The sequence below is a fragment of the Pseudomonas sp. NFACC37-1 genome (genome assembly GCF_900101575.1).
Classification (GTDB): domain Bacteria; phylum Pseudomonadota; class Gammaproteobacteria; order Pseudomonadales; family Pseudomonadaceae; genus Aquipseudomonas; species Aquipseudomonas fluorescens_AA.
On sequence record NZ_FMUZ01000003.1, the window covers coordinates 185429 to 296581 of the forward strand.

Annotated in this window: 117 protein-coding genes and 2 tRNA genes (2 of these 119 only partly in view); 68 read left to right on the plus strand and 51 right to left on the minus strand. The window is 61.3% G+C overall.

What is annotated here, in order from left to right:
* Nucleotides 1-597: the 3' portion of an RNA polymerase sigma factor RpoS gene (gene rpoS / locus BLP82_RS05270; protein WP_047227588.1), read on the plus strand. It extends 411 nt beyond the left edge of the window; only the last 597 of its 1008 coding nucleotides appear in the window; its start codon lies off the left edge, out of view; it ends in the stop codon at nucleotides 595-597.
* A gap of 659 nt (nucleotides 598-1256) precedes the next feature.
* Here the strand turns inward: rpoS and fdxA are convergent.
* The 4 genes from fdxA to BLP82_RS05290 all read right to left on the minus strand — a co-directional run bounded on the left by fdxA (nucleotide 1257) and on the right by BLP82_RS05290 (nucleotide 5834).
* Nucleotides 1257-1580: a ferredoxin FdxA gene (gene fdxA / locus BLP82_RS05275; RefSeq protein WP_030139464.1), complete on the minus strand. Its 324-nt coding sequence runs from the start codon at nucleotides 1578-1580 to the stop codon at nucleotides 1257-1259.
* A gap of 142 nt (nucleotides 1581-1722) precedes the next feature.
* Nucleotides 1723-4290: a DNA mismatch repair protein MutS gene (gene mutS, locus BLP82_RS05280; protein WP_170842275.1), complete on the minus strand. Its 2568-nt coding sequence runs from the start codon at nucleotides 4288-4290 to the stop codon at nucleotides 1723-1725.
* A gap of 495 nt (nucleotides 4291-4785) precedes the next feature.
* Nucleotides 4786-4977 carry a hypothetical protein gene (locus BLP82_RS05285; RefSeq protein ID WP_092165875.1) on the minus strand — a complete coding sequence of 64 codons (192 nt, stop codon included), beginning with the start codon at nucleotides 4975-4977 and terminating at the stop codon, nucleotides 4786-4788.
* Nucleotides 4978-5492: 515 nt separating this feature from the next.
* A complete protein-coding gene (locus tag BLP82_RS05290) occupies nucleotides 5493-5834 on the minus strand; it encodes a DUF6124 family protein (protein WP_092165876.1) in 342 nt (113 codons plus the stop codon).
* A 612-nt stretch (nucleotides 5835-6446) separates the two neighbouring features.
* Between BLP82_RS05290 and BLP82_RS05300 the strand changes: the two genes are divergently transcribed.
* The 43 genes from BLP82_RS05300 (at nucleotide 6447) to recX (ending at nucleotide 39137) form a co-directional block, all read left to right on the plus strand.
* Nucleotides 6447-7181 (plus strand): LexA family transcriptional regulator, encoded by a 735-nt coding sequence (locus BLP82_RS05300; protein ID WP_003198297.1) that lies wholly within the window; start codon nucleotides 6447-6449, stop codon nucleotides 7179-7181.
* A gap of 466 nt (nucleotides 7182-7647) precedes the next feature.
* Nucleotides 7648-7830 (plus strand): Com family DNA-binding transcriptional regulator, encoded by a 183-nt coding sequence (locus tag BLP82_RS05305; protein ID WP_092165878.1) that lies wholly within the window; start codon nucleotides 7648-7650, stop codon nucleotides 7828-7830.
* A gap of 20 nt (nucleotides 7831-7850) precedes the next feature.
* Nucleotides 7851-8495 carry a hypothetical protein gene (locus BLP82_RS05310; RefSeq protein WP_092165879.1) on the plus strand — a complete coding sequence of 215 codons (645 nt, stop codon included), beginning with the start codon at nucleotides 7851-7853 and terminating at the stop codon, nucleotides 8493-8495.
* A gap of 50 nt (nucleotides 8496-8545) precedes the next feature.
* On the plus strand, nucleotides 8546-8896 hold the full coding sequence (locus BLP82_RS05315) for a phage holin family protein (RefSeq protein ID WP_025212143.1): 351 nt from the start codon (nucleotides 8546-8548) through the stop codon (nucleotides 8894-8896).
* A gap of 36 nt (nucleotides 8897-8932) precedes the next feature.
* Nucleotides 8933-9445 (plus strand): hypothetical protein, encoded by a 513-nt coding sequence (locus tag BLP82_RS05320; protein ID WP_092165880.1) that lies wholly within the window; start codon nucleotides 8933-8935, stop codon nucleotides 9443-9445.
* Between the two features lie 3 nt (nucleotides 9446-9448).
* Complete coding sequence (locus BLP82_RS05325; RefSeq protein ID WP_092165881.1) at nucleotides 9449-10060, plus strand: phage baseplate assembly protein V; 612 nt, start codon at nucleotides 9449-9451, stop codon at nucleotides 10058-10060.
* 11 nt (nucleotides 10061-10071) lie between these two features.
* Nucleotides 10072-10404: a phage baseplate protein gene (locus tag BLP82_RS05330; protein WP_014336817.1), complete on the plus strand. Its 333-nt coding sequence runs from the start codon at nucleotides 10072-10074 to the stop codon at nucleotides 10402-10404.
* The gene (locus BLP82_RS05335; RefSeq protein ID WP_092165882.1) at nucleotides 10401-11396 is read left to right on the plus strand and encodes a baseplate J/gp47 family protein; all 996 of its coding nucleotides are present in this window, start codon (nucleotides 10401-10403) and stop codon (nucleotides 11394-11396) included. The genes BLP82_RS05330 and BLP82_RS05335 overlap by 4 nt, the downstream gene beginning before the upstream one ends.
* A complete protein-coding gene (locus tag BLP82_RS05340) occupies nucleotides 11393-12028 on the plus strand; it encodes a phage tail protein I (RefSeq protein WP_092165883.1) in 636 nt (211 codons plus the stop codon). The genes BLP82_RS05335 and BLP82_RS05340 overlap by 4 nt, the downstream gene beginning before the upstream one ends.
* Nucleotides 12029-13972 carry a phage tail protein gene (locus BLP82_RS31535; protein ID WP_256574096.1) on the plus strand — a complete coding sequence of 648 codons (1944 nt, stop codon included), beginning with the start codon at nucleotides 12029-12031 and terminating at the stop codon, nucleotides 13970-13972.
* 7 nt (nucleotides 13973-13979) lie between these two features.
* Nucleotides 13980-14399 carry a phage tail assembly chaperone gene (locus tag BLP82_RS05350; RefSeq protein ID WP_092165884.1) on the plus strand — a complete coding sequence of 140 codons (420 nt, stop codon included), beginning with the start codon at nucleotides 13980-13982 and terminating at the stop codon, nucleotides 14397-14399.
* Nucleotides 14400-14500: 101 nt separating this feature from the next.
* Nucleotides 14501-14710: a hypothetical protein gene (locus tag BLP82_RS05355; RefSeq protein ID WP_092165885.1), complete on the plus strand. Its 210-nt coding sequence runs from the start codon at nucleotides 14501-14503 to the stop codon at nucleotides 14708-14710.
* 2 nt (nucleotides 14711-14712) lie between these two features.
* Nucleotides 14713-15879, plus strand: a complete 1167-nt coding sequence (locus BLP82_RS05360; protein WP_060738969.1) for a phage tail sheath protein — start codon at nucleotides 14713-14715, stop codon at nucleotides 15877-15879.
* Nucleotides 15879-16385, plus strand: a complete 507-nt coding sequence (locus BLP82_RS05365; protein WP_092165886.1) for a phage major tail tube protein — start codon at nucleotides 15879-15881, stop codon at nucleotides 16383-16385. The genes BLP82_RS05360 and BLP82_RS05365 overlap by 1 nt, the downstream gene beginning before the upstream one ends.
* 210 nt (nucleotides 16386-16595) lie before the next feature.
* The gene (locus BLP82_RS05370; protein ID WP_092165887.1) at nucleotides 16596-17171 is read left to right on the plus strand and encodes a phage tail assembly protein; all 576 of its coding nucleotides are present in this window, start codon (nucleotides 16596-16598) and stop codon (nucleotides 17169-17171) included.
* Nucleotides 17168-17293 (plus strand): hypothetical protein, encoded by a 126-nt coding sequence (locus BLP82_RS31540; protein ID WP_256573040.1) that lies wholly within the window; start codon nucleotides 17168-17170, stop codon nucleotides 17291-17293. Before BLP82_RS05370 ends, BLP82_RS31540 begins: the two co-directional genes overlap by 4 nt.
* 6 nt (nucleotides 17294-17299) lie before the next feature.
* Nucleotides 17300-19480, plus strand: a complete 2181-nt coding sequence (locus BLP82_RS05375; RefSeq protein WP_092165888.1) for a phage tail tape measure protein — start codon at nucleotides 17300-17302, stop codon at nucleotides 19478-19480.
* Complete coding sequence (locus tag BLP82_RS05380) at nucleotides 19480-19863, plus strand: phage tail protein (protein WP_072410629.1); 384 nt, start codon at nucleotides 19480-19482, stop codon at nucleotides 19861-19863. Before BLP82_RS05375 ends, BLP82_RS05380 begins: the two co-directional genes overlap by 1 nt.
* Nucleotides 19856-20068: a tail protein X gene (locus BLP82_RS05385; RefSeq protein WP_058542798.1), complete on the plus strand. Its 213-nt coding sequence runs from the start codon at nucleotides 19856-19858 to the stop codon at nucleotides 20066-20068. Before BLP82_RS05380 ends, BLP82_RS05385 begins: the two co-directional genes overlap by 8 nt.
* Before the next feature lie 9 nt (nucleotides 20069-20077).
* Complete coding sequence (locus tag BLP82_RS05390) at nucleotides 20078-21094, plus strand: contractile injection system protein, VgrG/Pvc8 family (RefSeq protein WP_092165889.1); 1017 nt, start codon at nucleotides 20078-20080, stop codon at nucleotides 21092-21094.
* Between the two features lie 265 nt (nucleotides 21095-21359).
* A complete protein-coding gene (locus tag BLP82_RS05400; protein WP_092165891.1) occupies nucleotides 21360-21944 on the plus strand; it encodes a phage tail terminator protein in 585 nt (194 codons plus the stop codon).
* Nucleotides 21941-22123 (plus strand): DUF2635 domain-containing protein, encoded by a 183-nt coding sequence (locus BLP82_RS05405; protein ID WP_092165893.1) that lies wholly within the window; start codon nucleotides 21941-21943, stop codon nucleotides 22121-22123. Before BLP82_RS05400 ends, BLP82_RS05405 begins: the two co-directional genes overlap by 4 nt.
* On the plus strand, nucleotides 22123-23619 hold the full coding sequence (locus BLP82_RS05410) for a phage tail sheath subtilisin-like domain-containing protein (RefSeq protein ID WP_092165895.1): 1497 nt from the start codon (nucleotides 22123-22125) through the stop codon (nucleotides 23617-23619). The genes BLP82_RS05405 and BLP82_RS05410 overlap by 1 nt, the downstream gene beginning before the upstream one ends.
* 67 nt (nucleotides 23620-23686) lie before the next feature.
* Entirely contained in the window at nucleotides 23687-24034 is a 348-nt protein-coding gene (locus tag BLP82_RS05415; RefSeq protein WP_003198314.1) for a phage tail tube protein, read from the plus strand.
* The gene (locus BLP82_RS05420) at nucleotides 24031-24327 is read left to right on the plus strand and encodes a phage tail assembly protein (RefSeq protein ID WP_092165897.1); all 297 of its coding nucleotides are present in this window, start codon (nucleotides 24031-24033) and stop codon (nucleotides 24325-24327) included. Before BLP82_RS05415 ends, BLP82_RS05420 begins: the two co-directional genes overlap by 4 nt.
* Nucleotides 24328-24457: 130 nt before the next feature.
* The gene (locus tag BLP82_RS05425) at nucleotides 24458-26032 is read left to right on the plus strand and encodes a phage tail family protein (protein WP_092165899.1); all 1575 of its coding nucleotides are present in this window, start codon (nucleotides 24458-24460) and stop codon (nucleotides 26030-26032) included.
* Nucleotides 26019-27257: a DNA circularization protein gene (locus BLP82_RS05430; RefSeq protein WP_092165901.1), complete on the plus strand. Its 1239-nt coding sequence runs from the start codon at nucleotides 26019-26021 to the stop codon at nucleotides 27255-27257. Before BLP82_RS05425 ends, BLP82_RS05430 begins: the two co-directional genes overlap by 14 nt.
* Before the next feature lie 3 nt (nucleotides 27258-27260).
* Complete coding sequence (locus BLP82_RS05435; RefSeq protein WP_092165903.1) at nucleotides 27261-28301, plus strand: phage baseplate assembly protein; 1041 nt, start codon at nucleotides 27261-27263, stop codon at nucleotides 28299-28301.
* Nucleotides 28302-28470: 169 nt separating this feature from the next.
* Nucleotides 28471-28980: a phage baseplate assembly protein V gene (locus tag BLP82_RS05440; protein ID WP_092165905.1), complete on the plus strand. Its 510-nt coding sequence runs from the start codon at nucleotides 28471-28473 to the stop codon at nucleotides 28978-28980.
* Nucleotides 28980-29378: a phage GP46 family protein gene (locus tag BLP82_RS05445; RefSeq protein ID WP_072387841.1), complete on the plus strand. Its 399-nt coding sequence runs from the start codon at nucleotides 28980-28982 to the stop codon at nucleotides 29376-29378. Before BLP82_RS05440 ends, BLP82_RS05445 begins: the two co-directional genes overlap by 1 nt.
* The gene (locus BLP82_RS05450; RefSeq protein WP_092165907.1) at nucleotides 29368-30408 is read left to right on the plus strand and encodes a baseplate J/gp47 family protein; all 1041 of its coding nucleotides are present in this window, start codon (nucleotides 29368-29370) and stop codon (nucleotides 30406-30408) included. Before BLP82_RS05445 ends, BLP82_RS05450 begins: the two co-directional genes overlap by 11 nt.
* Nucleotides 30396-30995 (plus strand): YmfQ family protein, encoded by a 600-nt coding sequence (locus tag BLP82_RS05455; protein ID WP_060738955.1) that lies wholly within the window; start codon nucleotides 30396-30398, stop codon nucleotides 30993-30995. The genes BLP82_RS05450 and BLP82_RS05455 overlap by 13 nt, the downstream gene beginning before the upstream one ends.
* 10 nt (nucleotides 30996-31005) lie before the next feature.
* Entirely contained in the window at nucleotides 31006-32169 is a 1164-nt protein-coding gene (locus BLP82_RS05460) for a phage tail protein (protein WP_092165909.1), read from the plus strand.
* The gene (locus BLP82_RS05465; RefSeq protein ID WP_092165911.1) at nucleotides 32166-32675 is read left to right on the plus strand and encodes a phage tail protein; all 510 of its coding nucleotides are present in this window, start codon (nucleotides 32166-32168) and stop codon (nucleotides 32673-32675) included. Before BLP82_RS05460 ends, BLP82_RS05465 begins: the two co-directional genes overlap by 4 nt.
* Nucleotides 32676-32702: 27 nt before the next feature.
* Complete coding sequence (locus BLP82_RS05470) at nucleotides 32703-33803, plus strand: phage tail protein (protein ID WP_092165913.1); 1101 nt, start codon at nucleotides 32703-32705, stop codon at nucleotides 33801-33803.
* 7 nt (nucleotides 33804-33810) lie between these two features.
* On the plus strand, nucleotides 33811-34371 hold the full coding sequence (locus tag BLP82_RS05475; RefSeq protein WP_092165915.1) for a tail fiber assembly protein: 561 nt from the start codon (nucleotides 33811-33813) through the stop codon (nucleotides 34369-34371).
* 119 nt (nucleotides 34372-34490) lie between these two features.
* Nucleotides 34491-35402 carry a gp53-like domain-containing protein gene (locus tag BLP82_RS05480; RefSeq protein ID WP_092165917.1) on the plus strand — a complete coding sequence of 304 codons (912 nt, stop codon included), beginning with the start codon at nucleotides 34491-34493 and terminating at the stop codon, nucleotides 35400-35402.
* Between the two features lie 7 nt (nucleotides 35403-35409).
* Nucleotides 35410-35847, plus strand: a complete 438-nt coding sequence (locus BLP82_RS05485) for a phage tail assembly chaperone (RefSeq protein ID WP_170842269.1) — start codon at nucleotides 35410-35412, stop codon at nucleotides 35845-35847.
* Nucleotides 35848-35871: 24 nt separating this feature from the next.
* A complete protein-coding gene (locus BLP82_RS05490) occupies nucleotides 35872-36435 on the plus strand; it encodes a glycoside hydrolase family 19 protein (protein ID WP_092165919.1) in 564 nt (187 codons plus the stop codon).
* Nucleotides 36417-36953 (plus strand): lysis system i-spanin subunit Rz, encoded by a 537-nt coding sequence (locus BLP82_RS05495; protein ID WP_092165921.1) that lies wholly within the window; start codon nucleotides 36417-36419, stop codon nucleotides 36951-36953. Before BLP82_RS05490 ends, BLP82_RS05495 begins: the two co-directional genes overlap by 19 nt.
* A gap of 71 nt (nucleotides 36954-37024) precedes the next feature.
* Nucleotides 37025-37525 carry a CinA family protein gene (locus tag BLP82_RS05500; RefSeq protein ID WP_060738947.1) on the plus strand — a complete coding sequence of 167 codons (501 nt, stop codon included), beginning with the start codon at nucleotides 37025-37027 and terminating at the stop codon, nucleotides 37523-37525.
* A gap of 83 nt (nucleotides 37526-37608) precedes the next feature.
* Entirely contained in the window at nucleotides 37609-38661 is a 1053-nt protein-coding gene (recA, locus tag BLP82_RS05505; protein WP_003198351.1) for a recombinase RecA, read from the plus strand.
* An 8-nt stretch (nucleotides 38662-38669) separates the two neighbouring features.
* On the plus strand, nucleotides 38670-39137 hold the full coding sequence (gene recX, locus BLP82_RS05510) for a recombination regulator RecX (protein ID WP_092165923.1): 468 nt from the start codon (nucleotides 38670-38672) through the stop codon (nucleotides 39135-39137).
* Nucleotides 39138-39184: 47 nt separating this feature from the next.
* On the opposite strand, the gene BLP82_RS05515 is transcribed toward recX, so the two are convergent.
* Nucleotides 39185-40303, minus strand: coding sequence for an LOG family protein (locus BLP82_RS05515; RefSeq protein ID WP_092165925.1), 1119 nt, complete (start codon nucleotides 40301-40303; stop codon nucleotides 39185-39187).
* Nucleotides 40304-40757: 454 nt separating this feature from the next.
* On the opposite strand from BLP82_RS05515, the gene BLP82_RS05520 reads away from it, so the two are divergent.
* Nucleotides 40758-40952 carry a hypothetical protein gene (locus BLP82_RS05520; protein ID WP_072410549.1) on the plus strand — a complete coding sequence of 65 codons (195 nt, stop codon included), beginning with the start codon at nucleotides 40758-40760 and terminating at the stop codon, nucleotides 40950-40952.
* Here BLP82_RS05520 and BLP82_RS05525 read toward each other — a convergent pair whose 3' ends face one another.
* On the minus strand, nucleotides 40953-41375 hold the full coding sequence (locus tag BLP82_RS05525; protein WP_003198359.1) for a quorum-sensing-regulated virulence factor family protein: 423 nt from the start codon (nucleotides 41373-41375) through the stop codon (nucleotides 40953-40955).
* 184 nt (nucleotides 41376-41559) lie between these two features.
* On the opposite strand from BLP82_RS05525, the gene BLP82_RS05530 reads away from it, so the two are divergent.
* The 3 genes from BLP82_RS05530 to BLP82_RS05540 all read left to right on the plus strand — a co-directional run bounded on the left by BLP82_RS05530 (nucleotide 41560) and on the right by BLP82_RS05540 (nucleotide 43607).
* A complete protein-coding gene (locus BLP82_RS05530; protein WP_092165926.1) occupies nucleotides 41560-42306 on the plus strand; it encodes a tRNA-uridine aminocarboxypropyltransferase in 747 nt (248 codons plus the stop codon).
* 212 nt (nucleotides 42307-42518) lie between these two features.
* Nucleotides 42519-43172, plus strand: a complete 654-nt coding sequence (gene erdR / locus BLP82_RS05535; protein ID WP_092165927.1) for a response regulator transcription factor ErdR — start codon at nucleotides 42519-42521, stop codon at nucleotides 43170-43172.
* A 72-nt stretch (nucleotides 43173-43244) separates the two neighbouring features.
* Complete coding sequence (locus tag BLP82_RS05540) at nucleotides 43245-43607, plus strand: diacylglycerol kinase (protein WP_053118952.1); 363 nt, start codon at nucleotides 43245-43247, stop codon at nucleotides 43605-43607.
* A gap of 4 nt (nucleotides 43608-43611) precedes the next feature.
* On the opposite strand, the gene BLP82_RS05545 is transcribed toward BLP82_RS05540, so the two are convergent.
* Entirely contained in the window at nucleotides 43612-44538 is a 927-nt protein-coding gene (locus BLP82_RS05545) for a LysR family transcriptional regulator (RefSeq protein ID WP_170842270.1), read from the minus strand.
* A gap of 121 nt (nucleotides 44539-44659) precedes the next feature.
* Here BLP82_RS05545 and fpr point away from each other — a divergent pair, with 121 nt between their 5' ends.
* Nucleotides 44660-45439, plus strand: a complete 780-nt coding sequence (fpr, locus tag BLP82_RS05550) for a ferredoxin-NADP reductase (protein WP_003184787.1) — start codon at nucleotides 44660-44662, stop codon at nucleotides 45437-45439.
* 182 nt (nucleotides 45440-45621) lie between these two features.
* Here fpr and tsaA read toward each other — a convergent pair whose 3' ends face one another.
* From tsaA to rimO, 5 genes are all read right to left on the minus strand, one after another.
* Nucleotides 45622-46320 (minus strand): tRNA (N6-threonylcarbamoyladenosine(37)-N6)-methyltransferase TrmO, encoded by a 699-nt coding sequence (tsaA, locus tag BLP82_RS05555; RefSeq protein WP_092165929.1) that lies wholly within the window; start codon nucleotides 46318-46320, stop codon nucleotides 45622-45624.
* A 175-nt stretch (nucleotides 46321-46495) separates the two neighbouring features.
* Nucleotides 46496-46957: a YehS family protein gene (locus BLP82_RS05560; protein WP_053182473.1), complete on the minus strand. Its 462-nt coding sequence runs from the start codon at nucleotides 46955-46957 to the stop codon at nucleotides 46496-46498.
* Between the two features lie 59 nt (nucleotides 46958-47016).
* Complete coding sequence (locus BLP82_RS05565; protein ID WP_092165930.1) at nucleotides 47017-47727, minus strand: rRNA pseudouridine synthase; 711 nt, start codon at nucleotides 47725-47727, stop codon at nucleotides 47017-47019.
* A gap of 83 nt (nucleotides 47728-47810) precedes the next feature.
* Nucleotides 47811-48284 carry a GNAT family N-acetyltransferase gene (locus tag BLP82_RS05570; protein WP_092165931.1) on the minus strand — a complete coding sequence of 158 codons (474 nt, stop codon included), beginning with the start codon at nucleotides 48282-48284 and terminating at the stop codon, nucleotides 47811-47813.
* A 299-nt stretch (nucleotides 48285-48583) separates the two neighbouring features.
* On the minus strand, nucleotides 48584-49924 hold the full coding sequence (gene rimO / locus BLP82_RS05575; RefSeq protein ID WP_092165932.1) for a 30S ribosomal protein S12 methylthiotransferase RimO: 1341 nt from the start codon (nucleotides 49922-49924) through the stop codon (nucleotides 48584-48586).
* Nucleotides 49925-50259: 335 nt separating this feature from the next.
* Between rimO and BLP82_RS05580 the strand changes: the two genes are divergently transcribed.
* Nucleotides 50260-52101 (plus strand): potassium transporter Kup, encoded by a 1842-nt coding sequence (locus tag BLP82_RS05580; RefSeq protein ID WP_371914114.1) that lies wholly within the window; start codon nucleotides 50260-50262, stop codon nucleotides 52099-52101.
* Between the two features lie 261 nt (nucleotides 52102-52362).
* Here the strand turns inward: BLP82_RS05580 and BLP82_RS05585 are convergent, their stop codons facing one another.
* The 4 genes from BLP82_RS05585 to BLP82_RS05600 form a co-directional block, all read right to left on the minus strand.
* The gene (locus BLP82_RS05585; RefSeq protein WP_092165934.1) at nucleotides 52363-53652 is read right to left on the minus strand and encodes a virulence factor family protein; all 1290 of its coding nucleotides are present in this window, start codon (nucleotides 53650-53652) and stop codon (nucleotides 52363-52365) included.
* Nucleotides 53652-56294, minus strand: a complete 2643-nt coding sequence (gene mprF, locus BLP82_RS05590) for a bifunctional lysylphosphatidylglycerol flippase/synthetase MprF (protein ID WP_092165935.1) — start codon at nucleotides 56292-56294, stop codon at nucleotides 53652-53654. The genes BLP82_RS05585 and mprF overlap by 1 nt, the downstream gene beginning before the upstream one ends.
* Before the next feature lie 153 nt (nucleotides 56295-56447).
* Nucleotides 56448-56524: transfer RNA gene (locus tag BLP82_RS05595), tRNA-Met, on the minus strand.
* A gap of 233 nt (nucleotides 56525-56757) precedes the next feature.
* Nucleotides 56758-56834: transfer RNA gene (locus BLP82_RS05600), tRNA-Met, on the minus strand.
* Nucleotides 56835-57116: 282 nt separating this feature from the next.
* Between BLP82_RS05600 and dinB the strand changes: the two genes are divergently transcribed.
* The gene (gene dinB, locus BLP82_RS05605; RefSeq protein ID WP_072409558.1) at nucleotides 57117-58178 is read left to right on the plus strand and encodes a DNA polymerase IV; all 1062 of its coding nucleotides are present in this window, start codon (nucleotides 57117-57119) and stop codon (nucleotides 58176-58178) included.
* A 183-nt stretch (nucleotides 58179-58361) separates the two neighbouring features.
* On the opposite strand, the gene BLP82_RS05610 is transcribed toward dinB, so the two are convergent.
* From BLP82_RS05610 to BLP82_RS05625, 4 genes are all read right to left on the minus strand, one after another.
* A complete protein-coding gene (locus BLP82_RS05610; RefSeq protein WP_092165936.1) occupies nucleotides 58362-59315 on the minus strand; it encodes a hypothetical protein in 954 nt (317 codons plus the stop codon).
* A 17-nt stretch (nucleotides 59316-59332) separates the two neighbouring features.
* On the minus strand, nucleotides 59333-61048 hold the full coding sequence (locus BLP82_RS05615) for a proline--tRNA ligase (protein ID WP_092165937.1): 1716 nt from the start codon (nucleotides 61046-61048) through the stop codon (nucleotides 59333-59335).
* A 129-nt stretch (nucleotides 61049-61177) separates the two neighbouring features.
* The gene (locus BLP82_RS05620) at nucleotides 61178-62737 is read right to left on the minus strand and encodes an AmpG family muropeptide MFS transporter (protein WP_072409564.1); all 1560 of its coding nucleotides are present in this window, start codon (nucleotides 62735-62737) and stop codon (nucleotides 61178-61180) included.
* A gap of 44 nt (nucleotides 62738-62781) precedes the next feature.
* The gene (locus BLP82_RS05625; RefSeq protein ID WP_060738932.1) at nucleotides 62782-63135 is read right to left on the minus strand and encodes an MGMT family protein; all 354 of its coding nucleotides are present in this window, start codon (nucleotides 63133-63135) and stop codon (nucleotides 62782-62784) included.
* A gap of 158 nt (nucleotides 63136-63293) precedes the next feature.
* Here BLP82_RS05625 and BLP82_RS05630 point away from each other — a divergent pair, with 158 nt between their 5' ends.
* Entirely contained in the window at nucleotides 63294-64301 is a 1008-nt protein-coding gene (locus tag BLP82_RS05630) for a DUF481 domain-containing protein (protein WP_092165938.1), read from the plus strand.
* 199 nt (nucleotides 64302-64500) lie between these two features.
* Here BLP82_RS05630 and BLP82_RS05635 read toward each other — a convergent pair whose 3' ends face one another.
* Complete coding sequence (locus BLP82_RS05635) at nucleotides 64501-64710, minus strand: cold-shock protein (RefSeq protein ID WP_002554837.1); 210 nt, start codon at nucleotides 64708-64710, stop codon at nucleotides 64501-64503.
* Nucleotides 64711-65064: 354 nt separating this feature from the next.
* Between BLP82_RS05635 and dcd the strand changes: the two genes are divergently transcribed.
* Together dcd and BLP82_RS05645 are read left to right on the plus strand one after the other, a co-directional pair.
* A complete protein-coding gene (dcd, locus tag BLP82_RS05640) occupies nucleotides 65065-65631 on the plus strand; it encodes a dCTP deaminase (RefSeq protein ID WP_003184751.1) in 567 nt (188 codons plus the stop codon).
* 103 nt (nucleotides 65632-65734) lie between these two features.
* A complete protein-coding gene (locus BLP82_RS05645) occupies nucleotides 65735-65941 on the plus strand; it encodes a hypothetical protein (RefSeq protein WP_041022879.1) in 207 nt (68 codons plus the stop codon).
* 63 nt (nucleotides 65942-66004) lie between these two features.
* Here BLP82_RS05645 and pdeM read toward each other — a convergent pair whose 3' ends face one another.
* From pdeM to BLP82_RS05695, 10 genes are all read right to left on the minus strand, one after another.
* Nucleotides 66005-66661: a ligase-associated DNA damage response endonuclease PdeM gene (gene pdeM / locus BLP82_RS05650; protein ID WP_092165940.1), complete on the minus strand. Its 657-nt coding sequence runs from the start codon at nucleotides 66659-66661 to the stop codon at nucleotides 66005-66007.
* Complete coding sequence (locus BLP82_RS05655; protein ID WP_092165942.1) at nucleotides 66661-69147, minus strand: ligase-associated DNA damage response DEXH box helicase; 2487 nt, start codon at nucleotides 69145-69147, stop codon at nucleotides 66661-66663. The genes pdeM and BLP82_RS05655 overlap by 1 nt, the downstream gene beginning before the upstream one ends.
* Nucleotides 69148-69389: 242 nt before the next feature.
* Entirely contained in the window at nucleotides 69390-70154 is a 765-nt protein-coding gene (locus BLP82_RS05660; protein WP_092165944.1) for an ABC transporter ATP-binding protein, read from the minus strand.
* Between the two features lie 13 nt (nucleotides 70155-70167).
* A complete protein-coding gene (locus BLP82_RS05665; protein ID WP_092165946.1) occupies nucleotides 70168-71286 on the minus strand; it encodes a succinylglutamate desuccinylase/aspartoacylase family protein in 1119 nt (372 codons plus the stop codon).
* A gap of 27 nt (nucleotides 71287-71313) precedes the next feature.
* Nucleotides 71314-72024, minus strand: coding sequence for an ABC transporter permease (locus BLP82_RS05670; protein WP_092165948.1), 711 nt, complete (start codon nucleotides 72022-72024; stop codon nucleotides 71314-71316).
* Nucleotides 72021-72749: an ABC transporter permease gene (locus BLP82_RS05675; RefSeq protein WP_060743074.1), complete on the minus strand. Its 729-nt coding sequence runs from the start codon at nucleotides 72747-72749 to the stop codon at nucleotides 72021-72023. The genes BLP82_RS05670 and BLP82_RS05675 overlap by 4 nt, the downstream gene beginning before the upstream one ends.
* Nucleotides 72750-72806: 57 nt before the next feature.
* Complete coding sequence (locus tag BLP82_RS05680; RefSeq protein WP_092165950.1) at nucleotides 72807-73589, minus strand: transporter substrate-binding domain-containing protein; 783 nt, start codon at nucleotides 73587-73589, stop codon at nucleotides 72807-72809.
* Nucleotides 73590-74024: 435 nt separating this feature from the next.
* Nucleotides 74025-75713 (minus strand): ATP-dependent DNA ligase, encoded by a 1689-nt coding sequence (locus tag BLP82_RS05685; protein ID WP_092165952.1) that lies wholly within the window; start codon nucleotides 75711-75713, stop codon nucleotides 74025-74027.
* The gene (locus tag BLP82_RS05690; RefSeq protein ID WP_092165954.1) at nucleotides 75710-76741 is read right to left on the minus strand and encodes a ligase-associated DNA damage response exonuclease; all 1032 of its coding nucleotides are present in this window, start codon (nucleotides 76739-76741) and stop codon (nucleotides 75710-75712) included. The genes BLP82_RS05685 and BLP82_RS05690 overlap by 4 nt, the downstream gene beginning before the upstream one ends.
* Nucleotides 76742-76979: 238 nt before the next feature.
* Entirely contained in the window at nucleotides 76980-79430 is a 2451-nt protein-coding gene (locus BLP82_RS05695; RefSeq protein WP_092165956.1) for a penicillin acylase family protein, read from the minus strand.
* A 207-nt stretch (nucleotides 79431-79637) separates the two neighbouring features.
* Between BLP82_RS05695 and BLP82_RS05700 the strand changes: the two genes are divergently transcribed.
* Nucleotides 79638-80195: a cysteine hydrolase family protein gene (locus tag BLP82_RS05700; protein ID WP_092165958.1), complete on the plus strand. Its 558-nt coding sequence runs from the start codon at nucleotides 79638-79640 to the stop codon at nucleotides 80193-80195.
* Between the two features lie 242 nt (nucleotides 80196-80437).
* On the opposite strand, the gene BLP82_RS05705 is transcribed toward BLP82_RS05700, so the two are convergent.
* The 4 genes from BLP82_RS05705 to BLP82_RS05720 form a co-directional block, all read right to left on the minus strand.
* Entirely contained in the window at nucleotides 80438-80641 is a 204-nt protein-coding gene (locus BLP82_RS05705; protein WP_003198420.1) for an SEC-C metal-binding domain-containing protein, read from the minus strand.
* Between the two features lie 5 nt (nucleotides 80642-80646).
* A complete protein-coding gene (locus BLP82_RS05710) occupies nucleotides 80647-81132 on the minus strand; it encodes an LEA/WHy family protein (protein WP_092165959.1) in 486 nt (161 codons plus the stop codon).
* 70 nt (nucleotides 81133-81202) lie between these two features.
* On the minus strand, nucleotides 81203-81691 hold the full coding sequence (locus BLP82_RS05715; RefSeq protein ID WP_092166089.1) for a YchJ family protein: 489 nt from the start codon (nucleotides 81689-81691) through the stop codon (nucleotides 81203-81205).
* Nucleotides 81692-81693: 2 nt separating this feature from the next.
* Nucleotides 81694-82191, minus strand: coding sequence for a DUF6231 family protein (locus tag BLP82_RS05720; RefSeq protein ID WP_060738918.1), 498 nt, complete (start codon nucleotides 82189-82191; stop codon nucleotides 81694-81696).
* 191 nt (nucleotides 82192-82382) lie between these two features.
* On the opposite strand from BLP82_RS05720, the gene BLP82_RS05725 reads away from it, so the two are divergent.
* The 4 genes from BLP82_RS05725 (at nucleotide 82383) to BLP82_RS05740 (ending at nucleotide 85067) form a co-directional block, all read left to right on the plus strand.
* Nucleotides 82383-83081, plus strand: a complete 699-nt coding sequence (locus BLP82_RS05725; RefSeq protein WP_092165960.1) for a PA1041 family peptidoglycan-binding anchor lipoprotein — start codon at nucleotides 82383-82385, stop codon at nucleotides 83079-83081.
* A 90-nt stretch (nucleotides 83082-83171) separates the two neighbouring features.
* Entirely contained in the window at nucleotides 83172-83897 is a 726-nt protein-coding gene (locus tag BLP82_RS05730) for a PA1041 family peptidoglycan-binding anchor lipoprotein (RefSeq protein ID WP_092165961.1), read from the plus strand.
* A gap of 146 nt (nucleotides 83898-84043) precedes the next feature.
* A complete protein-coding gene (locus BLP82_RS05735) occupies nucleotides 84044-84316 on the plus strand; it encodes a DUF1145 domain-containing protein (RefSeq protein WP_092165962.1) in 273 nt (90 codons plus the stop codon).
* On the plus strand, nucleotides 84309-85067 hold the full coding sequence (locus BLP82_RS05740) for a hypothetical protein (RefSeq protein ID WP_092165963.1): 759 nt from the start codon (nucleotides 84309-84311) through the stop codon (nucleotides 85065-85067). The genes BLP82_RS05735 and BLP82_RS05740 overlap by 8 nt, the downstream gene beginning before the upstream one ends.
* A 124-nt stretch (nucleotides 85068-85191) precedes the next feature.
* Here the strand turns inward: BLP82_RS05740 and BLP82_RS05745 are convergent, their stop codons facing one another.
* Nucleotides 85192-85656, minus strand: a complete 465-nt coding sequence (locus BLP82_RS05745; protein ID WP_092165964.1) for a CopD family protein — start codon at nucleotides 85654-85656, stop codon at nucleotides 85192-85194.
* Nucleotides 85657-85755: 99 nt separating this feature from the next.
* Between BLP82_RS05745 and dinG the strand changes: the two genes are divergently transcribed.
* The 4 genes from dinG (at nucleotide 85756) to pdxH (ending at nucleotide 91239) form a co-directional block, all read left to right on the plus strand.
* Nucleotides 85756-87900 (plus strand): ATP-dependent DNA helicase DinG, encoded by a 2145-nt coding sequence (dinG, locus tag BLP82_RS05750; RefSeq protein ID WP_092165965.1) that lies wholly within the window; start codon nucleotides 85756-85758, stop codon nucleotides 87898-87900.
* A 268-nt stretch (nucleotides 87901-88168) separates the two neighbouring features.
* Nucleotides 88169-89314 (plus strand): serine hydrolase domain-containing protein, encoded by a 1146-nt coding sequence (locus BLP82_RS05755; protein WP_092165966.1) that lies wholly within the window; start codon nucleotides 88169-88171, stop codon nucleotides 89312-89314.
* Between the two features lie 117 nt (nucleotides 89315-89431).
* Nucleotides 89432-90568 (plus strand): OmpA family protein, encoded by a 1137-nt coding sequence (locus BLP82_RS05760; protein ID WP_092165967.1) that lies wholly within the window; start codon nucleotides 89432-89434, stop codon nucleotides 90566-90568.
* A 23-nt stretch (nucleotides 90569-90591) separates the two neighbouring features.
* Nucleotides 90592-91239 (plus strand): pyridoxamine 5'-phosphate oxidase, encoded by a 648-nt coding sequence (gene pdxH, locus BLP82_RS05765; RefSeq protein WP_060738909.1) that lies wholly within the window; start codon nucleotides 90592-90594, stop codon nucleotides 91237-91239.
* Here the strand turns inward: pdxH and BLP82_RS05770 are convergent.
* On the minus strand, nucleotides 91187-91471 hold the full coding sequence (locus tag BLP82_RS05770) for a hypothetical protein (RefSeq protein WP_092165968.1): 285 nt from the start codon (nucleotides 91469-91471) through the stop codon (nucleotides 91187-91189). The two genes, pdxH and BLP82_RS05770, sit on opposite strands and share 53 nt — an antisense overlap.
* Before the next feature lie 171 nt (nucleotides 91472-91642).
* Between BLP82_RS05770 and BLP82_RS05775 the strand changes: the two genes are divergently transcribed.
* Nucleotides 91643-92107 (plus strand): outer membrane lipoprotein, encoded by a 465-nt coding sequence (locus BLP82_RS05775; protein ID WP_092165969.1) that lies wholly within the window; start codon nucleotides 91643-91645, stop codon nucleotides 92105-92107.
* A gap of 949 nt (nucleotides 92108-93056) precedes the next feature.
* Here BLP82_RS05775 and nhaA read toward each other — a convergent pair.
* Nucleotides 93057-94244 (minus strand): Na+/H+ antiporter NhaA, encoded by a 1188-nt coding sequence (gene nhaA, locus BLP82_RS05780; protein WP_092165970.1) that lies wholly within the window; start codon nucleotides 94242-94244, stop codon nucleotides 93057-93059.
* A gap of 269 nt (nucleotides 94245-94513) precedes the next feature.
* Here nhaA and BLP82_RS05785 point away from each other — a divergent pair, with 269 nt between their 5' ends.
* Nucleotides 94514-95608 carry a PLP-dependent cysteine synthase family protein gene (locus tag BLP82_RS05785; protein WP_092165971.1) on the plus strand — a complete coding sequence of 365 codons (1095 nt, stop codon included), beginning with the start codon at nucleotides 94514-94516 and terminating at the stop codon, nucleotides 95606-95608.
* Between the two features lie 106 nt (nucleotides 95609-95714).
* Here the strand turns inward: BLP82_RS05785 and BLP82_RS05790 are convergent, their stop codons facing one another.
* From BLP82_RS05790 to BLP82_RS05800, 3 genes are all read right to left on the minus strand, one after another.
* On the minus strand, nucleotides 95715-97328 hold the full coding sequence (locus tag BLP82_RS05790; RefSeq protein WP_092165972.1) for an NAD(P)/FAD-dependent oxidoreductase: 1614 nt from the start codon (nucleotides 97326-97328) through the stop codon (nucleotides 95715-95717).
* A gap of 73 nt (nucleotides 97329-97401) precedes the next feature.
* Entirely contained in the window at nucleotides 97402-98076 is a 675-nt protein-coding gene (locus BLP82_RS05795; RefSeq protein ID WP_092165973.1) for a COG3650 family protein, read from the minus strand.
* Between the two features lie 61 nt (nucleotides 98077-98137).
* Nucleotides 98138-98737 (minus strand): short chain dehydrogenase, encoded by a 600-nt coding sequence (locus BLP82_RS05800; protein ID WP_092165974.1) that lies wholly within the window; start codon nucleotides 98735-98737, stop codon nucleotides 98138-98140.
* Between the two features lie 104 nt (nucleotides 98738-98841).
* Between BLP82_RS05800 and BLP82_RS05805 the strand changes: the two genes are divergently transcribed.
* Nucleotides 98842-99756, plus strand: a complete 915-nt coding sequence (locus BLP82_RS05805; RefSeq protein WP_092165975.1) for a LysR family transcriptional regulator — start codon at nucleotides 98842-98844, stop codon at nucleotides 99754-99756.
* A gap of 125 nt (nucleotides 99757-99881) precedes the next feature.
* Here the strand turns inward: BLP82_RS05805 and BLP82_RS05810 are convergent, their stop codons facing one another.
* From BLP82_RS05810 to BLP82_RS05850, 9 genes are all read right to left on the minus strand, one after another.
* Nucleotides 99882-100358 (minus strand): DoxX family protein, encoded by a 477-nt coding sequence (locus BLP82_RS05810; RefSeq protein ID WP_092165977.1) that lies wholly within the window; start codon nucleotides 100356-100358, stop codon nucleotides 99882-99884.
* On the minus strand, nucleotides 100355-101113 hold the full coding sequence (locus tag BLP82_RS05815; RefSeq protein WP_092165979.1) for an HvfC/BufC N-terminal domain-containing protein: 759 nt from the start codon (nucleotides 101111-101113) through the stop codon (nucleotides 100355-100357). The genes BLP82_RS05810 and BLP82_RS05815 overlap by 4 nt, the downstream gene beginning before the upstream one ends.
* The gene (locus BLP82_RS05820; protein WP_092165981.1) at nucleotides 101110-101979 is read right to left on the minus strand and encodes an MNIO family bufferin maturase; all 870 of its coding nucleotides are present in this window, start codon (nucleotides 101977-101979) and stop codon (nucleotides 101110-101112) included. Before BLP82_RS05820 ends, BLP82_RS05815 begins: the two co-directional genes overlap by 4 nt.
* Nucleotides 101980-102004: 25 nt before the next feature.
* Complete coding sequence (locus tag BLP82_RS05825) at nucleotides 102005-102310, minus strand: BufA1 family periplasmic bufferin-type metallophore (RefSeq protein ID WP_060738898.1); 306 nt, start codon at nucleotides 102308-102310, stop codon at nucleotides 102005-102007.
* Between the two features lie 353 nt (nucleotides 102311-102663).
* Nucleotides 102664-103365, minus strand: coding sequence for an ABC transporter ATP-binding protein (locus tag BLP82_RS05830; protein ID WP_003184675.1), 702 nt, complete (start codon nucleotides 103363-103365; stop codon nucleotides 102664-102666).
* Nucleotides 103366-104133, minus strand: a complete 768-nt coding sequence (gene livG / locus BLP82_RS05835) for a high-affinity branched-chain amino acid ABC transporter ATP-binding protein LivG (protein WP_060738896.1) — start codon at nucleotides 104131-104133, stop codon at nucleotides 103366-103368.
* The gene (locus tag BLP82_RS05840; protein ID WP_060738895.1) at nucleotides 104130-105386 is read right to left on the minus strand and encodes a high-affinity branched-chain amino acid ABC transporter permease LivM; all 1257 of its coding nucleotides are present in this window, start codon (nucleotides 105384-105386) and stop codon (nucleotides 104130-104132) included. The genes livG and BLP82_RS05840 overlap by 4 nt, the downstream gene beginning before the upstream one ends.
* Complete coding sequence (gene livH, locus BLP82_RS05845; protein ID WP_014336891.1) at nucleotides 105383-106306, minus strand: high-affinity branched-chain amino acid ABC transporter permease LivH; 924 nt, start codon at nucleotides 106304-106306, stop codon at nucleotides 105383-105385. Before livH ends, BLP82_RS05840 begins: the two co-directional genes overlap by 4 nt.
* A gap of 230 nt (nucleotides 106307-106536) precedes the next feature.
* A complete protein-coding gene (locus BLP82_RS05850; RefSeq protein ID WP_092165983.1) occupies nucleotides 106537-107664 on the minus strand; it encodes a branched-chain amino acid ABC transporter substrate-binding protein in 1128 nt (375 codons plus the stop codon).
* Between the two features lie 340 nt (nucleotides 107665-108004).
* On the opposite strand from BLP82_RS05850, the gene BLP82_RS05855 reads away from it, so the two are divergent.
* Nucleotides 108005-108310 (plus strand): DUF2288 domain-containing protein, encoded by a 306-nt coding sequence (locus BLP82_RS05855; protein ID WP_053119051.1) that lies wholly within the window; start codon nucleotides 108005-108007, stop codon nucleotides 108308-108310.
* Nucleotides 108311-108584: 274 nt separating this feature from the next.
* Here the strand turns inward: BLP82_RS05855 and BLP82_RS05860 are convergent, their stop codons facing one another.
* Nucleotides 108585-110762 carry a hypothetical protein gene (locus BLP82_RS05860; RefSeq protein ID WP_092165985.1) on the minus strand — a complete coding sequence of 726 codons (2178 nt, stop codon included), beginning with the start codon at nucleotides 110760-110762 and terminating at the stop codon, nucleotides 108585-108587.
* Nucleotides 110763-111121: 359 nt separating this feature from the next.
* Between BLP82_RS05860 and BLP82_RS05865 the strand changes: the two genes are divergently transcribed.
* Nucleotides 111122-111153: the beginning of a spinster family MFS transporter gene (locus BLP82_RS05865; protein ID WP_092165987.1), read on the plus strand. 1318 nt of this gene lie beyond the right edge of the window; the window shows 32 of its 1350 coding nt (coding positions 1-32); it begins with the start codon at nucleotides 111122-111124; its stop codon lies off the right edge, out of view.

Genomic DNA, 111153 nt, shown 5'->3' on the forward strand with positions numbered 1-111153 from the left:
GAGAAATTCGACCCCGAGCGCGGCTTCCGCTTCTCGACCTACGCGACCTGGTGGATCCGCCAGACCATCGAACGGGCGATCATGAACCAGACCCGGACGATCCGGTTGCCGATTCATGTGGTCAAGGAACTGAACGTCTACCTGCGGGCCGCCCGCGAGTTGACCCAGAAACTCGACCATGAACCGTCACCCGAGGAAATCGCCAACCTGCTGGAAAAACCGGTGGGTGAGGTCAAGCGCATGCTTGGGCTCAACGAGCGGGTCTCCTCGGTGGACGTTTCCCTGGGGCCGGACTCGGATAAAACCTTGCTGGACACCCTCACCGATGATCGACCTACCGATCCATGCGAGCTGTTGCAGGACGATGACCTGTCCCAGAGCATCGACCAGTGGCTTTCGGAGCTGACCGACAAGCAACGGGAAGTGGTGATCCGCCGCTTCGGCTTGCGGGGGCATGAAAGCAGCACCCTTGAAGATGTAGGCCTGGAGATTGGTTTGACCCGTGAACGGGTCAGGCAGATCCAGGTGGAAGGCCTCAAGCGTCTCCGGGAGATACTGGAGAAGAATGGCCTGTCGAGTGAGTCGCTGTTTCAATAACCCGAGTGCAGCGCAGCAAGAAAAGCCCCGACTGGTTCGGGGCTTTTCCGTGTTTGGGCAGATGTATTGAGCACTACGCTATGTGATGCACTCTTGTGGCGAGGGGATTTATCCCCGTTGGGGCGCGAAGCGGCCCTGAAACAGAAACCGCGGCGTTCAATTCAATAATTTGAGACTCTACGCAGTCCCACGGGGCGGTGCGACGTTTCGCTAAATCCCCTCGCCACCAGAGTGCGTTTCTACGCCTTCTCTATTTATAGATTCAGCGTGTAAGCCTTTGCCTAGTGTTGCGTAAGTGATCGGTTTCTCATTGGCGGGACAGACCGCTATAAACGCCGTGATATTTTCTTATTTATATGATTTATAAGGAAAATTTGTTGATGAACGAAACGTTACAAAGCAAGCCACCTGTATCAGCCGCGTTGCACTCGCCTGGGAAAATACTAATATCAGTCCTGTGTCGACGGACAGACACACCCGTCAAGGATGATGGGAAGGAAGGACATCGCAGGACGCGATTCATCAGGACGATGAATAGGATTAAAGGGATTAGGGAAAAAATGTGGGCGGGTCAAACCGCCCCTTTTTTTGCCTGCGATTTCTTGAACCCGGAAAAGCAAAAAGGCCCGCAAGGGGCCTTTTCAGCGAACGATGGGTAATCAGCGTTCCAGGTCTGCGATCTTGCCAGTCTTGCCATCCCACTCTTCAGCGTCCGGCAGAGCGTCTTTCTTCTCGGTGATGTTCGGCCAGATGTCCGCCAGTTCGGCGTTCAGCTCGATGAAGTTCTCCATGCCGGCCGGCACTTCGTCTTCCGAAAAGATGGCATTCGCCGGGCATTCCGGTTCACACAGGGCGCAGTCGATGCACTCGTCCGGGTGAATGACCAGGAAGTTCGGGCCTTCGTAGAAGCAGTCCACCGGACAGACTTCTACACAATCGGTGTACTTGCACTTGATGCAGTTGTCGGTGACGACGAAGGTCATTTCTAATTCTCTCCTCAGGCGGCGGCAGCGAAGACCCTTCACGGTGGGCTCGCAAGGTTTGGGAGCGATAGTCTGCGAACCAGGCTAAAAGCCCGCAGCATCCCAAACCGCGCGAGATTCTAACAGCTTGAAAGCCTGTGCGTTAGATCCGTGTCTTCAATGTATAGAGTAAATCCAGCGCCCGGCGTGGGGTCAGGTCGTCCAGATCGAGTTTGGCCAGCTCGTCGAGCACCGGATGTGGCAGGCTGGCGAACAGATCGCTTTGCTGCGGTGCGGCCGGTTTGCCCTTGGTCGGGCGTGGCGCTTCGTGGGGCAGGCTGGTGGTTTCCAGGCGGCTCAGGTGCTCACGGGCACGGCTGATCACTTCGCTCGGTACGCCGGCCAATTGCGCCACTGCCAGGCCGTAGCTCTGGCTGGCCGGGCCGGGCAGCACATGGTGCAGGAACACGATACGCTCGTTGTGCTCGGTGGCGTTGAGGTGCACGTTGGCCACCAGCGGCTGGCTTTCCGGCAATACGGTGAGTTCGAAGTAGTGGGTGGCGAACAGCGTGTAGGCCCGCAGGTGCGCCAACCGTTCGGCCGCCGCCCAGGCCAGGGACAGGCCGTCGAAGGTGCTGGTGCCACGTCCGACTTCGTCCATCAGCACCAGGCTGCGTTCGGTGGCGTTGTGCAGTATGTTCGCGGTTTCGCTCATCTCCACCATGAAGGTCGAACGCCCACCGGCCAGGTCGTCGCTAGAACCGATCCGGGTGAAAATGCGGTCCACCAGGGACAATTCGCAACTGGCCGCCGGGACGAAACTGCCGATGTGGGCCAACAGCACGATCAGTGCGGTCTGGCGCATGTAGGTGGATTTACCGCCCATGTTCGGACCGGTGATCACCAGCATGCGGGTGTTGTCGTCCAGGCTCAGGTCGTTGGCCACGAACGGCGTAGTCAGTACCTGCTCGACCACCGGGTGACGGCCCTGGCTGATGCGCATGCACGGTTCGCTGACGAAGCGCGGGCAATTCAGGTCCAGGTTCAGCGCGCGTTCGGCCAGGTTGCTCAGCACGTCCAGTTCCGCCAAGGCACAGGCGGTGTCCTGCAACGGTGGCAGTTGGCTGATCAGGTCCTCGAGCAATGCTTCGTAGAGCATCTTTTCCCGGGCCAGGGCGCGGCTCTTGGCTGACAGCGCCTTGTCTTCGAACGCCTTGAGTTCCGGGGTGATGAAACGCTCGGCGCCCTTGAGGGTCTGGCGACGAACATAATCGGCCGGGGCTTGCTCGGCCTGCTTGCTCGGCAGCTCGATGAAGTAGCCGTGGATGCGGTTGTAGCCGACCTTGAGGTTGGCCAGGCCGGTGCGGGCTTTTTCCCGGGCTTCGAGGTCGATCAGGAACTGGCCGGCGTTTTCGCTCAGTGACTGCAACTCGTCGAGTTCGGCGTCGTAGCCGGTTTTCAGCACGCCACCGTCGCGGATCACCGCCGGCGGGTTGTCGATGATGGCTTTATCCAGCAGCGCGGCCAGTTCCGGGTAGGTGCTGGTGGTGCGCGCCAGTTGCTGCAGGTGCGGCGCTTCGAGGTCGGTCATCGCCACTTGCAGCTCGGGCAAGGCACCGAGGGCATCGCGCAGGCGCGCCAAGTCACGGGGACGGGCGTTGCGCAGGCCGATACGGGCGAGGATGCGCTCGATGTCACCGATTTCCTTGAGCTGCGGTTGCAACTGCTCGAAGCGATAACGATCCAGCAGGCAGGTAATGGAGGTCTGGCGCGCCAGCAGCACGGTCAGGTCCCGCAGCGGCCGATTCAACCAGCGCGTCAGCAGGCGGCTGCCCATGGCGGTCTGGCAGCGATCGACCACCGATTGCAGGGTATTGTCGCGCCCGCCGGCCAGGTTGGTGTCCAGTTCCAGGTTGCGGCGGCTCGCGCCGTCCAGCACCACGGTGTCATCCAGGCGTTCGTGACGCAGGCTGCGCAAGTGGGGCAGGGCGGTGCGCTGGGTTTCCTTGGCGTAGGCCAGCAGGCAACCGGCCGCGCCAATGGCCAGGGTCAGGTTCTCGCAGCCGAAGCCCTTGAGGTCCTGGGTGGAAAACTGTTGGCAGAGGCTTTTCAGCGCCGAGTCGCGCTCGAAATCCCACGGTGCCCGACGCCGCACGCCACGGCGTTTTTCCGCCGGCAAGTCTTTGGGCCAGTCATCCGGGATCAACAGCTCCACCGGGTTGACCCGCTCCAGCTCCGCCAGCAGGTTTTCCCAGCCCTTGATTTCCAGCACCGAGAAATTGCCGCTGGTGATGTCCAGCACCGCCAGGCCGAACAGGCGTTCATCCCCCAGCACCGCGGCGATCAGGTTATCCCGGCGTTCATCCAGCAAGGCCTCGTCACTGACCGTACCCGGGGTGATGATCCGCACGACTTGGCGTTCCACGGGGCCCTTGCTGGTGGCCGGGTCGCCGACTTGCTCGCAAATCACCACGGATTCGCCGAGCTTGACCAGTTTCGCCAGGTAACCTTCCGCCGCGTGGTAAGGAATCCCACACATCGGAATCGCCATGCCCGCCGATTGCCCACGCGCCGTCAGGGTAATGTCCAACAGCTTGGCAGCCTTCTTCGCATCCTCGTAGAAGATCTCGTAGAAGTCGCCCATGCGGTAGAACATCAGCTGGTCAGGGTGCTGGTTCTTCAGGCGCCAGTATTGCTGCATCATGGGCGTGTGGGAGGACAGGTCGTTCACGGCTGTATTCATGGGGTGTCAGGCAAGCTCGTTGAAAGGTGTGGGGCAAAAGGAGGGGCATTGGCCCGGCTTTTCCGCGATGGGCGCAAGGTTAACATGGGTGGTCTGGTGCTACCCAGCGTTTGGGATTGTGTGTATATCCGTTGCTGCGGTAACGGCTACTTATGGTTCCGCCCTTACGGCGGCTCACTTTTGAGAAGCGCAAAAGTAAGCAAAACGCTTTATGCCCCACCACTCGGTGCCTCGCCTAGGCTCGGCATGCCTGAACGAAGGCATTGCTCCGTGGGCCCACTGCGCAATACCTTCGTTCAGCCAACGTGGTTAATGGGGCGCCGAGATCAACGTCCACCGCGAGGCGGCCTGATAGCCGACCTGGTTCTTGGTGGGACCGCGTTTCCCCTGTGGGAGCGGGCTTGCTCGCGAAGGCGGCACGACAGTCGAGGAAAATGTTGGACGGCATTACGACACTTGCTCGGGCTCTCTTGAACCTGGAGATCAGGCTCGTTTTACTTCGGCTTGCATCATCACCAGATTCTGCTGCTTGGTAGCCTCAGCCAATACCATGCGGTAAACACGCTTCTTTTCCTTCGATTTTGCGTTACGAATGAAATCAGCAAAGAGGCGTTTGGCTCCTTTGGGCAAGCCTTGCTTGATCGAAATCATAGTGCGCTCCAGATGGCTGTTCATTGGCGCTCCAGCGCGAAGCGCTCACTCGCGACTAAACGAGGGCGGCGGCTGTACGCAGGTTAGTCGACCGGGGATCCAAGGACCCGGCGCGCCCGAGGGCGCCCTGCGCACAACTACCATTGAGTGCAGGAATACCTAACTGAACGGAGCAATGAACATCTTGGATACCGAGCTACTAAACCCGATCACTGATGGGCAGTGACGAGAACCAAAGTACAGATGGGGTCCAAGGTGGACAAGCCGGCGGATTCTGGGGCCGTCGTAGGCAGAGGCGCAAGGCGATGTAGCCTGGTGACGCAAATTGAAGGACGCGATCGAGGGATTTCTCAAGAGGTTGTAGGGGAAATTCCCCATCCAAGGATTGGATAGAACGCAATCGGCCTGATACCCAGTGGATCGTTCCCACGCTCCGCGTGGGAATGCCGCCAGGGACGCTCCGCGTTCCGCTTCTGGAGGGTGACGCAGAGCGTCACGGGATGCATTCCCACGCAGAGCGTGGGAACGATCAAAAACGCCTAACTCGGCTCAACCACATCCAATGCCCGATTCGCCAACAACTGTCCCAACTCAATCATCTGCTGAACCCCCAGCGCGATATGTCGTCGTGAGCCCTCCAGGTCGAATGCCAGGTCGCTGACCATCGCATTGGCCGAGGCCAGGGTTTCGCTGAGGTTGGCGAGCAGGCATTCGGCGTCGATGTCGGGGGCGATGATGAAAAGGGTGTCGGGTGTGTCAGAGGTGTCTTTGTCGGCTTTCGGCTTGAGGTAATAGTCCAGGGCGCGGGTGGCCGCGTCATCGAGTTTCTTGGTGTTGCGGGAGACGTGATCGTCTGGGGGATTTGGAGTGTTCTTCGGCATTCTATGGATCCTTGAAGTTGAGCCACCACTCATTCGCTACTAAACGAAGTGGGTGGCAGCTGTACGCAGGTTAGTAGACCGGGGATCCAAGAAACCGGCGCACCCGAAGGCGCCCTGCGCACAGCCACCATTGAGTTCAGGAGTACCTGACTGAATGGAGCAATGAACATCTTGGATATCGAGCTACTAAACCCGATCACTGATGGGCAGTGACGAGTCCAAAGTACCGATGGGATCCAAGGTGGACAAGCCGGCGGATTCTGGCGCAGTCGTAGGCAGAGGCGCAAGGCGATGTAGCCTGGTGTCGCACATTTGAAGGAAGCGGATCGAGGGATTTCCCAAGAGGTTGTAGGGGAAATTCCTCATCCAAGGATTGGATAGAACGCAATCGGCCTGATACCCAGCGGATCGTTCCCACGCTCCGCGTGGGAATGCCGCCAGGGACGCTCCGCGTTCCGCTTCTGGAAGGTGACGCAGAGCGTCACGGGATGCATTCCCACGCAGAGCGTGGGAACGATCAACTGACCTTGAGGCGGTGATTTGTTCATTCATATGCATGCTTATGCAAAACAGCATTTGTCTTCTGCGAAAAGAACAAGCACTATGCGCGTTATGCAAAAACGCAACGTTTCTACCGTATTAAGAGCATTGCTCGATCAGCACGGGATCTCCCCCACGGAGCTTCACCGGCGTACCGGCGTGCCTCAGTCCACTCTCTCGCGGATCCTCAGCGGCAAGATCGTCGATCCTTCGGATAAACACATCTCGAAGATCGCCGAGTACTTCGCGGTGAGCACCGACCAGTTGCGCGGGCGCGCGGACGTTGTGCCCGCCGGCAATGCCCGCCGCGATGAGCCGCATTCCGAACTCAAGGACATAAGCCTGTGGGACGACGAAACACCCGTCGAAGAAGACGAAGTGTCGGTCCCTTTTCTGCGCGAGGTTGAATTGGCTGCTGGATCAGGAAGATTCGTCATCGAGGAAAGCGAGCGCTCAAGCCTGCGCTTCGGCAAGCGCAGCCTGCGGCATAACGGCGTGCAGTTCGACCAGGCCAAGTGCGTGACGGTGCGCGGCAACAGCATGTTGCCGGTGCTGCGCGACGGTGCCACGGTCGGGGTGAACGCAGGCAAATGCGGGATCGGCGACATCGTCGATGGTGACCTCTACGCCATCAATCACAACGGCCAACTGCGGGTGAAGCAGCTTTATCGCCTGCCCACCGGCATCCGCCTGCGCAGCTTCAACCGCGACGAACATCCGGACGAGGACTACACGTTCCAGGAAATGCAGGACGAGCAAATCGTCATCCTCGGTCACGTCTTCTGGTGGGGCATGTACGCCCGTTAACCCCTCCGCTGTCAGATAAAACCCGCCGCCGTGCGGGTTTTTTTTCGCCTCCCGAAAACCCGCAACCCCGTATTTGCAAAGGCTACATGCATTTACGCATTCTCTGCGCATAAATAAATGCGTTTGTGCATTGACTGTATATGCATCCATGCATATTCTGTGTCCAAGCCGCTCGACAAAGTGGCTGGCAACGAAGCTCTTTAGTTCCACCAACAGGCAGCGATGAACCGGCCTTAACGGTTCAGAGGGTTGGCAACTGACCCGGGTGTGCAGCGTAAAGCACCAGAAGCAGTTATCCGGCGGGCAGGGACCGCGGCCGGAGGAACAATTTGAATGGATCCGTACCGCGCCAGTCGCGCCGAAAGATCAAGCGCATTACTGAAAAGCCTGGGCAACCGGGCTTTTTGGAATGCCTGCACCGTGAGGTGCGTTCAAACACATCACCACCGCCAATGGAGGGCTTTCAATGCTGAAGAATTTCAGATGCGGTCACTGCAAACGACTTCTGGCCCGCGTGGGCGAGAACACCGAACTCCAGATCAAATGTTCCCGGTGTGGGACGTTGAATCATGTGAAGGCCGTTGAGCCTCGAGTGAACGCCGGCGAGCGAACAGCGTGCGGAATAGACCCTGCACTCCGTACTCAATGACATCCATCGAGGTAAGAAAAATGAAATTACTCAAAAAAATCCTACTGGCGACTGCGTTTCTGTCGTCCTTCGTATCCCTGAACACTTGGGCTGATACGGCCATGTCGTGGAACTTGGCCCGGGACATGTACCTGATGATCGAAGCCGCACCGGCCGGTTCGCCATGGTCATTCATGCAAAACAAATCGGGGGGGAATGTCTCGGCTAACTACACGCTCTTTCCTACGTTCAAGGCGGGGACATGCAATGGCCAGCCAACCACCTGCTGGCGGGACGATGCTACGGGAGCCTGGATTTCCATTCCCAACGCAAATTTCACCTTCACGGGTTCAGGCACCAGTTTCGTATTCAAGCAGGGCGACGTAGCCACACATCCCGGCACCAACAGCCAGAGCATCTTCCGCTGGGCCAGTCCTGTCACCGGCAACATCAACGTGCTGGGTCGGGTCAACGACCTGCATAACGCCTGCGGGGATGGGATTGGCTGGTCGCTCAACCTGGGCGACACCGTGCTCCAGTCCGGAAGCCTGGCAAACGGCGGCAGCACTACGTTTATGTTGAATAGCGTAGCGGTTACGCCGACGTCTTCGCTTTATCTGGTCATCGACCGGAAGGCCAACAACTCCTGCGACGCGACCAGCATCGACATGCTCATCACTCGATAAGCGCGATTGGGCCCCTTAACTTCAAACCCTTACTCCCCAGGAAACGAGACATGACAAACGAGCAACAAGCGTTGCTGGACATGCCGATCTGGCTGGTCATCGTGCTCGCCCTGGTGGGCGGGGTGTCCGGCGAGATGTGGCGCGCTGACAAGGAGGGCGCCCGTGGCTGGCCGTTGCTGCGTCGCGTGGTGCTGCGCTCCGGTGCCTGCGTGGTCTGCGGGGTTTCGGCAACCATGCTGTTGTATGCCCTCGGTATGTCGATCTGGAGTGCTTGCGCGCTGGGTTGCCTGACCGCCATGGCCGGTGCCGATGTGGCGATCGGTCTTTACGAGCGCTGGGTCGCCAAGCGGATCGGCGTATGCGAAGTGCCACCGCGGGACCTTCCTCCCGACCAGCCGTGAACCCACATCGCTGATCCATACACAAGGAGGCGATCAATGCCCGTCCTTATCGAAAAACCGTCGCAGCTGTTCGCCGCCATTGCCCAGACGCTGCGCATCACTTATCCCACCTTGAAAGTCGGTAGCCCCCAGGATTTCGATGGCACCGATGACCAACCCTGGGTGCTGATTGCCATTGAACGCGATGCGTCAGGCAACCGCGCCAATGACGGGCGTATCGCCCATGTCCTGACGGTTTCCCTGCAAGTGGTCATGGCCGTTCCAGGCTGGGAGGCCTGCGATCTGGCCGGTGAATTGAAGCACTTGGTCGTGGATAACCGCTGGGGCCTGTCGGGCGATCAATGCGATCTGCCCACGGAGATCGATGGCATCGCATCCACGCTCATCCACGAAGCACGGGTGTACACAGCCTGGACCCTTGCCTTCAACCAAACCCTGTACCTCGGCCCGACGCTGCTGGAGGACCCGTTGGGTATCCCGAAATTTGCCCGCACCTGGGAAGTGTCGAACATCGACGACCCGGATCAATACACCGCACTCGAGGGCTGAGCCATGTTTGATGGGCTGTTACGGATGCATCTGGGGCCGATCATCGAGCGTCTGGCACAGATGGAAACCGAGCTGGAAGACCTGCATCGACGTGCGGAGAGTTTCTGCCGCATCGGCGTTTGCCAGGAAGTCGATGCGGCCAGCAACACCTGCAAGGTCAGCCATGGCGGGTTGCTGACACCGGCGATCCGCTTTTTCAACCCGAGCGCCGGCGCCCAGAGCGAGTCGCGGATTCCGTCCGTGGGCGAGCAGTGCCTGTTGCTGAACCATGGCGGCGGCGAGAGCGGCGGGCAGGCGGTGGCGTTGTTCGGCCTCAACGGCGGTCAGTTCCCGCCCGTCTCGACCCAGGCCTCGCTGACGCGTCGTCTTTATCAGGACGGTACGGAAAACGGCTATGACCACGCCAGCCATGTCCTGCACTGGCAAAACGGCCCGGCGGCGTTCAGCGGTTCTCGTGAAGCCCTGCAGTTGAACATTGGCTCGTCGCGGTTGGCGATGACACCCGAGGCCATCGAATTGCAAGTCGGCGCCGTCGGCATTCGGCTCGACGCTTCCGGTGTGCACCTGAGCGGCCCGGTGGTGGATCACCAGGGGCGCGTCATCAGTACCGCATAAGAGATTTCCTCATGATTGGAATCGATCGAAATACCGGCGCCACGGTCGACGACTGGCTGCAGTTCGTGCAGCGCGCCACCCGTGCATTGACCACGCCGTTGGGCACTCGCCAGAAGCGTCCGTTGTATGGCTGCGCACTCACGCAGTTGCTGGGGCAGAACCTCGGCGACGACCTGCTGATCCTCGCCCAGAGCCACGCGGCCCAAGCGTTCTACAACCCGGACAATGGCATCGATGATTTCGAGCCGCAGGTCATTGTCGCCAGCCGGCACGGTGCCGGATTGCTGCTGCGTTTCGCTGGCACCTGGAAAAACCGCAAACAGACTTTCGAGGTGGTGACATGAGCATGTTGATACCCGGCCAGAACCAACTGGCCGAACCGGTCATCGTCACCGTCGAAGCATTCGAGGACCTTCTCGCAGAGTTCAAGACCTTCGTGGTCGAGTACGTCGCCGCACGCTCTCCCGCCAGCGCGGCGAAGCTGGTGGACAGCCTCGAAAACGAAAGTGAACTGCTGACCCTGGCCCTCGAGGCGTTCTGTGTCCGGCTGCAAACCCACGAACGCAAATACAACGCTCGCATCAAGCAGATGCTGGCGTGGTGGGCCACCGGAACCAACCTCGATGCCCGCCTCGCGGACATGGGGCTCGAACGTCAGTTGCTCGACCCGGGCGACCCGGCGGCGTTCCCGCCCATCCCCCCGGTCTACGAGAGCGACGATGACGCTCGGTTGCGTTATTACCTGGCGCCCCACGCCCCGGCGGCCGGCTCGCGGATGCAGTATCGGCGGGAGATTTTTACCTTGGGGGAGCGGCCCGTCGTGAAGGTGGAAAACGCCTCGGCCGGTGTGGTGACAGTCACCTACACCTTCGACCCGGGCGGTCGTGCGGCGCAGGTCAAGGACGGTAACGCACGCCGGACGGCGCCGGGCCAGGTCACGGTCACGGTGTTGTCCCGTGAGGGTGATGGGACGCCATCCGAAACGCTGCTCGACGGTGTTCGCCAGCATTTCGCTCGGCCTGATGTGCGACCGGAAACGGACCTCGTTATTGTCCAGGGCGCGCAAATCAAACCCTACAAAATCCGCGTCGTGGCGAAGATCAATGCCGGCCCGGATTCGGGCTTGACCCAGGTTGCCGCCGAACAGCAATTGCGGGAATACGCCGAGGCGTGCCATCGATTGGAAGGTCGAGTGGACCCGAGCTGGATCGACTACACGCTGCACAATGCCGGCGCGGTTCAGCTCCAGATTCTCGAACCCCTTGCACCGATGGTGACGACGGCTTTCCAAGCCCCGTACTGCACGGGCGTCGAGGTCGAGGTGGAGACGTTATGAGTGACGACACACCTCGCCTGAGCCTGCTGCCGATCAACAGTTCGCCACTGGAACGGGCCCTGGATCTCGGTTTCGCCCGGCTGCTCGAACGCATCGATCCGCCATTTCCCGAGCTGATGAACCCGGCGGCCACGCCCCTTGCATTCCTGCCGTATCTCGCAGCAGACCGCGGGGTCAGTGAATGGAGTTCCGCGGCGCCCGCAGTTGAAAAGCGCCTGACCGTTGAACTCGCCTGGCCCACCGCGCGGCAGGCCGGGACGCGAAAGGCGCTGGAAAATGCCGCCAAGGGTTTGCAACTGATGCCTGAAGTACGCGCCTGGTATGAGCAAACGCCACCGGGCCCGCCCTACAGTTTTTCCGTCAGGGCGTTTACCGAGCAGCCCTACAGCGAAGCCATCGATGCCCGTCTCGACCGTCGCCTGGCCGATGCCAAGAGCGAACGCGACACCTTGACGGTGTCTGTCGGCTTGAGGGCCTTCGGCAGGCATGTCATCGGCGCCGCGACGCTGTGCGGCGAACTGACCACGGTTTATCCGGTTGTCATCGAAGGGCTCGAAGCCTCGGGCCAGGCCTTCATGGCCGCCGGGCTCTATACCGTCGAAACCTCCACTATTTATCCACAGGGGTCCTAAATGGCCGACTACTACACCCTGCTCACCGATGCGGGGATCGCCTACGAAACCGCCTGCAAGGCGGCGGGCACACCGATCAAGCTGTCGCAGATTTCCGTCGGTGACGGCGGCGGCGCGGAATACAACCCGGCCGCAACGGCGACGGCACTCAAGCGCGAAGTCTGGCGTGGGCCGCTCAATGCGCTGTTCCAGGATGAAAACAACCCGAGCTGGTTGCTGGCCGAGGTCACCATCCCTTCTGATGTAGGTGGCTGGTATGTGCGAGAGGCCGGGATCTGGACGGATACGGGCATCCTGTACGCCATCGTCAAATACCCGGAGTCGTTCAAGCCGATTCTGGCAACGTCCGGTTCGGGGAAAGAGTTCTACATTCGCTCGATCTTTGAGACCAGCAATGCCGAGCTGGTGACGTTGCTTATCGACGATACGGTGGTCAAGGCGACTCGGGCCTGGGTTGCCAGCTACGTTGCCGACGAATTGGCCAAACTCGACAGGAAACAGTCCGTGCGGGTGGCGACGACGGCCAACATTGTCTTGAGTGGCGCGCAAGCCATCGATGGTGTTGCGGTGATCGCCGGGAACCGGGTCTTGGTCAAGTCCCAGACATTGGCGAAAGACAACGGTATCTACGTGGTTGCGAACGGCGCTTGGGTTCGGGCAAAGGATGCCGATGCGAGCGTCGACGTGACTTCGGGGTTGATTGTCTCGGTGGAGGAGGGCGCGACGCTTGCCAACACGATCTGGCAGTTGATTACCGACGGTACGATTGTACTGGGCACTACGGCGTTGACGTTTCAGAACATCACTCAAGGATTTGCGCCGCTCAATTCGCCGGTGCTCGTTAATCCGACGGCAAATACGCCGCCGCTATTCGACAACACGAAGTCGATCGCGACGACTGAATACGTTATGCGTGCCAGCGGTAACTATCGCGGCTTTACCAACGCGACGGCAGCAGCCACGTTGACGGCGGCTGCCGCAGGCACATTGGTTACGGCCATCGGGTCGTTCACACTCACCCTGCCGCCGGTCAACGCTTTACCCTATGGTGGCGCGATCCACTTCCGCAATATCGGCAGCGGCGTTGTCACTGTCGTTTGTACTGGTACTGACAGCATAAACTCGGGCGCCGGACAGATTACAAGTATTGAGTTGCAAATAGGCGCCTCACTGGAACTGACCGGTAATGGTGCGAGCGCCTGGTGGGCTGCTGGATCCGCGCAGTTGCAATATTCCAAGGTGTTTGGTGCTACTGCGGCACAATTCGACAGCAGCAAGTTGCTGGCAACTACTGAGTTTGTGAAGAGAATGGGGGTCGAGTGGTCGAGCCTCACCTCGGTCAGCGCCAACACCGTTCTGGGGAATTCAAGCGCTGGCGGCATCGTTACTGCGTCAGCGTCGACGGCGATCAACGTTACTTTGCCGCCCACCGCGCCAGTAGGGCCAGGAGCCATGATCATGGTTCTGAGTGGTGGGGCAGGTGCTGTCACGCTGCTGGCTTCGAATGGCGAGCAGATTACTAATTCGAGCGGAAGCGCAATAACAGTTGTTTTGGGACAGGGTGATTTTGCGATATTGACCAGACTAACCGGCGAGTGGCGATTGGTCGGCGGTACCGCTGCGTTGAAGTTCTCCAATGCATTTGCCGCAATTTTTGGAAATACCGCCAATCAGGTATTACCAAGCGGCTGGATATTCAAAATCGGACACGCTTCAACGGATGTCGCGACAGGAACAGTGCCGGTAACGTTTCCTGTCGCATTCCCTACAGCCTGTATGTACGTAGGGGCGATCTATTCCGGGGCTACTTCCGCGACGAATCCATCCGTTTGTCAGTCCGGGATACCGACCCGTACAGGTTTTACGGGCTACATCACTAATGTGGCTGGCAATAACTCTGCTGTCACTGTGGGTGGTTACAACTGGCTAGCCATCGGCTACTGAGGCGACTATGTACGCAAAATGGATTGAAGAAGACGGTCGATTTGCCTTCGAGCTAATTGATAACGGGGGCATTGAGATATCTGATGAAGATCATGCGGCGCTCTTTGAGCCGCGACAGGGGAGGAAGATCATCGGCAGGGGGCCTGATGGTTTTCCGCAATTGCAAGACCCGTCATTGCCGACGCTAGCTGAGCTATCGCTCGTTGAGCGTGCATGGCGGAATAGGCAGCTTTCACTTACTGATGGGATGGTAACGCGTCATCGAGATGAGCTGGAAGATGGGACCGAAACCACGCTTTCGGTTGAGCAATACGCTGAGCTGCAAGCGTATCGCCGGATTCTACGTAATTGGCCTGAGGCCGGGGAGTTCCCGCTGAAGGAGCATCGTCCGCTCACACCGTCTTGGCTCGCCGAGCAATCCCAGTAACCGCCCCGTAACTAAGGGGCGTTTTCTTTTCCGCCAAAACAACTGACAACATCCGACAGCCCCTTCTCAAGGGGCTTTTTCATATCTGGAGAACCCAAAAAATGGCACCACGCCAAACCTACACCGTGCTCCTCCCATTCCCCATCGGCGGTGGTCACTGGTCGACCACCGGCCAGGAACTCGACCTGCTCGACGTCGAGGCCAACGCCTTGCGCAGCGCCGGTCGCCTGGAGCTGAAAAAAACCGAAGCCGTCGAACCGGCTTCTGCAACCACCCCGGCCAAAAAGGCCGCCACCAAACAGGCTGAATAACCATGGCTGAGGTTTTGAACTTCGAGCACAACGGCATTACCGTCAATGCCACTGAATCTCCCGAGGCCATGGGTGGCCTGGGTGACAACGTCATCGGGCTGGTCGGCACCGCGCCGAATGCCAACCCGCTGATTCCGAAAAACACCCCGTTCCGTATCAACAGCTTCACCACCCAGGCCCAGCTGGATCCGACCGGTGCCGAGGCGGGGACGTTGTTCCACGCCGTCTACCAGATCCTCAAAGTGGTCAAGGTGCCGGTGTACGTGGTCATCGTCGAAGAGGGCGCCACGCTGGCCGACACGCAGAACAACGTGATCGGCGGTATCGAGGCGCAGACCGGGCGCAAGCTGGGCTTGGCCGCATTGAGTGGGGTCGCTGAAGACCTGACCATCATCGGCGCGCCAGGCTTTACCGGCACCAAGGCCGTGGCCAGCGAGTTCGCCTCGTTCGGCAAGCGCATCAAGGCCCGTGTGGTACTCGATGGCAAGGACGTCGCGGTCGCCGACCAGGTGACCTACAGCCAGGAACTGGGCGGCGCGGACCTTGGTTTCGACCGTTGCCTGGTGGTGCACAACATGCCGGCGGTGTACTCCAAGGCCGCGAAGAAAAACGTCTTCCTGGCCCCGTCGAGCCTGGCCATCGCCGCCCTCGCCAAGGTCAAGCAATGGGAGAGCCCGGGCAACCAGGTCACCTACGCCGAAGACGTTTCCCGCACCGTGGAATACAACATCCTCGACACCTCCACCGAAGGCGATCTGCTCAACCGCTACGGCGTCAGCTACTACGCCCGGACCATCCTCGGCGGCTTCTCGCTGCTGGGCAACCGTTCCATCACCGGCAAGTTCATCAGCTACGTCGGCCTGGAAGATGCCATCAGCCGCAAGCTGGTGAAGGCCGGCCAGAAGGCCATGGCGAAGAACCTGACCAAGTCGTTCATGGACCAGGAGGTCAAGCGCATCAACGACTGGCTGCAAACCCTGGTCGCTGACGAAACCATTCCTGGCGGCAGCGTGTACCTGCACCCGGAATTGAACAGCGTCGAGAAGTACAAGAACGGCACCTGGTACGTGGTCATCGACTACGGCCGCTACGCGCCGAACGAACACATGATTTACCAACTCAATGCCCGCGATGAAATCATCGAGCAGTTCCTGGAGGACGTTCTCTAATGTTTACCAACCGCGTAAGACAGGCCATCGCGGCCACCCTGCAGGGCCTGCCGTTGTCGGCGACCGTGGAAGATTTCACCCCGCCGAAGATCGAATTCGAGATGGAAGAGATGCGTGGCGGCCGTTTCATTGGCGAGGAGATGGCCAAGGCCGGCAAAGCGCTGACGGCCAAGCTGACGCTGCAAGGCCTCGGTCCGGAAGTCATGCTGGCGCTGGGCGTGAGTGTGGGCGACGACATTCTGCTGAACGTGCGTGAAGCCGGCCAGGATCAGGACGGCAACACCTGGTTCACCTACCACACGGTGGGCGGCAAGTTGAAGTCCCTTGAGGAAACCACGCTGAAGATGAACGAGAAGCCCAAGACCATCCTCGATCTGTCCTGCCGCACCTACAACCGCCTGGAAAACGGCATCCCGGTGATCGACATCGACGTGCGTACCCAGAAGTTCGTGCTCAACGGCGTCGACATCCTCGGTGATGCTCGCCGTGCGGTGTTGTTGCCTTAATCACCGCAGTACTCGCAATGCCGGTCAGTTAAACGCAGTCCCTGTGGGAGCGGGCTTGCTCGCGAATGCGCCAGCACATCCAACATTAATGTTGCCTGACCCACCGCTTTCGCGAGCAAGCCCGCTCCCACAGGGGAATCCGCCCAGCCAGAGATTTGCGATTACTGCCCCGTGTTGCGCCTTCCCAGTATTCATCAAGGAACTGATTCCATGTCCTGGACGCCTCCCGTTCATGTCTTGCTGTCGCCGATCACCGGTGACGACGAAACACAGATCGAGCAACTCCCCCTCAAGCCGCTGTACTACGCCGCGCAAAAAGACGCCCTGGCCCGCGCCGGCGATGACGAAGACGATCAGTTTTTCGAGTTGGCCAAACTGGCCACCGGGCTGTCGGTCAAGGAGCTCGACCAGCTCAAGCGCCCGGACTACGTGAGCATTGCGCAGTACGTGCATGAAATGTCCAGCCGTCCGACGTCCCACTTCCTGGAACAGGTGGCCGGCGCACCCGTCGACCCTGACCAGGTACAGCTGCTGCAACCGCTCGACGTCGCGGGCCGCAGCATGACTTCGCTGACCCTGGAAATGCCGGTGCTGCGGGCCACCAAGGCGATGAAGAAACTGAAGACGGCCAAGGAACGCGCGGAGTTCATCACCGCCCATTGCACTGGCCTGATGATTCCCGATCTCGATCGGCTGACCGTGCCCGACTGGACCCAGTTGCAGGTGCGCATCGACGATTTTTTAAACAAACCGGCGGACTTCTTTCGGAGCGCGACATCGAAGTGATCCTCGATGTGGTGCCGCTCATTTACTCGGTAAGTGAGGCGGAAATCCTGGAGTGGGACGCCGGCAAGGCCTTGCGCCGCTACGACATCGCGATCGCTCGCCTTGGCGTGAAACAGGAGTAGAGCGGGATGGCGGACGATAGATATTCGCTCAAATACGCAGCCTTCAACGAGAGTGGGTTGGCGTTCGGTAATACCAGCCTCACCAGTGGCGTGTCGGCGCAAGGCGCGTTCGCCAGGGACCAACTGGCGAGCCTCGATCTGGCGCTGGAAACACTCGGGCTCAAGCTTGGCGTGCTGACAACGGCAATCGAGTCGCTGACCGTGAAGCTGTCGGCGCAACGATTGTTCTCCCAAACGATGGGCGCCGACGCCAAGGGCGAGTCGGCCAGTGAGCCAAAGGGCAAGCCGAGTGGCGGTATCGAACCACCGGCGCTGCTCAAACCCGCGATAGCGATGGATTCGGCCATGGCCGATCTGAAAAAGGCCACCCAATTCGGGCCGCGCCAGATTCAACAGGTGGCTGAGTCAACCCAGCAGATCGCCACCGCACCGTTGGTGGCGGCCAGGGGCACCACGGCGGTTGAAGTGGTGAGGATGCAAAGCCTGGCGGCGGGGAAGGGCATCGGTAGTGACGTGCACGATGCCTCGGAGCGACAGTTGGCGCTGTCGCGTTTTGCCTCGGATGCTGGCGTCACTGCGACGGCGTTCGAGATGCCGGCCATGAAGGCCGCCGAAATGCTGGCTGACTGGCGCATCTCCATGAAGCTCAACGGCGCCGAAGCCTTTGACTTGGCGGATGCCGCCAATCAGTTGGGCAAGCTACCCAATGGTGCGAAACCGGCTGAGATCGGTGCGGTCTTGCAGCGTGACGGTGCGGCGGCGACGACGGCAGGCTTGGCCCCTGCACAAGCCGCAGCGTTGACGGCGGCGTTGCTCAATTCCGGTACCCAACAAGCTGAAGCCGGCGTGGCGCTGGATAGTTTCACCACGGCTCTGGGCAAGGCTGACCAGACCTCCGCCACCGAGCAAACGGCCTGGAAACAGCTGGGCCTGGAGCCCAAGGCGGTGGCGAGCGGTTTGCGTGACAAGGACACCGCGCCTGGCACGGTGATGACGGTGCTGGCGGCGTTGAACGCGCAACCGGCCGAAAAGCGCTCGACCCTTGCCGCCACGCTCTTCGGCAATGGCGATGAGGCGGTGCTGCGCATGGCGCAGAAGTTGCCCGATGTGAACGCCGCCTTCTTGCAGGTGAAAGACCCAGGCCAATACGCCACGTCGCAATTGGGCAACGACGGCTCGGTGCGGCAGGACGCATTGGCGCTGTCGAAAACCCGGCAAGGCCAGTTGAACATCCTCAACGCCCGCAACGAGCGTTTGTCGATGGCCGCGGGAAACGCCATGATGCCTGTGGCGGATAGCTCGTTTCAGTGGCTGGGGTCGTTGACCGATGGCATGAGTGAGTTGGCTGAGTCCTCCCCTAAAGCCACCGCGGCCATCGTGCTGCTGGGGGCGGCGATCAAACCGCTGGTGGGGGCGCTGCTCAAAGCCGTAGCGGATGAGATGTCCAATCAGGTGGCCAAGCGGGTGTTGGGCAAGGCTGCTGCGCACCTTCCCGGCCGACTGGGCGAGGTGATCTCCGAAGACTTCAGGAAAAATCCTCCTGGGGACAAGCTGGATACAAGCAATGCCAGCCAGCGTCCCGAATCCACGAGAGGACCGAAAATACGCGTCAGTACACGAGGCTCGCGGGGGACCGCAGGGCGTTTTCCACTCGGGCCAACGGCCTCATTACGCTCGATGACGCGCAAAGCGCCCGGCCCATTGAAAGTGGTCGGCGCCGTCGCTGATGTGGCCGAGGGTGTGCTGACCGGCGACAAACGGATGATGGGCGCAGGCCTGGGAGCCGCGGGTGGCGGCTGGGCAGGCGCGGCTGCGGGATCTGCGGCCGGTGCCGCTTTGGGCAGTGTCGTTCCGGTGATCGGCACTGCCATTGGGGGGCTGGTTGGCGGACTGCTGGGCGGCTGGCTGGGGAGCGATGCCGGCGCCTCCCTGGGGGAAAAACTCGTCGCCCCCGCCGACAGGCTCGCTGCTCCAGACCAGGTCAGCAAAGACTTGGCCAGCACCCAGACAACCACACAGCAGAACACCATGACCGCGAACATCTACATCAACGGCCAGGACCAGGCCAGTGCCAGTCAGTTGGCCAACCTGGTCGTGCAGCAGCTCTCGGGCCAATTCGGCTTGACGACCATGCCCAGCTCACTGGCCATGCGCAGTGATGCTGCCTTGACCGACGGAGGTACGTGATGCGTCAACAAATGGCACTCGGCAGTTTCATCTTTGGGCTGTCGAGAAAGTTTGCGTACCACCAACTGGTACACACGTCGGACGGTGGCTGGAAAAGCATCGACATTCTCACCAGCAAACCCAAGTCCAGCCAGATCGGCCAGGGGCTGCAAGGGCTGACGATCACGGGCAAGTCGATGTACGCGACCGCCATGGATCGTCTCGATGAGCTGCGCGCATTGCAGGCGCAGCGCATCCCTCTGCCGTTGGTCGATGGCATTGGCCGCAACTGGGGCCTGTGGCAGATCAACAAGGTCACGGAAACCCAGACCGAAATCATCGATGACGGCACGGCGATGGTGGTCGGCTGGGTGGTTGAATTGATGGAGTTCGCCAATGCGTAGGGTTCGAAGTATCGCCGGTGATTCGGTGAATCTGCTGCTGTACCGAGAACTGGAGCGTTGTGACGATATCGTCGAGGAGGCGCTCTGGTTGCTCAATCCGGGGTTGGCTGAATGGGGCCCGGTGTTGCCGGCGGGCGTATGGGTTGTCTTGCCGGAAGTGGACCTCAAGCCCGTGGCAACCCCACCGGTTTCGGCCTGGGATTAAGGAGGCGACATGTCATTGGGTTTCACGCCTGCGGTGGAAATTTATGGCGCGAACGCGGCGCTGCTCAACGAACGCCTGCTCAAGTGGGTGCATGTCGACGCGGCGGGTATCGAGTCCGATCAATTGACCCTCACCATCAGCCTGGACGGGCTCGAAGGGTTGCCCAGCCTGGGCGGCAAGATTGGCCTGCGGGTCGGCTATCTGGAGTCGGGTCTGGTGGACAAAGGCGAGTTCGTCATCACCCGGCGCACGCCGCTCCTGTTTCCCCTGCAACTCGTGCTGGTGGCCACGGCAGCGCCGTTCAGCGCGGCGGACCAGACCGGATTCAAGCAGCGCCGCTCCGTCAGCCATGGTCCGACGACCTTGGGAGCGCTGTTTCGTCAGTTGACCTCCAGGCACGGGTTTTCCCCGCGGGTGGCGCCGGACCTGTCGCTGATCAAGATCGAGCACATCGATCAGTCCAACGAAACCGACATGGGTTTCCTCACGCGTCTGGCCCACCGGTATGACGCCGTCGCCAAGCCGGTCAACGAACTGTATGTGCTGGCCCGGCGCGGCCAGGCGAAGTCGTTGTCGGGCAAAGTTTTGCCCGAAATGAAACTGTCGGTGACGACCAACAACCGCCCGGGCGATCACGCCTTCATTTCGGCCAAGCTGGATGAAGGCGCCCGGGCCAAGTACCAAGGCTGCAAGACCCGTTGGTGGGATGCGGCAGCGGGCAAGCTGCAGGTCGAGGAGAGCGGTATCGCCCCGTTCAAGACCCTGCGCCAGCGCTTCCAGAGCGCCGACGATGCCCGCGCCGCCGGTGAAGGCGAGGTTCGTCGGATGCTGCGCGAAGCGCTCAAGGTGACGATCGAGTGCCCGGGTAACCCGGGGCTGTCCGCCGAGGGCATCGTCCTGCTGGATCCCTCCTGGCCGGATTTCATGCGCGGTCGCTGGTCGATTGACAAGGTCACCGCCAGTGGCGACCGGGAAAAAAGCTATCGCTGCTTGATTGATGCAACCTGCCTGGATGCCAAGGCCTGATCCCCCTGTGGGAGCGAGCTTGCTCGCGATAGCGCCCCGACATTCAACATTTGCACTGACTGACACGCCGCCATCGCGAGCTAGCTCCCACAGTTTTGTTCAGCGTTGCACATACCCCCTGCGCCCAACCGAGTCCCTCTGTGGGAGCGGGCTTGCTCGCGAAGACGACAGCACATCCGACATCAATGCTGCCTGCCCCACCGCTTTCGCGAGCAAGCCCGCTCCCACAGGGGAGATTCGCACCTTCAGATACTGGAGTCTCCCCTTGAAGATCACACCGATCCTCACGCAGTTGCGTGAGCAATGTCCGACGCTTGCCCAGCGTGTGGCCGCAGGTTTTGACCTCGCCACGCTGCAAGCCGAGACCCCGCTGCAAACCCCCTGCGCCTATGTATTGCCCACCGCCGACATCGCCAGCAAGAACGCGGCTCAGAACGTCACGCTGCAAGCGGTGCGTGATCGCTTCGATGCCGTGCTGGTGCTCGACGCCACTGACGCGACAAAAGCGCTGGATCTGTTGCACGACCTGCGGGCCGAACTGTGGCGCGCGCTGGTGGGGTTCAAGCCGGGCGCTGAGTACACCGGCGTCGAGTATGACGGCAGCGAACTGGTTTCCATCAACAGCAGCCGGGTGTCGTACCGGCTGCGCTTTTTCGCCGAGTTCCAGCTGGGCCGCAATCTGGCGAGCCAGCCTGCCGAAAGCTGGCACGAGCGTGAACTGGACGGCTTGTCGTCCTTTACCGGGGCCACCGTACGGGTCGATGCCATCGACCCGGCGGACCCCAACCTGAAACGTCCCGGCCCCGACGGGCGCGTGGAACTGACTTTCTCTGGAGACGTAACCCCATGAGCAAACGCATCACCGTGCTGCCGGCCCCGGGCCGTGCCGTACCGGACCCGGAAGCGGGCGATCTGTTGCCCCTCGAGGGCCGTGAAGTGCTGGACAACGCCTGGTGGCGTCGACGTCTGGCCGATGGCGATATCACTACCAAAGCCGTGAAAGCGGCCAAACCACAGGGAGCCAAATAATGGCGATCGGATTTAGCAACATTCCCGCGGACATTCGTGTTCCGCTGTTCTACGCCGAAATGGACAACTCGGCCGCCAATAGCGCGTCATCGGCCATGCGCCGATTGATCGTCGCCCAGGTCAACGACAATGTCGCCCCGGCCGATGTCGGCAAACTGGCGCTGGTGTCCAGCGTCGCGCTGGCCAAGAACATCGGCGGGCAAGGCTCGATGCTAGCCTCGATGTACGAAACCTGGCGCAAGACCGACCCGCTCGGCGAAATCTGGTGCCTGCCGCTGCACAACGTCGAAGGCGCCATCGCCAAGGGCGTGCTGACCTTCACCGGCACCGCGACTGAAAGCGGTGTGCTCAACCTGTACGTCGGCGGTGTGCGCGTCCAGGCCGCCATCGTCAACGGCGCCACGGCGGCCCAGGCCGCCACTGCGCTGGCCTTGAAAATCAACGCCGCCGCCGACCTGCCGGTGACCGCTGCGGCCGCCGAAGGCGTCGTGACTCTCAGTGCCAAATGGACCGGCGACAGTGGCAACGACATCAGCCTGCAGTTCAATCGCCTGGGCAAGAGCAATGGCGAAGACACCCCGGCGGGGCTGACCACCGCCATCACCGCGATGACCGGTGGCGCCGGCGTGCCGGACCAGACCGCTGCCGTCGCGGCCCTGGGCGACGAGCCTTTCGAATTCATCGCCATGCCGTGGTCTGATGTGGCGAGCCTCAACACCTGGCAAGCGGTCATGGACGACAACACCGGCCGCTGGTCCTGGGCCAAGCAGTTGTTCGGCCATGTCTACAGCGCCAAGCGCGGCACCATTGGCACCCTGGTTGCCGCCGGACAGGCGCGCAACGACCAGCACATGACCCTCCAGGCCCTGGAGCTTGGCGTACCGCAACCGTTCTGGGTCCAGGCCGCGGCCTTGGCGGCTCGCACGGCGGTATTCATCTCCGCCGACGCCAGCCGTCCGACCCAGAGCGGCAGCCTGCCAGGCCTGGACCCGGCACCGGCCAGCGAGCGTTTCACCCTGACCGAGCGCCAGTCGCTGCTCAGCTACGGCATCGCCACGGCGTATTACGAAGGTGGCTACGTACGCATTCAGCGTTCCATCACCACGTATCAGAAGAATGCCTTCGGCCAGGCTGACAACTCCTACCTGGACAGCGAAACCATGCACCAGTCGGCGTTCATCGTCCGCCGCCTGCAAAGCGTGATCACCAGCAAGTACGGTCGCCACAAACTGGCCTCCGACGGCACCCGTTTCGGCGCCGGCCAGCCCATCGTGACCCCGAGCACCATCCGCGGCGAACTGATCGCGCAATACGCCAAGCTCGAACTGGAAGGCCACGTGGAAAACGCCGAGCTGTTCGCCGAACACCTGGTTGTCGAGCGTGACAGCCAGGACCCGAGCCGGGTCAATGTGCTGTTCCCACCGGACTACATCAACGGCCTGCGGGTGTTCGCGCTGCTCAACCAATTCCGCCTGCAATACGACGCCGCCGCCTGACGGTAGCACTCAGTCGCATGCATTCAGCCCACCTTGCGTGGGCTTTTTATTTGAAGGGAGAAACACCATGGGTCAACTGATTGCGGGCACCTGCTACGTCAAAGTGGACGGCGCTCAACTGACCATCAATGGCGGCTGCGAAGCGCCACTGATGTTCACCAAACGCGAAACCGTCGTACCGGGTTTCTACAAGGAAACCGACATCGCCCCGTCCTTCAAGGTGACGGCCTTGCACACCGCGGACTTCCCGCTCAAGCAGCTGGTCGCCGGCACTGATATGACCGTCACTTGCGAATTCAACAATGGCAAGGTCTACGTGCTGGCCGGCGCCTACCTGGTGGAAGAGCCGGTGTCCAAGGGCGACGACGCCACCATCGAGCTGAAATTCGAAGGCATCAAGGGGACCTGGCAATGACTGATCTCGTGACGCTGCGCGTGGCCATCGAGGCCCACGGCGAGCCGCTGAGCGAACTGACCCTGCGCCGTCCGACGGTGCAAGAGGTCCGGGCGATCAAGGCGCTGCCCTACAAGATCGACAAGAGCGAGGAGGTGAGCCTGGACATGGACGTCGCGGCCAAATACATCGCGGTGTGCGCCGGCATCCCACCGTCGTCGGTCAACCAGTTGGACCTGGCTGACCTCAATGCCCTGAGCTGGGCCGTCGCGAGTTTTTTCATGAGTGCGGCGTCGCAGCCATCGGCGACCTGATCGCCGCCGCCTATGACCTGGCCTGGTTCTGGAAGGTTGACCCCGAACAGATGATGGCCAGGCCACTGGATGTGCTCCGCGAATCCTTGGAGCACGCGCAACGGATCAATGCGATGCAGCAGGTGCAGTGATGGCAGACACACAAAAGGTAGAGAGAAAGGCGGTGCTGCTGACGGGCATCGACGAGCTGTCACCCAAGCTCGCCGGCCTTCGTGCGAAGGTCGCGAGTTTCAAGCAGAACCTCGACGCCACGGGCCTGGGCAGCCTGGATATTTCCGGTCTGCTGCCCAGCGGCGGCCTGGCCCAGCCCTTTATGGACGGGCTCAAGTCGGCGCTGGCCTTCAAGGACGAAGCGGGCGCCGCGAGCGCGGCGGCCAGCGCCGTCCAGGCCCCTGAAGCGCCCCGTATGGCGGCACAGAACCTGGAGGGATTGAAGACTTCCATCAGTAACGTGTCGGTGCAGTTCGGCTCGGCCTTGGGACCTGCGGTCAATGCGGTGGCGGTGAGTTTGCAGCCCATGGTCAGCGGCGTGGCCCAGGTGCTGCAGGACAACCCGCAACTGGTACAGGGCCTGGCGAATGGCGTCGTGGCGTTCAACGCGATTCAGATGGCGGTCAGCGGCGCGAGCCAGGCGTTCGAAGTGGTGAACCTGGCCTTGAAGATGAACCCCATCGGCTTGATTGCCATGGGCATCGCCTTGGCGGCAGGGATGATCATCGCCCATTGGGCGCCGATTTCAGCGTTCTTCGCCGGACTCTGGCAGAGGCTTGCGTCGATCGTCCTGCCGATGGTCGAGTTCTTCAAGACGATGTTCGCCTTTACCCCGATGGGGCAGGTGATCAGCAACTGGGGGCCGATCAGCAGTTTTTTTGGCGCACTCTGGAATGTGATCGTGGCGGCGGCAACGCCGGTCATCGGTTTCATGCAGACGTTGTTCGCCTGGTCGCCCTTGGGCTTGATCGTTGCCAATTGGGCGCCCCTGACCGGGTTGTTCGCGGCGATCTGGGACCTGCTCAGGGCCTTGACCGTGCCGGTGATGGACGCCTTGAAAGGCCTGTTCGACTGGACGCCGTTGGGACTGATCATGGCCAACTGGGGCACGATCGGTGAAGTCTTCGCCGGGATCTGGGAGGGCGTGCGCAACCAGGTGTCAATCATGCTGGCGGTGTTCAGCGGCCTGTTCGACTGGTCACCCATCGAGGGTCTCGTCAAGCAGTGGGGGCCGGTGGGCGAGTGGTTCAGCCAGTGGTGGAACGAGTTGCAGGCGGTGATCGCGCCGATCAAGGCATTTTTCAACGGCGGCTTCGGCGAGATGATCACCTCGTTCACCGCTAAGGTCGAGGGTTTGACCGAGGCGCAGCGCGCCACCAACGCCGAAGGCAAAGGTGAGCTGGCGCCGGCGTTTTTTGGCGCGGCCAGCGAGCAGCCTCCGGGTCTGTCGTCCAGCCTGGCGCCAGCCTCCGCCAACGTTCCGGCGAAGACCTCGCTGGCGCCGGGTACGTTGCCACAAACCTCCAGCGCCCTGGTGCAACAAAGCGCCGCCAATAACCGCACGCAACTCGAAGGCGGCCTGACCGTGCGTTTCGAAAATGCGCCGGCCGGGTTGCGCGCCGATCCGCCCCAGACCAATCAACCGGCCCTGGCGGTGAGTTCGCGCATCGGCTATCGCTCACTGTCCACAGGAGGCTCCAATGAGCTGGCGTGATCGTTTGTTGCCGGCGTCGTTTCGTGGCGTCGGGTTCTGGGTCGACCAGGCGAAAACCCCGGTCGGCCACAAAGGCCAGCTGCATGAGTATCCCCAGCGTGACCAGCCGTTTTTCGAGGGGCTCGGCCAGCAGGCGAAGATTCATGAGCTGACGGCGTTCATCGTCGGCCCCGATTGCCTGGAGCAGCGCGACAAGCTGCTCAAGGCCTTGGAGCAGGGCAGCGGCGAACTGGTGCACCCGTGGCTGGGGCGCCTGCAGGTCAAGGTCGGCGAGTGCGACATGACCCAGACCCGTCAGGACGGCGGGTTGGTGACGTTCGCCCTGAAGTTCTACCCCGACCAGCCGCTGCAATTCCCTTCGGCCACGATCAACAGCCAGAAACTGCTGCTGGTCTCGGCCGACAGCTTCCTCGGTTCGGCGGTGCGGCGCTTCGAAGACGCCATGACCTTGATCAAGGCCGCACGGATCGGCATCGCTGACCTGCGCAACAGCCTCAAGGAGATCTACGGCGTGATCGAGCAGGAGCTCAAGCCGTTGATCGAGACCTATCGGCAACTCAGCGATCTGGTCAAGGCGGTGAAAGCATTGCCCAAGGAGGTGGTGGCCGAGTTCAAGGGGTTGCTGGGCGATATTCGGGAACTGAAGGACTTTGCCCGTGACGGCTATCGCGGCGTGATTGCCAGCGTGTCGCAACAGGTGGAGGCCATTCGCAAGGCCGACGCGCCCAAACTCACGACGGGCAAAGACACCACGGCGGCGGCCCAGGCCGTGGCCGACCTGGTGCAGGACACGCTGTTGGTGCAGGCCGCGCAATGGATTGCGGCGATGCCGGTAGCAGCGCCTGCGGTCAAGTTGGGCGCCACGCCATCGGTGGCGCAACAGGCCGTACAACCGGTACGGCGCCGGGACGTGCCGGTGGCCGACGATGTGCTGGCCCTGCGCGATGCCCTTAACGAGGCGATCTGGCAGGCCTCCCTCAAGGCTGATCCGGAGCACTACCAGGCGATGAACAACCTGCGCCAGCAAATGGCCGCGCACCTGACGGCGGTGGCGTCTTCGGGCGTCAGGCTGATCAACCTGTCGTTCAAGCAAAGCCTGCCGGCGCTGGTGGTGGCGTATCAGCAATTCGCCGATGCCACCCGGGTGACGGAAGTGACCCAGCGTAACGGCGTCGCCCATCCTGGTTTCCTGCCGCCCAATGACCTGAAAGTCTCGGGGGAGTAAGCCATGAACGAGCTCGACAACGCTGTCTCGCTTACTGTCGGCGGGTTGGATTACGGCGGCTGGAAAAGCGTGGAAATCAGTGCGGACCTGGAGCGCCAGTTTCGCACCTTTAAACTCGACATCACTTGGCAATGGCCGGGGCAGACCCAAGCGGTGCCGATCCGTCCGGGCGATGAATGCCAGGTGCGCATTGGTGCCGATCTGGTCCTCAGCGGTTATGTGTTCAAGGCACCGGTCAGCTATGACGGTCGACAGATCAGCCTGAGCATTGAAGGCGGTTCCAAGACCCAGGACCTGGTGGACTGCGCCGCGATCAACCGCCCGACCCAATGGCGCGGGCAAACGCTGCTGAGCATCGTCCAGGCCCTGGCATCGCAATACGGCGTGGGAGTCATCAGCGAGATCCCTGAAACCGCGCGGTTGAGCGAACACAGCATCGTGCCGGGGGAAACGGTCTTTCAATCCATCGACCGTTTGCTGACGTTGTTCCGAGTGTTCTCCACCGACGACGCACAAGGACGTGTGTTGCTGGCCAAACCCGGCAGCGGTGGGCGGGCCAGTGATGTATTGGAGCTGGGCAAGAACATTCTGTCGGGCAACGCACCGATGGACTATAGCCAGGTGTTCTCCGAATACCGGGTCATCGGCCAGCACAAGGGCAATGATCAACAGAGCGGGGCGGCGGTAAGTGAAGTCTCTGGCACCGCCACCGATCTGGGCTTCAAACGCAAGCGGGTGACGGTGATCAGCGAGAGCGCGCAGTTGACCTTCGAACTGGCCCAGCAACGGGCCGATTGGGAAAGCGCCATCCGCACCGGCAAGGCCCTGACCACCACCTACCGCGTGCAAGGCTGGCGCCAGGCCAATGGCGACTTGTGGCGGCACAATACTTTGGTAAGGGTGATCGACCCGGTGCTGGGGTTCGACGCAGACATGCTGATTTCCAAAGTGACGTACTCGCTGTCGGCACAGGGCTCCGTCACCACCCTGCAAGTCGCACCGCCGCATACCTTCGACGCCAACCCGGTGCCGCCAAAAACCTGAGCCTCGCCGATGCCTGCCCGCCACAGATTCCCTGTGGGAGCGCCCCAAAAGTGTCCGCCCACCACAGATCCCTTGTGGGAGCGAGCTTGCTCGCGATAGCGGCAGTGCAGCCAACAGAGATGTTGATCCGAACACCGCGTTCAAGTCCCCGATTCTCAAGGAAACCTCAATGAGCCTACTGACCCGCCTCCTGGCGCGCGGCACTGTCGTGCTCGCCCATTCGGCCACCAAGCTGCAGTCGCTGCAAATGCGCCTCACCGCCGGCGAAGTGAACGACGACATGGAGCACTTCGAACCCTACGGCTTCACCAGCAACCCGCTGGCCGGTGCCGAGGGCATTGCCACGTTCCTGGGGGGCGACCGCTCCCATGCCGTGGTCCTGGTGGTTGCCGATCGCCGCTTCCGTCTCCAGGCCCTGGCCCCCGGCGAAGTGGCGCTCTACACCGACGAAGGCGACAAGCTCCACTTCAAGCGCGGTCGTGTCATCGACATCGAGACTGCAACCCTGAACATCCGCGCCAGTAGCGCGGTGAACATCGACAGCCCGGTCATCAACCACACCGGCAAGATCGTCTCCCAAGGCGACCAGATCGCCGGCGGCATCAGCCAGATCAAACATGTGCATGGCGGCGTACAGGCCGGCAACGGCCAGACCGGCGCGCCGGCGGGAGGCCAATGATGTTCATCAGCCAGAACCTGCACGCCGCGCTGACCCGCTCGGTGCTGATCAGCCTGTTCACCTGGCGCCGCGCCGCTGACGACGATGCCGTCGATGATGACGAACGTTTCGGCTGGTGGGGCGACACCTTTCCCACCGTTGCCGACGACCGCATCGGCTCGCGGCTGTGGCTGTTGCGCCGGGTCAAGCTGACCCGGCAGACCCAGCTCGACGCCGAATTCTATGCCCGCGAAGCCTTGCAATGGCTGATCGATGACGGTCATTGCAGCGCCATCGACATCATCAGCGAACGCCTCGACGCCCAGCGCTTGAACCTGCGCACGGTCCTGACCCTGGCCGACGGCGAGCGCCTGGACATCAACCCCGATAACAGTTGGCAGGTGACCTATGCCGTTTGAAACCCCTTCGCTGCCGGTGCTGATCAAACGCGCCCAAAGCGACCTGGCCAGCGATTCGCTGCGCCAGTCCGATGCCCAAGTGCTGGCCCGCACCCTGGGCGGCGCCGCCTACGGCCTGTATGGCTACCTGGACTGGATCGCCGAGCAGATCCTGCCGGACAAAGCCGATGAGTCCACCCTGGAACGCATCGCCGCCCTGCGCCTGAACCAGGCGCGCAAAGCGGCCCAAGTGGCCAGCGGCAATGTCAGCTTCAGCGCTACGGCAGGTGCCGTGCTGGATGTCGATACGCTGCTGCAATCCACCGATGGCCGCACTTATAAAGTGACCACCGCCCGCACCACCAGCAATGGCCTGAACACTGCCACCGTCGCGGCGCTGGAAGCCGGTAGCCTGGGCAATGCCGACGCCGGCCTGGTGCTGACACCGGTGCAGCCGCTTCTGGGCATCGACAATCGCTTCACCGTGCTGGCGCCGGGGCTGACCGGCGGTGTTGCCAGGGAAAGCCTTGAGTCCCTGCGGGCCAGGGTGATCCGTTCCTATCGCGTGATTCCCCACGGCGGTTCGGCCCAGGACTATGAAACCTGGGCCCTGGAATGCCCCGGCATCACCCGTGCGTGGTGCCGGGGTAGCTACATGGGGCCAGGCACCGTCGGCCTGTTCGTGATGCGGGACGATGACCCGCAACCGATCCCCAACGCCGAGCAATTGGAAGAAGTGCGGGCCTACATCGAGCCCTTGCGCCCGGTGACCGCCGAGCTGCACGTGCTGGCGCCGACGCAGGTACCGGTGAACTACAGGCTGCGCATCACGCCGGACACCAGTGCCGTGCGGGCCGCCATCGAGGCCCAACTGCGCGACTTGCATAACCGTGAAGCCGGTCTCGGCGAAACGCTGTTGCTCAGTCATATCGCTGAAGCCATCAGCAGCGCCACCGGCGAAACCGACCACAAACTCAGTGCGCCAGTCGCCGATGTCGTCGCCGCCAGCAACCAGTTGCTGACGTTCGGAGGCTGCACATGGCTGGAATAAGAACCGCCGAACAGTACCAGGCCCAACTGCGTAGCCTGCTGCCCAGCGGCCCGGCATGGGATCCGGAGCGCGTACCGGAACTGGACGATGTGCTGCAAGGCATCGCCCAGGAACTGGCCCGCCTCGACGCCCGTGCCGCCGACCTGCTCAACGAGATGGACCCGGCAGGCGTGAGTGAGCTGGTACCGGACTGGGAGCGGGTGATGAACCTGCCGGATCCGTGCCTCGGGGCCACGCCGTTGTATGACGATCGCCGTCTGGCGGTGCGTCGACGGTTGTTGGCGGTGGGCAGCCAAGCCATTGCCTATTACGTGGAAATCGCCAAGAGCCAGGGTTACCCCAACGCCACCATCACCGAACTGAAGGCGCCGCGCATGGGCCGCGCACGGTTCGGTGAAGCGCATTTTGGCACCTGGCAGGCGCAGTTCATGTGGACCCTCAATACCGGTGGCCGGCTGCTGCTGGGGCGGCGTTTTGGCGCGAGCTATTGGGGCGAGCGTTTTGGCGTCAATCCGGGCTCGGCTCTGGAATGCCTGATCCACCGCAGTGCACCGGCGCATACCAAGGTCCACATCAATTATGACTAAGGAATAGAAGATGGATTATCCGAAGAGTGTGCCCAGCGCCGGATTGGTGAATGGGAAGTTCGTGGATGAAAACCCGCTGACCGGGACGCCGGGGTCGTTGATTCCGGCGGCTTGGGGGAACGGGGTGACACAGGAAATCGTGAATGTCATCAAAGCGGGTGATCTGACGCCAGATGAAACCCAGAACGATCAGCTACTCGAGGCGATTCAGTTGGTTACCGCCAAGGGCTGGAACCAGGACCTCGCGCTTCCGATCACTGCCTTGCCGCTGCCGACGATTGCAACAGCGGACGCCCGCCTGGCGATAACGCCAACGGCACTGTCAACCAGCGGCGGCCGTGTCTCGACTCCGGCGGGTGTGTACATCAGCATTGGACAAGAGGTGGTGAGTGGACGGTTGGGGCGATCACGTACCTACGTGACGGCGGCTTGGAGCAGCGCCGATTTATTGCCCAGCGCCAGTTATTTTCTACGCGCACAGGTCATCGGCGGTGTGCTGACCTTCTATATGCAGCGTGGAAGCCTGTATGACCTTTCGCCGGAGTCCTTGAAGGGTACGGTCAACGGAGCGTCCGGCGGCGGCTTTGCGTCCACCTCCCTGGACATGTGCCTGGCCTGGGTCATGACCGGGGCGCCAGGTTCCTTGCCAACGATTCGCACGATTTACAACCGTGCTCAATTGACCTGGACGCAAACGGTGAATGGCACTGGAGTGGTGTATCTGCCGCTGGATCCGCATGCGCGTGCGGCGCGGCTTGTGGCGGGGAATCCGACACCCGCGCCGAACGTCGTGACCTCGCTGGCGTTTGTTCAGGCTGGGTGGCTAGGGGGCAATTACAGCTACCTGTCACCCGCCGCTAGCACTCCCGGTAACAATGCCGTGGGCTGGGCGAATACCGCAAGTCCGTATATGTGCGTGTTGTTCTCCAATAACGTCGTCAATGACGTAAGCGTCGCCACGGTCACGGCCAGTTTTGACCATGCCCAATCGCGCTCGCTTTGGCAGTCGTACCAGGCCGAGCACACATTGGGCGCAACCAATGCCGATAGCGACGAATTGCTATTGAGCATGGGAATCAAGGGGCACCAGGCATTGACGGATTACAGCGTGGGTATCGCCGTCAACTTTACCAATGCAATCAATGTTCACCTGTCCTGGGAGCTGATCCGATGAAAGTCATTCAAGAACTGCACCAGTACGAAGATGGACTTCGCCCGCCTGCACCTTCGTCCGCCCATATCTGGGAGGACGGTACTTGGGTACTTAGCGAAGAGAATGCCGCCGAGCATTTACGCCAGGATGCCGAACGCCTGTGCGCCAAGGTCGATACCGCTGCCGACAACGCCCGTCGCACGATGGCCGGAGATCCGTTGCGGGCTCTGGAATACCAGCAAGCCGCCCTGGAAGCGCAGGCCTTCAAGGATCAGGGTTATCCGAAAAAAGCCGTCCCGTTGGCCGTTTCTGCGTGGGTCGTCAAAGGCCGTACAGCCAGGCAGGCGGCGGATCAGATTCTCGCCAAAGCCGCTGAATTTGAAGCGAACCTGCTGGCGCTTCGCGAATTGCGCCTCAAGGCCAAGGCACAGATTCGCGCGCACATGGCCAAAGGCAAGGCGGATCTTGCGAGCCAAGCCGCTGATGAGGTGCTTGCGATTATCCGAGCGCTACCTCTTCGTGCTTGAACCCCATCTCATAGAGAGCAATAAAACATGGATTATCCAAAAAGTGTTCCCAGTGTCGGGCTGGTGAACGGTCGGTTCGTGGATGAAAACCCGCTGGCGGGCACGCCTGGATCGCTGATTCCAGCGGTCTGGGGCAACAGCGTCACCCAGGAAATCCTTAGCGTGATCTCGGCGGCCGGCATGACACCCTCCGAAGCAGATACCGGACAGTTGATCAAGGCGTTGCAAACCATCCTTGGACGCAGCAGCCCGATGCGTTCGGTGATTACACGGTTATCGGCTTCAAAAGTGCTGACCGCTGAGGAATTGGGGCTTGTGCTGATCGATGCCAGTGCTGGTGCGAACACTGTAACCCTGCCGACAGCCAATGCGGCGCTTGGTGTTCGCGATGTGATTGTGCGACGTGTGGATAACAGCGGTAACCGCCTGACGGTGCGCGCTGCAGGAACTGATAGGGTTAGGTTCCACACTCACTTGGCAGCCAGTGGTTATCCATTCTTGGTGCTGATGGGTAGCGGTGACTGGTGGCATTTGCGCAGCGACGAGGCTGGGGTCTGGTGGCCGGTAAATCGCTTTGATTCGACGGCGCTGGGACGCATTTCCTTCGAGAGCACACGCCAGGTTATCCCCGGCGGGTATGCAGTGCTTAACGGTAATTTGCTGGTGCGTAGCGAATGGCCGTGGCTGTGGGACTTTGCGCAATCGTCCGGTGCGCTAGTGGCCGAAGCTGCCAGAGCGGGGAACGAAGGTGCGTGGACCAGCGGTGATGGTGCGACAACCTTTCGACTTCCCGATATTCGTGGCGAGTTCTTGCGCGTGTTGGATGAGGCCCGAGGCGTAGATGTTGATCGTTCGGCGGGCAGCAGACAAATGTATGCCCTTGAAAGCCACAACCACTTTTTGCCTACCAGTTCGGGTAGTGCTAATCGTCCGGGGCCTGGTATTGCTGATGGCTCTTGGGACGTGACTCGTGACGTTAATGCTGCTCCTGCAACGGGGATAGTTGGTACGACGTATCCCAATCCACTTTTCTTTTCCAGTGGGGAACTTGTAGGCAATATCGGCACTTTCGGCACTGAAACTCGCCCTAGAAACATTGCCTATTCCGCCCGAATCAAGCTGATCTGAGGCCATTATGTATATTTATCTGTTTGACGGCTCAGGTGTTCTATCTGGCCCGATAGAACTTTTCGTAACCCCCGGCATGGGCATTCAAATCCCAAGTAACGGCATCCAGCTTTCCTTCGAATTACCCCCTGCCCAAGAGCACCATTCATGGGTCATGGTGAACGGCGTTCCGCGAGAGATGGTGGACTGGCGTGGGGCGGTTTATCGCAAGGACAACGGCGCTCATTTGCAATGGACCGAGTTCGGCGAATTGCCGGAGATGTACACCGCCGAGCCCTGGCCCGGTAACTATTACGTCTGGCGTGATAACGCCTGGGTCTTTGATGAAACGCTGAAACTGGCCGACCTCAAGCGCGAAGGGTTAGCTAAGCGCGACAAACTGCTGCGGGACACGGTTCAGACAATCGCTCCCCTCCAGTACGCCGAAGACATTGGCGACGCCACTGACCAGGAACAGCTGATGTTGATGGAGTGGAAGCTCTACAGCGTCGAATTGAACCGCATCCAGCATCAAACCGGTTTTCCAACCGACATCACCTGGCCGGTCGTGCCTGAGTCCGCTGTTTAAACCCAATACAGGTTGGACGGCTAAGAAACGTTCATTTTTCCCAGGCACTGTTGGCGCGAGTCAACAGGCGAGGCTTTCTATTGCCGTTTTCGACCGTTTGAAATTTAAAGGAGAGGAACTTGGATTATCCCAAAAGTGTGCCCAGTGCGGGCCTGGTGAATGGCCGGTTCGTGGATGAGGATCCACTGGCAGGTACGCCGGGATCATTGATCCCCGCCAGTTGGGGCAATGGTGTGACGCAGGAATTACTCAGTGTCATCCAGGCAGCTGGGATAGCGCCGTCGGAAGCCAGCTACAACCAATTGCTCACTGCCATACGGAGTAGCGGGCTGTTTCTTACCGCGCCGCTATTTGATAACAGCAGGGCCGTTGCAACGACAGAATACGTACTTCGCAGGGGCATGCAGTATGGCGGGTTTGATGTTTACAGCACTGGGGTAACATTGACAGTGTCGGATGTCGGCGGAGTTGCCAGTTTCGCCAGTAACACACCGGTTACCGCCAGACTGCCGGCTACCGCCGAAATCATACAGGGCGCCACAGTGACGATTGTCAATGCGGGAACCGGCATGGTCACCGTTTCAACGGCATCCGCTATTGATGTGCTATGCGCTTCGAATGGTGCGCAGGGGGCAATCACTATTGGTCTGGGCGAAACGGCGGAGTTCATTAAACTCACTAACCAATGGCGTCTTATTGGCGGTACTGTTGCCTTGAAGTATTCGGCCATGTCCATTTCGTCATTGCAACCCAATGGCTGGAAGCGCACGCCTGATGCAACGAGTCCGACGGGATATGTTATCGAGCAGTGGGGCATTTCTTCCAGCGGAGCGGATGCCAACGGCGTTATCGTAACGTTTCCAATGTCCTTCCCTAATGCCGTCAGAAACATTGTAGTGACCGATGGAGGCCCCACTTGTGCGTCCTTTGGAGTCTCCACAGGCTCGCTGAGCCAATTCAGGCTTTATGGGCGGGACTACAATGGCGCCTATTCAAATTGGACTGGATTATGGCGAGCGATAGGTTATTGAGGGGGAGATGAATATGTTGATTTATTACGCTCAATCCACGGGCGGGTTTTACAACTCTATCGATCACGCTAACAATCTTCCTGAAGACGCGATCAAGATCACCGATGAAGAATATAGAGCGTTATTTGCCGCACCCTTTCTGAACAAATGTATCGAGTCGGACGCCAAAGGTCGTCCGGTGCTCTCGGATATGTCCGTTAATGAGCTCACGGTACGAATGGCCGGTGAAAAGAATTGGCGTGATGCATTGCTCACAGCCACCGACCGCCTCATAGCGAGAGATCGCGACGAAATGGATGACGGTGGCGGTACGACGCTGGACCAAACACAGTACACGCAGCTTCAGGCTTATCGCCGGGCTTTGAGGGATTGGCCACAGGATGAGCACTTTCCAGCCACTGAACATCGTCCGGTGGCGCCGTCCTGGCTGGCCGGACATCTTTGATCATGCACTTGCGATGACCTGAACATGGATCTTATGCAGCAGCAACTCATCAACATCATGCCCGACGCCCGCGCCCAAGCGGGCGTTTTTATTTCCGCGCTAAACACCGCTATGTCCCGCTATCGTATCGACACACCCAAACGCATGGCCGCGTTCCTGGCCCAGGTCGGTCATGAGTCGGGGCAATTGCGTTATGTCCGCGAGCTGGGCAGTGAGCAATATCTGAGCAAGTACGATACCGGAACCCTGGCCGTTCGCCTGGGCAACTCACCCCAGGCCGACGGTGACGGCCAGAAGTATCGTGGCCGAGGACTGATCCAGATTACCGGCCGCGACAATTACCTTCGTTGCAGTCAGGGCCTGTTTGGCGACGCGCGTCTGCTGACGTTGCCGCAGTTGCTGGAGCAACCGCAATGGGCCGCTGAATCCGCGGCGTGGTTCTGGGAGCAGAACGGCTTGAACGAACTGGCCGACCGCGATCAGTTCAACACCATCACCCGCCGTATCAACGGTGGTTTGAATGGCTTGGAGGAGCGCCTGCAACTCTGGGCGCGGGCGAGGGCGGTGTTATGCCAGTCTTCGGCCTGATGCCTTTTTCTGCTCGCACCCTTGGCATTGTCGTTTTACTGACAGTGTTGGCGGGGGGGCCGGCAATGCTCGCGTGGCGACTCCAGGATTGGCGTTATGGCCAACAATTGGCGCAACTGGCACAAGCCCAGACTGCGACGCTGAGTCAGATAAGCCAGGCGGCCGCGATGCAGCAAAAGGCCGAGCGGGACAAACGCCTCGCCCTTGAGCAACAACTCTCCACCAGCGAACAAACCCATTACCGAGCCTTGAGCGATGCCCAACGTGACCAGGATCGCCTGCGCGATCGCCTTGCTACTGCCAATGTCCGGCTGTCAGTCCTCCTCGACGCCAACGATGTTGCCGCCGGTTGTGCAGTGCCTGCCGCCACCGGCGCCGGCGGCGTGGATCATGGCGCCCCACGCGCCCGACTTGACCCGGCGCATGCTCAACGAATTATCGCCATCACCGACGCCGGTGATCGCGCACTGATTGCCTTGCAGGCCTGTCAGGCCTATATCAGAGCGCTGGGTCGGTAATCCGGCGAGCCTTGCAAGCGTCGACTGCTCGTGTACGGTAGGCCTCAATCGTGGGGAATCAGGAGAGCACCATGGACGACATTACCGAACTGGCCGCTGAATTGGGCAGACGCCTGCAGTTGCTCAATGCCCACGTCACCACGGCCGAGTCCTGTACGGGCGGCGGGATTGCCGAGGCGATTACCCGGATTCCGGGGAGTTCCGCCTGGTTCGAGGCCGGTTATGTCACCTATTCCAATCGCCAGAAAAGCCAGCAACTGGAGGTGCCGGCCCAGTTGTTCGAGAAGGTCGGGGCGGTCAGCCGCGAGGTGGTCGAGGCCATGGCACAAGGCGCCCAGCGCAAAAGCCTGGCGCGTTTTGCCGTGGCGGTCAGCGGGGTGGCCGGGCCGGATGGGGGTTCGCCGAGCAAACCGGTGGGCACCGTATGGCTCGCCTGGGCCGTTGGCCAGACGCTGATCAGCGAGCAGCGCTTCTTTGCAGGCAACCGCGACGAGGTCCGCCGACAAACGGTGAGGGCCGCGCTAGAGGGGCTGCTGCAACATGCCGCTGTAGAAATCTCAAATCAGGGGTAGGCGATCCTCAATCGCTGTGGAATAATACTGGCTACTTATACAGGTGTTGGCCGTCAGGCCTTATTGATTACGTGAGGACTTTAATGGACGACAACAAGAAGAAAGCCTTGGCTGCGGCCTTGGGTCAGATCGAACGTCAATTCGGCAAGGGTGCCGTAATGCGTATGGGCGATCAGGACCGTCAGGCTATTCCTTCCATCTCCACCGGCTCCCTGGGCCTGGACATTGCGCTTGGCATCGGCGGTCTGCCAAAAGGCCGAATCGTTGAAATCTACGGTCCTGAGTCTTCCGGTAAAACCACACTGACCCTGTCCGTGATCGCCCAGGCCCAAAAAGCCGGCGCGACCTGCGCCTTCGTCGACGCCGAACACGCCCTGGACCCGGAATATGCCGGCAAACTGGGTGTCAACGTCGACGACCTGCTGGTTTCCCAGCCGGACACCGGCGAGCAGGCCCTGGAAATCACTGACATGCTGGTGCGTTCCAACGCGGTTGACGTGATCATCGTCGACTCGGTGGCGGCACTGGTGCCAAAGGCTGAAATCGAAGGTGAAATGGGCGACATGCACGTGGGCCTCCAGGCTCGCCTGATGTCCCAGGCCCTGCGCAAGATCACCGGTAACATCAAGAACGCCAACTGCCTGGTGATCTTCATCAACCAGATCCGTATGAAGATCGGCGTGATGTTCGGCAGCCCGGAAACCACCACTGGCGGTAACGCACTGAAGTTCTACGCCTCGGTTCGCCTCGACATCCGCCGTACTGGCGCGGTGAAAGAAGGTGATGAAGTGGTCGGCAGCGAAACCCGCGTCAAGGTCGTGAAGAACAAGGTGGCTTCGCCGTTCCGTCAGGCCGAGTTCCAGATTCTTTACGGCAAGGGCATTTACCTCAATGGCGAGATGATCGACCTGGGTGTGTTGCACGGTTTCGTCGAGAAGTCGGGCGCCTGGTATGCCTACAACGGCACCAAGATCGGTCAGGGCAAGGCCAACTCGGCCAAGTTCCTGGCGGATAACCCGGAAGTCGCCGCTGCTCTCGAGAAACAATTGCGTGACAAGCTGTTGAGCCCGGTTGCAGACGTCAAGTCCGTGGCTAATCGCGAGACCGCTGACGATCTGGCTGACGCTGACATCTGATCGATCCGATGACCGCCGTACTCGATACCCTCGTCGCGGTGCGGCGAACCGCGATGGACCTGCTCGCCAGGCGCGAGCACGGTCGGGTCGAGCTGACGCGTAAACTGCGTCAGCGTGGCGCGCCCGATGAGTTGATCGACACGGCCCTCGACCGTTTGACTGAAGAGGGCCTGCTGTCGGAGTCCCGTTACCTGGAAAGCTTCGTCGCTTATCGCGCCCGTTCCGGCTACGGTCCTTTGCGCATTCGTGAGGAGCTGGGCCAGCGCGGTTTGCAGCGCCCGGATATCGAACTCGCCTTGCGCGAAAGCGGTATCGATTGGCAGGCGCAACTGACGGACACCTGGCGTCGCAAGTTCTCCGGACATTTGCCTATCGATGCACGAGAGCGAGCCAAGCAAGGGCGTTTCCTGGCGTACCGAGGCTACTCCATGGAAATGATCAACCGCTTGTTCAGCGGTCGCGGCATGGATGATTAATTAAAAAACGGCCCGCTATTTCGATAGCGGGCCGTTTTTTTATGGGCTCAGGTTACCTTGATCGGCTCCCAGGTAAGGGGGTGGGTCTTTTGGGCAGGTTGGGTCCAGTTTTCCGGCAGGTTGATGTAGTCCACCAATTCCCTCAAGCGACCATGATTACGGGCGTTGAAGGTGAACGTCAGACGTGTCAGATGACTGAACCGGGCCTCGTCGTGCTCTTCACCGCTGTAGTCATGTTGATGAAAACAATCGTTCAGGCACAGGTCGGCGAAATCTACCTGCATCTGCTGCAGTGCCTGTTCGCTTAGTTTGTGATTCATGCGGATCACGAACTGATGCTTGAGCCAGCGACTGGAGTGGAAGTTGCGGTAGAACTGATTGATCTCTTCCACGGCCTCTTCGGCGTTGTAGACCAGGCGCATGAGCTTCATGTCGGTGGGCAGGATGTAGCGATTTTCTTCCAACTGCTCGCGGATAAAGTCCAGGGCGCTTTGCCAGAACCTGCCCCCGGGAACATCCAGCAGGACCACCGGTACCAGTGGGCTTTTACCGGTCTGGACCAGCGTCAGGACTTCCAGCGCCTCATCAAGCGTGCCGAAACCGCCAGGACAGAGCACCAGTGCATCGGCCTCCTTGACGAAAAACAGCTTGCGGGTGAAGAAGAAGTGGAACGGCAGCAGGTTCGACGTACCTTCGACGGTCGGGTTGGCGTGCTGTTCGAAAGGCAGGGTGATATTGAATCCCAGGCTATGGTCACGTCCCGCGCCTTCATGGGCAGCGGCCATGATGCCACCGCCGGCACCGGTGATGACCATCATGTCCGAGCGGGCCAGCGAAGCGCCCAATTCTCGGGCCAGGCCGTACAGCGGATGTTCGATAGGCGTTCGGGCCGAGCCGAAAACCGTGACCTTGCGCCGGCCCTTGAATTGTTCGAGCGTACGGAAGGCGTGTTCCAGTTCCCTCAGGGTCTGCAGCGTGATCTTGGCATTCCAGCGGTTGTGATCTTCCTGGGCCATGCGCAGCACAGTCAGGATCATGTCACGGTAAATGGGGAGGTTGGGGCTGTCGGGAGACACCAGGTTGAGTTGTTCTTCGACCTTGTGGGTAAGGTCGTGGCCGTGGTTCTCAAAATGACGACTGAGCAGGTCATTCGGTTTATAAGGCATTCAACTTCTCCTTCTTAACAGGACCCTGGCCCGGATGAGAGATTCATCAGGGCCACGACACGTCGTGTGTCGTCGTCAGCCCAGGCAGCGGCCTGGAGGTTGACCTGGCTTGACGCGGTCTGCAGCAGGGCGACCAAGCCATCCAGCGGGTTCTGTTTTTCCCTTTTGATGAAAACAAGCACGCCAAGGTGTTGGCCGGGCAGCCTCTTTCTGCCCGATGCAAATACTCAGAATACTTCTGAATCTAGCCGATCTTTGCTGTCCTGATCATGGCGCTCAAAAGTGACCGTTGGCAACCGCTGGATAAGTGCACCGCCATATCGCGCCGCTCGTCAGATTGCCGGCCGGGTGCGTGCCGCTCTGATTTACTGATACCAAGCGTGGCAATGTAATTTGGCGCTCAGAGCTGGTGCTACGTGATGGATTGAAGCGGACGGGCATGGAGGCGGGAGAGATGACCAGGGTGACTCTGGAGCTCGACAGGCAGTTGTACTTGATGCTGTTGGAATCGGCACAGGCCAATCGGGTGAGTCTTGAAGAGGAATGCTGTCGTCGACTGGAAGGGCGGGCATGGCGCTCGCGCTACCTGCAGGCGCTGGTAGCGGAATTGCGCGCCGACGATGAGCAGCGGCGCGCAAGCTCGGGTTGATTACTTCTTCGTCTTGGCGGGTTTCGGGCAATCCGATTCCTGGAAGCGCTCGGTCGCGACCGGGCGGTTGGTCTTAACCTCGGTGAATTCGTAGCGCATTGTCGCTCCCTTGGCCATCAACTTGCGAAAGCCCGGATTGGTGCACACCGTGGAGCCCAACTGGAAATACACGGCCTTCGGATCGGCGCGCATTTTCTGGGCATGGCTGCTTTGCACGCTGAGGTGGTTGATCAGCTCGGTGCCTTCGACGGTATACCCCTGGTCGAGAATGTCTTCGTTGATTGCCCGCGGCGTACCGACGCTACTTTCCTTGGCAACGTTCTGCAGCATCTTGTTCAGTTCGAGTTCTTTCAGCGAGGCAGCCTGAGCGCTGAAGGACGTCGCCAGCAGAACGGCAACGGTAGGGACGATAAGGCGCAGCATGAAACTCTCCTGGTTCAGTGACTGGTGGTTCGACCGATCACATGACTGTGCGTTCAGTGGTCGGGGATTATAGGGGAGCCCGGGTGGACGGTACAGGCTCGTGCGCTCTGGTAGACTGCCGGCCTTTATTGCCCTGCCGAGTGTTGTTCGTGTCGAGTTTTCCTGTCTGTCGGCGTCGCCCACGATGAATTACGCCCCTAACGCCGTAGCCCGCCTGCGCGACCAGCGCATCGATGAAGGGATCAAGCCGATCCAGGCCCGAGGCTGGCGCGCCCCCCGTTGCAGCGCCTGCCGGGTGATCGAGAGCCATTGCCTGTGCGCCTGGCGTCCGAGCGTCGAAACCCGTTCCGGGGTCTGCCTGATCATGACCAACAAGGAAGTGTTCAAGCCGAGCAACACCGGTTGGCTGATTGCCGATGTGGTGCGTGACAACCATGCGTTCATCTGGTCGCGCACCGAGGTCGATGAGCAACTGCTGGCGTTGCTGAACGATCCGCAATGGCAGCCGTACCTTGTGTTTCCGGGCGAATATGTCGAGCCATCGCGGGTCACCCACACGGTGGACCTCGATCAGTCCAAGCGCCCGTTGTTCATTCTGCTGGACGCGACCTGGACGGAGGCGCGGAAGATTTTCCGTAAGAGCCCGTATTTCGACCGGCTGCCGATCCTGAGCCTGCTGCCCGACAAACTGTCGCGCTACCGCTTGCGTCGTTCGACCCGCAGCGAGCACCTGTGCACTGCGGAAGTGGCAGCGTTGTGTCTGGAGTTGGCGGGGGATAGCGACGCCGCGTCGGCCCTGGATGCCTATTTCGATGTGTTCAGCCAGCATTACCTGGGCGCCAAGGGCCAGCAGGAGGTCAATGTGTCGACCCCGGCCCATGCCGAGTTGCAACCCTTCATTCGTACGCCGCACACAGTATTGGCCCAATAGTGGCCCATACTGGACTCAGGGGCGGTCGTGCTGCTTGACCACCCCGGCTTCGCTGGGCATGCTTGGCGCCGACCAGGGCGCCGCCCCGTGTTGAAACGTCATGTTTGGCGTTGCACGTGCCCCTGTGGATGCCGCCGCAGGGCGGTGTCTTGAGTTGCTTGGCGAGGTGCGAATGCTTCGGGCCTGCCATTAAAAACAGGATCATTTGAAAAATGACCACATACGAAATCCTGATTGCCGATGACCACCCGCTCTTTCGCAGCGCGTTGCATCAGGCAGTGACCCTGGGCCTTGGCCCGGATGTCCGATTGACGGAGGTGGCCAGTATCGCGGAACTGGAAGTCCAGTTGACGGCGAAGTCCGATTGGGACCTGGTGCTGCTGGATCTGAACATGCCCGGTGCCTACGGTTTTTCAGGACTGGTGCTGTTGCGCGGCCAATACCCGCAGATCCCCGTGGTCATGGTCTCGGCCCAGGAAGAAGCGTCAGTGATGGTCAAGGCCCGGGAGTTCGGTGCCAGTGGCTTCATCCCCAAGTCCAGCTCCCTTGAGATGATTCAAAAGGCCGTGAAGGCGGTCCTGGACGGCGATGTCAGCTGGCCGCCCCAGGCGTTTGAAGCCGTGAGCGTGTCCGAGGAAGCCAAGGCCGCCAGCGCGGGCCTGGCCAGCCTCACGCCACAGCAGTTTCGAGTGTTGACCATGGTCTGCGAAGGCCTGCTGAACAAACAGATTGCCTATGAACTGAACGTGTCGGAGGCCACTATCAAGGCCCACGTCACGGCAATCTTCCGTAAACTGAACGTACGCACCCGGACCCAGGCGGCCCTGCTGCTGCAACAACTTGAGTCAATTTCGCCGCCGGCTTAGTGTTCGGGTTCACGCTTTTTTGACCGGGTTTGAATTAGTTTCTCCACTCCTTTTCGATCAGTTGCTCACTCTATGTCACCTTTTAAAGGCCAGACCGGCCTGAAACGCATCCTCAACGCCTCCGGCTATTCCTTGGACGGGCTGCGCGCGGCTTTTGTCGGTGAAGCGGCTTTCCGTCAGTTGGTGTTGCTCAACGTCGTATTGATTCCGTTGTCGTTCTTCCTGAACGTCAGCCGTGTCGAACAGGCGCTGCTGATTGCCGTGTGCCTGCTGGCATTGATCGTGGAATTGCTCAACTCGGCGGTGGAGGCGGCCATCGACCGCATCTCCCTGGAGCTGCATCCGTTATCGAAAAACGCCAAGGACATGGGCAGCGCTGCCCAGTTCGTCGCCCTGACGATGATCGCGTTGGTGTGGGGCCTGATCCTGCTATAACTGCTCAGGCAATGACCGGCAGCACGATTTCGTCGCTGCGCTGGGCCCCGGCGGTGAACGCCCGGCACAATTCGAGAAATTCGCGCATGGCGGAGGTCTGGTACTTCTGTTTGTGCCAGATGAAATAGAACTGCCGCGCCAGGTCCATGTCCGGTGTTTCCACCGCGACGAGGCTGCCGCGGCGGAAGGCGTCGCGCAGGGCCAGGCGTGAGATGCAGCCAATACCTAGGCCGGATTCAACGGCGCGCTTGATCGCTTCGGTGTGTTCCAGCTCCAGGCGGATGTTCAACGCGCTGCGGTGGTGGCGCATGGCCTGGTCGAAAGTCAGTCGTGTGCCCGAACCCTGTTCCCGCAGAATCCAGGCTTCATGGGTCAATTCCTCCATGGTCGCCTGGCCGCGCTTGGCCAGTGGGTGTTGAGGAGCGCAGAACACCACCAGTTCGTCCTCGACCCAGCTTTGCACTTCGATGTCCGGATGGCTGCAGTCGCCTTCGATTAGACCCAGATCAATTTCATAGTGGGCAACCTGGTGCACGATATTGGCAGTGTTCTGCACGTGCAGCTTCACCTGGCTTTCCGGATGGCGCTGCATGAAGCCGCCGATCAACAAGGTCGCCAGGTAATTGCCGATGGTCAGCGTTGCGCCGACCGCCAGTGAGCCGAAACCGGACTTGCCATTGAGCAGGTCTTCGATCTCCTTGGCCTGGTCCAGCAGCGCCACTGCCTGGGGCAGCAGCTGTTTGCCCAGGGCATTGAGGCTCAGGCGTTTGCCGGCACGGTCGAACAACTGGCAGCTCGATTGCCGCTCCAGTTCGGTGATGGAGGTGCTGGCCGCCGACTGCGACAGGTTGAGCTGGCCCGCAGCGCGAGACACGCTTTCTTGCTGGGCGACGGCGACGAAGACTTGAAGTTGACGTAGAGTAAATCGCATATCGATATAACCGATAACCCTTATCTTAATAATCCATTTAACAGATATTGTCGCCGCCATTAGAATGCGATGCAATTGCGCAGATTATCGGCGCAGGCATCATTCCCAGGAGTCCCCGTACATGAGCAACATGAACCACGAGCGTGTCCTCAGTGTTCATCACTGGAACGACACTCTGTTCAGCTTCAAGTGCACCCGCGATCCGGGCCTGCGCTTCGAGAACGGTCAGTTCGTGATGATCGGCCTGCAACAGCCCAACGGCCGCCCGCTTATGCGCGCTTACTCGATTGCCAGCCCGAACTGGGAAGAGCATCTCGAATTCTTCAGCATCAAGGTGCCCGATGGTCCGCTGACCTCCCAGTTGCAGCACCTGAAGGAAGGCGACGAGATCATCATCAGCAAGAAACCCACCGGCACCCTGGTGCTGGACGATCTCAAGCCTGGCAAGCATTTGTACCTGCTCAGCACCGGTACCGGCCTGGCGCCGTTCATGAGCGTCATCCAGGATCCGGAAACCTACGAGCGTTTCGAAAAAGTGATCCTGTGCCACGGCGTGCGTTACGTCAATGAAGTCGCTTACCGCGAATTCATCACCGAGCACTTGCCGCAGAACGAGTTCTTTGGCGAAGCCCTGCGTGACAAGCTGATCTACTACCCGACCGTGACGCGCGAGCCGTTCGAGAACGAAGGCCGCCTGACCGACCTGATGCGCAGTGGCAAGCTGTTCCGCGACATCGGCCTGCCGCCGATCAACCCCCAGGACGACCGCGCCATGCTGTGCGGCAGCCCGAGCATGCTCGACGAGACCAGTGAAGTGCTCAACAGCTTCGGCCTGACCGTTTCGCCGCGTATGCGCGAGCCGGGTGACTACCTGATCGAGCGGGCGTTTGTAGAGAAGTAAGCTGTTGTGGTGACTGGTAGATCGCCATCGCGAGCAAGCTCGCTCCCACATGGGGATTTGGATTGAATCCAGCTCTGGGAGCGAGCTTGCTCGCGATGGCAGCGACTCGGTCCAACTGACTGAGCATAAAAAAAGCCCGCGCCGCCTGATAAAGGCCGCGCGGGCTTTTTCGTTCCCGGGTTTTATCTACCGGCAGGAACGACTTCCAATACCCGGATCAGCCCCGGTTGCGGGTAATGCCAGCGAACGTCCACATCCCAGAACTGCGCACCATATTCCCGTTCGGCTGTGGGAATCTGGTACGCCGGGCGTGGGTCCTGGGCCAGGCATTGTTCAATCAACTCCACCAACGGCTCTTCCAGGCGCGTGGCATGTTCGTGTGCTTGAACCAGGGCGGTGTCCGCCCATTGCACCGCGATCAACTCAGGCGCGGCGCTGGCGATGCTGTTGGAGGCCGAGCCGATGATGTCGGCGTAGGGCACGTAGGGCTTGATGTCGAGCACCGGCGTGCCGTCCAGCAAATCGATACCCGAGAGCCACAGGCGCCCGGCTTCGACCCGTTCCAGCTTCACGACCGACTGGCCAATGCCGTTGGGGCGATGGGTGGCGCGGGTGGCGAACACGCCCATGGACTTGTTGCCGCCCAGGCGTGGCGGTCGCACTTTCAAGCGTGGCTTGTCCTCCAGGGCCTGGTGGAACAGGAACAGCAGCCAGACATGGCTGACCTGCTCCAGGCCTTGCACTGCCTCGCCCTGGTCGAACGGCGCCACCAGCTCCAGCACACCGCGTGCGGCCGGCGCCAGTTGCGGTTGGCGGGGGATGGCGAACTTCTCCTTGAAGCAGGAGCGGACGAAGCCGATGGGAGAGACGTTGTAAGTCATGGGTTGAAATCGAGGCAGGGTAAAAAGGACATCATAGCCTGAGAGCGCTGGCTTGATCGTTCCCACGCTCCGCGTGGAAATGCCTCAACGGACGCTGCGCGTTCGGCCTTTGAGGGACGCGGAGCGTCCCAGGCTGCGTTCCCACGCAGAGCGTGGGAACGATCAACCTGGGAAGTCAGCCGCGAACGCGCAGCGTCAGGCCCTTGAGGAAGTTGCGCAGCAATTGGTCGCCACACGGGCGGTAGTTGGTGTGGCCGAACTTGCGGAACAGCGCGCTCAGTTCCGGCTTGGACACCGGGAACTCGGCGGCCTTGAGGATGGCGTGCATGTCGTCTTCCTTCAGCTCGAAGGCCACCCGCAGTTTCTTGAGGATGATGTTGTTGGTCACCGGCACTTCGATCGGCTGCGGCGGACGGCTTTCGTCCTTGCCACGCTTGAAGATCACCAGGCCATCGAGAAAATGCGCCATGACCTCGTCAGGGCAGAACACGAAGCCTTCTTCCTCGTCTTTCTTGAGGTAGCCCGCCAGGTCCGCCAGGGAGACGTCCAGGCCGCCGAGCTTGATGATCTCGATGACTTTCTTGTCGCTGATGTCGAGCATGTAGCGCACGCTGCGCAGTACGTCGTTGTGAATCATGTATGCAGTCCTGATCAATCGGCAGTGGGCGCCTGCGTTCGGTGCGGCGCCGGAAAAAATTAGAATTTCTCTTTGGCAGACAGGTAGCGCCACTGGCCCAGCGGCACCTTACCGATGGACACGCCGCCGATGCGGATGCGGCGAATGGCGACGACCTTGAGCCCGACCGCCTGGCAGAACAGAGCGATCACGCCGGGCTGCGGGTTTTTCATGGCAAAGCGCAGGCGGTTCTCGTTCTGCCAGCTGGCCTTGACCGCCGGCAGTTCCTTGCCCTTGTAGGTCAAGCCATGGTTCAGGCGATTGAGGCCATGGGCGACCATGTCGCCTTCGACTTCCACCACGTATTCCTGCTCGATCTTGGCGGCGTCGGCGGTGAGCTTGCGCAAGATCTTCCAATCCTGGGTGAACACCAGCAGCCCGCTGGCGTTGGCTTGCAGGTCGGCACTGGCGGTCAGGCGCAGGAAATGGCCCTTGAGCGGCCGCTTGCCGAAGCGATGTTCTTCGCTCAGGGTCTGTGGGCCAAGGGAGGCCATCGCGGTGTCTACGTCCATGCCCGCCGGGACGTTCAGCAGGAGTGTCACTGGCTCCGGCGCGGTGGCCTTGGCCTGGGCGTCGAGTTCGACCTTCTGGGTCGTTACCTTGAACTGCGGCTCGTCGATCACTTCGCCATCCACGGTGACCCAGCCGCCCTCGATGAACAGCTCAGCCTCGCGACGGGAACAGCCGGCGAGTTCGATGAGGCGTTTGGAGAGACGAATCGGGTCAGTCATGACGGGGGCCGTAACAAAAAGAGGGTGGGCATTGTACCTGCCTGGGGCCGGTTAATCGCGGGTCCATTTGCCTCATGCAACTTTTAGCCGCGTCCGGCCTTCAGGTCGGGCTGCCTGTAGCGCATGTGCAGCAGGGGATAGGGCTGGTTCATGCCATCTTTTGCCGAACGCCCGATCACTTCGAAACCTTGTTTGAGGTAAAAGCCCAAGGCTTGCGGATTCTGTTCGTTGACGTCCAGTTGGTCGGCATTCAGGTGTTCCATGGCGTAGCGCAGCAACAGCTTGCCCAGGCCCTGGCCACGGTGTTGCGGGGCTATGAAGAGCATCTCGACCTTGCCAGCCGCGACACCGGCGAAACCGGTGATCCGCTGGCGTGCGTCCCGGGTGCAAATGAGCATTACTGCATCCAGGTAACGGGTGAGCACCAGGTTTTTCAGCAGTTCGATGTAGCTGTCTGGCAGGAACTCATGGGTGGCCCGCACCGACGCCTCCCAAACCTGGGTCAGTTCCTGGTAATCGCTCGGTTTCGGTGTATGGATGACCGAATGCTGGCGCATGTCCGCCTGTTCCTTGTGCTGGATGTACTGGGTTTCTCCATACGATAGCCGTAAAAAAGCCCCGCATCTTGTCGCAAGGCAGGGCTTTTCAGTTTTTTCGGGATGGCCGAGTTAGTTGGTAGTTGTAAGCACAGAACCTGTGGCGAGGGGATTTATCCCCGCTGGGCTGCGAAGCAGCCCCAAAACCGCCGAGTGAATTGAGCTGGGGAGAAGTTTTCTTGCTTAGGGGCGCTTCGCGCCCCATCGGGGATAAATCCCCTCACCACAAAAAGCCAGTTCGGCTTGAGCCCAAGCCTGGATCAACCGATCTGTTCAGCCCACAAGTCATACTCGTCGGCATCAGTCACCTTGCACCAGACTTTGTCGCCCGGCTTGAGGTTGCTGCCATTGTCGATGAAGACGTTGCCGTCGATTTCCGGGGCGTCGAAGAAGCAGCGGCCCACGGCGCCTTGTTCGTCCACTTCATCTACCAGCACTTCGATTTCACGGCCGATGCGCATTTGCAGGCGCGCCGAACTGATGGCCTGCTGGTGCGCCATGAAGCGCTCCCAACGGTCCTGCTTGACGTCGTCCGGCACCACGTCCAGGTCCAGGTCGTTGGCCGGTGCGCCTTCCACCGGGGAATACTGGAAGCAGCCAACGCGGTCGAGCTGGGCTTCGGTCAGCCAGTCCAAGAGGTACTGGAAGTCTTCTTCGGTTTCGCCGGGGAAGCCGACGATGAAGGTCGAGCGGATGATCAGGTCCGGGCAGATTTCGCGCCAGTTCTTGATGCGGGCCAGGGTCTTGTCTTCGAAAGCCGGGCGCTTCATGGCCTTGAGGACTTTCGGGCTGGCGTGCTGGAACGGGATGTCCAGGTACGGCAGGATCTTGCCGGCCGCCATCAGCGGGATCAGTTCGTCGACGTGCGGATACGGGTAAACGTAATGCAGGCGGACCCAGACGCCCAGGGTGCTGAGGGCTTCGCACAGTTCGGTCATGCGGGTTTTCACCGGCGCGCCATTCCAGAAGCCGGTGCGGTATTTCACATCGACGCCATAGGCGCTGGTGTCCTGGGAGATCACCAGCAGTTCCTTGACGCCGGACTTGACCAGGCGCTGGGCCTCGTCGAGCACATCGCCCACCGGACGGCTCACCAGCTTGCCGCGCATCGACGGGATGATGCAGAAACTGCAGCTGTGGTTGCAGCCTTCGGAAATCTTCAGGTAGGCATAGTGGCGCGGGGTCAACTTGATGCCTTGGGGCGGCACCAGGTCGATCAGCGGGTTGTGGTCCTGGCGCGGTGGCACCACTTCATGCACGGCGTTGACCACCTGCTCGTACTGCTGCGGCCCGGTCACGGACAGCACGCTTGGGTGCACGTTGCGGATGTTGCCTTCTTCCACACCCATGCAGCCGGTGACGATGACCTTGCCGTTTTCCTTGATGGCTTCGCCGATCACTTCCAGGGACTCGGCCTTGGCCGAATCGATGAAGCCGCAGGTGTTGACCACGACCACGTCGGCGTCCTGGTACGTGGACACGACGTCATAGCCTTCCATGCGCAGCTGGGTCAGGATGCGCTCGGAGTCGACCAGAGCCTTCGGGCAACCCAGGGATACGAAGCCAACCTTCGGATTGGCGGGCGCGGTAGTGGTGGACATGTCTAACCTCGGTGTAGGGGGGATCGTCTCTTGCCGAGACAGGGCGCCTGGCGCGCCTCTGATCAAAAAGTGCGCAATTCTATCCAGGGTCGACGCACTTGACCAGCTTTAAACCGGGAAATGCGACGAGTGCTGCGCTATGCTTCGCGCCTTTGCGTTCTGGCGATTGCTACAGTCAACAAAACGTCTGTAACAATGCGTAAAACAGCGCATGCTGCCTCAACAAAGCATAGTGCTTCGTTCAAGAAGACAGGTCTGGGAAACGGGAGTGTTGGATGGGTCATGCAAGTAGTCAGGTGGCAGGTGCCGAGCATTCGGCAGCGAAGCCGCTGAGCATGCTGGTCGCGGCGGTCGGAGTGGTTTATGGCGACATCGGTACGAGCCCGTTGTACACCCTCAAGGAAGTGTTTTCCGGTGCCTATGGCGTGCCTGTCAATCACGATGGGGTGCTGGGGATCCTGTCGCTGATTTTCTGGTCGTTGATCTGGGTCGTGTCGATCAAGTACATGATGTTCGTGCTGCGCGCCGACAACCAGGGCGAGGGCGGGATCATGGCGCTCACCGCCCTGGCGCGGCGAGCCGCGGCGGGAAGGGCGCGACTGCGGACATTCCTGGTGATCTGCGGTTTGATCGGCGCGGCGCTGTTCTACGGCGACAGCATGATCACGCCAGCGATCTCCGTGCTCTCGGCCATTGAAGGTCTTGGCCTGGCGTTCGAAGGCATCGATCACTGGGTGGTGCCCTTGTCGCTGGTGGTGCTGGTGGGGCTGTTCCTGATCCAGCGCCACGGCACTGCACGGATCGGCACCCTGTTTGGCCCGATCATGGTCACCTGGTTCCTGGTGCTTGGCGCCCTGGGCGTGTATGGCATCGCTCAACATCCGGAGGTGTTGCAGGCGGTGAACCCGGCCTGGGCCGTGCGTTTTTTTGTTGTCCACCCGGGCATGGGCGTGGCGATCCTCGGTGCCGTGGTGTTGGCGCTGACCGGCGCCGAAGCGCTGTACGCCGACATGGGGCACTTCGGCCGCAAACCGATTGCCCGCGCCTGGTTCATCCTGGTGCTGCCAGGGCTGATGCTCAACTATTTCGGCCAGGGCGCGTTGTTGCTGGGCGACCCGGAAGCGGCGCGCAACCCGTTTTATCTGCTGGCGCCGAGCTGGGCGCTGCTCCCGCTGGTGGGCCTGTCGACCCTGGCCACGGTGATCGCCTCGCAAGCGGTTATTTCCGGCGCGTTCTCCCTGACGCGCCAGGCGATCCAGCTCGGTTACATCCCGCGGATGTATATCCAGCACACCTCCAGCGCCGAGCAGGGCCAGATCTACATCGGTGCGGTGAACTGGTCGTTGATGGTGGGTGTAGTGCTGCTGGTGCTGGGTTTCGAATCTTCCGGCGCGCTGGCTTCGGCCTACGGCGTGGCCGTGACCGGTACGATGCTGATGACCACGATCCTGGTGTCCGCCGTGATACTGCTGTTGTGGAAATGGCCGCCGCTGCTGGCTGTTCCGGTGCTACTCGGTTTCCTTTTGGTGGACGGCCTGTACTTCGCCGCCAACGTGCCGAAAATCATTCAGGGCGGTGCGTTCCCGGTCATTGCCGGTATTGCCCTGTTCGTGCTGATGACCACCTGGAAGCGCGGCAAGCAGTTGCTGGTGGAGCGCCTGGATGAAGGGGCGCTGCCGCTGCCGATCTTCATCAGCAGCATCCGCGTGCAGCCGCCGCACCGGGTCCAGGGCACCGCCGTGTTCCTGACTGCGCGTTCGGACGCTGTGCCTCACGCCCTGTTGCACAATTTATTGCACAACCAGGTGCTGCATGAGCAGGTGGTGCTGCTGACAGTGGTGTACGAAGACATTCCCCGGGTGCCGCTGCAGCGGCGCTTCGAAGTCGATGCCTATGGCGAAGGGTTCTTCCGGGTGATCCTGCACTTCGGTTTCACCGATGAGCCGGACGTTCCGCAGGCGCTCAAGCTCTGTCATCTCGATGACCTGGACTTCAGCCCGATGCGCACCACTTACTTCCTCAGTCGCGAGACCGTCATCGCCTCCAAGCTTGAGGGCATGGCCCGCTGGCGCGAGATACTGTTCGCCTTCATGCTGAAAAATGCCAACGGCAACCTTCGTTTCTTCAATCTGCCGTTGAACCGGGTGATTGAGCTGGGGACGCAGGTCGAGATGTAGCATCAGGAGAACAAAAGCCCTCGTTGCCTTGCGGCGGCGGGGGCTTTTTTGTGGGCGACACACAGGCTGATGCCAGGATGAAGCCCCTGTGGGAGCGAGCTTGCTCGCGATAGCGGAGTGTCGGTTGCATCGTTGTTGAACATGCCACCGCCATCGCGAGCGAGCTCGCTCCCACAAGAGGGGCCTGTGTAAACCCGGCAGCGACAAAAAAGCCCCGGCAACCGCAAGGCTGCCGGGGCTTTTCCTCAGGCTTGCCTCAGATCACTGTTCGGCAACCTTGTTCTGGCGTTTGTTGATCTCATCGATCAGGCGCTTGGCCAGGGCCGGGTAGTTTTCGTCGAAGTGATGGCCGCCAGGCAGCTTGATGGCTTCGCCAACGGCGGTCTTGTCGGTGCAGCCGCTTTCGTCGGCTTCTTCACCGCCGTAGATGCACACCACTTTCTCGGCTGGCAGCTTGGCCATTTCCGGGCCGGTGGCGGCTTCGGTGCCGGCGTTGCCGAGCCAGCCTTCGACTTCGATCTCGAAGCTGCCGGTGCGGGCGAAGGCCAGCAGGATGATCGCATCGACTCGCTGTTGTTCGGTGGCCGGCAGGCGATTGTAGATGGCCGGCAATACGTCGGCGCCGAAGGAGTAGCCGGTCAGGATGAAGCGCTTGGTACCCCAGATCTGTCGGTAGTGCTGCATCAGCTCGGTCAGGTCCGCCGCGCTCTGCTCCGGGCTTTTGTGCTGCCAGTAGTAGCGCAGGGTGTCGATACCGACCACCGGGTAGCCGATCTTGGCCATTTCATCGGCCACGTCGCGGTCCAGGTCGCGCCAGCCGCCATCTCCGGAGAGAAACAGGGTGACGGTGTCTCGTGTCTGGCTGGCCGGGACTTCCACGACCGGGATGCTCAGGCCGCCCTTGGCCTTGTCGGTGCCCACCAGGATCTTGCGCAGTTCGTTGTTCAGCACTTGCGGCAGGTTGATGTCGTAGTCGCTGATGCTGGTCTCGGCATTCGATTGGTCGCGTACGAAACCGGCACTGGTATCGTCAGGGTTATCGTTCCAGGCCACCAGCCAATGGCCGTGGGCTGCCTTTTTAGGTAGCAGATGGGTGCAGCCGGGTTTTTCCAGGGCCAGGTCCACTGAAATGGCCTTGGCCTTGTCGTCCTTCTGTTCAGCCAGCCAACGCCAGGCCAGCACGGCGCCAGGGCCGATGCCACTGACCAGCGTGGCCGGGCCCTGGAGCTCTCTCAGGCCGGCCTGCAGGGCACGGCCTTGCAACATGCAGTCCTTGGGCAGGATCACCTGGACGATCTGCGCCGAGCCGCTGCGGCTGAGGGTCGTCAATTGCGTGTCGTTGAGCTTCTGGTCTTCATTGACTGCCACCAGCACCCGGGCACGCGCCTTGGTACCGGGAGTGACCCGGGTCAGTGCTACGCCATCGGCGGGCGCGAGTTGTTCCAAGGTAGGTTGCGGGGCCGGGCGGTTCCAGTACCAGTAACCGCCACCGAGAATTACCGCCAGCACCAGCAGGGCGGCCACTACGTATCGCCAGGAGCGTTGCATCATCAGCGTTTCACCAGTCCAGTCAGGCCGCCCGCAATCAGGGCGGCAGTATCGGCCAGCGCCACCAGCGGATCGAGTCCGGCGGGCACGGCCATGTAACGAGGTTCCCAGTTTGGCTGGAATTTGTCTTTGAAGCGGCGCAGCCCCTGGAAGTTATAGAGCTGCTCGCCACGGCGGAACACCATCGAGCCCAGGCGCTGGGTCAGTGGTGCGCCGCGCCGCGGTTGCAGGCCCGACAGCGGGACCATGCCGAGGCTGAAGCGGGCGTAATCATGGTTTTTATAATGCTGGATGAGGCCGACCATCATGAACTCCATGGTCAGTTTCGGCGCCTCGGGGTGGGCGCGCATCAGGTCGAGGCTGGCCAATTCGTGGCTGTGGGTTTCCAGCAGGTTGGCGAACGCCACCGGCCGGCCCTCGAAACGAATCACCGCGATGCGGAAATGCTTGAGGTAGTCATCGCTGAAACGCCCCAGGGAGAAACCTTTTTCCCGCACGTTCTTGCCAGTCAGCCAGGCATCGGAAATGACCTTGAGCTCATCCATCGGCGCCTGGCCCGGTTCGTGGATCTCCAGCGACAGGCCGTCACGGGTGCCGCGGTTCCAGGTGTAGCGCAAGTCTTTCATCTCTTTGCCCTTGGCTTCGAGATCGAAACGCTTGAGGTCGACCCGTGCTTCCTCGCCCAGCTTGATGGCCGTCAGGCCGATGTCCATGTAGTACGGCAGGTTTTCGGCGCGCACCTGATAGAACACGGGGCGGGCATGGTAGATGTCACACAGGTCGCGGAACTGCCAGATCATTTCGGCCCGTTGCTGGGTCGGCCCGATCGGGTCATACAGCGCCACCAGGCTGCGACCACGGCGGGCATACATCAGGAACGCCTCGTCGTTGGGGTGGAACAGCAGCGCCTTGTCACCGGTCAGGGCCAGGCCGCCGTCGGGTTGCGAGGAGGTCATGAGAATCGTCTTGGCCCGCTCCAGCTCTTCAGCCGTCGGCAGGTGGATCACCGGACGCGCGGTTCGCAGCAGCCAGGTCAGGGATACCACCACCAGCAGCACCGCAGCACCCAGTAGCGAGCGCAGGCCGCGAGGGGCGTCGGCATCGAGGGTGAACTGCCACCACAGTTGATGGCTGTAGGGCACGTCCTGATAGGCAAACAGCAGCAGCCAGATCGAGGCGCCGAGCACGCAGAGGCTGGCGATCAGGAACAGCGGGGAAAACGGCAGTTCAGTCAGGCGGCTCGGACGATAAAAGGAGCGCCGGAATATCGCCAGCAGGGCGGCCGTCAGGGTCAGCAGCGTGGCTTCTTCCCAGTCGAAGCCCTTGAGCAGCGAGAGCAGGGCGCCCACCAGGAGCAGAACCGTGGTCAGCATCCAGGCGGCCGACAGGCGACGGCGCAGGCCCTGGGCGAGCAACAGGCACAACACGCCCACCAGGCTGGCGCCGAAGTGCGAAGCGTCCACCAGCCGATGGGGGATCAGGAAACCGATGTGCTCCAGGCGGGTGTCGATTTCCGGTGTCACGCCGGAAAACAGCAGCACCACGCCGGAGAGGAACACCAGAACCGCCAGGATCGGCGCGGCGAAACCCGATGCCGCCCGCAGGCTCTGGCGCGTCTGGAACAGCCGTTGCGCCTCGTTGATCAGCAGCAACACGCAGGCCACCAGCATCGGCAGCAGCACGTAGATCAAGCGATACAGCAACAGCGCGGCGGCCAGCGGTGCGGCGCCGAGTTTGTCGGCAAACGCGGCCAGCAGGATCGCCTCGAATACCCCGACCCCGCCCGGTACATGGCTGAGTACGCCGGCAGCCAGGGCCAGCAAGTACACCAGCAGGAAAGCGCCGAACGGCGGCGCCTCGGGCAGCAACAGATACAACACGGTGGCGGCCGCGGCGACATCCAGCGCGGTGATCACCAGTTGCAGGAAGGTCAGGCGACGGCCCGGCAGGCGCAGCGTGCGACGGCCGGCCTTTACCAGAAGGCTGTCCCGATGCGGCTGTTCCGGCAGGCGCCGGCGGTAGATGCCGATGGCCAGCACGCTGGTGAGCAGCAGCACCGCCACGGAAATGGCCCCCAGCAAGGCGGCAGGCAAGTGCAGCGCGGCAGACGCGGCGGGCAGATTGCTGAGTGTCGCCAGGGCCGCCAACGGCGGCAACGCGCAGCCCAGGGACAGGCTGGCGAACAGCGTCATATGGGCGACATCCGATGCCCCCAGGCCATGGCGCGCATACAGACGGTAGCGAACCGAGCCGCCCGACAGCAGCGACAGACCAATGGCGTTACCGATGGCGAATGCGGTGAACCCGCCCAGGACCATGGTTTGTGGCGGCAGCGTCACACCGGCGTAACGGCTGGCGGACCATTCATAGCCCAAAAGAATGATGAAGCCGGCGACCGTCGCGGCGATCGCACCAAGCAGGGCGGGCCGGGGCACTTCAAGAATCGAGTCGTGCAGAGCGTATAGATCGAGTTCGCTCAGCAGATGGCGGCAAGCAATCAATGCAATCGCAAACAGCAGCAGCGTGACCGCGAGGCCAATGGGCTGGCGGTACTGGCTGATCCGATCCAGCCAGCGCAGTCGCTCGGCTTTGATCGGTTGTGTCGCGGTAACGGAGTCTTGCGGGTCAGACGAGTGGGCGCGCATCAATCACCTCTTGAGCTATGCGCGACAGGATGGAGGTATCCAGCCAAGTTACCAATCCCCGCGAAGGAAAATAATTACAAAATCTTTGTAATGTAGAGCTTTTTTCGCCAGACACAAAAAAGGCCACTCTTTCGAGTAGCCTTTCTTGGTATTTGGTTGCGGGAGCCGGATTTGAACCGACGACCTTCGGGTTATGAGCCCGACGAGCTACCAGACTGCTCCATCCCGCGTCTGTGTGGCGGCATTCTACAGGCGAACGCCCGAGTGTCAACCGTTAAAAGACGCCGGGGTCAAATAAACGACCGATCCGTCCCTTGCTTTCCTAAATGCGCGGAATTAAAGGGGAATTGTCCTACAACTTGCAGTGCGTAGAGTGTCGCAGGCAGCGTGTCTCTGATCGTATGGTCAAAAAAACGAGCACGCACAAAAAAGGCCACTCTTTCGAGTAGCCTTTTTTGATGTTTGGTTGCGGGAGCCGGATTTGAACCGACGACCTTCGGGTTATGAGCCCGACGAGCTACCAGACTGCTCCATCCCGCGTCTGTGTGGCGGCATTCTACAGAGGATCGAGCCGCTGTCAACCCCCGCGTCACAAAAACCTGTTCCGCTTCAAGCGCTTAGCCTTGCGTGTGGGCATTGTGACAGCGCTGTGACGCAGGCCTGGCAAGGGCTGAGGCTCTATTGGAGGGAGCGTTGCGATTGAAGAAGTAAATTTGTGTAGGCGTTTTCGAAGTCCCACGAAGGATCTTTCAAACTACTGGTGCTATATACAGGTACCGATGCGATACTGGTGGCCCGATTCGTCCCAAACCCTGTTCTTCTATGACGCAACGTAAAATCATCCATGTCGACTGTGACTGTTTCTATGCCGCTATCGAGATGCGCGATGATCCGCGGCTGGCCGGCAAGCCCATGGCGGTGGGGGGCTCGGCGGATCGGCGGGGGGTGATTGCCACTTGCAACTACGAAGCGCGGGCCTACGGCGTGCGCTCGGCCATGTCTTCCGGCCACGCCTTGAAGCTCTGTCCGGACCTCACCATCGTCAAGCCACGGATGGAGGCCTATCGGGAAGCGTCGAAGGAAATTCATACGATTTTCAGCGATTACACCGACCTGATCGAGCCGCTGTCCCTGGACGAGGCCTACCTCGACGTCTCTGCCAGTGCCCATTTCGGCGGCAGCGCCACCCGCATTGCCCAGGACATTCGCCGACGTGTTTCCAACCAGTTGCACATCACCGTGTCCGCCGGCGTCGCGCCGAACAAGTTCCTGGCCAAGATCGCCAGTGACTGGAAAAAGCCCAACGGATTGTTCGTCATCACCCCGGACCAGGTCGAGGACTTTGTCTCGGCCCTGCCGGTCAGCAAGCTCCACGGTGTAGGCAAGGTCACCGCCGAGAAGCTGAACCGGCTTGGTATCGTCGATTGCCTGCAATTGCGTCAATGGGACAAGCTGGCGCTGGTGCGCGAATTCGGCAGTTTCGGTGAGCGGCTCTGGAGCCTGGCCCGTGGGATCGATGAGCGTCTGGTGCACAACGACAGCCGACGGCAGTCCATCAGTGTGGAAAACACCTACGACGTCGACTTGCCCGACCTGGTGAGTTGTCTCGACAAACTGCCGGAACTGATGGAAACCCTCAAAGGGCGCATGGCGCGGATCGACAGCAGTTATCGACCGGGCAAGCCGTTCGTCAAAGTGAAGTTCCACGACTTCACCCAGACCACGCTGGAACAGGCTGGGGCAGGGCGGGACCTGGGCAGTTATCAGTTGCTGCTGACCCAGGCGTTCAACCGGGGCGGCAAGCCGGTGCGGTTATTGGGAATCGGGGTGCGGCTGGAGGATTTGCGGGGAGGGTTCGAGCAGTTGGAGTTGTTCGAGCGGTGAGACTGCTTGGCTGAATGCCTTGTCTTGCTCTTGTGGCGAGGGAGCTTGCTCCCGCTGGGGCTGTAGGAGCTGCCGAAGGCTGCGATCTTTTGATCTTTCGCTTGAGGCTCAAGTGTCTGGGGAAAGATCGCAGCCTCGCTTCGCTCGACAGCTCCTACAGGTCCAGTGGGAGCAAAGGGGATTTCAGTGAGCCCCCGGATCCGCCACCAACCGCCCGCCATCCTTGGTCAGGGCTTTCATGAACTCGGTCTGCAACTCCGGATCGTTGCGCGTCAGTTCGATCAGGCTCTGTTCCAGTTCGCTGGCCTCTTCTTCAAGTCCCAGCTCCGACAGGCGCTTGACCCGATGAACCCACTGGCTCACCTCGTCGTCTTCCAGGTCGTCGTAGATCAGCGCATGAGCTTCCACCAGTTTGCTGCGCAAGGTACTGCTGATGCTCAGGGATGAGTCGGTGTGCACTTCGTCCTGGGCATCCGTCACGCTGATATGCAATTTGCCGAACTGGCTCAGGTCCTGCTCGGCGAACGGGCTTTCCAGCAGGTTCAAGCGCAGCACGCCATTACGGTCAGTGCTCAGCTCGAAAGTCTGCCGGGCGGCCTTGACCTCCACCGGGCGTTCGCTCCAGGGCAGGCTCGAGTGTTCCGTGCGCTTGTCGCGCTGGACTTCGTCGATGCCTGCCAGGTTCTGCTGGGCACGGCCGTGGGAGGGGACGTTCATGAACGGGTTGAGCCCGGCGAAACCGTAGCTGATCCAGTCACGGGTCGCCGTGTCCGGCAGGTTGCCGAGGGCGAACACATTGACCACGTTCGCACCGACACCGGCCACCACGGCCACCGCGCCCAGGGGGATCTCGTAGATCTCCCGCCAGGGTTGGTACGGTGTGTAGCGGTCGTAATGGCGGGTAACCTCGAACTCGGTGACTTCGAAGGTTTTCTGCTCATTGATGCGCACCCGACGCTGCGGCAGGTCGAGCACCTTGGGTTCGCCCACGTCGATTTGCAGGCTGTGGTCGAGCAATTTGCGCTCGACCCGCTCTTCGTGCTCGCTGCGTTGTGACATTTGGTTGGCACAGCCGCTGACCAGCAGGGCGCCGCACAGGGCGGCGCCACCGAGGCCTAAGGTGTTTCGCTTGAACATGACGTCTCTATCTGGTGTCAGCGGCGGATACGGGCCTGGAGGAACGACAGCACGTCGGCGACCGGCAGCGCTTGCGGCTCGGCCTCGGTGCGGCTCTTGTATTCCAGGTTGCCTTCGGCCAGGCCACGGTCACTGACGACGATCCGGTGAGGGATGCCGATCAGTTCCATGTCCGCGAACTTGATGCCGGGGCTGGTTTTCTTGTCACGGTCGTCCAGCAGCACTTCGAAGCCGGCGGCCGTCAGTTCGGCGTAGAGCTTGTCGGTGGCTTCACGCACCAGGTCGGTTTCATAGCGCAGCGGCACCAGGGCCACCTGGAACGGCGCCAGCGTGTCGCTCCAGATGATGCCTTTGTCGTCGTTGTTCTGCTCGATGGCGGCGGCCACCACGCGGGAAACACCGATGCCGTAGCAACCCATTTCCAGGGTGACCGGCTTGCCGTTCTCGCCCAGCACTTCGCACTTCATCGCCTTGCTGTACTTGTTGCCCAGCTGGAAGATGTGCCCGACTTCGATGCCCCGCTTGATTTCCAGGGTGCCCTTGCCATCGGGGCTCGGGTCGCCGGTCACGACGTTGCGCAGGTCCGCGACGGTCGGAACCGGCAGGTCGCGTTCCCAGTTCACGCCGAAGTAGTGCTTGTCGTCGATGTTGGCGCCGATGGCGAAGTCGCTCATCAATGCTACCGAACGGTCGATGATGATCGGCAGTGGCAGGTTCAATGGGCCGAGGGAGCCGGCACCGGCGCCAATGGCGTCGCGCAGGTCGGCTTCGGTGGCCATGACCAGCGGGCTGGCGACGCCTGGTTGGTTGGCGGCCTTGATTTCATTCAGTTCGTGGTCGCCACGGACGATCAGGGCAATCAGCTTGCCGGCTTCTTCCGCCCGCACGATCAGGGTCTTGATGGTGCGCTCGATCGGCAGGTTGTAGCCTTCCACCAACTGGGCAATGGTCTTGGCGTTCGGCGTGTCCACCAGGCGCAGCTCTTCGGTCGGTGCGGCGCGGGTAGTTTCCCGAGGCACGGCTTCGGCCTTCTCGATGTTCGCGGCGTAGTCGGAGCCGTTGCTGAAGACGATGTCGTCTTCGCCGGACTCGGCCAGTACGTGGAACTCGTGGGAACCTGCACCACCGATGGAACCGTTGTCGGCTTCAACCGGACGGAATTTCAGGCCCAGTCGGGTGAACACGTTGCAATACGCCTGGTGCATGCGGTCGTAGGTGACCTGCAGTGAAGCCAGGTCGGCATGGAACGAGTAGGCGTCCTTCATGATGAATTCGCGACCGCGCATCAGGCCGAAGCGTGGACGGATCTCGTCACGGAACTTGGTCTGGATCTGGTACAGGTTGATCGGCAGCTGCTTGTAGCTGCTCAACTCGTTGCGCATCAGGTCGGTGATCACTTCTTCGTGGGTCGGGCCTGCACAGAAGTCGCGACCGTGACGGTCTTTGATGCGCAGCAGCTCAGGGCCGTATTCTTCCCAGCGCCCCGATTCCTGCCACAGCTCGGCCGGTTGGGTGCCCGGCATCAATACTTCCAGGGCGCCAGCGGCGTCCATCTCTTCACGAACGATGGCTTCCACCTTGCGCATGACTCGCAGGCCCATCGGCAGCCAGGTGTACAGACCCGAGGCGAGTTTGCGGATCATGCCGGCACGCAGCATCAACTGATGGCTGATCACGACGGCGTCGGAAGGCGTTTCTTTCTGTGTGGCGAGCAAATATTGACTGGTGCGCATGGTTGGCCGTTGTCGGTTGCTGATGACGAGAAGTGACGGAGCATTGTACGGGCGAGATGCCCTGGCGTACAGGCGCGTGGCCGGTCGCCAGGTGCGTACGCCGGTTTCCCCGGCGTTTGCTGAAGTTTCCTACGACTCTTCCGCGGGCCGGGTGGGCGCCGGTTCCTCGGTGGGTGTCGAATCCTGGCGACGGTTCTCCTGGAACCAGTGCAAGGCGATCAGCAGCAGGGTGGGCACGCCTAGCAGGGCGGTGATCAGGAAGAAATTGTGGTAGCCGAACTTTTCCACCATCACCCCTGAATAACCACCGATCAAGCGCGGCAGCAACAGCATGATCGAGCTGAGCAGGGCGTATTGGGTGGCGGAGAATTTCAGGTTGGTGAGGCTCGACAGGTAGGCGACGAACGCCGAAGTGGCCAGGCCGGAGCTGAAGTTGTCCAGGGAGATGGTGACAATCAACATCTTCAGGTTGGCGCCCATGTCGGTCAGCATCAGGAAGAGGATGTTGGTGGCGGCCGAGGCGACCCCGCCGATGAACAGGATGGGCAGGATGCCGAAACGTACGATCAGCAGGCCGCCCATGCCGGCGCCGACGAGGGTCATGATCAGCCCGAAAATCTTGCTGACGCTGGCGATCTGGTCCTTGGTGAACCCTTGGTCGATGTAGAACACGTTGGCCATGACGCCCATGACCGTGTCGGACATCCGATAGGTTGCGATCAGTCCGAGCAGCAGTAGGGCCTGCCAGCGATAACGCAGGATGAAATCGTTGATCGGCGTCAGAACCGGCGCCAGTCCGCGCCGACCCATGGCCGACAGGCACAGGGCGGTCAGGATGGTATAGAGGATGGCTCGCAGGAAGGCGCGGTCTTCGAGCAGCAGGTCGAGCAGGCTGACGCCCTCGAACAGCACGCTGGCGAAGTCGGTGTTGAACAGCTGGGTGAACATCGCCGGGACGGAGACCAGCAGCACGATCAGCACGAATACCGACGCCAACTGATGAACGAACGTGTAGCGTCCGGCCTGCAATTGGGTACGCAGCGGCACCGGCGGCTCGCGCATGAACAGCGAGGTGAGGAGCGCCGGGACCATCAGCACGCCGAACAACAGGTAAGTACCGGCCCATGCCGAATGTTTGTAGTTGAAACCGGTGGAGCCAAAGCCTTCGGCGAAGAACAGGGCTCCGGCGGTGGCCAGTAGCGCGGCGATGCGGTAACCGGACATGTAGCTGGCGGCGAGGGCGGCCTGGCGGGTGTCGTCGGCGATCTCCAGGCGATAGGCGTCGACGGCGATGTCCTGCGTCGCGGAGGCGAAGGCCACGATCACGGCGATGGCGATCAACCATGACAGGTGTTTTTGTGGATCACAGAAACCCATGCCGATCAGGCCGAGGATCACCAAAGCCTGGGAGAGCACCAGCCATGAGCGACGGCGCCCCAGTTTGCCCAGCAGTGGCAGGCGCCATTGGTCGAGCAGTGGCGACCAGACCCATTTAAAAGCGTATGCCAGGCCGATCAGGCTCGCGTAGCCGATGGTTTCGCGGGCCACGCCGGCTTCGCGCAACCAGACTGAAAGCGTGGAAAACACCAGCATGTATGGCAAGCCGGCGGCGAAGCCAAGCAGCAACAGCACGAGCGTTGAGGGACTGGCATAGGCGGCGAGGGCGGCGCGCCAGGTTTTACGGGGCATGGGCTGGAGTCTGCCTCAAAAATTGCGAAAACAAAGCGCGCACTCTAACCGCTGTGCTCTACCGGGCGCCAGCCATGGCGCTGAATATCAACACGATTGTTCAGGACACTGATGCCTTCCAGGCGCAGGCGTGCGCGCTGTTCATCCCCTGAGGCGCTGCCCGCCGGCAGGCTGATCCGACCACCGGCACCCAATACCCGGTGCCAGGGCAGCTTGGTGTCGTTTGGCAACTGGCTGAGAGTTCGCCCGACCCAGCGTGCCGCACGTCCCAGGCCGGCCATTTCGGCGAGTTGGCCATAGGTGACGACTTTGCCCGCCGGCACTTGGGCCAGGGTCAGGTAAAGGGTCGTGCGGCGGATTTGGGCGGCGTTCTCGGTATCCGCGGGTGTGTCAGTCACGTAAAGGGTTCCTGGATGGGATGGCCGTCCGTAGATTAATTCCTACAAGGCTGGTTGAGAAATGAACTCATCATCTATATGCAGGTCAGTCGTTGCTGAGGTGTCATCCTGGGGGATAATGCCGCCTTTTCACTGAAAACTTGAGCCCATTATCGCTTATGTTGTCTAGAACCCTGTTGTGCCTAGCTGTTACCAGCGCCTCCATGCCCTTGCTTGCCGATACCGTCTGGTTGAAGAACGGTGACAAGCTGACCGGTAAAATCACCGTTTTCGATGGCGGCAAGTTGCTGATCCAGACTGATTACGCCGGTGCGATCCCCATTGACTGGAAGCAGGTCAAGACCCTCGAAAGCGACCAGCAATTGCTGGTCAAGCAAGATGCCTACACCGGCGAGAAGGCCAAGGCGCTGCAGGCGGCCGAGGACGGCAAGGTCACCCTGGCCAACGGTGATGCGCCCAAGACCGTCGAACTGGCCAGTATCCAGCAGATCCTCAAGCCCAAGCCGGTGGTCGAGGACCTGGTGTGGAAAGGCAATATCGATGCCGCGCTGGATTATCAGCGGGCGGAAAACGATACCGATGATTACGACATCGACTTCAAGACTTCGGCGCGCCATGGCAGATGGCGACACACCGCCGAAGGCGAATACAACCGTGAATTCCAGGATGACGTGGTTTCCGCTGACAACTGGCGCCTGGAGTATTCCCTCGACCGGTTCCTGACGGATAAATGGTTCTGGCAAGGTCGCCTGAACTACAAGCGTGACAAAGTCGAAGACCTGGCCCGCCAGCGCGTCGTGGGTACCGGTCCGGGCTACCAGTTCTGGGATGACGAGCTGGGAGCCTTCTCCCTGGGCTCGCTGCTCAACCGCACCGATTATGAGTACCGCGACGGCGGCAAGGACAACTTCTATTCCGTGGCCATGAAGTGGGACTACAACCGCTACCTGATCGGCAAGCGCGTCGAGTTCTTCACCAACGGCGAAGTGGGCAAACCCCTGTCCGACGTGGCGGATTACGCCTACGACGCTGAAGTGGGGCTGCGCTACAAGGTCACTGACTGGGCTTCGCTCAATCTCAAGGCTGAGAAAGATGTCATCGAGGGCACTGAAGACAGTGACTTGAGCAAGACGCGGTACACGGCTGGCTTCGGCGTGACCTGGTAATTCGGGCTCACCACTCACACACACACCTGTGGGAGCGAGCTTGCTCGCGATAGCGGTCTGTCAGCCAACGTTGATGTTGCTGATCCACCGTTATCGCGAGCAAGCTCGCTCCCACAGTTTTTTGTGCGCTGGCAAAAACTGACGGGCACAAAAAAGCCCCGCTTTTGAGGGCGGGGCCTTTTACTAAAGCAAGTGCAAGTTAGATAACTTGAACTTCTTCAGCTTGCATGCCTTTCTGACCGCGGGTAGCGATGAAAGAAACCTGTTGGCCTTCTTTCAGGCTTTTGAAGCCGTCGGATTGGATAGCTTTGAAGTGAACGAACAGGTCGTCACCGGATTGTGGGGTGATGAAGCCGAAGCCTTTTTCATCGTTGAACCACTTAACGGTACCGGTTTGGCGATTAGACATGGTGTAACTCCTTGAACAAAGATAACTGCGACTCAGGAAGAACCCTGGCCGAGACTGAGTGCAAAGAGCAGGAAAAATTCTTGTAGATGGTTGGATCGAAATTCAACATATCGTGTAGAGATTCTCAGTGACACAAGCAACACAGTGGCGCCACCTTAACCCTTTTTCCAGAATGTGCCAATGGTCTTTGCGAAGGTTTCTCTTAATTGGTGACTGACGGCGCGGGCGATGGCCGGCAGGACCCGGAAATCAAGGTGGATCGGCGAGATTTGCGTGCCGCGCTTTGAACCCGGCCCCGTGCCCCGGTAAGATGCCGGACGTATTTTTTCCACCTCGCTATTTCAGGAAACCGCCATGAGCATCAAATCGGACAAGTGGATTCGCCGCATGGCGCAAGAGCACGGCATGATCGAGCCCTTCGTCGAGCGCCAGATGCGTGGCGAAGGCGCCGACCGGCTGATCTCCTTCGGTGTCTCCAGCTACGGCTACGACGTGCGCTGCGCCGACGAATTCAAGGTGTTCACCAACATCAATTCGGCCACCGTCGACCCGAAGAACTTCGACGAGAAGAGCTTCGTCGACGTCAAGAGCGACGTTTGCATCATCCCGCCGAACTCCTTCGCCCTGGCCCGCACCGTCGAATACTTCCGCATTCCGCGCAACGTGCTGACCATCTGCCTGGGCAAGAGCACCTACGCCCGTTGCGGCATCATCGTCAACGTCACACCGCTGGAACCCGAGTGGGAAGGCCACGTGACCCTGGAATTCTCCAATACCACGACCCTGCCGGCGAAAATCTACGCCAACGAGGGTGTGGCGCAGATGCTGTTCCTTGAATCTGATGAAGAATGCGAAGTCTCCTACAAGGATCGTGGCGGCAAATACCAGGGCCAGCGTGGCGTGACGCTGCCGCGGACCTGAATCTGACGAGCTGTTTGGAATTCCTGAGCGGGCAGACACTCTATTGCGTGTACTGCCCGTTTTTTTGCGTCAGCGCAGCGGGCCTTCGCTCAGGAGTTGCTCTATGAAGATCGATCCGCGAATCAGTGCCGAACTGGCAAGGCTTGAGCCCAATCAGATCGGCGTCATGGCCTGGTCATTGCTGGCCCATCCTGCCGAAGCGGCAGGCGGCATCCCCGGCCAGCCCGATCCCGATACGCCCAACGAACAGCCTACCGAACCCGGCGAACCCACCCTGCCGGACGAGCCGCCTCCTGCGCCTGTGGCATGACATCAGCTGCAAGCTGCAAGCTGCAAGTTGAGACACCTAGCCTTGGCTTGAAGCTTGAAGCTTTCAACTGACAGGCCATATTTCGTTATCGCCGATGACAAAAATCCTGCAGTCGCTGTCTTGCTCGACTCGATAACCCCCCGTGAACGCGCCAAAGGCCGGCAGCAGGCTGATCTCGCTGCCCAGCCGAAAGCAAGCCAGGCGCAGGCGTTGCCGGCCTTTGCCGCTCAGGTGGTAGACCGGGTGCACGTGGCCGGCCAACACGTGGCGGCTGGGGTGGGGAGTTGGCTCGTGTTGCACGGCGAAAGGGCCCAGTAGCAACGGCTCCGGTACGACGCGAATGTTCAGCGCTGGAGGTGGGTCGCCGGCGCGTTTGTCGTGGTTGCCACGAATCAGCGTCATGGCCAGGTGCGGATGTCGCTCACGCCAATCGGAAAGTGCCTTCAAGGTGCCGGGCGCATGGGAGCCTGGACCGTGGAGAAAATCTCCGAGAAAGATCAACTGTCGACACGCCAGGTTGGCCAGTAATGCATCCAGCGCCGCGATGTTGCTGGCGGTGGTGCCGTGGGGCACCGGTTGCCCGAGGCGGCGATAAGCGGCGGCTTTGCCGAAATGAACGTCGGCCACCATCAAGGTTTCCTGGGCGGGCCAATACAAGGCTTTTTCCGGGAGCAACCAGAGCGCTTCGCCGGCCAGGCTGACAGGATACGGCGCTGGCATCAGGCGTCACCGCGATCGGCAGTCTTTTCCAGTTCACTGACCATCCGCCGGATGCGGTCGGCGAGTTTTTCCGAACTCATGCTTTCCCGGAACCGCTCCACCAGCAGCGGGAACCCCAGTGGGGTGGGGCGTTTGATCATGTGCAGGTCCAGCTTCAGGGTATTGAGGCGCTGCAAGGTCTGCTCCAGTCGACGGATATCCAATTCTTCACGCAAGACTTCGTCGCCGGCCTGGGCCAGCAACAGATTGTCGGCGTCGTATTGTTTGAACACTTGGAAGAACAACCCGCTGGAGGCCTGGACTTGCCGGGTGCTTTTCGGCGCACCGGGGTAGCCGGCGAAGACCAGTCCGGCGATCCGGGCGATTTCGCGGAAGCGCCGCAGGGCCAGTTCCCCGGCATTCAGGCTCGCGAGCACGTCGGCCAGCAGGTGATCGACGCTCAGCAGGCTCGGGGTCAGGTAGTGCGACCAATCCACTGCCGTGGCGCTGAGCAGTTCCAGGCCGTAGTCATTGACCGCGATGGAAAACGTCAGCGGCTGTTGCCGACTGACGCGCCAGGCCAGCAGGCTGGCCAGGCCCAGATGCACCTGGCGTCCGGAAAACGGGTACAGAAACAGATGCCAGCCTTCCCGGGACTTGAGGGCTTCGGCCAGCAAGGTATGCTGCGTGGGCAAACCGGACCAACGTTGCTGGGTCAACAGCAGGGGCTGCACGGCTTGCATCTCCGGGCCCTCGAAGCGGCCCGCGGCGGCTTCGCTCAAACGGGCCACGACGGCGGCGGCCAGTTCGCTGGAAAGTGGCATGCGCCCGCCGTTCCAGCGTGGCACAGCGGCCTTCTTGGCCTGGCTGCGTCGCACATAGGCGGTCATGTCTTCGACCCGGACCAATTCCAGCAGTCGCCCGGCGAACAGGAAACCGTCGCCGGGTCGCAGGCGAGCGATGAAGCCTTCCTCGACGCTGCCCAGGGTCTTGCCGCCGCCGCCCTTGCTCCAGAACTTCAATTGCAGGCTGGCATCGCTGACGATGGTACCGATGCTCATGCGGTGACGCCGGGCCAGGCGGGCATCGGGCACGCGCCAGACCCCGTGTTCGTCCGGTTCGACCCGTCGGTAATCGGGGTAGGCGGTCAATGACAGGCCGCCGTGGCGCACAAAGGCCAGGGCCCAGGCCCATTCGGCCGGGTTGAGGTCGCGGTAGGCCCAGGCTCCCCGCACCTCCTTGAACAATGCGTCGGGCGCAAAGCCGCCGCCCAGGGCGATGCTCACCAGGTGCTGCACCAGGACATCCAGCGGCTTGTGCGGCGATTCGCGAGGTTCGATGCGCCGCTGGGCCACGGCGTCCTGCGCGGCGGCGGCCTCGATCAACTCCAGGCTATGGGTCGGCACCAGCGTCACCCGTGAGGTCCGCCCGGGTGCGTGGCCAGAGCGCCCGGCCCGTTGCATCAGCCGCGCCACCCCCTTGGCCGAGCCGATCTGCAGCACCCGTTCCACCGGCAGGAAGTCCACCCCCAGGTCCAGGCTGGAGGTGCAGACCACCGCTTTGAGCTGGCCATCCTTCAAGGCCTGTTCCACCCAATCCCGGGTGTCACGCGACAGCGAGCTATGGTGCAGGGCGATCAGCCCGGCCCAGTCGGGTCTCGCCTCAAGAAGCGCCTGATACCAGATTTCCGACTGTGCCCGGGTGTTGGTGAAGACCAGGCAACTGCGGCTGGCGTCGATTTCGGCAACGACCTGGGGCAGCATCTTCAGGCCGATGTGCCCAGCCCACGGGAAACGTTCGAGGGCCGGGGGCAGCAGTGTGTCGACTTGCAGCGCCTTGCTGTTGGCCCCCTGCACACTGATCCCGTTGCCTTGCGGGATCAACACCTGCTCGGCATGGGCTTGGTTACCGAGGGTTGCGGACACGCCCCAGACAATGAGTCCGGGATGCCAGTGCCGCAAGCGCGCCAGGGCCAGTTGCAACTGCACGCCACGTTTGTTGCCGAGCAATTCGTGCCATTCATCCACCACCACCATGCGCAGGGTCGAAACGGCAGCTTGCGCATCGGCCCGGGCGAGCATCAGGGTCAGGCTTTCGGGCGTGGTGATCAGCGCGGTGGGCAGGCGACGGCCCTGGCGGGCGCGCTCGCTGGCGCTGGTGTCGCCCGTGCGCAGACCGACACTCCACGGCACTTGCAGGTCTGCCAGGGGCGCTTCGAGGGCTTTGCCGGTGTCGGCCGCCAATGCGCGCATCGGCGTGATCCACAGGACCGTCAGCGGTTCGGCCGGCGGCTTGCGTTTGCGCGGTTTGTCCGGCGGCGGTGCCGAGCGGGCGAAACGGTTGAGGGCGGCAAACCACACGGCATAGGTCTTGCCGGCACCGGTGCTGGCGTGCAACAGCCCGGACTCCCCCCGCTTGACCGCGGCCCATACCTGCTTCTGAAAGGCAAACGGCTTCCAGCCGCGGGCGCCGAACCACTGGTTTGCGAAGTTGTTGGATGTCCCCATGCCTGCCGCGTGCGCCCTGAAAGTCCTTCTTCAGTGACCACGGCGGGATGTGAAAGGTTTTAAAAACCCTGTGGCGAGGGGATTTATCCCCGTTGGGCTGCGAAGCAGCCCCAAAAAAGCTCAAGAATAATTTGCCAGACGCACCGAGGTGATCAACTGAGGGGCAGCTTCGCAGCCCAGCGGGGATAAATCCCCTCGCCACAAGAGCAGTACCTGGCTCCTCAATTCAGGTGTGCCGAGGTTTACTTCAAGTTGCCACTGAGAAACTGCTTGAGCCGTTCGCTCTTGGGGTTGCCCAGTACGTCTTCCGGCGCGCCTTCTTCTTCCACCAGGCCCTGGTGCAGGAACAGCACCTGGTTCGAGACTTTACGGGCGAAGCTCATTTCGTGGGTCACCATGATCATGGTCCGGCCCTCTTCGGCCAGGCCCTGGATTACCTTCAGCACTTCGCCCACCAGCTCCGGGTCCAGGGCCGAAGTGGGTTCGTCGAACAGCATCACCTCCGGCTCCATCGCCAGCGCACGGGCAATGGCCACACGCTGTTGCTGGCCGCCGGAGAGGAAAGCGGGGTACTGCTCGGCAACCCGTGCCGGCAGGCCGACCTTGTCGAGATAACGACGCGCACGGTCGTCGGCTTCCTGCTTGCTCACACCCAACACCCGGCGCGGCGCAATGGTGATGTTTTCCAGCACGGTCATGTGGCTCCACAGGTTGAAATGCTGGAACACCATGGCCAGGCGCGTGCGGATGCGTTGCAGTTCGTCGGCGTCGGCCACGTGCATGCCGTGGCGGTCCTTGATCATCTGGATCGGCTGGCCGTCCAGGGTCATGGCGCCGTCATTGGGTTGTTCCAGGAAGTTGATACAGCGCAGAAAGGTACTTTTTCCCGAGCCGCTGGCGCCGATCAGGCTGATGACGTCGCCGGTCTTGGCCTTGAGCGAGACGCCCTTGAGTACTTCATGTTCGCCATAGCTTTTATGCAGGCCTTCGATGGTCAGTTTGTACATGGAGCATGCATCCTCAAGGCGAAAGTAGGTAGCCGCTGCGGTAGGCCTCGGTGCCGGCGACATGGGCGATCACCATGCCGGCCGTGGCCATGCGGCGCAGCGAACGGGCGTACAGCAGCCCGGCGTTACTGCAATGAACGGGGGTGACGGTGTCGTTGACCGGGTCGATGACTTCCGCGATCAGTTGCCCCGCCTCCAGGTATTCGCCGGGCAGGGCGCTGTAGACCAGCAACCCGCCCACGGGCGTGGCCACCGGCTCGACCGCGGCCAGCGGCGTGGCCGGGTAGGGCAGTTCGGGCATGGGCATCGGTTCGCCGTCGATGGCGCCGAAGCGGATCAGGTATTCGATCAAGGCCTGGCAGTCGAGGCTTGCCAGGCCATGGTTGACGTCACCCTGGCCACGCAACTCCACGGTCACCGAAAAGCTGCCCAGGGGAATCTCGAAGCGTTCGCCGAAGCGTTCCTTGAGTTGCCACCAGAGCAGGGTGAAGCATTCGTCGAACGACTGGCCCCCCGAATCGGTCGCCAGCAAGCTGGCTTCGGCACCGATGTAGCGGGCCAGTGGCTCGACCTGCGGCCAGGCTTCGGGCGTGGTGTAGAGGTGGGCCACGGCTTCGAAGTCGCAATGCAGGTCCAGCACCATGTCGGCGTCGCAGGCCAGCCGTTGCAGGGCCAGGCGCAGGGATTGCAATTGCGTGCCTGGGGTCTGCCGGGCGAGGGCATCGCGCAGGCTGGTGCGGATCAGCATCAGGTTGTGCTGTGGATCGTCGGTGAGCAGCTCTTCGATCTCATTGCCGATTTCTTCGCTCAGGTCGAGGAAGCGGCGGTTGAAGTTCTGCCCGCTTTCGGTTTCGTAGCGCCCCAGGGGCACGTCCATCAGCACCTGTTCGAGGCCGATGGGGTTGGCGACCGGCACCAGCACGATCTCGTGGCGCAGGTGGCCGGACGCCTCGAGCTCGGCCAGGCGTTGCTTGAGGTGCCAGGCGACGAGCATACCCGGCAGTTCATCGGCGTGCAGGGACGACTGGATATAGATTTTGCCGACGGCTTTTTCCGGGCCGAAGTGGAAGCTGTGGATTTTGCGTGCTGTCCCCGGTACCGGGGACAGCAGGTCATGGATCTGGTGGCGCATGTGCGTGTGTGTCCTGGAACAAAAGCCCTAGTGGGTCGGCCCGAGGAAGGCCAGCCAGCGGCGTTCGGCGAGGCGGAAGAGGCCCACCAGCGCAAAGGTGACGGTCAGGTAGATCAACGCGGCGATCCCGAACGACTGGAACGTCAGGAACGTCGCCGAGTTGGCATCCCGGGCGACTTTCAGCACGTCTGGAACGGTAGCGGTGAACGCCACGGTCGTCGAGTGCAGCATCAAGATGACTTCGTTGCTGTAGTACGGCAGCGAGCGGCGCAACGCCGACGGCATGATCACGTAGGCGTACAGTTTCCAGCCGGTCAGGCCGTAGGCCTTGGCCGCTTCCACTTCGCCATGGTTCATGCTGCGAATCGCCCCGGCGAAAATTTCCGTGGTGTAGGCGCAGGTGTTCAAGGCGAAGGCCAGGATCGTGCAGTTCATCGCGTCGCGAAAGAAACTGTCGAGCAGGGGCTGGGCACGTACCGCCGCGATGCTGTAGATGCCGGTGTAGCAGATCAGCAACTGGATGTAGAGCGGCGTGCCCCGGAACAGGTAAGTGTAGAACTGCACGGGCCAGCGTACGTAGAACTTGGGCGAAACCCGGGCGATGGACAGCGGGATCGACACCACGAAGCCGATCAGCAGCGAGGCGCTGAGCAGCCACAGGGTCATGGCCAGGCCGGTGATGTTGACGCCGTCGCTGTACAGGAATGGCCGCCAGTATTCTTGCAGGAGTTCGATCATCGCACCGCCTCCCGGGCTCCGGCGGCGTAGCGGCGTTCAAGCCAGCGCAGGATGAAATTGGACGCGCTGGTGATCAGCAGATAAATCAGCGCCGCCAGCACCAGGAAGTAGAACAGCTGGTAGGTGCTCTTGCCCGCATCCTGGGCCGCCTTGACCAGGTCGGCCAGACCGATGATCGACACCAGCGCGGTGGCTTTGAGCATCACCATCCAGTTGTTGCCGATACCCGGCAGGGCAAAGCGCATCATTTGCGGGAACACCACGAAGCGAAAGCGTTGGCCACGTTTGAGGCCATAGGCCGTGGCGGCTTCGACCTGGCCCCGGGGGACCGCGAGGATCGCGCCGCGAAAGGTTTCGGTGAAGTACGCGCCATAGATGAAGCCCAGGGTAATCACCCCGGCGCCGAATGGGTCGATCTCGATGTATTCCCATTCCATGAAGTCGGTGAACGAGGTCAGCCAGGTTTGCAGGCTGTAGAAGATCAGGAGCATCAGCACCAGGTCTGGCACGCCGCGGATCAGCGTGGTGTAGAGCTGGGCAGGGATTCGCAGCAGTTTGACGCGGGACAGCTTGGCACTGGCGCCCAGCAGGCCGAGCAAGACGCTCAACAACAAGGACAGGGCCGACAGCTTGATGGTCATCCAGGTGCCTTGCATCAGCAGCGGGCCGAAGCCCTGCAGGCTGAAGGCGGAGAGCCCCAGATTTTGTAGGAGTTGTTCGAACATGAAAGAGGCCTTTGGCAGGAAAAAAGCGCCCATCCGAGACCGGATGGGCGCCGCGCATTATTTGCCGCTGTACAGATTCAGATCGCCAAAGTGTTTTTTCTGGATTTCGGCGTACTTGCCGTCGTCGTGTAACGCTTTGATACCTTTATCCAAAAGGGCCTTCAGGTCTTTGTTACCTTTCTTGATACCGATGGCGGTCTTGGAGGGCAGCAATTCGCTGTCCACCGGCTTGCTGACTTCATAACCTTCGCCTTTTGGCGATTTCAGGAAGCCCAGCTCCGCCTGGAGCATGTCCTGGATCGCCGCGTCGAGGCGGCCGGAGGTCAGGTCGGCGTAGACCTGGTCCTGGTTCTGGTAGGCCTGGGTCTTGACGCCGGCCTTGTCCAGCACGGCCTTGGCGTAGGCTTCCTGGATGGTGCCTTGCTCGTAGCCGACGGTCTTGCCTTTGAGCGAGGCAACGTCTTCGCTCAGGCCCGAGCCTTTCTTGAAGACATAGGCCGTTGGGCCGGAGAACAGCTCGCTGGAGAAGTCGATGGCTTTTTCGCGGGCCGGGGTCACGGTCATGGAGGAGATCACGCCGTCGAATTTATTGGCCTTCAGGCCCGGGATCATGCCGTCGAAATCGCTTTCGACCCATTTGCATTTGACCTTCAGCTCTGCGCAGATCGCATTGCCCAGGTCGATGTCGAAACCGACCAGGCTGCCGTCGGCGGCCTTGGACTCGAACGGGGCGTAGGAAGGGTCGACACCAAAACGCAGTTCCTTGTATTCCTTGGCTGTGGCGACGCCAGCGGCCATGCACAACGCCAGTGCAGAAAGGGTCAGCAGTGCTTTTTTCATTATTGAGTCCCTAAAACCAATTTGAGCGCTTGTGGCGCATAAGATTGTTACCGGTGAAGGTCTGAACGGTATGACGGCATAAAGGTAGCAATTTCCGAACCATAGTGCCGAACAAGTGTTTTAAAAGCACGGGCGGCAGGAGACGGAACGCAATGGTGCGCGAGGATGAGCGTACATCAAAAAGCGCACCGGGATGGAGCGCGCGTTGCCGGGAATATACTGCTTGGGAGGATAATCCGTGGGGGAACTTGTCCCTGTGGCGAGGGGATTTATCCCCGTTGGACTGCGCAGCAGTCCCCAAGGGGTATATCTGATCAGTCTGATAGACCGGGCTATAGGTTGGAGGGGCTGCTGCGCAGCCCAGCGGGGATAAATCCCCTCGCCACAAGGGTGGTCAGCCTTTCGTTGACTAACTCCGAAACCGGCAGGAGGATTTTATTTCAGCAGATCCTGCAGCGTCGCCAACGTGTCGGCTTCATCGACGCCCTTGTCCTGGCGCCAGCGCAGCATCCGTGGAAACCGCACGGCGATCCCGCTCTTGTGGCGCTTGGACAGGGCGATGCCTTCGAAGCCCAGTTCGAACACCAGGGTGGGGGTGACGCTGCTCACCGGGCCGAACTTCTCAACGGTGGTCTTGCGCACGATACTGTCGACCTGGCGCATTTCTGCATCGGTCAGCCCCAAATAGGCCTTGGCGAATGGCACCAGGGTGCGCTCGCGAGTGTCTGGCGGGCTGTCCCACACGGCGAAGGTATAGTCGCTGTAGAGGCTGGCGCGCCGGCCATGGCCGCGCTGGGCGTAGATCAGCACCGCGTCGACGCTGAACGGGTCGATCTTCCATTTCCACCACACGCCCATGTCCTTGGTGCGACCGACGCCGTACAGCGCGTCGCGGGCCTTGAGCATCATGCCCTCGACACCGAGGCTGCGAGACGCTTCGCGCTGCCGGGCGAGGTCCAGCCAGTCCTGCCCGGTTATGATCGGCGAGGGCAACAGCACCGGGCTGTGGATGCGGCCGATCAGTGCTTCCAATTGTTCGCGGCGCTCGGCCTGGGGGCGGCTGCGCCAATCCTCGCCTTGCCATTCCAACAGGTCGTAGGCCATCACCGCGACGGGGGCGTCGTCGAGGATTTTCTTGCCCAGGGACTTGCGACCGATGCGCTGTTGCAACAGGGCGAAGGGTTGCACCGCCGGCTGCAACGGTGCGTCCGGGTCGAAGGCGTCTTCGGTAACCGACGGGGGGGCTTTCCAGACCACAATTTCACCGTCGATCACCGTGCCGTCAGGCAACGCCTGGGCCAGCGAATGCAATTCCGGAAATCGTTCAGTGACCAAGTCCTCGCCTCGCGACCAGATCCACAAATGGCCGTCGCGCTTGATCACCTGGGCGCGGATGCCGTCCCATTTCCATTCCACCTGCCAGTCGCTGGCCGGCCCCAGCAGCGCGTCGAATTGCTCCACTGGCGCTGACAACCCATGGGCCAGGAAAAACGGATAAGGCTGGCCGCCGCGCTGGGCATGTTCATCGTCGGACTCCGCTGCGATCAGTTTGAGGTAGCTGGCGGCCGTGGGACGATGGGACAGGTCGGTGTAGCCCACCAGGCGTTGGGCCACCCGTTTGCTGTCCAGTCCGGCCATGGCCGCCAGGGCCCGGGTCACCAGGAGTTTGGATACACCCACCCGGAAACTGCCGGTGATGAGTTTGATGCAAAGCATCAGGCTCGGCCGGTCGAGCTGCGCCCACAGCGCCGGAAGTCGTTCAGCCAGGACGTCGGGCGACTCACCACGCAACGGCAGCAGTTTCTCTTCGATCCACAACGCCAGGCCTTCATCGGAGCGGTGGGGCGACTCGGGTAATACCAGCGAAATGGTTTCGGCCAGGTCGCCCACGGCCTGATAACTTTCTTCGAACAGCCAGAGCGACAACCCGGATACCCGGACCGCCAACTCCCGCAGGATTTTTACCGGCACCAGTTGCCGTGGACGCCCGCCGGAAAGGAAATACACGGCCCACGCCGCGTCCTGGGGCGGGGCTTTGCTGAAATAGTCCTGCATGGCGGTGAGCTTGGCATTGCTGGAGGTGGTGGCGTCCAGTTCGGCGTACAACTCGGCGAAGGCTTTCATGGCGCCTCCTCACCGCTGTCGGTGGCCGTAGCGAGGTCTTCTTCGTCGTCGCCGTATTCGGTAGTGAACCCCTGGGCATCGAGGCCTTGCTCGCACAAGTGGCGCACCAGGACGGCGACTGATCCATGGGTGACCATCACCCGTTCGGCGCCGGTCTGTTCGATGGCCCAGAGCAGACCAGGCCAGTCGGCGTGGTCGGACAGCACGAACCCCCGGTCCACGCCGCGCCGCCGACGCGTACCACGCAGGCGCATCCAGCCGCTGGCGAAGGCGTCGCTGTAGTCGCCGAAGCGGCGCATCCAACTGCTGCCTCCGGCAGAGGGCGGGGCGATGACCAGGGCCTGGCCCATGATCGGGTCGTTCTTCTTGATATCGCCGGCATAGATCGTTGGCGGCAGATGAACCCCGGCCTCGCGGTAGACCCGGTTCAGCGGCTCCACCGCCCCATGGGCCAGGATCGGGCCGAGGCTTTCATCGATGCCGTGGAGAATCCGCTGGGCCTTGCCGAAGGAATAGCAGAACAACACGCTGGCCCGGCCGACGGCGATATTCCCGCGCCACCACTGGTTGATCTCGTCGAAAATCTGCACCTGGGGTTGCCAACGGTAGATCGGCAGGCCGAAGGTGGATTCGGTGATAAAGGTATGGCATTTCACTGGCTCGAACGGGGTGCAGGTGCCGTCAGGCTCGACTTTGTAATCCCCCGACGCCACCCAGACCTCGCCTTGATATTCCAGCCGTACCTGGGCCGAGCCCAGCACATGGCCGGCGGGGTGAAAGCTCAAGGTCACGCCATGGTGCGACAGGCGTTCGCCGTAGGGCAGCGTTTGCAGGTGGATGTCCTGGCCCAGGCGTGATCGCAGGATGCCTTCGCCGGGTGCCGCTGCCAGGTAGTGTTGGTTGCCACTGCGGGCATGGTCGCCGTGGGCGTGGGTGATGACCGAGCGTTCCACCGCCCTCCATGGGTCGATGTAGAAATCCCCGGGCGGGCAGTACAAGCCTTCGGGGCGGGCAATGACAAGATCCATGCGGTCACCGGAGCGATGGGCTTGTCAGGTAGAGGCGCAGGCGAGGGGGAAGTTCTATCGGGTTTTGATGGCGCAGGATCAGGTGGCTGAATGGACAAATGTGGCGAGGGGATTTATCCCCGTTGGGCTGCGGAGCAGCCCCAAAGCAGCCAACTCGATTTGCCTGACGCACCTAGTTGCCTGGTTTCAGGGCTGCTGCGCAGCCCAACGGGGATAAATCCCCTCGCCACAGGGCAGTCTATTTGCCAGGCACCAGGGTCAACCGCGTCTTGCCGTACGCCCGATCGAAGTTTTGCGATTGCAACGGCAGGCTCTGGAACTGCCCCTTGATCCACGGATCGATGCCATTGGCATAGTGCGGGCTGACCGGGTTGCCGGACTGGCCGGCGCCGTCCTGGATCATTAATGGTTCGGGCTGGCCGAAGTCAACGATAAAGCGCATGGCCGGCGCCAGGGTGGTGGTGAAGTCCTGGCCCCAGGCGAACGCCGCCGTGTTGAGCGTGGTGGTATCGCCACCGGCCGGCAGCGGGCCGCGTACGATCTGGCCGTTGCTGTTCTTCCAGGCGTAGCGATGCAATTGGCCCCATTGCCAGGCCTTGTGGTCACCGCCCAACTGGCTGTCACCGGCGTTGATGGTGGCGGCCAGGCTGCGGGCGAGGATAACGGCCTTGTCTTCTTTCTGAGGGGTGCGCACATCGTCCCAGAACGGGCTGTCTTCACGCCCCAGCAGATGATCGGCCTGGGCCGAGTAGGACAATTGGCCGTTGGCGACCAGTGCCTGCCAAGCCGGGCTGCTGTCCGGGCCCAGCTCGTCGAGGAAAATCTGCTTCATGCTTTCCTGCAGGAACAGCTCATAGATCGCCGCGTCGGCGGAGGTCGGGCTGAGCCGGCCATCGAATGCCATCAAGCGGGTATAGGCCTCGCGAGCCTTGGCCCGGTCAGCCACTGGCAGGGCTTCGATGGCCTGTTTGAGCGGCTGGGCCATGCCCGGCGCTTCGAAGACTTGCTTGAGCTTGGCCGCGAACGTCGTGGTCTGGTCGTATTGCATGGCGGTCAGGCTGCGGGTGTCGTGCTTGCTTGCGCCGGCCAGTTCGGCCATGCGTTCGCCACGCTCCGGCGAAGCCCAGGAGTTGGACAGTTGCATGCCGTAGCCATGGGGAATGACCCGTTGGTTGGCCGTGCCGAGCCAGCCTTGGGCCGGGTCTTGGTCGTAGGGGTGCAGCATCGGGTCGGCGTAACCGTCCCAATCGTAGCGACCGTCCCAGCCCGGCGACGGCAACAGACCCTCGCCTTCACGGCGGTTCGGGTAGCGACCGGTGACTTGCCAGCCGATATGGCTGGCGTCGGCAAAGACCAGGTTCACGGCCATGGCGCGGATTTCCCGGCTGGCGTCGGACGCTTTCTCGACGTTCTGCGCCCGGGACAGATCGAAGAAGGCGTCCAGGGTCTTGTCGTCGCTGAAGCTCGGTGTCTGCAAGGCCAGGCCAAAGCCGTTGGCCATGGTGAGGCCTTGGGCGCTGTTGAGCAACGGGCCGTGGCGGGTTTCGAACACCGCTTCACGAATCGGCCGCTGGCCTTTGATGAAGTAGGTTTCGTTGCGCACGATCATCGGTTGCCATTTGCCGTTGACCTCATAGGACAGGCCATTGCCCTGGCGGCGGATTTTTTCCAGGAACAGGTCCTGGTTGTCCCCCAGTACGCTGGTCATGCTCCAGGCCACCTTGCCGTTGAACCCGGCCAGGATCATCGGGATGCCCGCCACGGAAACCCCGGCCGCCTGGTATTTGGGCGCACGGATCTGTACCGGGCTCCACAGCCCCGGCATGCCCAGCGGCCCGTGGCTGTCGCTGGCCAACAGGCTCTTGCCGCTGCGGCTGCGTTGTGGCGCGATGGCCCAGTTGCTTGCAGACGCGGCGCCCAGCAGATTCAGCCCGGCCAATTGGTGGGTGGCCTTGTTGATTTCGTTCAAGCCCGGGATCTGGCCATTGAGGCGCAGGCCCTGGAGCTTGTCGGCCTCGGCCACAGGCAGTTGTTCGTCCGGATAGGACGGGCTCAGCCAGGCGAGTTTGTCGTTGGTGACGGTCTGGGCCAGCACCAGGTTGGCGATTTCTTCCGGCAGGTTGGCTGACTGGCTGAAATTCAGCAGGCAGAACATCAGCGCCGAATCTTCCGGTTTCCAGTATTCAGGTTTGTAACCGGTGGCGGCCAGGTCCGACGGCAACTTGTCGCGGTAGCGGAACAGATAGGCGTTGACGCCACGGGCATAGACTTCGAAGAAACGCTTGAGCCTTGGTGAAGACGCCTTGTACAGCTCGTCGGCGTTTTTCTTCAGGTTGACGGCGCGCATGTAGCGGTCGACCTCCAGCCGTTCGGCGCCGGACATCTCTGCCAGCCGTCCTTGGGCCAGCAGGCGCAGGGTCACCATCTGGGTGATACGGTCGCTGGCGTGGACGTAGCCGAGGGTGAACAAGGCGTCATGGAAGCTGTTGCTTTCGATCAGCGGCATGCCCGTGGCGTTGCGGCGGACCGAGACGTTCTGCGCCAGCCCCTTGAGCGGCTGCACCCCGGACGTGGGCGGGACCGTGTCCTGGGCATTCCAGGTCTGGCATCCGCTCAAACCGAGCACACTGGCCACCGCGGCGGCAACACCGAGCCGGGGGATAAAGGAAATAGAGGCTGGCGAGGCCATGGCAAAGCTCCTGCGGGAGGGGGGTGGCACCAATAAAGGCGCTACGTTAGTGAGCAGGCGGGGGCCGCGCAAGCGGGGGCGAGGGTTATTTGTTGATTTGGCGATGAAAGCCCGGGACCGGGTCATCGCTTTTGGCCGAAGGCTTGCCTGTTGGAAGGGGTGATGCTCAAGTGTGCAACATACAAAGACCAAGCAAGAGAAACCGGCATGGAGCTACAGAACGACGCGGCGCTGATTCTCATCGATCAACAAAAAGGCATCCTTCACCCCAGGCTCGGCCCTCGCAACAACCCCGAGGCAGAGCTGCGCATGCTGGAACTGCTGGCTTTCTGGCGACACACGGCGCGCCCGGTGATTCACGTCCACCACCTGTCCCGCTCGCCGGACTCGGTGTTCTGGCCGGGGCAGTCGGGGGTGGAGGTCCAGCCACGGTTCGAGCCGAAGGCAGGGGAATGGTTGGTGCAAAAGCAGGTGCCGGATGCGTTCAGTGGCACCCATCTGGAGCAAGACCTGCGCAAAGCCGGAATCAGGCAACTGGTGATCGTCGGTGTGGCGACGCACAACTCGGTGGAGTCCACGGCGCGTACCGCCGGCAACCTGGGATTCGATACCTGGGTGGCCGAGGACGCCTGCTTCACCTTCGACAAGAACGATTACTTCGGCAACGCCCGTTCGGCAGCCGAAGTGCATGCCATGTCCCTGGGCAACTTGCACGGTGAGTATGCGACGGTGGTCGGTGTGAAGCGGATTCTGCAGGCGGGCTGATAGATAGGTGCTGACAGCGCCGGCCTCATCGCGAGCAAGCTCGCTCCCACGCGGGTTCTGCGCAATTTCCCTGTGGGAGCGGGCTTGCTCGCGAAGAGGGCGTGTCAGGTTAATCAATGCCCGCTGACCCACCGCATTCGCGAGCAAGCTGGCTCCCACACGGGTTCTGCGTAATTTCCCTGTGGGAGCGAGCTTGCTCGCGATGACGGTCTAATAGGCGAAAAGCTTGTCCGCCCAGCCTCTCAAGCCCCGTGGCACTTCTTGAATTTCTTGCCATTGCCGCACGGGCAAGGGTCGTTGCGACCGACATCCTTCAGGGCGTTGCGCACCGGTTCCTGGTGGGCGTGGCCGCAGTTCGGGCCGTGGACGTGGCCGTGGTCATGGTCGTGATGATGGTCGTGATCGTGGTTGCAATCAGGGCCGTGGACGTGGGGTTGCTGGGTCATCGGGGTTACTCCGCAATTAAATCGGCGGCGATTATCACGCCATTGCGCTCAAGGTGCACGTAGTGGGCGATGAATAATCCGGTTTCCAGCTCACCTTCCAGACGATAGGGGATCTGTTCCCGGGGTTTCTCCAGCAGCTTCACCACTTCCCGCACCTGTGGCCACAGGTTGGTGCGCACCGGCACCTTGAAGTAGGCGCTGTGCTTGGGACGCACGGTGAACCAGTGCTCATGCTCGCCTTCGGTCAGCAACAGGTCGCCCAGGTGGATGCGGTAGGTCAGGCCGCGAACGGTGAGGTCGCTGTCGCCGGGGTTGTCGACGCGAAAGTGCAGCATGAACTTCTGTTCCAGCAGCCGGGCCCGCACCACCTCGACTTTGACCAGATGCACCTGTGGTTCCGGAGCTTCTTCACCTCGCCAGGATGCACAGCCGCTGAATCCAACGAACAGCAGCAGGCAGGTGATGCGCAGCAAGAATGATGGAGGGGTCATGTCCGTGCCTCTGGTTTATCCCCAGTCTAGCCCTATGGGCCGATGGACGAGCGTCGGACGTTTCCTAAATTCAGCGATTGAAGTAGCCGGCGCAGCACTTCTTGAATTTGTGCCCGCTGCCGCACGGACAGCTGTCGTTGCGTCCGATCTTGACCGGTACGGTCGGATCGATGAAGTACCAGCGTCCGTCGTTCTGCACGAACGAGGACTGTTCACGGTGGCTGTGTTCGCCCTGGCCGTCGTGCCAGCGTGCCGTGAACGTGACGAAAGCGTGTTCCGGTTGACCGCCGAACACTTCGCTGCTTTCCACGTCCAGCCCCAACCAGGTGCTGTTGGCGCTCCACTCGCCGATGGACTGGCGATCGAGGCCTTGCTGCTGGGCGGGCAGGGTAGTGGCGACCAGGTAATCCACCAGGCCCAGCACATAGGCGCTATAGCGCGAGCGCATCAAGGCTTCGGCGCAGGGCGCCGGGTGACCGTCGTGGTAGTGGCCGCAGCAGGCCTCCAGCGAGTTGCCACTGCCACAGGGGCAAATGGGCGAGTGCGAGCTTGTGTTCACAATTACCACCAATATTTTCCAAAGTTTTCCGGGTTGGCCCAGAAACGTGAGTTGAGCCAGTCGGGGACCTGTTTGTATTCAAGCAGATCGTAGGTGAACAGGGTCAGCACCTGATCTTCACGCTGGAATCGCTCGCTGGCTTGCAAGGCCAGGGAAAAAAAGTCCGTCTCTTGCCAGCCGCAGGCGTTGAGGTCGGCGAGTACGGCGATGCGGCTGGCGTTGAGATTGCGAATGCCGCCCAACAGGTTCAGACCCTCGCGCTTGGGCAAATGCTCCAGGCAATCGAGCGCCAGGGCCAGGTCAAAACGTCGCGCCGCCACGTCCGCCGGCAGCGCGCCGGGGCCGGCGTGGACCACTTCGGTGTCGGGATGGGCCTGCTGGAATGCTTCGAGTGCGGGAAAGCCGCTGGCACCGATCAGCAGCAGTTTTTGCGGGGCGTAACGGTCAAGCACGGCCGCCAGGGCTTGCTGGGGCGTACGCGAAGAAATGGCAACGGTCATCGAAGTTCCTCAGTCAGAACCATCACGATAGCCTGCCCGGACAGCATGGCCTAGAGCGGTTTGTCCCTGAACGTGTGGAATCTTCGCAAACACGGGGCGAAAACCCGCGATTGCTCAAGCTGGCGCAGACTCGAAGACGGGTCTTTACTCCCCTGAATCGGCGCAAAGCCGATCCCTCAAGGAGAAACCCGATGAGCATAGTTCGGACAGCGTTACCCCTGGTTCTGCTAACCAGTGTGTTGACTGGTTGTGCAGGTTTGCAGAAAACCGACTGGCCGACCTGTGCGGCCGTCGGCGGTGCGATCGGTGCGGGATTAGGTGCCATAGAAAGCACTTCCTGGGCTGGCGGCGGCGCGCTGTACGTTGGCGGCATGGCGGCAGCTTATTGCTGGGTGCACGGCGATGGCGACGAAGACGGTGATGGCGTGCCGGACAGCCGCGACAAGTGCCCGGGCACACCGAAGGGCGTGCAGGTCGATGCCGATGGCTGCCCGCCGCCAGCTCCGGCGCCGGTGGTTGTTGAAGAAGCCGTGGTGGTCAAGGAAGAAACCATCGTGATCCGCGATGTGCACTTTGAATTCAACAAAGCCACGCTGACCCCGGCCGACAAAGATGTCCTGAGCACGGTCGCCACCCGGCTGAAACAGGAAACGTCCACCGCGCAACTACGGGTCACCGGCCACACCGACAGCGTCGGCAGCGATGCCTACAACCAGAAACTATCGGAGAGAAGGGCCAATTCGGTGGTGAAATACCTGGTCGAAAACGGCGTGCCGCAGGCCAGTTTTGTCTCGGTGTCCGGTGCCGGCGAGAGCCAGCCGGTGGCCGATAACAAGACTGCCGATGGCCGTGCGATGAACCGCCGCACGGAAATCAAGATAAACCGCTGAAACCCTTGTCATCCGTGGCTTGTCGAGTTGCGGATGCGGGTCTTTACTCCTGTGTGACCGGTATGGGCCGGTGACACAGGAGCCTTCACCATGAACGTTCTAATCAGGGCCGCCTTACCGGTACTGCTGGCAAGCAGTCTGTTGTCCGGCTGCGCCACTCACAGCGACGGCAGCGCCCCCCTCAATCAACGCACCTGGCCAATCTGTAGCCTGATCGGCGGCCTCGTCGGCGGCGGGTTGGGGGCCATTGAAAGCAGCGGTTGGGCCGCTGGCGGCGGCGCATTGGGGCTGCTGGGCGGTGGCTTGATCTGCTACGCCCAGGATGGCGATGAAGACGACGACGGTGTGTTCGACCGCCGCGACCGTTGTCCCGATACACCGGCCAATACGCCGGTCGAGCATCACGGTTGCCCGGTGCCGCAATACCCGGCCAGTGCGCCGCCGGTCGAACCGCAAGCACCGGCCAGCGAGGTCATCACCCTCAACGACGCGGGCAAGGTGCTGTTCGATTTCGACAAATCCGATCTCACCGCAGACGCTCGAAGCCAACTCGATGGGCTGATGGGCAAACTCAGCCATGCCAATGTCGCCAGCATCCGGGTCGTGGGTCACACCGACAGTGTCGGCACTGATGCCTATAACCAAGGGCTGTCCGAACGTCGGGCCAGCAGCGTCGTGGAGTATTTGCTGGCCCAGGGGCTGGCCCCCGGCAAACTCACCAGCGAAGGCAAGGGTGAAAGCGAGCCGGTGGCCGACAATGAGACCGATGAAGGGCGGGCGCAGAACCGTCGGGTTGAATTGCATATCCAACGCTGAGGCGCGGCCCAGGGCTGCCGGGTCGTCGGGAGGACGATCCGGTGGGCCAGGGCCCGGGCTAGATTAAATTTACCGGACCCTCTGGCTTATCCTGCGCGCAAGCCGTTACTGTGCGGGCAAAGAATAATGCTCGATCAGGGGGGCGTATGAAGGTGTTTTGGGGGCTGGGGCGCTTGCTGACCCTGCTGTTCTGGCTGGTGGTGCTGGTCAATCTGGTGGTGCCGTTCGTCCATCCGCTGCATCTGCTGGTCAATGTCGCCGGTGTGTTTTTGCTGGTACTCCATCTGCTGGAACTGTTGTTGTTCCGGGCCAGTTTCCGTGGCCGCCCCGCGCCTGGCCGCGATCGCCTCAGAGTGCTGCTGTTCGGCATCTTCCACCTGCAAACCCTCCCGACCGCGCCAGAGGCTTCCCATGCGTAAACTGTGTCTGCTTGCCGCACTCGTCTGCCCATGGGCTTCGGCCCAGGTGCTCCAGGTCGAAGGCCATTCGTTGATGCGCCTGCCCAATACCACCAGCACCCTGACTCTGGAACGTCTGGACGTGGCCGATTACGGCACGCTGCTGGTGCCTTCCAATGTCACTGAATTGACCATCGACCAGTTGCACCTGGGGCGTGAGGCGCGGATCGCCATCGTGCCGGCGCAGCAGGTACTGGAAATGAAAGTGGCCCAGGCTGAATTGGCCGAGGGCAGCCAGATCACTTCCCGCGGTGCACCGGGGACCTACACCAAGGCTGCGCGGCCGGGGCGTGATCTCAACCTGCGTTTCAAGGTGTTGAATGCGCCGTTGTTGTCGGTGGACGCCCGTGGCGGCACCGGTGCACCGGGTTTCGTCGGTCTTGACGGTGCCAATGGCCAGGCGCCGGGTTGCACTTGGGGGGCGGCCGGTCGCGGTGCCGACGGCAGCAACGGCAGTGATGGCCAGCCGGGAGCCGCTGGCGCGCAGGTACGCCTCGAGCTGCCCCTGGCCTACCCGGCCGAGCAGATCAAGGTGACGGTGGACGGCGGGGCCGGTGGCGCGGCGGGACACGGCGGCAAACCCGGGGCGGGAGGCAAGGCCAAGGGGTGCCTGGTCTATACCGCCGATGGCGGCAAAAGCGGCCGTCCTGGCGCTGATGGCCAGCCCGGGCCTGCCGGAGCAGCGGGGGCGGTGACGGTGCAGCGGTTCTGACGAAAAATCTGATCTGAACCTGTGGGAGCGAGCTTGCTCGCGATGGCGTTGTGTCAGTCGATGAAGTATTGCTGATACACCGTCATCGCGAGCAAGCTCGCTCCCACAGGGTTTTATGTGATTTTCAGAACATCGGCCGCGCCGCACCAATCGCCACCACCAGCAACCCGATCAACAGATTGATTCCCACCAACCGCCGGATCTTCCCCAGCACCGCCGCACCCGTCGGCCAGTCCTGCGCCGTCACGGCGTTACGCAATGCGGGCAGTTGCAAGCCCTGGATACGGATAAACAGCGCCGTCATCACCACATACAACCCCATCATCACCTGCACATAACGCGGCACGGTTTCGAAACCGGCGAAGCGCAGATGGATCAGGCCTACGCCGCTGATCGGCAAAAGTACGACGGCGACCCAGACCCAGACGAAAAAACGCTGAAACACTTCTACCCACAACTTGAGCCGGGCAGGGCCTTCAAGCGCCGTCATTGCGGCGGGACGCAGGATCATCCAGGCGAAGAACATGCCGCCGACCCAGACCAGGGCCGCGAGTAAATGCAGGGTGTAGACGAGGGCAAAGGGTGTCATTGGGTTACTCCGTTCTGCGCAGGATTCATTAGCGGGGTATGATAGCCGCCGATCCGAACCACTGAAAATTTATCCAGCGTTTTTAGCGCCCGACCATTCATGATCAGCACCGAACTCAAAACCACGATCCAGGGCGCCTATTCGCGTTTTCTCGAAGCCAAGAGCCTCAAGCCGCGATATGGCCAGCGCCTGATGATTGCCGAAGTGGCAAAAGTCCTGGGCGACATCGACACCGACGACGAAGGCCGGCGCAGCGGCGAGCCTGCCGTGGTGGCGGTGGAGGCCGGCACCGGTACCGGCAAGACCGTGGCCTACAGCCTGGCGGCGATTCCCACCGCCAAGGCCGCCGGCAAGCGCCTGGTGATCGCCACGGCCACCGTCGCCCTGCAGGAACAGATCGTCTACAAGGACCTGCCCGACCTGATGCGCAACAGTGGGCTGAACTTCACGTTCGCGCTGGCCAAGGGCCGTGGGCGCTACATGTGCCTGTCCAAGCTCGACATGTTGCTCCAGGAAGGCCAGGCACAGACGGCCACGGCCCAGCTGTTCGAAGAAGAGGGCTTCAAGATCGAGGTGGATGAAGCCAGCCAGAAGCTGTTCACCAGCATGATCGAGAAGCTGGCGGGCAATAAATGGGACGGCGACCGCGACAGCTGGTCCACGGCCCTGGAAGACGCCGACTGGTCCCGTCTGACCACTGACCATAGCCAGTGCACCAACCGACATTGTCCGAACTTCGGCCAGTGCGCCTTCTACAAGGCTCGCGAAGGCATGGGCAAGGTCGACGTCATCGTCACCAACCACGACATGGTCCTGGCCGACCTGGCCCTGGGCGGCGGTGCGGTGCTGCCGGACCCACGCGACACGATCTACGTGTTCGACGAAGGCCATCACCTGCCGGACAAGGCCATCGGCCATTTCGCCCATTACACCCGGCTGCGCTCCACCGCCGACTGGCTGGAAACCACCGCCAAGAACCTCACCAAGCTGCTGGCCCAGCATCCGTTGCCGGGTGACCTGGGCAAGTTCATCGAGCAGGTGCCGGAGTTGGCGCGGGAAATCAAGACGAACCAGCAGTTCATGTTCACCGCGTGCGAGCAAGTGGCCGATTTCAAGCCTGGCGAAGACGTCGAGGGCCGCGAGCGGCCACGCCATCGCTTCGTTGGCGGAGTGATTCCTGAACACATGCGGGAAATGGGCATCGAGCTCAAGAAAGGCTTCGCACGCCTGACCGACCTGTTCACGCGCCTGACCGACCTGCTCAAGGAAGGCATGGACGGCGAGGTGAACATCGGTATCGCCAGCAACCAGGCCGAGGAGTGGTACCCGCTGTTCGGCAGCCTGTTGTCCCGTTCCCAGGGTAACTGGGAGCTGTGGACGGCATTTACTGTCGAGGACCCGGAAGACAACCCGCCGATGGCGCGCTGGCTGACCCTGGCCGAAAGCGGTTCGCTGTTCGACATCGAGGTCAATGCCAGCCCGATCCTGGCCGCGGAAATGCTGCGGCGCAACCTGTGGAACGTGGCCTATGGCGCGCTGGTGACGTCCGCCACGCTGACGGCCCTGGGCACGTTCGACCGCTTCCGCATGCGCGCCGGCCTGCCGAAGAAGGCCGTGACCGCCGTGGTCCCGAGCCCCTTCCATCACGCCGACGCCGGCGTGCTGCGGGTGCCCGACCTCAAGGCCGACCCACGGGATGCCGCCGCCCACACTGCGGCGATCATCCGCGACCTGCCAGAGTTGGTGGAAGGCTCACGGGGCACCCTGGTGCTGTTTTCCTCGCGCAAGCAGATGCAGGACGTGTTCGATGGCCTTGACCGTGACTGGCGCAAGCAAGTGTTCATCCAGGGCAACCTGTCAAAGCAGGAAACACTGAACAAGCACAAGGCGCGGGTCGATGGTGGGGACTCCAGCGTGCTGTTCGGCCTGGCGAGCTTCGCCGAAGGTGTGGACTTGCCTGGTGCCTATTGCGAGCACGTGGTGATTGCCAAGATCCCTTTCTCGGTTCCCGACGACCCGGTGGAGGCGGCGTTGGCCGAGTGGATCGAGGCCCGCGGTGGCAACCCGTTCATGGAAATCTCCGTGCCGGACGCTTCGCTGAAACTGGTCCAGGCGTGTGGCCGCTTGCTACGTACCGAAGAAGACCGCGGCACCATCACCTTGCTTGACCGACGGCTGGTCACCCAGCGCTATGGCAAGGCGATCCTCAATGCATTGCCGCCGTTTCGGCGGGAGATTTCCTGATCCCCCGCCATGTTTCTGGTCAGGGAGCTATTTGTGGCGAGGGGATTTATCCCCGCTGGGGCGCGAAGCGGCCCTGAAGCCAGGCGACTCGGAGTGCCAGGATATAAAGAGTTGGCTGTTCGGGGGGCTGCTTCGCAACCCATCGGGGATAAATCCCCTCGCCACAAGGACAGTGTCCAGCCAGCCGTCCTGTGGCGGTTCCCAAATGACCTAATGCCTGAAACAATGCCAGCCACTCTGAAAAGTCTTTGTTTCAAGGGAGTTGCGGGTGCAGATTCAAGGCCATTATGAGCTTCAGTTCGAGGCGGTGCGTGAAGCGTTCGCGGCGCTGTTCGATGATCCCCAGGAGCGCGGTGCGGCGTTGTGCATCCAGGTGGGTGGCCGCACGGTGATCGACCTGTGGGCCGGTACCGCCGACAAGGATGGCCATGAAGCCTGGCACAGCGACACCATCGCCAACCTGTTTTCCTGCACCAAGACGTTCACCGCCGTCACCGCCCTGCAACTGGTGGCCGAAGGCAAGTTGCAGCTGGACGCCCCGGTAGCCCGCTATTGGCCAGAGTTTGCTGCGGCCGGCAAGCAATCCATCACTCTGCGCCAGCTGCTCTGCCACCAGGCTGGGCTGCCGGCGCTGCATGAATTGCTGCCGCCCGAAGCGCTTTATGACTGGCAAGCCATGGTCGATGCCTTGGCTGCCGAAACACCTTGGTGGACGCCGGGCGAAGGCCACGGTTATGCCGCGATCACTTACGGCTGGCTGGTGGGCGAGCTGTTGCGCCGGGCCGATGGGCGTGGCCCTGGGGAGTCCATCGTCGCCCGGGTCGCCAAGCCGTTGGGCCTGGATTTCCACGTTGGCCTGGCCGACGACGAGTTCCATCGCGTGGCCCACATCGCCCGTGGCAAAGGCAACGTCGGCGATGCGGCGGCCCAGCGCCTGCTGCAGGTGACGATGCGTGAGCCCACGGCCATGACCACCCGTGCCTTTACCAACCCACCGTCGATCATGACCAGCACCAACAAGCCGGAATGGCGGCGCATGCAGCAACCGGCGGCCAACGGCCACGGCAATGCTCGCAGCCTGGCGGGCTTCTATGCGGGGCTGCTGGACGGCAGCCTGCTGGAAGGTGAAATGCTCGACGAACTGACTCGCCAGCACAGCTTTGGCGAGGATAAGACGTTGTTGACCCAGACCCGTTTCGGCCTGGGTTGCATGCTCGACCAGCCGGATGTGCCGAACGCGACCTACGGCCTTGGCCCACGGGCGTTCGGTCATCCGGGGGCAGGGGGTTCCATCGGGTTTGCCGATCCCGAACATGATGTAGCGTTCGGCTTCGTGACCAACACGCTGGGGCCTTACGTGTTGATGGACCCGCGCGCGCAAAATCTTGCGCGGGTGCTTGCCACTTGTCTATAAAACGCCATTGAAGGCCATGGACACAGGAACCTCGTGTCCTTTTCAGTTTCGAAGCGTCTGTTTATGCGGCCAAAACATGGCCTTGTTTTTTCATTTAGATCATTTTGTGGATATCCAATGTCATCGAATAAAACCCTCGCTCTGGCGCTGTGCTTCGCTATCACTGGTTGCGCACAAACCCCACAAAATGATGCCGAGGGCAGCGGCGGCTGGTGGCCGTTCGGCTCCTCCGACAAGGTGGCGGCCAAGGAAACGGCGCCAGCGGCGCCCCTGAAGCCTGCCGCTGTCGCACCGCAAGCCAAGGCCGAGGGCGCCAGCCACTGGTGGTGGCCGTTCTCTTCCGAGGAAACCGCCGCAGACGCCGCCAGAAAAGTCGAAGCAAAGGCAGAAGCGCAAGCCAAGCCTGAGGCCAAGGCGCCGACAGCTGTTGCCAAGGCTGAAGCCGAAAGCAACGGCAAGTGGTGGTGGCCGTTCGGTGGCAAGGATCAGGAAACCGCCAAGGCGGTGCCGATGCCCGATCCGAAAGTCACCCAGGCCTGGCTCGACGACTACGAGCCGAAGCTGCGCACGGCGATCCAGGACAGCAAGCTCGAGCTTGAGCGCCGCGACAATGTGCTGGTGGTCACCGCGCCCGTGGACGGCTCTTTCAACCCGGACCGTCCGGCCATGTTGCTGCCCGTGACCCTCGGCCCGTTCACCCGCGTGGCGAAGATCCTTGAAGCCGACCCGAAGACTGCCGTACTGATCCTTGGTCACGCCGACACCTCGGGGGCCGCACCGGCCAACCTCAAGCTCAGCCAGGAGCGTGCCCAGTCCGTGGCGGCGATTTTCCGCCTCAGCGGCCTGCAACGTGATCGCCTGATGCTGCGCGGCATGGGGGCGGTGGCACCGCGTGCGGCCAACGACAGCGTTGAGGGCCGCGCCTTGAATCGTCGTGTGGAGTTGCTGGTCACGCCGGCCAACACCATGGTTGCGCTGCTGAGCAAGTACAACATGCCGGCTCCGGCCCCAGTGACGATGGTTGCAGCCCAGGATGTGAAGCCCGCTGCCCCGGCGCCTGCGCCCGCAGCAAAAAAAGCGGTGGCCTCGACCTCCAAATCCTCGACCAAGAAAGCACCGGCCAAAAAAGCTGCGGTCAAGGCGCCTGCAAAGAAGGTCGCGGCCAAGCCCGCTACCCCAGCGAAGAAGCCTCAACCGACCAAAGCCGCTACCGATACCAAGAAAGTCGCGGCCGCCGATACCCCGAAGCAGTGATGGGCTAACTCAAGGAATGCGCCATGACCCAACCGCTGGCTGATATGCGCCGCGACTACACCCGCGAAGGCTTGACCGAGGCGCAAGCCCCGGCCGAGCCGTTTGCACTGTTCCACCAATGGTTCGCCGACGCGGTAAAGACCGAACAGGCCCCGGTGGAGGCCAATGCCATGACCCTGGCCACGGTGGATGCGCAGGGACGTCCGCACTGCCGGATCCTGCTGCTCAAGGGCTTGGATGCCCAGGGCTTCACGTTCTTCACCAACTACGACAGCGCCAAGGGCCAGCAATTGGCCGCTAATCCATTTGCGGCCATGACGTTTTTCTGGCCAGCCCTGGAACGCCAGGTACGCATCGAAGGCAAAGTGGTCAAGGTTACGGCGCAAGAGTCGGACGCTTATTACCAGGTTCGCCCGCTGGGCAGCCGTCTCGGCGCCTGGGCCTCACCCCAGAGCCGGGTGATTGCCGGGCGCGACGAACTTGAAGACCTGCTCAAGGCCACCGAGCAGCGTTTCAGCGACAGCCAGCCACACTGCCCCGAGCATTGGGGCGGTTATCGCCTGCTGCCCGAACGCATCGAGTTCTGGCAGGGCCGGCCGAGCCGCCTGCATGATCGCCTCAACTATCGCCTGCAAGGGGCGCAGTGGACTCGCGAGCGTCTGGCGCCTTAGCGTCGGGATAACCTGCCGCGGCGGTCTGGAGCCATTGCGGCAGGTCACGGCGCTTGATGCCTTGGGCCTGGGCGCGGGCCAATTGTTGCAGCATGTAGGTTTTCTTCTGCCCATCGGGCCCCGCCAGCGAAAGTGCCAGATCGCGATCCACCCAGCGTTTGATCCGCACGTACAACCACCAGTGGAAGTACAAACCGGCCACGGTGGTGGCGACGATAATGAAATAATCCATGAAAAATTCCAGGGTTGATGACGCAGGTTTCGGAAATTGACGCTACTGTTTGGTGAATTTTTCGGGCGCGCCTGTATCCCACCTGAATGAAAGCAATTTTATCCCGGCGAGGCCGTGACAGGCGTCAAGCTGCGGAGTTTAATGAATCCCTGTCTTTTGGAGTTTGATGCTATGCGTAAGTCTGTTTTGCTGGTTGCTTCCTTTTCCACGATGGCGATGTTGCTCACTGGTTGTCAGTCGAGCCTGACCGGTGATTCCTACTCCCGTGACGAAGCGCGTCGCGTGCAGACGATTCGCATGGGCACGATCGAAGCCTTGCGCCCGGTCAAGATCGAAGGCACCAAGACCCCTATCGGCGGTGCGGCCGGTGCCGTGGTCGGTGGTGTGGGCGGCAGCGCCATCGGTGGTGGCCGTGGCAGCATCGTCGCCGCCGTGATCGGCGCCGTGGCGGGCGGCTTGATTGGTTCCGCCACTGAGGAAGGCCTGACCCGAACCCAGGGTGTGGAAATTACCGTTCGTGAAGATGACGGCAGCATGCGTGCCTATGTGCAGCAGGTTCAGGAAAACGAGGTGTTCCGTGTGGGTGAGCGGGTTCGTATTGCCACTGTGGATGGTACGAGTCGCGTAACGCACTAATTTACGGGAGGGATTCCAGAGTTGTGTGTATATCCGTTGCTGGTGTAACGGCTACTTATGGTTCCGCTCTTACAGCGGGTCACTTTTGAAAAGCGCAAAAGTAACCAAAACGCTCTTGCCCCACCACTCGGTGCCTCGCCTAGGCTCGGCATGCCCTCACTCCGGCATTGCTCCGTGGGCCCGCCGCGAAGGGCCATCCATGGCCCAGCGCGGCTATCCCGGCATCCATGCCGGGATGCCCACTGCGCAATACCTGCGTTCGGCCAGCGTGGTTTAACGGGGCGCCCCAGATCAAAAGCCGAAGCGAGGCGGCCTAGTAGCCGACCTAGTTCTTGGTGGGACCGCGTTTCTTCTGTTGGAGCGGGCTTGCTCGCGAAGGCGGCGTCACAGTCGATGATTATGTGGATGTACCGGCCTCTTTGCGACCAAGCTCGCCCCCACAGGAGGTCTGTGTTGAATATGAATTTTGTGTCCGCTGAAGATTGAATGTGGGAGCGAGCCTGCTCGCGATGGCGGTGGTTCAGTCACATGGAAGCTGGGCTTGCTGGCCTCATCGCGAGCAAGCTCGCCCACAGGAGAAACACGTTCACCCAAAACCAGGTCGGCTACTAGGCCGCCTCGCGGTGGACGTTGATCTCGGCGCCCCGTTAAACCACGCTGGCCGAACGCAGGCATTGCGCAGTGGGCACCTCGGCATGGATGCCGAGGTAGCCGCGCTGGGCCATGGATGGCCCTTCGCGGCGGCCCACGGAGCAATGCCGGAGTGAGGGCACACCGAGCCTACGCGAGGTGCCGAGTGGTGGGGCAGGAGCGCTTTGCTTACTTTCGCGCTTTTCGAAAGTGAGTCGCTGTAAAAGCGAAACCATAAGTGGCCGTTACCGCAGAAACGGATATACACACCATTCCTTAACCTCTCATGGCTCTCAAGACGCTAACGCAGAAGTAAGGATCAACCAGGCAATGCGGGCTGCTTACGACTGGCCGCCGCCGTCACCGCATAACCCAGCAGCGCCGCCAGGATCGAACCGGTGAGGATTCCCATCCGGTCCATGCCAGCGTAGTCACTCACACCCGGTTCGAACGCCAGGGAGCCGACGAACAGGCTCATGGTGAAACCAATCCCGCACAGGATCGCCACGCCCAGTACCTGGCCCCAATTGGCGCCGGTGGGCAGGCTGGCGATGCCGATTTTCACCGCCAGCCAGGTCAGGCCGAAGACGCCGACGGTCTTGCCCAGCAACAGGCCGATGGCGATGCCCATCGGCACGTGATGGGTGAAGCTCTCGACGGTGACGCCGCTCAGGGACAGGCCGGCGTTGGCGAAGGCGAACAGCGGCAGGATGCCATAGGCCACCCAGGGATGCAGGGCATGTTCCAAGGTGAGCAGCGGCGAAGTCTCGGCGTTTTTCGTGCGCAGCGGAATGCAGAACGCCAGGGTTACCCCGGCCAGCGTGGCATGGACACCGCTCTTGAGCACGCAGACCCAGAGGATCAGGCCCACCACCATGTAGGGCCCGAGCTTGACCACGCCCATCCGGTTCATCGCCACCAGCGCGGCGATGCAGGCGGCTGCCAGCATGAGCGACAAGGTCGACAGGGCGCCGGAATAGAAGATGGCGATGATGATAATGGCGCCCAGGTCATCGATGATTGCCAGGGTCATCAGGAACAGTTTGAGCGACACCGGCACCCGCTTGCCGAGCAAGGCCAGCACGCCGAGGGCGAATGCGATGTCGGTGGCCGTCGGAATTGCCCAGCCGGCGAGGGCGGGCGGGTTATCGCGGTTGAGAAACCAGTAGATCAGCGCCGGCACCACCATGCCACCAATCGCCGCCGCGCCCGGCAGGACGATTTGCGAAGGTTTGGATAACTGCCCATCGAGAACCTCACGCTTGACCTCGAGGCCGATGAGCAGGAAGAACAACGCCATCAGGCCGTCGTTGATCCATAGCAGCAGGGGCTTAGCGATCTTCAGTGCGCCCACCTGGGCGACCACCGGGGTGTCCAGCAGGCCGTTATACAACCAGGACAGCGGTGAGTTGTTGATGACCAGGGCCAGTACGGCGGCGGCGATCAGCAGCAGGCCGCTGGCAGCCTCCAGTTGAAAAAAACGTGTCAGAGAATTGCGTAGAGCCACGATCGCTCTCCATGTATCGAATCAAAAAGATGGCACACCCTAACCCGTACTGTTAGTTGTTAAAACAAAAGTTATATTCTTTTTTGTTATATGTCGTTACAAGGCCTGCTCCACGCAGTTGGCAGTTACGGGCCATATTGGACCTTAGCTGTACCTGTGCGTGATGTCGGTTTTTTCCTAAGCTGGCGTCTGGTTTTTCCGAACTCCAGCCGTGCCTGCACGACCGCGTGATCTCCCCACGCCGAACACGATCAGTGAGCAAACACACCATGAACGACCACCGCCAGTGGGTCCGTGAAGCGATCCGCATCATCGAGGCAGACTTCCAGCGCAGCGCCGATACCCACCTGATTCCGCTGCCGCTGCCTGGCCTGCCGGGCATCGAGCTGTACTTCAAGGATGAGTCCAGTCATCCCACCGGCAGCCTCAAGCATCGGTTGGCCCGCTCGCTGTTTCTCTACGCATTGTGTAATGGCTGGCTCAAGCCCGGTGCGCCGGTGATCGAGGCCTCCAGCGGCTCGACGGCGATTTCCGAGGCTTACTTCGCCAGGTTACTGGGCCTGCCGTTCATTGCGGTGATGCCGGCGACCACCTCCAGGGAAAAAATCGCACAGATCGCTTTCTATGGCGGCCAGAGTCACCTGGTGGATGATCCTACGCAGATCTACGCCGAATCCGAGCGCCTGGCCCGCGAGCATGACGGGCATTTCATCGACCAATTCACCTATGCCGAGCGGGCCACGGACTGGCGGGCCAATAACAACATTGCCGAATCGATCTTCCAGCAGATGCGCTTCGAGCGGCATCCGGAACCCACTTGGCTGATCTCCAGCCCCGGCACGGGCGGCACCACGGCCACCCTGGGACGTTATGTCCGTTACCGCCAGCATGGCACCCGCGTGCTGTGTGCCGACGCCGAGCGTTCGGTGTTCTTCGATTACTACCGCAGTGGCGACGCCAGCCTGCGCCTGGATTGCGGTTCACGCATCGAGGGTATCGGCCGGCCGCGAGTCGAAGCGTCGTTCCTGCCGAACGTCATCGATGCGATGGTCAAGGTGCCGGACGCCTTGTCGCTGGCAGCCATGCATTACCTGGCCGAGCGTCTGGGACGACGGGTCGGCGGGTCCAGCGGCACCAACCTGATCGGTGCACTCATGGCGGCCCGGCAGATGGCGGATGCGGGGGAGTCGGGGTCGATCGTGGCGATCTTGTGTGACGGCGGCGAGCGCTACGCCACCACCTATTACGACCCGGCATGGCTCAAGGCCCAAGGCTATGAGTTGAGCGGGCTGATGGACATCGTGGCGGCGAGTGTGGAGCGGGGCGCGGCACTGCCGGAGAGTGTGTTGCGGGCCAATATCTGAATCTTGAAAACCCTGAGATCCCCTGTGGGAGCGAGCAAGCTCGCTCCCACAGGGTAAAGCTGTTTACTTGGGCCTGTGGCTGCCTTGAGTGAACAGCAGTGTCCCCTCAGGCCTCGAGGCCAAGGATATCCCGCGCCACCGCCTCGGCAATCCGAATCCCGTCCACTCCCGCCGACAGGATCCCGCCCGCATAACCGGCGCCTTCACCCGCCGGGAACAGACCCTTGACGTTCAGGCTCTGCAGCGATTCGTTGCGGGTGATGCGCAGGGGCGATGACGTGCGGGTTTCGATGCCGGTCAGCACGGCGTCGTGCAGCGAGTAGCCGCGAATCTGTTTCTCGAACGCCGGCAAGGCTTCGCGGATGGCTTCGATGGCGAAGTCCGGCAAGGCCAGGGCCAGATCACCCAGGGATACCCCAGGCTTGTAGGAAGGTTCGACGCTGCCCAGTGCCGTAGACGGCTTGCCGGCGATGAAATCGCCCACCAGTTGCGCCGGGGCCTCGTAGTTGCTGCCGCCGAGCACGAACGCGTGGGATTCCAGGCGTTCCTGCAACTCGATACCGGCCAGCGGGCCACCCGGATAATCCACTTCCGGGGTAATGCCGACGACGATGCCAGAGTTGGCGTTGCGCTCATTGCGCGAATACTGGCTCATGCCGTTGGTGACGACGCGGTTCGGCTCGGACGTCGCCGCTACCACCGTACCGCCCGGGCACATGCAGAAGCTGTACACCGAGCGGCCATTCTTGGCGTGGTGCACCAGTTTGTAGTCGGCGGCGCCGAGTTTCGGATGGCCGGCGTACTTGCCCAGCCGCGCGCTGTCGATCAGCGATTGCGGGTGTTCAATGCGGAAACCCACCGAGAACGGCTTGGCTTCCATGTATACGCCACGGCTGTGGAGCATACGGAAGGTGTCCCGGGCGCTGTGGCCGAGGGCCAGGATCACGTGTTTCGAATGAATGCGTTCACCGCCGGCCAGTTCGACGCCGATCAGTTGGCCGTCCTCGATCAGCACATCGGTGACCCGTTGCTGGAAGCGTACTTCGCCGCCCAGGGCGCGAATCTGCTCACGCATGGTTTCCACCACGCCTGTCAGGCGGAACGTGCCGATGTGCGGCTTGCTGACATAGAGGATTTCTTCCGGCGCCCCGGCCTTGACGAATTCGTGCAGGACCTTGCGGCCAAGGAATTTAGGGTCCTTGATCTGGCTGTAGAGCTTGCCGTCGGAAAACGTCCCTGCGCCGCCTTCACCGAACTGCACATTGGACTCGGGGTTGAGCACACTTTTGCGCCACAGGCCCCAGGTGTCCTTGGTGCGCTGGCGCACTTCCGGGCCACGTTCGAGGATGATCGGCTTGAACCCCATCTGCGCCAGCAACAGGGCGGCGAAAATCCCGCACGGGCCGAAGCCGACCACGATCGGCCGCTCGCTCAAGTCGGCCGGGGCCTGGCCCACCACTTTGTAGCTGACATCCGGCGCTTCGTTGACGTTACGGTCATCGGCGAACTTGCGCAGCAGGCTGGCTTCATCACGCACCGTCAGGTCGATGGTGTAGATGAAGCACAGTTCGGAGGATTTCTTGCGCGCATCGTAGCTGCGCTTGAACAGGGTGAAGTCGAGCAGGTCATCGCTGGCGATGCCCAGGCGCTGCACGATGGCAGGGCGCAGGTCTTCTTCGGGGTGATCGATCGGCAGCTTGAGTTCGGTGATTCGTAACATGGCGGGGTCCGGTTCGCGGGATGCACAACTGCACCAGGGCGTGAACCGGCGATTATAAGCCAAAAGCTGTGAATCAGTCGTCGCGCGCGCCACCGAAGTAGGCGCAGCCGCGTTGGACCTGGCCGTTGACCCGCAACTCGGCGCTCATGTGTTGCACGCTGTCGCTGACGCTGTCGACGCAACGGGCAGGTGTGACCCACAGCTCGACTTTCTGGCCGTTGGCCTCGGTGCCCAGGTTGAAGCGGCCATCGCCCAATTGCTCCTCGACGTAAGGCACCGCCAGCGGCGGCTGGCCTTCGCGGTCCAGCACCAGGCCCTTGCCGCTGGCCTTGAGCGTCCATTCCGGGCTGTGTCCCGCGGCGCGCAGGATCACGCGTTTGAAGTCGACGTCTTCGCAAGCCGTTCCCGAGCGTTCCAGGCGATACAGCTGTTCAACGTCCAACTGACTGTCGGTGCCGGCCGCTGCGCTGGAAACGATACGGCCACGAACATCGGCAAACAGCTTGCCCTGGTCATCGGCCAGGCTGGCGGCCTGTTGCAGCACACTGGTGCCACCGCTGTCGTTGACGATGTAGCGGCGCTGTTCCTGGCACGGCTGGAACACCAGTTTGCCATCGGCCGCCGTGAGTTCGCCCTGCAGGCGTGTCTGGCCGGCGTGGGAGGCGCTCTGACGTGGGGTGTCGAGCAATTGGCAGCCGGTGAACAGCGGCAGGAGGGCGACAAACAGCAGGGAGCGGGCGGCACGCATTATTGGGTCTCCAGACAAGTGCCGCCACGTTACTCAGACTGATCCTGCATCACAAGGGGTGTTAGCCCACGTGAAAGGTCTGACCGGTTTGCAGGCCTTCGACGCTCTTGGCGTAGGCCAATGCTACATCCACTGCGGGGACGGGTTTGAAGCCGCGGAAATAAGGCGCGTATTTGTCCATGGCTTCCAGCAGCACGTTCGGGCTCACCGAGTTGACCCGCATGCCCCGTGGCAACTCGATTGCCGCGGCGCGCACGAAACTGTCCAGGGCGCCGTTGACCAGGGCCGCCGAAACACCGCTCTTGATCGGATCGTGGCTGAGTACGCCGGTGGTGAAGGTGAAGGATGCGCCGTCATTGGCGAATTCGCGACCGATCAGCAGCAGGTTGACCTGGCCCATCAGCTTGTCTTTCAAGCCCAGGGCAAAGCTGTCTTCGGTCATGTCGGCCAGGGGCGCAAAGGTGACGTTGCCGGCGGCGCAGACCAGGGCGTCAAAACGGCCAGTCTTTTCGAACAGGGTGCGAATCGAGGTGCTGTCGCTGATATCCACCTGCAATTCACCGCTGTGGCGACCGATCCGAACGATTTCGTGGCGGGGCGACAGTTCTTTATCAATGGCCGAACCGATGGTGCCGTTGGCGCCGATCAACAAGATTTTCATGAGCTGTTCCTTGATGGGTTGAACGAGTTTTCAGTCTAGAGGGGTTCTTTCCATTGATAATCGTGCTAATAGGCAACCTTTGGTTTTCATTTGGAAACAATCCAATGAGCGAGATGGATGACCTGGCGGCGTTCGCCGTGTTGATGGAGGCCGGCAGTTTTACCTTGGCGGCCCAGCAATTGGGGTGCAGCAAGGGCCAGTTGTCCAAGCGCATCAGCCTGTTGGAGAGTCGGTTTTCGGTGGTGTTGCTGCAACGCACCACACGGCGCTTGAGCCTCACGGCGGCAGGGGCGGCGCTGTTGCCTCAGGCCCAGGCGCTGCTGGTGCAGGTGGAAAGGGCGCGTCAGGCATTGGCCCGGTTGAAGGATGACATTTCCGGGCCGGTGCGTATGACGGTTCCGGTTTCGTTGGGTGAAACATTCTTCGAGGGCTTGCTGATGGAGTTCGCTCGCACGTATCCCAACGTGCAGATCGAACTGGAGCTCAACAACGGTTACCGTGACTTGAGCCGCGATGGTTTCGACCTGGCGATCCGTTCCGACGCCGCCATCGATGAGCGGCTGGTGGCCCGGCCATTGTTGGCGTGGCACGAAATGACCTGCGCCAGCCCGGCCTACCTCGAGCACTATGGCGCGCCTGAGACGCCCCAGGCCCTGGCCGAGCACCGCTGTTTGCTCAACAGCCACTACAGCGGCCGGGAAGAATGGCTTTACCACCAACAACACGAACTGTTGCGGGTCCGAGTGTCGGGGCCGTTCGCCAGCAATCACTACAGCCTACTGAAAAAAGCCGCCCTGGCCGGTGCCGGAATCGCCCGGCTGCCGTCGTACCTGCTGCATGAAGAGTTGGCTGACGGACGCCTGCATTGGCTGCTGCGCGACTACCAGACCCGGCGCATGCCGATGTACCTGGTGCACCCGTACCAGGGCGGCCTGCCCAAGCGTACACAGGTGCTGGCCGACTATTTGATCGACTGGTTCAAGCGCAGTGGCGAGGCGTTGGATCGGCTACAGCGATAACCCGGCCATTGTTACTCCTTGTGGGAGCGAGCTTGCTCGCGAACGCAATTGCACATTCAACATTGTTGCAAGCTGACCCACCGCCTTCGCGAGCCAGCCCGCTCCCACAGGCGTTCCAGTCGCAGTCAGTGGGCGTAACGCTTGGCTATCAGGTGATCGATCGACAACACCCCCGGTCCACGGGCCATCAGGTAGAGCAAGACCGCCGCCCAGGTGCCATGGGTCGGGTAGGCGGCGGGGTAGACGAATACCTGGATGGTCATGGTCATGCCCAGCAAGGCCAGCGCTGAAAAGCGTGTCGCCAGGCCAAGCAGGATCATCACCGGGAAGACATGCTCGGCAGAGGCCGCCAGGTGCGCGGCCAGTTCCGGCGACAGCAGCGGCAAGGCATATTCGCTTTTGAACAGGGGGATGGTCGAGTCCGCCAGCCGCGGTAGACCGATCTGGAAGGTGCCGTCGAACAGGTCGATGGCCAGTCCTTCGATTTTGGTCTGGCCGGATTTCCAGAACACGGCGGCAATCGAGAAGCGTGCGACGAAGGCGATCAGGCTGTGGGGGATTTTCTCCAGCCATTGAATGGAGCCGGCAATCAGGGCGTTCATGGGGATACCTGTTCAGCTAGGAGGTAAGTGATAGCTCTGTGACGAATGAGCCCCGCCAGGGTCTGTTCCAGGTCGAGGTCGGTTGAGGCTTCAATGGCAGCGGCCAGGGACAGCCCCTGTTGCAGGGCGGTGATGAACCCATGGGCCGCGTGATTGATCGCGAACACTTGCACCTCAAGACCGTTGCGTAGCACCAAGGCGTTTTGCGCAGAAAACGCTTCGAACGGCACCGGTGTCTCGTGCTGATGGGCGGCCCAGATCGTCACCACGGCGTAGGGGGATTGCAGCAGCCGCAGTGACGGGTGAAGCCCGATCTTCAGGTGCCCCGCCAGCGTGGGGGACGACAGCGCCGCCACGATTCGTTCTTGCGCCATGGGCTCGGCGTCGGCGGCATGCCAGGCTTGCACGTGCAATCGCTCCAGCCGGGCGACATCCGCCAGGTAAGGCACGCTGGCGGCGGGTTCGAAGTGTTCGATGAACTCGGCAAAGTCGCCACCGTAGTCGTTCATCACCGGGCTGCGCGGCGGCGTCGATTGGACAAAGACCCCGGCCATGGCCCGGAAGAATGCCTCGCCCACCAGTTGCGCCACCACCGGGTAGTTGTCGACCAGGGCGTTGATCAATGAGCTGAGCACGTTGTTGCGGTACACCGCGAAACGGCTTTCCGGAGCCGCCCCATTGGCGCTGACCAGGCCCGGCGGACACGCCTTGCGCGGGTCGAGCAGGGCGGTGGCAAAGGCGTGCTGGTTGTTCATGGCCGGGCTCCAGCGGTGCTCAACAGTTGATCGGCCTGGCGTGCTTCGGCCAGCAGCACTTCCCATGCAGGGACGTGGTTGTCGCGCTCGATCAAGGTGGCGACTGGCCCGGTCCGTTCCAGTGCCTGGAGATACAGTTGCCAGACCGCGTGGTCGACGGGTGCGCCGTGATCGTCTATCAACAGGCGCTCGCCAAGGCTGTCGGTGTCTTCGGCAAAACCGGCCAGATGGATTTCGCCGGTCGCTTGCAGGGGCAGGGCGTCGAGGTAGGCCAGTGGGTCGCGGCAGTGGTTGACGCACGAAACGTAGACGTTGTTCACATCCAGCAGCAGGCCGCAGCCGGTGCGACGGATCACTTCGCTCATGAACTGTGGCTCGTCGAAGGTCGAGGTTTCAAAGGCCAGGTAGGTGGCCGGGTTTTCCAGTAACAGCGTGCGCTTGAGGCTGGATTGCACCTGGTCGATGTGTGCGCAGACCCGGTCGAGGGTTGCTTCGTCATAGGCCAGGGGGAGCAAGTCATTGAGAAACAACGGGCCGTGGCTGGACCAGGCCAGGTGTTCGGAAAAGGATTGGGGCTGATAGCGTTCGATCAGTGCGGCCAGGCGCTGCACATGCGTGACATCCAGCGGCCCCTCCCCACCGATCGACAGGCCGACGCCGTGCAACGACAGCGGATATTGTTCGCGTATCAGCCCCAGGAAGTGATGAAGCGGCCCGCCGGCCACCATGTAGTTTTCCGCGTGCACCTCGAAGAAACCCAGATCCGGTCGGGTCTGCAGCACCTCACGAAAATGCGCACTCTTGAGCCCCAGCCCTGCCCTTGGCGGCAGCCGGCTATCGGTGGCGAGGGACGGGGTGTTCGACATGGTGGCGGGCCTCAGGCGGATGCGATCAGGACTTGGCTTTGAATGCTTCGAGCTGGCCGAAACCGGTGGGGGAGGTTTTGCTTTCCATGGTGGTGCAAGTGCCTTTCGGGACCGATTTCCAGGCGTTGGCCTGATAGTCCATTTTTGCGGTACCGGCGCAGGTGGTGCCGGCGCCGGCGGCGCAGTCGTTCTTGCCTTTGAGGGCGACGCCGAAGCATTTTTCCATGGTGTCGTCGGCTGCGTGAACGGTCGGGACGGCTGTCATGCTCAGGGCAGAACCCAGGGCGAGGACCAAGGCAGCGGCGGACAGGGTGCGGGTCGAAGCAGTCATGGTGATTCTCCAGTCTTCAGGGAAATGAACCGGCGTTAGCGCCGGTCTGCTGAACTAGAGAGGGGAGGTGGGGAAGTGTTACAGCGAGGGGCATGATTTTTTTGCCTACCTCGGAAATCCAATGCGGAGGAGAGTTATCTGTGGCGAGGGGATTTATCCCCGTTGGGCTGCGAAGCAGCCCTCGCAATTCCGCATCAATCAGCCTGACACACCGCGGAGCTGTTTTTTGGGGCTGCTTCGCAGCCCAACGGGGATAAATCCCCTCGCCACAAATGTATTGCTGCCGCCATTGTATTCACTTGAGAACCGGGCAAAAAAAAACGGCCCGAAGGCCGTTTTCTAGCGCAACAGACTCAACCGCCCAGATACGCCTCGCGCACTTTCGGGTCGGTCAGCAGCGCTTCACCGGTGCCTTGCATCACCACCCGGCCGTTCTCCAACACGTACGCCCGGTCGGCGATTTTAAGCGCCTGGTTGGCGTTCTGCTCCACCAGGAACACCGTCACGCCATCCTTGCGCAGTTGTTCGATGATGTCGAAGATCTGCTGGATGATGATCGGTGCCAGGCCCAGGGAAGGCTCGTCGAGCAGCAGCAGCTTGGGTTTGCTCATCAGCGCACGGCCGATGGCGAGCATTTGCTGTTCGCCGCCGGACATGGTGCCGCCGCGCTGGGTAAAGCGTTCTTTCAGGCGTGGGAAAAGGTGCAGGACCTTGTCCATTTGTTCCTGATAGTCGCCCTTGTCGGTGAAAAATCCGCCCATGGCGAGGTTTTCTTCCACGGTCAGCCGGGCAAATACCCGACGGCCCTCAGGTACCACGGCGATGCTCTTGCGCATGATCCGCGCAGAGTCCTGGCCCACCAGTTCCTCACCCATGTAGCGGATGCTGCCGCTGTGGGCCTGGGGCGAACCGCAGAGCGTCATCAGCAGGGTGGATTTGCCGGCACCGTTGGCACCGATCAGCGTGACGATTTCGCCCTGGCGGACTTCGACGTTGACGCTGTGCAGGGCCTGGATCTTGCCGTAGAAGGTGGAAACGTTTTCGAACTGCAGCATTTACGCTTCCCCCAGGTAGGCTTTGATCACTTCAGGATTGTCGCGGATCTGTTCCGGCGTACCGTCGGCCAGGGGCGTGCCCTGGTTGATCACGACGATGTGGTCGGAAATGCTCATGACCAGCTTCATGTCGTGCTCGATCAGCAGCACGGTGACGTTGTGCTCCTCACGCAGCACGCCGATCAGGGCCTTCAGGTCTTCGGTTTCCTTCGGGTTCAGGCCGGCGGCCGGTTCGTCGAGCATGAGGATCCGCGGACGGGTCATCATGCAGCGGGCGATTTCCAGGCGCCGTTGCTGACCGTAGGCCAGGGTGCCGGCGGTACGGTTGGCAAACTCGGTGAGGTTGACCTTGTCCAGCCAGTACTCGGCGTACTCCATGGCCTCGCGTTCGCTTTTGCGGAACGCCGGGGTCTTGAACAGGCCGGCAAAGAAGTTGGTGTTCAAATGACGATGCTGAGCGATCAACAGGTTCTCGACCGCTGTCATGTCCTTGAACAACCGCACGTTCTGGAAGGTACGCACCACACCCTTGCGGGCGATGTGGTGGCCGGGCAGGCCCTGGATCGGCTCGCCGTCCAGCAGGATGGTGCCGCCGGTGGGCTGGTAGAAGCCGGTCAGGCAGTTGAACACGGTGGTCTTGCCTGCGCCGTTCGGCCCGATCAGGGCAACCACTTGCTTCTCTTTCACGGTCAGGGCCACGCCGTTGACCGCCAGCAAACCGCCGAAGCGCATGCTCAAGTTTTCGACTTTCAGGATCTCGCGGCTCATTTGCGCAGCTCCATGTGGGGGCGTTGCATAGGCAGCAGACCTTGAGGACGCCAGATCATCATCAGCACCATCAAGGCGCCGAACATCAACATGCGGTATTCGCTGAATTCACGCATCATTTCCGGCAGCAGGATCATCACGATCGCCGCCAGGATCACGCCCAACTGCGAGCCCATCCCGCCCAGCACCACGATGGCGAGGATGATCGCCGACTCGATGAAGGTGAAGGATTCCGGCGTCACCAGGCCTTGGCGAGCGGCGAAGAAGCTGCCGGCAAAACCGGCGAACGCAGCGCCGAGGGTAAAGGCCGACAGTTTGATCACGGTTGGGTTGAGACCCAGGGCACGGCAGGCGATTTCGTCTTCACGCAGTGCCTCCCAGGCGCGGCCGATCGGCATGCGCAGCAGGCGGTTGATGACGAACAGCGCGGCCAGGGCCAGCAGCAGGGCAACCAGGTAGAGGAAGATCACCTTGTTGATCGAGTTGTATTCCAGGCCGAAGTACTCGTGGAAGGTCTGCAGGCCTTCGGCGGCTTTACGTTCGAAGGTCAGGCCGAAGAACGTCGGTTTCTCGATGTTGCTGATGCCGTTCGGGCCACCGGTAATGTCGGTCAGGTTGCGCAGGAACAGGCGGATGATCTCGCCAAAACCCAGGGTCACGATCGCCAGGTAGTCGCCGCGCAAGCGCAGGACCGGGAAACCCAGCAGGAAACCGAAGGTGGCGGCCATCATCCCGGCGATGGGCAGGCAGATCCAGAAGCTCAGGCCGAAGTAGTGGGACAGCAGCGCATAGCTGTAGGCCCCGACGGCGTAGAAACCGACGTAACCCAGGTCCAGCAGGCCGGCCAGGCCTACGACGATGTTCAGGCCCAGGCCCAGCATCACGTAGATCAGGATCAGCGTGGCGATGTCCACCGCGCCGCGAGAGCCGAAGAACGGCCACACCAGGGCCACGACGATCAGGCCCAGCACGATCCAGCGCTGGGTCGACGGCAGGGTCAGGAAGTGGCTGGCCTTGGCCGGGATCACCGGCAGGCCGGGCGAAGATTTCCATGCCGCGCTGATCTGCGTGCTGAACAGCACACGCACGAACATCAGCAGCGAGCACACGGCGATGGTCGCCAGGATCGCCGGGCTGGTGCCGTGCACTTCCAGGTTGATGCCGACGATGGTCAGTTTAAGACCCAGTACCGGGTAGGCCACGGCCCAGACCAGCAGGGCGCTGAAAAGCGCTGATTTGAGATGCCTAGTCATACTTTCTCAACCTCCGGGCGGCCCAGGATGCCGGTCGGCCGGAATAACAGAACCAGAACCAACAAGCCGAACGCCACGACGTCCTTGTACTGGTCGCCGAAGATATCGGCGCCAAAGGCTTCCGCCACGCCCAGCACCAACCCGCCGAGCATCGCCCCGGGGATGCTGCCGATGCCGCCCAGTACCGCGGCGGTGAAGGCTTTCAGGCCCACGAGGAAGCCGGCGTTGGGGTTGATCACGCCATATTGCATGCTCAACAGCACCGCGGCGATGGCCGCCAGGGCCGCACCGATGACGAAGGTCAGGGCGATGATGTTGTTGGTGTTGATGCCCAGCAGGTTGGCCATCTTGATGTCCTCGGCACAGGCGCGACAGGCGCGGCCGAGGCGGGAACGGGAGATGAACAACGTGAGGCCGAGCATGGCGACCAGGGTCACCACGAACACCACGATTTGCATGTAGGAAATCAGCACTTCATGTGCCCCGCCTGGCCCGATGGCAAAGTTGCCCGGGATCAGGTTGGGAATGGATTTGTCCTTGGAGTCTTGCGAAAGCAGTACCGTGTTCTGCAGGAAGATCGACATACCGATGGCGGAAATCAGCGGGATCAGACGGTTGCTGCCGCGCAGGGGGCGGTAGGCAATCCGTTCGATGCTGTAGCCATAGGAACTGGTGACCACGATGCTCGCGATGAACGCCGCGGTCATCAACAGCGGGACACTGTCGAGTCCCATCATGGCCAGCCCGGCGATGGCGATGAACGCCACGTAGGAGCCGATCATGTACACCTCGCCGTGGGCGAAGTTGATCATTCCAATGATGCCGTAGACCATCGTATAGCCGATGGCGATCAGGGCATACGTGCTGCCAACGGTCAGGCCGTTAACCAGCTGCTGGAAGAAGTGATAGATGTCAGGCATTACAGCGCTCCTAAAAACCTGATACGCATTTCACTGGTGGAGTCATTTTCCCGCCCGGGCCCCGTGGATCTGCATCCACTTCGAACACGAGGTTTGCCAGCGAACCGCTGATGACGGTTTTGAGATTTTCAGGTGGGGAGACTGGCGGATCACGCCAGCGCGGCCCAATACATTTAAAACAAAGCCCACGGCACGCCGTGGGCTTTATTGGCAGTCAGTCAGGCCAGGCCTTACTGAGGCGAGGCTTCGGTTTTAGGTTTGCCGAAATGCCACTCGTAGACCACGAACTTGAAGTCCTTCAGGTCGCCCTTCGCGTCGAAGCTCAGGTCGCCCGTTGGCGTCTTGAAGGTGCCGGCGTGGATGGCTTCGGCCACTTTGCCTGCGTCTTCGCTCTTGGCCGAAGTGATGGCCTGGGCAATCACCTGGACAGCAGAGTAGGACGGGAACACGAACGGACCGCTCGGGTCTTCTTTCTTGGCCTTGAACGCGTCAGCCAGGGCAACGTTGGCCGGATCCTGGTCGAAGGATTTCGGCAGGGTCACCAGCAGGCCTTCGGAGGACTCCTTGGCGATTTGCGAGATGGAGTCGTTACCCACGCCTTCCGGACCCATGAACTTGGCCTTCAGGCCTTTTTCCTGGGCTTGACGCAGGATCAGGCCCAGCTCCGGGTGGTAGCCGCCGTAGTAGACGAAGTCGACGTTGGCTTGCTTGAGCTTGGCGATCATCGAAGAGAAGTCTTTGTCGCCGGCGTTCACGCCTTCGAAGACGGCCACTTTCACGCCTTTGCTTTCGAGGGTTTTCTTCACGGCGCTGGCGATGCCTTCACCGTACTGCTGCTTGTCGTGCAGGACCGCAACGACCTTTGGCTTGACGTGGTCGGCGATGTAGTTGCCGGCCGCAGGGCCTTGGGCGCTGTCCAGGCCGATGGTGCGGAAGATCATCTTGTAGCCGCGAGCGGTGATGTCCGGGCTGGTGGCCGCCGGGGTGATCATGATCACGCCTTCGTCTTCGTAGATGTCGGAAGCTGGCTGGGTGGAACTGGAGCACAGGTGGCCGACCACGAACTTGACGCCGTCGTTGACGACTTTGTTCGCGACCGCGACCGCTTGTTTTGGATCACAGGCGTCATCGTACTCGACGGCGACGAGCTGCTTGCCGTCGACGCCACCCTTGGCGTTGATCTGTTCGATGGCCATTTTCGCGCCACTGAACTGCATGTCGCCGTATTGGGCTACAGGGCCGGTTTTCGGGCCGGCGATGGCGATCTTGATGGTGTCGGCGGCAAACGAATGGCTGGCAACCCCGGCCAGAACCATAGCGGCAAACAGTTTGGAAATCTGCTTAGTAGCCTTAGTCATAGTGCTCCACTCATGCTGTTGTAGTTTTTATAGTCCTGGCGCCGTAGCAGCAGAACCGGGTCAGATATCTTGGATACCCTCGCGGAAAATGCCCCCGGCAACTGTACCGGTACAGTGTAGAGCGCCCATTGTTGGCAAGGGAAGCTGGCGCTTGGGGGCAAAACCTGGGGGTGTCGCTTAATTGAAAGAAAAAGACAGAATAGCGGCGGGGTTTGTCCGGTCGTTTCGGCAATCCTTGGCTTTCCTGCGCTTTTCAATCGGTACTGCAATTTGCTACCGGGTTTTTCTGCCAGACCACCGACGTTATCATTCGCGCCGATTTCTTTTCCGGACAGGTCCCATGAATCAAGAACCTAGCACCCTCTATGCCAAGCTGCTTGGAGAAACCGCATCCATCACCTGGAAAGAGCTGGAGCCGTTCTTTGCCAAGGGTGCCCTATTGTGGGTCGACCCGGCACTGGATTTGATCGCCGCCGCCGAGGCCGTCGCCCAGGACGAAGGTACCAAAGTCGCCGCCTGGCTGGCCGCCGACCAGCTCGCCAAGCTGTCTGAAACGCGGGCGCTGGATTTTCTGGAGCGCGATCCGCAGCTTTGGGCGGTGGTGGTTTCGCCGTGGATTATGATCCAGGAAAGGGCGTCGAATTGATCGGTGCACCAAGTTGGTTCGCATTTTTGTGTTTGAAAAAGTGTGTAGGTGAGTAGCGTGATGGCACCCTGCCGTGGCGAAACGCCACAGGGCAGGGTGACGTATACGTAACGGGAACAGTTTATTGGGCAGCCTTTGGGCTGCTCAATTGTTTCTGGATATTGAGATGAGCAAAAGATCGCAGCCTGCGGCAGCTCCTACAAGGGCGCCGCGGTTTTATGTGAACCGCAGCCCGTAGGAGCTGCCGAAGGCTGCGATCTTTTAAGGCAACGCCTCAGTAAGTCCTGCCAGTATGGTTATTCAAGGAAATGACCTTGGTCTTGCCAATGCGGTGACGGTAGATCTCGCGCAGGTACTTGATGGATTTCTTCACGCAGTCGCGGGACAGGCGGATGTCGTTGATCGAGACGAACTTGTCCTTGTCATTGATCAGCTCGCGGTACTTCTTCTCGTACATCGGCTTGATCGCGTACCAGTTGGTGTCGAGGATCTTCGCCGGGTTTTCGAACTCGTTGAGCAGGTCGTCGATGCGTGCTTCGTCGAAGTCTTCATTGATGATGAAGTCCAGGATCGAGTTGTCCAGGGTGTCGTCGAAACGGTACGGGGTGCGGGCGAAGCAGCGTTTGATGAAGGCCACGATCAGGGTCAGGAAATCATCCGACAGGCACGGGCTCTTGGCGATCAGGGTGGTCAGCGACAGGTTCGCCGAGGCACCGATCACCAATGCGTAACGCTTGAGCGTGGTGTTGGGGAACAGGCTGTTGAGGTGGGTCTTGAGCCGGTTCAGGTCCATGTAGGACAGCTTGTAGTCCTTGGGCAAGGAGACGATGGACACCACCGACGAGCAGTTCTTGAAGAAGTGCAGGTCATGCAGGGCCGCGGCGTCGTAGCCGGAATTCTTGTATTGCTCCAGGGAGGCGCGGTAGCGCTTGGATTCGATCGGCAACAGGCTGATGCCTTCGATGGCCTGGGTGACTTTGTTGAAATGCGGCAGGTCGATGGAGCGGAAGAACAGGTCGTCGATGTTCAGGCGCGGCGGCTCTTTCTCGAATACCTTGAACTTGTCGCCGCTCGGTGCCGGGGTTTCCGGGACGACAGACTCGGCGTAGGCGATTGCCACCGGGCCGGCCAGGCTCATGAACAGGTCGTTGGCGTCCAGGCGAATGGTTTCGCCGATGTCGATGCCGGCACGGCGGAAGTAGTTCTGGTCGTAGTCGGTGGTGACGGCCTGGGCCGTCAGGATGTTGAAGATCTGCTGGGAGATGTACTGGTTGGCGTGCTTCTCCATGGCATTGACATCAATGTTCTGGATGTTGCCGTCATCGCTTTCTTCGGCGTAGCGCATGATGTCGTTGGAGATCAGCATCATCGCGTTCCACGGGCGGATACGGCCCATCACGCTGGCTTCGCTGCTGTCTTCGTTGGCGAAGTTGTAAGAGAAATCCCATTCTTCCGACAGGTACTTGCACAGCAGGCGTCCGGCGTTGATGTGCAAGGCTTCGGACATTTCGCTGCGGTGGTCGGAAATGTTCGGCAGCACGCAGATGCCGCTGGTGAAGATCGGCTCGAAGACGAAGGAGTGGCCGCTCTTGCTGTCGTGTTCGTCCATCGGCTTGGTGTCGAACGTCTTGTTCATGTACGAGTACTGCTGGGCCAGGCCGAACTCCGAGGCCATGCCCGAGCCGGTACCGCCGCCGGCGCTGAAGATCGAGAAGTACAGGCGCGACTGGTTGGCCTTGATGCCGCAGCTGTCGATCAGGTACGAGTGGATCATTTTCCAGTCGGGGCTGGAGAAGCGCTGGGTGTCCTTGTTCAGGATGATCTTGGCCAGGTACTGGCCCAGGATCGGCGCGTTACCGGCGCCACCGGCGTGGACTTCCGACAGGTCCATGATTTTCATTTTGCTGTAGTCGCGCAAGAAGCCGCTTTTTTCGCCCTTGCGCGAGAAACGGATGCGCCCGGCGATGTCCTTGTCCAAGTCGCCGAGCATCACCAGCGGCTCTACCAGGAACACCGGCTTGCTGGTCTTGCTGGTGCCCAGGCGCAGGTTGTTGCGGATCCATTGTGCGGGGCTGTAGCCCTTGTCGCTGTAGCCTTTGTCTTCGGCGTTGAATTCGTTGAGGTAGAACTTGCGGGCGTTGTACACCAGCTCGGCCACGTCCAGGGCGATGTTGGAGCCGCAGCGACCCAGGCCGATCAGGCACACCGACGGGAACTCCTGCTGGGCTCGGTCGTATTCGTCGTCCACCAGGTGCGGCGGGCGCGGGAACACGGTGTCACGCAGGCCGTCGAGGTTATCGAGGATACGGTCGGTGTTGGTTTCGGTGAAATACAGATACTGCTGGGTCGACAGAGGGCGCGGGGGGCTCGACGGCTTCGAGACTTCGGGGCCGTTGGCGGCCGGGCTCAAGGTCAGATCGGATACCGCAGTGGCTGTTTTTTTGGAGGTCATTGTGCGCCATGTGCCTGAACTGGTGGCTCGACGAATGCGGTCATCGAACGCTCGCGGATGGGAATTCGCGCCTGGGTAAACGCGAAAATCGGTCCAAGCGGTCAGGGCTGCGGCCTGAGCAGCGCTCGGGATATTCTTTTTCTGATCACGTTGGATCGGCCACCGGACTTCGATCTTTAACCGGCAAAAGGCAAAATGGTGGCAATTGTTACAGGAGTTTGATCGGCATCAAGAAATGCGCCGCGTCCCATGGGCGGGTATCAGCCTTGCGAATGATTGGAGACAGCTTCCGTGCCGCTGTCTAGATTGCATATCCAGGCCACGGACCGTTGGCCCATAACAATAAAAGAGACGGACCCATGCAGAACTCGACCCAAGCGGCGAATGCCTG

Bases quoted from the DNA above. Each gene is read 5' to 3' on its own strand.
- fdxA (WP_030139464.1), bottom strand. From the start codon at position 1,580: ATGACCTTCGTCGTCACCGACAACTGCATCAAGTGCAAGTACACCGAT.
- BLP82_RS05285 (WP_092165875.1), bottom strand. From the start codon at position 4,977: ATGAACAGCCATCTGGAGCGCACTATGATTTCGATCAAGCAAGGCTTG.
- BLP82_RS05290 (WP_092165876.1), bottom strand. From the start codon at position 5,834: ATGCCGAAGAACACTCCAAATCCCCCAGACGATCACGTCTCCCGCAAC.
- BLP82_RS05300 (WP_003198297.1), top strand. From the start codon at position 6,447: ATGCAAAAACGCAACGTTTCTACCGTATTAAGAGCATTGCTCGATCAG.
- BLP82_RS05305 (WP_092165878.1), top strand. From the start codon at position 7,648: ATGCTGAAGAATTTCAGATGCGGTCACTGCAAACGACTTCTGGCCCGC.
- BLP82_RS05310 (WP_092165879.1), top strand. From the start codon at position 7,851: ATGAAATTACTCAAAAAAATCCTACTGGCGACTGCGTTTCTGTCGTCC.
- BLP82_RS05315 (WP_025212143.1), top strand. From the start codon at position 8,546: ATGACAAACGAGCAACAAGCGTTGCTGGACATGCCGATCTGGCTGGTC.
- BLP82_RS05320 (WP_092165880.1), top strand. From the start codon at position 8,933: ATGCCCGTCCTTATCGAAAAACCGTCGCAGCTGTTCGCCGCCATTGCC.
- BLP82_RS05325 (WP_092165881.1), top strand. From the start codon at position 9,449: ATGTTTGATGGGCTGTTACGGATGCATCTGGGGCCGATCATCGAGCGT.
- BLP82_RS05330 (WP_014336817.1), top strand. From the start codon at position 10,072: ATGATTGGAATCGATCGAAATACCGGCGCCACGGTCGACGACTGGCTG.
- BLP82_RS05335 (WP_092165882.1), top strand. From the start codon at position 10,401: ATGAGCATGTTGATACCCGGCCAGAACCAACTGGCCGAACCGGTCATC.
- BLP82_RS05340 (WP_092165883.1), top strand. From the start codon at position 11,393: ATGAGTGACGACACACCTCGCCTGAGCCTGCTGCCGATCAACAGTTCG.
- BLP82_RS31535 (WP_256574096.1), top strand. From the start codon at position 12,029: ATGGCCGACTACTACACCCTGCTCACCGATGCGGGGATCGCCTACGAA.
- BLP82_RS05350 (WP_092165884.1), top strand. From the start codon at position 13,980: ATGTACGCAAAATGGATTGAAGAAGACGGTCGATTTGCCTTCGAGCTA.
- BLP82_RS05355 (WP_092165885.1), top strand. From the start codon at position 14,501: ATGGCACCACGCCAAACCTACACCGTGCTCCTCCCATTCCCCATCGGC.
- BLP82_RS05360 (WP_060738969.1), top strand. From the start codon at position 14,713: ATGGCTGAGGTTTTGAACTTCGAGCACAACGGCATTACCGTCAATGCC.
- BLP82_RS05365 (WP_092165886.1), top strand. From the start codon at position 15,879: ATGTTTACCAACCGCGTAAGACAGGCCATCGCGGCCACCCTGCAGGGC.
- BLP82_RS05370 (WP_092165887.1), top strand. From the start codon at position 16,596: ATGTCCTGGACGCCTCCCGTTCATGTCTTGCTGTCGCCGATCACCGGT.
- BLP82_RS05375 (WP_092165888.1), top strand. From the start codon at position 17,300: ATGGCGGACGATAGATATTCGCTCAAATACGCAGCCTTCAACGAGAGT.
- BLP82_RS05380 (WP_072410629.1), top strand. From the start codon at position 19,480: ATGCGTCAACAAATGGCACTCGGCAGTTTCATCTTTGGGCTGTCGAGA.
- BLP82_RS05385 (WP_058542798.1), top strand. From the start codon at position 19,856: ATGCGTAGGGTTCGAAGTATCGCCGGTGATTCGGTGAATCTGCTGCTG.
- BLP82_RS05390 (WP_092165889.1), top strand. From the start codon at position 20,078: ATGTCATTGGGTTTCACGCCTGCGGTGGAAATTTATGGCGCGAACGCG.
- BLP82_RS05405 (WP_092165893.1), top strand. From the start codon at position 21,941: ATGAGCAAACGCATCACCGTGCTGCCGGCCCCGGGCCGTGCCGTACCG.
- BLP82_RS05410 (WP_092165895.1), top strand. From the start codon at position 22,123: ATGGCGATCGGATTTAGCAACATTCCCGCGGACATTCGTGTTCCGCTG.
- BLP82_RS05415 (WP_003198314.1), top strand. From the start codon at position 23,687: ATGGGTCAACTGATTGCGGGCACCTGCTACGTCAAAGTGGACGGCGCT.
- BLP82_RS05420 (WP_092165897.1), top strand. From the start codon at position 24,031: ATGACTGATCTCGTGACGCTGCGCGTGGCCATCGAGGCCCACGGCGAG.
- BLP82_RS05425 (WP_092165899.1), top strand. From the start codon at position 24,458: ATGGCAGACACACAAAAGGTAGAGAGAAAGGCGGTGCTGCTGACGGGC.
- BLP82_RS05430 (WP_092165901.1), top strand. From the start codon at position 26,019: ATGAGCTGGCGTGATCGTTTGTTGCCGGCGTCGTTTCGTGGCGTCGGG.
- BLP82_RS05435 (WP_092165903.1), top strand. From the start codon at position 27,261: ATGAACGAGCTCGACAACGCTGTCTCGCTTACTGTCGGCGGGTTGGAT.
- BLP82_RS05440 (WP_092165905.1), top strand. From the start codon at position 28,471: ATGAGCCTACTGACCCGCCTCCTGGCGCGCGGCACTGTCGTGCTCGCC.
- BLP82_RS05445 (WP_072387841.1), top strand. From the start codon at position 28,980: ATGTTCATCAGCCAGAACCTGCACGCCGCGCTGACCCGCTCGGTGCTG.
- BLP82_RS05450 (WP_092165907.1), top strand. From the start codon at position 29,368: ATGCCGTTTGAAACCCCTTCGCTGCCGGTGCTGATCAAACGCGCCCAA.
- BLP82_RS05455 (WP_060738955.1), top strand. From the start codon at position 30,396: ATGGCTGGAATAAGAACCGCCGAACAGTACCAGGCCCAACTGCGTAGC.
- BLP82_RS05460 (WP_092165909.1), top strand. From the start codon at position 31,006: ATGGATTATCCGAAGAGTGTGCCCAGCGCCGGATTGGTGAATGGGAAG.
- BLP82_RS05465 (WP_092165911.1), top strand. From the start codon at position 32,166: ATGAAAGTCATTCAAGAACTGCACCAGTACGAAGATGGACTTCGCCCG.
- BLP82_RS05470 (WP_092165913.1), top strand. From the start codon at position 32,703: ATGGATTATCCAAAAAGTGTTCCCAGTGTCGGGCTGGTGAACGGTCGG.
- BLP82_RS05475 (WP_092165915.1), top strand. From the start codon at position 33,811: ATGTATATTTATCTGTTTGACGGCTCAGGTGTTCTATCTGGCCCGATA.
- BLP82_RS05485 (WP_170842269.1), top strand. From the start codon at position 35,410: ATGAATATGTTGATTTATTACGCTCAATCCACGGGCGGGTTTTACAAC.
- BLP82_RS05490 (WP_092165919.1), top strand. From the start codon at position 35,872: ATGGATCTTATGCAGCAGCAACTCATCAACATCATGCCCGACGCCCGC.
- BLP82_RS05495 (WP_092165921.1), top strand. From the start codon at position 36,417: ATGCCAGTCTTCGGCCTGATGCCTTTTTCTGCTCGCACCCTTGGCATT.
- BLP82_RS05500 (WP_060738947.1), top strand. From the start codon at position 37,025: ATGGACGACATTACCGAACTGGCCGCTGAATTGGGCAGACGCCTGCAG.
- recA (WP_003198351.1), top strand. From the start codon at position 37,609: ATGGACGACAACAAGAAGAAAGCCTTGGCTGCGGCCTTGGGTCAGATC.
- recX (WP_092165923.1), top strand. From the start codon at position 38,670: ATGACCGCCGTACTCGATACCCTCGTCGCGGTGCGGCGAACCGCGATG.
- BLP82_RS05515 (WP_092165925.1), bottom strand. From the start codon at position 40,303: ATGCCTTATAAACCGAATGACCTGCTCAGTCGTCATTTTGAGAACCAC.
- BLP82_RS05520 (WP_072410549.1), top strand. From the start codon at position 40,758: ATGACCAGGGTGACTCTGGAGCTCGACAGGCAGTTGTACTTGATGCTG.
- BLP82_RS05525 (WP_003198359.1), bottom strand. From the start codon at position 41,375: ATGCTGCGCCTTATCGTCCCTACCGTTGCCGTTCTGCTGGCGACGTCC.
- BLP82_RS05530 (WP_092165926.1), top strand. From the start codon at position 41,560: ATGAATTACGCCCCTAACGCCGTAGCCCGCCTGCGCGACCAGCGCATC.
- erdR (WP_092165927.1), top strand. From the start codon at position 42,519: ATGACCACATACGAAATCCTGATTGCCGATGACCACCCGCTCTTTCGC.
- BLP82_RS05540 (WP_053118952.1), top strand. From the start codon at position 43,245: ATGTCACCTTTTAAAGGCCAGACCGGCCTGAAACGCATCCTCAACGCC.
- BLP82_RS05545 (WP_170842270.1), bottom strand. From the start codon at position 44,538: ATGCGATTTACTCTACGTCAACTTCAAGTCTTCGTCGCCGTCGCCCAG.
- fpr (WP_003184787.1), top strand. From the start codon at position 44,660: ATGAGCAACATGAACCACGAGCGTGTCCTCAGTGTTCATCACTGGAAC.
- tsaA (WP_092165929.1), bottom strand. From the start codon at position 46,320: ATGACTTACAACGTCTCTCCCATCGGCTTCGTCCGCTCCTGCTTCAAG.
- BLP82_RS05560 (WP_053182473.1), bottom strand. From the start codon at position 46,957: ATGATTCACAACGACGTACTGCGCAGCGTGCGCTACATGCTCGACATC.
- BLP82_RS05565 (WP_092165930.1), bottom strand. From the start codon at position 47,727: ATGACTGACCCGATTCGTCTCTCCAAACGCCTCATCGAACTCGCCGGC.
- BLP82_RS05570 (WP_092165931.1), bottom strand. From the start codon at position 48,284: ATGCGCCAGCATTCGGTCATCCATACACCGAAACCGAGCGATTACCAG.
- rimO (WP_092165932.1), bottom strand. From the start codon at position 49,924: ATGTCCACCACTACCGCGCCCGCCAATCCGAAGGTTGGCTTCGTATCC.
- BLP82_RS05580 (WP_371914114.1), top strand. From the start codon at position 50,260: ATGCTGGTCGCGGCGGTCGGAGTGGTTTATGGCGACATCGGTACGAGC.
- BLP82_RS05585 (WP_092165934.1), bottom strand. From the start codon at position 53,652: ATGATGCAACGCTCCTGGCGATACGTAGTGGCCGCCCTGCTGGTGCTG.
- mprF (WP_092165935.1), bottom strand. From the start codon at position 56,294: ATGCGCGCCCACTCGTCTGACCCGCAAGACTCCGTTACCGCGACACAA.
- dinB (WP_072409558.1), top strand. From the start codon at position 57,117: ATGACGCAACGTAAAATCATCCATGTCGACTGTGACTGTTTCTATGCC.
- BLP82_RS05610 (WP_092165936.1), bottom strand. From the start codon at position 59,315: ATGTTCAAGCGAAACACCTTAGGCCTCGGTGGCGCCGCCCTGTGCGGC.
- BLP82_RS05615 (WP_092165937.1), bottom strand. From the start codon at position 61,048: ATGCGCACCAGTCAATATTTGCTCGCCACACAGAAAGAAACGCCTTCC.
- BLP82_RS05620 (WP_072409564.1), bottom strand. From the start codon at position 62,737: ATGCCCCGTAAAACCTGGCGCGCCGCCCTCGCCGCCTATGCCAGTCCC.
- BLP82_RS05630 (WP_092165938.1), top strand. From the start codon at position 63,294: ATGTTGTCTAGAACCCTGTTGTGCCTAGCTGTTACCAGCGCCTCCATG.
- BLP82_RS05635 (WP_002554837.1), bottom strand. From the start codon at position 64,710: ATGTCTAATCGCCAAACCGGTACCGTTAAGTGGTTCAACGATGAAAAA.
- dcd (WP_003184751.1), top strand. From the start codon at position 65,065: ATGAGCATCAAATCGGACAAGTGGATTCGCCGCATGGCGCAAGAGCAC.
- BLP82_RS05645 (WP_041022879.1), top strand. From the start codon at position 65,735: ATGAAGATCGATCCGCGAATCAGTGCCGAACTGGCAAGGCTTGAGCCC.
- pdeM (WP_092165940.1), bottom strand. From the start codon at position 66,661: ATGCCAGCGCCGTATCCTGTCAGCCTGGCCGGCGAAGCGCTCTGGTTG.
- BLP82_RS05655 (WP_092165942.1), bottom strand. From the start codon at position 69,147: ATGGGGACATCCAACAACTTCGCAAACCAGTGGTTCGGCGCCCGCGGC.
- BLP82_RS05660 (WP_092165944.1), bottom strand. From the start codon at position 70,154: ATGTACAAACTGACCATCGAAGGCCTGCATAAAAGCTATGGCGAACAT.
- BLP82_RS05665 (WP_092165946.1), bottom strand. From the start codon at position 71,286: ATGCGCCACCAGATCCATGACCTGCTGTCCCCGGTACCGGGGACAGCA.
- BLP82_RS05670 (WP_092165948.1), bottom strand. From the start codon at position 72,024: ATGATCGAACTCCTGCAAGAATACTGGCGGCCATTCCTGTACAGCGAC.
- BLP82_RS05675 (WP_060743074.1), bottom strand. From the start codon at position 72,749: ATGTTCGAACAACTCCTACAAAATCTGGGGCTCTCCGCCTTCAGCCTG.
- BLP82_RS05680 (WP_092165950.1), bottom strand. From the start codon at position 73,589: ATGAAAAAAGCACTGCTGACCCTTTCTGCACTGGCGTTGTGCATGGCC.
- BLP82_RS05685 (WP_092165952.1), bottom strand. From the start codon at position 75,713: ATGAAAGCCTTCGCCGAGTTGTACGCCGAACTGGACGCCACCACCTCC.
- BLP82_RS05690 (WP_092165954.1), bottom strand. From the start codon at position 76,741: ATGGATCTTGTCATTGCCCGCCCCGAAGGCTTGTACTGCCCGCCCGGG.
- BLP82_RS05695 (WP_092165956.1), bottom strand. From the start codon at position 79,430: ATGGCCTCGCCAGCCTCTATTTCCTTTATCCCCCGGCTCGGTGTTGCC.
- BLP82_RS05700 (WP_092165958.1), top strand. From the start codon at position 79,638: ATGGAGCTACAGAACGACGCGGCGCTGATTCTCATCGATCAACAAAAA.
- BLP82_RS05705 (WP_003198420.1), bottom strand. From the start codon at position 80,641: ATGACCCAGCAACCCCACGTCCACGGCCCTGATTGCAACCACGATCAC.
- BLP82_RS05710 (WP_092165959.1), bottom strand. From the start codon at position 81,132: ATGACCCCTCCATCATTCTTGCTGCGCATCACCTGCCTGCTGCTGTTC.
- BLP82_RS05720 (WP_060738918.1), bottom strand. From the start codon at position 82,191: ATGACCGTTGCCATTTCTTCGCGTACGCCCCAGCAAGCCCTGGCGGCC.
- BLP82_RS05725 (WP_092165960.1), top strand. From the start codon at position 82,383: ATGAGCATAGTTCGGACAGCGTTACCCCTGGTTCTGCTAACCAGTGTG.
- BLP82_RS05730 (WP_092165961.1), top strand. From the start codon at position 83,172: ATGAACGTTCTAATCAGGGCCGCCTTACCGGTACTGCTGGCAAGCAGT.
- BLP82_RS05735 (WP_092165962.1), top strand. From the start codon at position 84,044: ATGAAGGTGTTTTGGGGGCTGGGGCGCTTGCTGACCCTGCTGTTCTGG.
- BLP82_RS05740 (WP_092165963.1), top strand. From the start codon at position 84,309: ATGCGTAAACTGTGTCTGCTTGCCGCACTCGTCTGCCCATGGGCTTCG.
- BLP82_RS05745 (WP_092165964.1), bottom strand. From the start codon at position 85,656: ATGACACCCTTTGCCCTCGTCTACACCCTGCATTTACTCGCGGCCCTG.
- dinG (WP_092165965.1), top strand. From the start codon at position 85,756: ATGATCAGCACCGAACTCAAAACCACGATCCAGGGCGCCTATTCGCGT.
- BLP82_RS05760 (WP_092165967.1), top strand. From the start codon at position 89,432: ATGTCATCGAATAAAACCCTCGCTCTGGCGCTGTGCTTCGCTATCACT.
- pdxH (WP_060738909.1), top strand. From the start codon at position 90,592: ATGACCCAACCGCTGGCTGATATGCGCCGCGACTACACCCGCGAAGGC.
- BLP82_RS05770 (WP_092165968.1), bottom strand. From the start codon at position 91,471: ATGGATTATTTCATTATCGTCGCCACCACCGTGGCCGGTTTGTACTTC.
- BLP82_RS05775 (WP_092165969.1), top strand. From the start codon at position 91,643: ATGCGTAAGTCTGTTTTGCTGGTTGCTTCCTTTTCCACGATGGCGATG.
- BLP82_RS05785 (WP_092165971.1), top strand. From the start codon at position 94,514: ATGAACGACCACCGCCAGTGGGTCCGTGAAGCGATCCGCATCATCGAG.
- BLP82_RS05790 (WP_092165972.1), bottom strand. From the start codon at position 97,328: ATGTTACGAATCACCGAACTCAAGCTGCCGATCGATCACCCCGAAGAA.
- BLP82_RS05795 (WP_092165973.1), bottom strand. From the start codon at position 98,076: ATGCGTGCCGCCCGCTCCCTGCTGTTTGTCGCCCTCCTGCCGCTGTTC.
- BLP82_RS05800 (WP_092165974.1), bottom strand. From the start codon at position 98,737: ATGAAAATCTTGTTGATCGGCGCCAACGGCACCATCGGTTCGGCCATT.
- BLP82_RS05805 (WP_092165975.1), top strand. From the start codon at position 98,842: ATGAGCGAGATGGATGACCTGGCGGCGTTCGCCGTGTTGATGGAGGCC.
- BLP82_RS05810 (WP_092165977.1), bottom strand. From the start codon at position 100,358: ATGAACGCCCTGATTGCCGGCTCCATTCAATGGCTGGAGAAAATCCCC.
- BLP82_RS05815 (WP_092165979.1), bottom strand. From the start codon at position 101,113: ATGAACAACCAGCACGCCTTTGCCACCGCCCTGCTCGACCCGCGCAAG.
- BLP82_RS05820 (WP_092165981.1), bottom strand. From the start codon at position 101,979: ATGTCGAACACCCCGTCCCTCGCCACCGATAGCCGGCTGCCGCCAAGG.
- BLP82_RS05825 (WP_060738898.1), bottom strand. From the start codon at position 102,310: ATGACTGCTTCGACCCGCACCCTGTCCGCCGCTGCCTTGGTCCTCGCC.
- BLP82_RS05830 (WP_003184675.1), bottom strand. From the start codon at position 103,365: ATGCTGCAGTTCGAAAACGTTTCCACCTTCTACGGCAAGATCCAGGCC.
- livG (WP_060738896.1), bottom strand. From the start codon at position 104,133: ATGAGCCGCGAGATCCTGAAAGTCGAAAACTTGAGCATGCGCTTCGGC.
- BLP82_RS05840 (WP_060738895.1), bottom strand. From the start codon at position 105,386: ATGACTAGGCATCTCAAATCAGCGCTTTTCAGCGCCCTGCTGGTCTGG.
- livH (WP_014336891.1), bottom strand. From the start codon at position 106,306: ATGCCTGACATCTATCACTTCTTCCAGCAGCTGGTTAACGGCCTGACC.
- BLP82_RS05850 (WP_092165983.1), bottom strand. From the start codon at position 107,664: ATGACTAAGGCTACTAAGCAGATTTCCAAACTGTTTGCCGCTATGGTT.
- BLP82_RS05855 (WP_053119051.1), top strand. From the start codon at position 108,005: ATGAATCAAGAACCTAGCACCCTCTATGCCAAGCTGCTTGGAGAAACC.
- BLP82_RS05860 (WP_092165985.1), bottom strand. From the start codon at position 110,762: ATGACCTCCAAAAAAACAGCCACTGCGGTATCCGATCTGACCTTGAGC.